Origin of the sequence: Kribbella hippodromi (assembly GCF_039531045.1) — a bacterium.
In the GTDB taxonomy this organism is placed as follows: Bacteria; Actinomycetota; Actinomycetes; order Propionibacteriales; family Kribbellaceae; genus Kribbella; species Kribbella hippodromi.
Genome location: NZ_BAAAPH010000022.1, coordinates 55,590 through 137,317 on the forward strand (window position 1 = coordinate 55,590; position 81,728 = coordinate 137,317).

Here is an 81,728-nt window from a genome sequence, read left to right on the forward strand (position 1 = left end):
CTGATCCTGCATGGTACGAAGGACAACATCCTTCCCGTCGACGCCACCGGCCGGCGCTTCCATGCGGCGTTTCCCGAGGCCGAGTATGTCGAGATCGAGGGTGCGCCCCACGGTCTGCTCTGGACCCACGCGGACGAGGTGAACGCTGCGCTGAAGACCTTCCTCGGCAAGTAGTTCCGCACCCTCGGCTCGGTGACCTGCTGGTCACCGAGCCGATGAGTGTTGTCAGCTGGTCGCCAGTTCGGCCTTCGGGGGTTCGACTGCGGTGAGGCCACCGTCCACGGGGATGACGGCGCCGTTGACGTACGAGCCGCTGGGTCCGGCGAGGAAGGCAATGACCTCGGCGATGTCCTCCGGCTGGGCGACGCGGCGCAGTGGGATGAGTGGGTTGTACCGATCGAGCCATTCGGCCGGAGCGCTGGTGTACACCGGACCGGGCGCGACCGCGTTGACGCGCACGCCGGCCGGCCCGAACTCGGCGGCCCAGGCTCGGGTGAGCGAGTTCACTGCCCCTTTGGTGGCGGCGTAGACCGCGTTGTAGATGTCGCCGAGTGTCGCGGCTCCGCTGCTGACGTTGATCACGCTGCCGCCGCCCCGCTCGGCCATCTTGGAGGCCAGGGTGGCGGTCAGTACGTAGACCGCCCGCAGGTTGCCGTCGAGCATCGCGTCGTACTGCTCGGGGGTGATGCTGACGCTGGGCCCGAAGCTTGCTGCCGCGGCGTTGTTCACCAGCACGTCCACCTCGCCGGCTTCCTTGGCCAGCCGAATCACGTCCTCCTGGCTGGTCAGGTCGGCGGCGATGAAGCGGGCCGTACCGCCGCCGGACTGGATCTGCTGGACCACCTCGGCGCCACGTCCGGCGTCGCGGCCGGTCACCACGACGCTCGCGCCCCGCGCGGCCAAGGCGATCGCTGTCGCCCGGCCGATGCCGGAAGTGGAACCGGTGATCAGGGCTGTCTTGCCGGCCAATTCGCTCATCTCGAACTCCTTCTCTAGACGGTGCTGTCGGCAACCAAGCCGGCCGGCGCATTATTCCGTACCGATCGGTGCAGAAGTACGGTAGCAATTACGGATCGATCGGTACGCAATTGGTAAGCTGGATCACATGGACAGCAAACGGAGCGCACCGGTCGGCCGGCCCCGGGGCTTTGACGCCGATGAGGCGCTCGAGAAGGCGATGACGGTGTTCTGGCAGAACGGGTACGAGGGCGCGAGTCTGCCCGCGCTGACCAGCGCCATGGGGATCAGTCGTACGAGCATGTACGCGGCGTTCGGCAACAAGGAAGACCTGTTCCGCAAGGCGCTGATCCGCTACGCCGACGGCCCGGCCTCGTACGGCGTGGAGGCGGTTGCCGAGCCGACTGCGCAGCGGGTGGCCACGGTCTTCCTGCACGGCGCTGTCCGCAGTGCCACCCTGCCGGGCTACCCGACCGGATGCCTCAGCCTGCGGGCCGCCCTGATCGGAGGCGAGGACGCGCAGGCGATCCGCAACCTGCTGGCCGCCTGGCGTGACGAGACCAGGGCCCTGTTGACGAAGCGCTTCCGGCGGGCCGTCAACGAGCACGATCTGCCCGCGAAGACCGATCCGGCGTTGCTGGCGAGGTACGTCATGACGATCGGCAACGGAGTCGCAGTACAGGCGGCCGGCGGCGCCAAACGTGCCGACCTGCGGCTGATCGTCGACGCCGTCCTGCAGAACTGGCCGCCTGCTCTCGCCCGGGTGCCGAAGAAGCATCTGGCCTAGTACTTTCGGCCGGGGTGTGAACCAGTCGCGCGCTGGATGTGGGATGACGGCCCGGATCGGCAGAGTGAAGGCCGTCAGAAGACGTGTGTGGGCTGGAGGGAAGTCAGGATGCGAAAGGTCGTGACCATCGCCGTCGCTGTTGCCGCAATGGCAGCCGCAACGGTCCCGGGGGTTTCGCGAGCGAGGACGGTGACCGCTGCGGAGACCGCGACACCACAGCAGGGCATCAAGTGGGGCGAGTGCGACAAGGACGTCGGTGACGGAGTGCCGTTGCCCGCGGGAATGCAGTGTGGGACGTTGAAGGTCCCGTTGGACTACCAGAAGCCCGCGGGTCGCACGATCGACATCGCGGTCTCGCGGCTGCCCAGCAAGAACCCGGAGAAGCGCCGCGGCATCATGCTGACCAACCCAGGTGGTCCGAGCCCGGGGCTCGGCTATCTGGCATTCCTGGCGGCGGTGAAGATGCCACAGGCCGTGCTGGACAGCTACGATCTCATCGGCTTCGACCCGCGGGGCATGGGCCGGAGTACGCCGGTGAAGTGCGATTTGACCGCGGAGCAGCAGTTCTTCGGCAACATCCCGCCGTACGCGCGGAACGCGGGCGATGTCGCGAAGCGGGCCGAGCAGTCCCGGCAGATCGCCGCACAGTGCGCGGCCTCGGACACGGCCTGGATGCTGCCGTACGTCAGTGCCAAGAACACGGCGCGCGACATGGACAGCATCCGGACCGCGCTGGGCGAGCAGAAGGCGTCGTACCTTGGGGCGTCCTGGGGTACGTACCTGGGCTCCGTGTACGCGACGATGTTCCCGCAGCGTACGGACCGGGTCGTGTTGGACAGCAACCTCGGTCCGGCCGGGTGGGACTACGAGAGTCAGCGGTTGTGGTCGCAGGGCGTCGACGACCGGTTCCCCGACTTTGCGAAGTACGTCGCCGCCAACTACCGCGAGTACGGTCTCGGCCGGACTGCGGCACAGGTGAAGGCAACGTACTTGCGGCTGGCCGCGCGCCTGGACAGGACGCCGGTCAAGGGCCCGGACGTCGTGTGGGACGGGGCCTTGTTCCGGCTGATCACGTTCGGCTACTCGTACGGCGCCACGCAGCTGCCCACCCTGGCCGGGGTCTTCAAGGCCCTTGAGGCGAACCAGCCGCCTCCGCCGCTGCCCGCGGGCGAGACCGCCAAGGCGAAGGCAGGCAGTGTGGACAACCTGATCTCCGCCCGGTACTACATGATCTGCAACGACTCGCACTGGCCGACGTCGCTGAATTCGTACCAGCGGAACGTCGCGATCGACCGGGTCCGGCACCCACTGTTCGGTGCGGCCGGGGCCAACATCAACCCGTGCGCGTACTGGCCGAAGCCGGTGGAAGAGCCGGTGAAGGTCGGCAGCAACGGCCCGGCGAACGTGCTGATGGTTCAGAACCTCCGCGACCCGGCGACGCCGCTGGCCGGCGCGAAGCAACTGCGGAAGGCGTTCGGCGACCGAGCGCGGATGGTGACGGCCGACCAGGGCGGGCACGGTGTGTACCTGTTGAACAAGAACCAGTGCGCGAACACGGCCGCGACGTCGTTCCTTCTGACCGGCCAGTTGCCGGCGCGCGACTACCACTGTTCCGCGGACGCAACACCCCGCTGACCGGTTTCGTGATGTGATGGTTGTTCCGCACGTCGAGGAAGGACGAGGTGCCCGGTGATCCGAAGGTCCTTGGGTCGCATCCTGGTTGTCCTCGAGGTCGTGGCGCTTGTGGGCTTCAACGGTGACGAAGCGGTACGCCGGTTGGTGCTGCGCGACCAGGTCACGCCGGGCGGTGTGGTGTTCTTCGGCACCGGCGTGGTGATCAGCGCGTTGGTACTGCTGCGGCGCCGGTATCCGGGAGCGATCGGGGAGCTCATCGCGTCCGCATTCGCGCTCTCGCTGATCTGCAGCGTGGCCGGCTTCTTCGTGAAGCCGGCCGCGCCGTTCGGTGGTGACGCCGAGACGCTCGCGCTGGCCGTGCTGATCGGAGCCGGTTGCCATCGGCTACGGTCTGTACCGGCGGCCGTGGTCGTGATCGTCGGCGGACTGGCGATCGTCACGGCGCCGATGCTGCGCTACGGCAGGAATTCGACCACGCTCACCCTCGCGGTGCTGTGGACCATCCTGTGGGGCTGCAGCGTCGCGATCGGGCTGATGCTGCGGGACGCCGACGCCCGGCGCGAGGCGGCGCTGGTGGCGGCGCGGAACCGGGAGCGGCTCGCGCTGGCCCGGGAGCTGCACGACCTGGTCGCCCACCACATCACGGGGGTGGTGGTCCGGACCCAGGCAGCCCAGGTGGTACTTGCCGAAGGCCCCGAACAGGAGTTGTTACGTGAGATCGAGGGCGCCGGCGCCGAGGCGCTGGCGGCGGTACGGCGGCTGGTGACGATGCTGCGGAGTCCCGAGCAGACCGTTCCACTCACCTCCGGTGGGCTGGTGGGGGCTGTGCAGTCGGCTGTCGATGGTCACGCCAACGTCGACCTGCGGCTGGCGCCGGGCCTGGAGGAGCTGCCGGTCGCGCCGGAGACAGTGTCGACCGTGCATGGCGTCGTCCTCGAGTCGCTGACGAATGCCTGCAAGCATGCGCCGGACGCGCGGAAGGTCACGGTCGCGGTGGAGCCGACGGTCAGGCAGGGCAAGGTCCTGCTTCGCGTCGAGGTCTGGAACGACGGGCTCCGGCCGGGACGTACGCGGCGATCCGCCGGTGGTTATGGGCTGATCGGCATGGGGGAGCGGATCGATGCACTGGGCGGCACGCTGACGGCGGGTGAAGCGGACGACGACGAGGAACGCGGCTGGCGTGTGCTCGCGGAGCTCCCACTGCCTGGTGGGGTGGCTGCGGAATCAGACAAAGGAACGAAGCCGTGACACCGCGGACCGTGCGGGTTCTGCTCGCGGACGACCAGGCGCTGGTGCGTACCGGCTTCCGGCTGATCCTCCAGCGCGAGCCCGACATCGAGGTCGTCGGCGAGGCCGAGGACGGGAGGCAGGCGGTCACGCTTGCTCGTGAGCTGCGGCCGGACGTCACGCTGATGGACATCCGGATGCCGCAGCTGGACGGAATCAGCGCGACTCGCTTGCTCGCCGGACCGGAGGTGGCCGAGCCGCTGCGCGTACTGGTGGTCACGACCTTCGACCTCGACGAGCTCGTCCACGAAGCCCTGCGCGCCGGCGCACGTGGCTTCCTGCTGAAGGACGCCGGCCCGCGGCTGCTCGTGGAGGCCGTGTACGCCGCCGCGAACGGTGAGTCCTTGGTGTCGCCGTCGATCACGACGCGGCTGCTGCAGCACTTCAGTACGCCGAGCGGCAAAACCCGCCGCGCCGCGCCGCCGCTGACCGAACGCGAACTCGAGGTGACGCGGGCGGTCGCGCGCGGGCGGACCAACGCCGAGATCACCGGCGAACTGCAGATCTCGCTGTCGACGGTGAAATCCCACCTGGCCTCGATCCAACGCAAGATCCAGGCCCGCAACCGCACCGAAGTCGCCGTCTGGGCCTGGGAATCAGGCACCGTACGCTGAACCGACCGACGCCACACACCCACGGGCTGGTCGTAGCGTTACTTGACCCGAAGTAGCCTGAACCCGAGGAGGGCAGATGCACGACGGCACGTTGCAGGAGCGCGCCCGTCCGCACCTGGACGTGTGGAAGGTCGCGGCCAAGGTCTTTCTGATCGTCACCGACGATGATCCTGACGCGCGGGTCATCACCGTCAAGGTCGAGCCGCAGCGCGGTGCCGTCTTGCGTCGTGACCACGAGTCGATCACCGTCGGCCGGTTGCCGGGGAAGGGCAGGCCGGCATGAGTTCGCTGTTCGAGCTGGACGACGCGTCGCGCCCGTTGGCCGACCGGTTGCGGCCGCAGACGCTCGAGGACGTCGTCGGGCAGGACCAGTTGCTCGCACCGGACGCGCCGATCGGGCGCATGATCGCGGCGCACCGGCTGGTCTCGATGGTCCTGTGGGGCCCGCCCGGCTGTGGGAAGACGACGATCGCGCGGCTGCTCGCCGAGCGGACCGGCCTCGTCTTCGAAGCACTCTCGGCGACGTTCTCCGGGGTCGCCGATCTCCGCAAGGTGTTCCAGACTGCCCAGCAGCGCCGTGAGATCGGGCAGGGCACGCTGCTGTTCGTGGACGAGATCCACCGGTTCAACCGCGCTCAGCAGGACTCCTTCCTGCCGTACGTCGAAGACGGCACCATCGTGCTTGTCGGGGCGACCACCGAGAACCCCAGCTTCGAGCTGAACGCCGCGCTGCTGTCGCGGTGCCAGGTGCTCGTCCTCAAACGTCTCGACGACGTCGCCCTCACCACGCTCATCGGCCGGGCAGAGGACGTACTCGGCACGCCGCTGCCGCTGGATGCCGACGCTCGGCAGGCGCTCATCGCCATGGCCGACGGCGACGGCCGGTACCTGCTCAACATGATCGAGCAAGTGCAGTCCCTGCCCGGTCCGATCGACGCGGCAGCGCTGGCCGACGCCGTACAGAAGCGAGCCCCGCTGTACGACAAGTCGCAAGAGGGCCACTACAACCTGATCTCCGCGCTGCACAAGTCGATGCGCGGCTCCGACCCGGATGCCGCCCTGTACTGGCTGGCACGCATGCTCGAGGGCGGCGAGGATCCGCTCTACATCGCACGCCGCCTCGTCCGGTTCGCCAACGAGGACATCGGTATCGCCGACCCGCAAGCAGTGCAGCAGACCCTCGCCGCCTGGGACGTCTACGAACGACTCGGCTCACCCGAAGGCGAACTCGCCATCGCCCAGGCCGTTGTCTACCTCGCCACGGCACCCAAGTCGATCGCGGTGTACCGCGGGTTCGCCAACGCCCGTGTGGCCGCGAAACAGACCGGGTCGCTGATGCCACCTCCGCACATCCTCAATGCCCCGACCCGCCTGATGAAGGACCTCGGCTACGGCAAGGGCTACCAGTACGACCCGGACACCCAGGACGGATTCTCCGGCGCCGACTACTTTCCCGAGGACATGCCGCGCCAGACCTTCTACGAACCGACCACCAACGGGTACGAACGAACCATCACCGACCGCCTCGCCGAACTCGCCCGCCTCCGAACCGTCAAAACAACCCCACCTCCAAGCACAGACGAACGGGCCGATCCGCGGAACAGGTAACGGGAGCTGCCGGTCGCGAATCGAGCTGGGGGACCGCCGTGTGGCGGGATCAGTCGGCGCGGAGCCCGGTGAGATGGATGCGGACGAAACGACGCCACGGGCCGTCGTCTCCGTCCGGCGAAGCGGCGACCACTCCGCGGATCGCGATGATGAGCGCTTTGATGTCGTCTCCCGTCACATCCTGCGCGAGATAGCCTGCCTCGACCGCCTTCCGCGTCAGCTGCCGGACGTGGTCCGCTGTTCGCGCGCTCACGTCGTCGCCGCTGGGGACGCGGTCGGTCAGCGACGCCGCGTACCGGCGCTTCTCTGCGTGGAAGGTGCCGACGAAGTTCAGAAACCACTCAAGACCGGCGGCCGGATCGGGATTCTCGAGTGCTGTCGACGCGGCCCGATCCAGCTCCTCGACGAAGAACCGCGCGATGGCGTCGAGAAGAGCGTCCTTGCCCGCGAACCGCCGGTAGATGGTGCCGACGCCGAGCCCGGCCCGGGCAGCGATGGCCTCCATGGTCGCCTGCGGTCCCTGCTCGGCAAAGACGGCACGTGCGGCGTCGATGACGATCGCATCGTTGCGCAGGGCATCCCGGCGTGGGCCGCGAGAGGTGGCCGAAGGGCTGGTTCGTGGGTTCATCAGGAGCAGTGTACCAAAACGGAATCTTGATTCCGGTTCATGCTAAAGTGAATTCAGATTCCGTTTTCACCAGGAGGACCTGATCATGAGGACCACGACCGGTTGGCAGAGCCTTGCCCCGACCAGCAACGTACTGACCCGCGTCACCATCGAGCGGCGTGACCTGCGCCCCGACGACCTCGCCGTGCGGGTCGACTACTGCGGCGTCTGCCACAGCGACCTGCACCGCATCCACGGCCTGCTCGGCGAGAAGAACCTCGTCCCCGGCCACGAAGCGACCGGCATGGTCGTCGCCATCGGTCCGGCCGTCACCGGCTTCGCCGTGGGCGATCGGGTCGCCATCGGCACGATCATCGACTCGTGCGGCGAATGCGCCATGTGCCTGGCCGGACAGGAGAACTACTGCTACAACCGCCCGACCACCACCTACGGCGGCACCGACCGCATCGACGGCACCCCGACCAAGGGCGCCTACAGCCGCGAGTACGTCCTGCGCGAGAAATTCGCCTTCCACCTGCCTGACGCACTCGACCCGGCCGCCGCGGCACCGCTCATGTGCGCCGGTGCGAGTGTCTGGGAGCCGCTGCGCGCCGCCGGTGCCGGACCGGGCAGCCGCGTAGCTGTCGCCGGCCTCGGTGGGCTGGGTCACCTCGCGGTCAAGCTCGCGACCGCGCTGGGAGCCGAGGTCACCGTCCTGAGCCGCAGCACGGCCAAAGAACAGGACGCTCGGAAGCTCGGGGCGAGCGGACTGCTCGTGACCACCGACGAGGCCCAGGTCGCCGCCGCCCGGGGCCGGTTCGATTTCATCATCGACACCATCGCGGCCGACCATGAGCTCTCACCACTGCTCAGCATGCTGGACCTCGACGGGACCCTGTGCGTCCTCGGAAACCCCCTGCTGACCGGGCCGAAGCTCTGGGAGCTGGGCGCCGGCCGAAAGAAGCTCACCTCATCCGGCACCGCGGGACTGCGCCGAACCGTGGAACTGCTCGAGTTCTGCGCCGAGCATGGCATCACGGCTGATGTCGAAACCCTCCCCTCAAGCGAGATCGAAACCGCCCTGAACCGCCTTGCGGCCGGCGACGTTCGGTACCGGCTCGTCCTGGACCTGTCCGACCTCGACAGGTAGGCGAACCTGTCGCAGGGTGTGTCGGTCGAGGGCGTCTCGGTCAGGTCTGCCTCTACGGTGTCGCCGTTTGGGGCGATCCGTCGGGTCTTGGGTACCGGCGGTTCGGTGCGGCCTGCGAGGGTGTTCGCGATCAGTGCGGCGATGGCATCACACGCCTGGACGAGGAGGGCGATCCAGTTGGCCGTCTTCTCGTCGTAGGCACCGATGATCCGTACGAGGCGGTCGACGGCCTCGTCTACGGCCGGCGTGATCGTGGTGTGTGGGTGCCGCTCGGTGTGATGGGTGTATGTGTCGATAGGCGGACGAGCCCTGGGGTGCGGTGGCTGGTGTCCGGGTCTTCACAGGCCCGAGGCTCGTAGGACGTGCTGGATCTCGGGGTCGCTGGCGGTGACGACGAGGCGGCATCGGGCCGTCCATGAGCGTCGTTGGGCCACGTCGATCAGGTGTGGCAGGTCGGCGTCGTCGGCGATGGCGTGCACGGCCTCGAGGTCCAGTACCACCACGTCGGTCGCGAGTTCGAACGCTTCCAGCAGCCGTTCTCGGGCAGCGATCGCGGAACCGCTGGTCAGTGCACCGTGGACCGTGACCCGGGCGGATCCGTCCGCGGCTTCGAGGCTGACCCATGAAGCCGCGCCGTTGGGGCCATCACCGGTTCCATCCGTCGACAACTGTCTGTGCCCTCCGGTCGCAGCGGCTGAGACTCACCTTCGACCCGGCCGAGTCATGCCGATTCCACGATCATAGATCGGCCGCCTTACCCGGAAGCTCTTCCGCCTCCGGGGTGTCCTGACGGGTTTGGGACTCGTCGCCTGTTGCCTCGCGGCGTACGAGGAACGCGAGCATCAGGTCGCCCTTGGACGGGAACTGCCGGTAGAAGGTCGCTTTTGCGACGCCGGACTTCGCGATCACCTCGTCGATGCGGCTGGGCGCTACTGAGCGAGTGATCGCCGGAAGGTGATCGCTGCCACGTCACGACGGAGGCTGCCCGGTACGCGATGAATGCGTACGGTTATGAACGGGTGGACGATGGGACTTGTCCGGTGCTGAGCGAGAGGGGCGCGTGTGTCCGAGGAGTCCATTGCGGAGGTCTTCGCTCGGCTGGCTGTTGAGTTGCACGATGTGGATGGTTTGGAAGAAACCATCGAGGCGGTCGTGGAGTTCGCGTGCCAGGCTGTTGGGTGTGACCATGCCGCGGCCGCTCTGATCGGCACCGACGGGCACGCCGAAGTACTGGCGATGACGAATCCGAAGCTTTCTGAGCTGTTTCGGGTGCAGTTCGAGAGTGGGGAAGGCCCGGTAATGACGGCGATCCGGACGGGCGAGGCGGTGTCGATTCCGCAGGTAGATGCGGAGACCCGCTGGTCTCCGAGCTGGATGAAGCAGATCGCGGCCCTGGGGATTCAGAGCGCGCTGCATCTGCCGCTACTCGTCAGCGGGCGTCCTGGCGCGGTGCTGAGCTTTTACCGCGAGGAGTCGGGCGGATTCGACGAGGGAGACATCGCGGTGGCGCACATCCTCGCTCGGCACGCCACCGTCGCTGTCGGTACCGCGTTGCGGGACGAAAACCTGTCCCGGGCGGTCGATGCGCGCAAGCTGATCGGGCAGGCGATGGGCATTCTGATGGAGCGGTACGGCCTCGACGGCGATCGCGCGTTCGAAGTGCTCAAGCGATATTCCCAGGACAACAACCGGAAGCTGCGGGATGTCGCGCAGGAGCTGATCGACACCCGCAGGCTGCCGGGCTCAAGAGTCCTCGACCAATGACCGCCATCGTCGCGGTCGCCGAGCGACGGGGCCGGAGACGGGGGCCGAGTGGGTCGGTCAGATCGCGGCGTTGGCGGTGACGTCCAGGCCTCGGGTTGCCACTATCTGGGCCCGCCCGTCGGCCAAGCGGTAGCGAAGGCCGACCACCGCGGCTTGCCCGGCAGCGACGCGTTCGGCGAGTACCTTTGAGCGGTCCAGGAGTAGGTCGACGGTGTGTTTGACGTGCTCGACGAGGATGTCGTCCGGCTCGACATGGCCGGCGGCGCGGGCCGCGAGGACGCTCGGCGTCACCCGCTCGACAACGTCGCGTACGTATCCGGAGGGCGGTAGCCCGTGCTCCACCGCGGAGCAGGCGGCCGCGACGGCGCCGCATGAGTCGTGGCCGAGGACAATCACCAGTGGGCAGTTCAGCAGGTCTACGCCGTACTCGATGCTGCCGAGTACCTCGGAGCCGATGACCTGGCCGGCGGTGCGTACGACGAACAGGTCGCCCAGTCCGCGATCGAAGATGATCTCAGCTGCCAGCCGCGAGTCGGAGCACCCGAACAGGACAGCGAATGGATGCTGGACAGGTGCGATCTCCGCGCGCCGGCTCGCGTCCTGGTTGGGGTGTTCGGGCGTACCTGTCACGAATCGCCGGTTGCCCGTCAGCAGCAGCTCGAATGCTTCTTGTGGGGTTGGACTGTCGATCTCGGCCATGGCCGCAGTTTAAGCGGGTCAGGAATCCCGGAAGTCGATCTGCCGGTCGACGACCTGCTCCGCGATCTCGTTCAGGGTCGCGTCCTGCGCGAAGGCGTGGGCGCGCAGCATCGCGAGTGCGTCCTCGACCGAGGCGCCCAGCTGTACGGCCGTCATGCCGGTCGCCTGGTACAGCGCCGACCGATCGTCGAGGGGGAGGTCCGAGGCGTCGCGCAGCAGGACGGCGCCGACCGTGTCGGCCATGAACTGCACTACGTCACCGCCTTCGCGCAGCTCGCCATAGGCGTACACGCTGTAAACGCCGAACGGGCGACCGGCGGGGTGCATCGGAAAGCAGTGCAGTCTGATCGGACCTGTGGCTGCGATCGCTGACCTGGTGAACTCGGGCCACCGCCGACCGAGGTCATCGGTGAGGTCGGCGATCACCGGCTCGTCCCATCGGTACGCGTCCCAGGCCGGGCCTTCGCCGAGCACGTCCTGCAGGCTTTCCAACCGGGCAGCGACCTCATCGGTGCTGACCACGGTCATCCGGCGGCCGGGGTCGTCGGTGCTGACGTTGATCGAACTGCCCTGACCCCCGACCAGTTCTTCACTGGCCGCACAGACACGGTCGGCGAACCGCGGAGAGCCCTGACTGGCGGCGACGAGTTTCCCGAGCCGCCTCAGTACCGCCGCGCGATCCACGTCGGCTCCCTCCATCAAGGCTGAAGCACCACGCTGCGACCGGTGCCCACACCGGCCCGCCGTACACCCGAAGGATCCCGAAGGACAGGATGCGAAGGAACTTGCCTGTGGAGCCGCACGACCTTCTTACGGCCGCCGGTGTAGGTGCTTACGCGATGTCGTACGTGTCGAGTTGGTGTTCGACGAGGTGGAGGCCGGATTGGCCGGGGAGGGTGTCGATCTTGGCGTCGATTCGCTGGGCTGCGGTGCGGCCGTCGGGGCCGCCGAAGAGGTAGGTGAGCAGGTGGCGTACGTCGTCCTCGGGCATGACTGTGGAGCCGACGATGCCCCACTTGTGCTGGAGTGCGAAGCGGGTGATGTGCTGGGCGCGGGTGCTGTGTTCGAGTCGTTGTCTGGCTTGGCTGTTGTAGAAGGCGATGTGACGGGTTTCCTGTTTGGCGATCCGGTGCAGGAGCTCGGTGAGCAATGGATGCTGTTCGACGGCGACGAAGCGCGAGTAGCCGGCGTGCGTACACCATTCGTTGATGGCGCCCCAGGCCATGTGGGTGGCGACGAAGTCGGGGCCGATCGCGTTGGCCAGCAGGGATTGGACGATCGGTGAGACGCGGTCGCGCCAGCCGAGGCGTTTGCGCATCGCCCGGGTGTGCTCGGGTCCGGTCGGGATGTCGTGGAGCTCGAGTACCTGGTCGAGTACTTCGCCGTGCCAGTACTCCTCGTAGTTCCACATCGTCAGGAATGTCGTGATCTCTGGATCTGTGTGCGACGGCGTCACCAGGAGGTCGCGCAGGTAGCAGACCGTGTGCGTCTCGACGTCGCTCATGTAGCGAAGGCAGCTGAGTGCGCCGTCCGACAGCCGATCGTGACGGAAGGCGTCCAGGTCGAGGTCGTCCCACTGGAGCCGTTGCGCCGTGGTCGCGTACGTCGCTACATCGAAGCTCATACTCGGTATTCGGCGCCGATGTCCCGAAGGATGGGTTGCGAAGAGGGTCTGTAGGCCGAGGGTGGCGTCTACGTGGGCTCCGCAGAGGTTGTTGCCGCCATCACCTATTAGTACCCATCCGTGGTGCGGATGGCTCCGAAGAATCAACGAGGCAGCGGAACCCTGGCGGATCGGTCAGGTGTCCGTTGCTCGGCAGAGGCGGATGCGCGACGCCGTACACGTCAACGAAGGGAACACCATGTACCACAGCGGTCTGAACATCGTGATCGGCCTGTACGTCGAGATCAGCTCCCGCTGGAGCGGCGGCCACGGCGGCTGGCACCACGGCCTGCTCGGCATCTTCAACTGATCGACTGAACCGTCCTGAGTGAGCGGGGCGGGATGTGCCGCACGGCGCACCCGCCCCGCAGCCGTTCCCGCGCGAAGGCGATTCGCCAGGCACGCGACGGCTCTTCCGATTCGCGCTGTCCGGCTGGAAAGTCCAGGCCGAGCTGCCGAACCCGGTGAACTTCGACGCCGCGACCGAGTTGGTGACGCCCGCACATCTTCGCGAAGAGTTCGCGTGCGGTCCGGACGTCGAGCGGCATCTGGAGCTAGCCCGCCCGTTCGCCGATGCCAGCTACGACCACTTGGCCCTGATCAACGCCGGCCCCGACCCCGACGGATTCTTCGACTTCTTTGCCAAGGAACTGGGCCCGGCATTGCGTGACCTGTGACCCTGCATACGCGCGTACGCCGTGGGCACCGACGCGGGACGATCGAGTTGGGAGGAGCCGATGGCGGCGCGTGAGGTGTACGAGTACGGCCGGTCCTGTGCGGTATTCACGGCAGGTCGGGAGCACGACACCATCGAGCGCGGGTGATCCGGGATGCGTACCTATCGCTGGATCTGGGGCGCGGTCGCCGGTGGACTCTTCCTGCCATCGTTGGCGGCCGCGGTGCTGGAGCTGTCGGTCGCGGTTTGGGCGATTCTTGCCTTCGCGGCCGTACCGTTCGGACTGATGCTGGTCGTCGCGACCGACGGGGCAACTTCCGAAAGCCCGCGAGCTCGTCGCCTGCGTGTGCTGAAGTTGACGGCTACCGGCTATCTGGTGACGGTCGCGACGATCGTCCTGATCGGGTTGCTCGGGTCTGGCGCTCTCGTCCTGGTCGGTCTCGTGCTCGCGACCTCGCCGCCGGCGATTCACTGGTACCTGGCCCGCTTCGGGCGCGTACGCCCACAGCTGGCAGCGGTCAGTACGCAAGAGCTGTGCCAGCAGTGGTCGGACAGCTATGAGCAGCTGGCCCGCGCGTCGACGAGCAACGCGCGCCTCCGGGTAGTGATGGCGCGGCAGCACTGTCTGGACGAACTGGAGCGCCGCGACCCGAACGGCTTGCAAGCCTGGCTGGCCTCATCCGCCAGCGCGGGCAGCGACCCGCACCGCTTCCTGACCGACCGCGAATAGGACCTCAAGATTCGCTGGTACGCCTTCGCGGCGAGATCTCCTACCCGCGGAGAGGAAACGCGCGGATGACGACCGCGGTTGCCGTGGTTTGAGGCGATGGCTGGGTGCCGGTGAAGTCGCGGAGTACGCGGCGCAGGCGGGCGCGGAGTTCTGTCAGCTGGCCTTCGGTCAAGGCGAGCACCTCGCTGAAGGCGAAGTCCTCGCCGTCGGAATGCCGTTCAGCCAGCCAGGTGGCGTACGCGACGTCCTCCAGTTCGCGGTTCAGGTTCGCCTGGGTGGCCGCAACTCGCCGCCAGGGCTTCGCCCGTCCGGGGGTCTCGGGGACGGGTTCGATCAGCCCGAACTCTTCGAGCCGTCGCAGGTGAAAGGAGCAGGTCCCGGTGCTCTCGCCGAGTTCTCGTGCCGCGAGGGTCGAGGTTGTCGTCCCGTCACGATCGATGAGGGTCAGTAGCGCGTTGCGCAGCGAGTGACCGTAGCCGGAGTCCCGCTTGCTGGAGGTCCCACGCTGGTCAGGCATGTTCAGAGCATAACCACCTACTTTGCAAAGTGATCTCTTTGCAAAGTAGGTTCTTTGCATGGCGACGTTCATCCAGGGCCGCTCGGTGCGGCGGCTGCCCGAACTGACCGACGAGGTCCTCCGCGGTTCACCGCGGCGGATCACCGAGTACGGCGAGGCGATCCTGCATCGTCCTTGCCGGACGGTGCGCGAGTTCGGGGCTGATCGGTGGGCCGCGCTCATCGACGACATGTTCGCCACGATGTGGATCGCCGAGGGCTGTGGACTGGCGGCGAATCAGGTCGATGTCGATGCGCGATTGTTCGTCTACGACCTCACCGATGAAAACGGGGACCGGCATCTGGGTCACGTGTTCAATCCGCGGATCGAGTCGCTGGCGGGCATTGTCGGTGATCAGAGCGGTGGCGAGGGGTGTCTGTCGGTGCCTGGTGCGACTGAGCAGGTCGCCCGCCCCGGGCGTGTGGTTCTCCGGGGCGTGGACCTTGAGGCGCGGCCGCTTCAGGTCGAGGCATCCGGGTACCTGGCTCGCTGCCTGGTTCATGAAACCCAGCACCTCGATGGGACCGTGTACGTCGATGGGCTCCCGCCGAGCGCAAGGGAGCGTGCGCTGTTGCAGTCGGCGTCGGCTCGCAACACTGTCTTCGCGCGACGGGAAGCTCGGCAACGCGAGCTCGGCAAGTAGCCGGCAGCGTTGGTGGTCGACGTTCTGCGTGGTCGCTGGGGCGGCTCCGCGGGTAGACAGCCCGGCGCGGGCTCGGGCGCGGCTGGGTGAGAACATTGGGATCCGTGACGGTAGATACCAGTGAGATCGTGCAGGCGGCCGGGGTGTTGCGCTCCGGTGAGCTGGTGGCCTTTCCGACCGAGACTGTTTACGGTTTGGGCGCGAATGCGGAGGACCCGGCGGCGGTCAAGCGCGTCTTTCAGGTGAAGGGCCGTCCGCCGTCGCACCCGCTGATCGTTCATCTGTCCGACGCCGCGCAGCTGGATCAGTGGGTTGACGCGGTACCAGCGTCCGCTCAGCAGCTCGCGGAGCGTCTCTGGCCGGGGCCGCTCACGCTCGTACTGCGGCGGAGCCGGCGGGTTCCGCTCGAAGCGACCGGTGGGTTGGAGACGGTGGCGGTGCGGGTGCCGGCGCATCCGGTCGCGCTGGCGATGCTGACGGAGTTCGGCGGTGGGGTGGTGGCACCTTCGGCGAACCGGTTCGGCGCGGTGAGCCCGACGACTGCGGATGACGTCCGGGCGGAGCTCGGTGACGCCGTCGATCTGGTACTGGACGGTGGTCGCTGTGACGTCGGCGTCGAGTCGACGATCGTGGATGCCAGTACTGAGGAGTTGACGATCCTCCGGCCGGGCGGGGTGACGCGTGAAGCCATCGAGGCTGTGTTGGGTCGCGCGGTACCGGTCCCGTCGACAAGCGATGTCCGCGTACCGGGCCAGCATCCGTCGCACTATGCGCCGCGAGCACGGGTCGTACTGGTCGACCCCGAGAAGGTTGTCGCCGAGGCCGAGCTCGCCCAGGAGTTGGGGCACCGGGTCGGCGTACTCCTTCCAGCCGCCTTGGCCGGTACGACGGTGAAGGCGCAGGCTGTTGTTCCGGTGCCGGACTCGATGGAGGCGTACGCACGCGGGCTGTTCGGCTATCTTCGCGAGTTCGACAAGCAAGGATGCGATCTTGTGGTGGCGTCCTTGCCTGCGGAGGAAGGGCTGGGTCTCGCGATCGCCAACCGGCTGCGTCGGGCAGCCGGTCCACGCATGGAGGATCACCCCAGCAACTGATCCTCCCTTTACCTACTGGTCGAGTTTGCGTGCCGACCCGCACTCGGCCGCCGTCGGTTGGCCGCAGGTGCAGGGGCGGAGGCCGTCCATGAGGAGGTTCAGCAGGCGGGTTGCCATTGCTTCGTGCTGGGGCGAATTGGCGACAGTGAAGATGCCGATCAGGGCGGCGGCGATGTCTTCGGCGGAGACGTCGGTGCGGAGCTGGCCGCTCGTACGGCCGGCCTCGAGGAGGTCGTCGATGGCGCCGAGCAACTCGGTCCTGGTGTGGGCGTGGGCGATCTCGCCTGACTCGATCATGGCGAGCAGTGTGTTGAGCATCCCGTTCTTGGTCGCGATCCAGGCACCGAACAGGTCCATCCAGCGGCGCAGGGCGGCGGGCGGGTCGAGCTCTGCGAGTAGCTCACAGGTGCCGGCGGTGAGTCGCGAGACCTGGTCCTGGTAGACCGCGTCGACGAGTGACTCGCGGGTGGGGAAGTGCCGGTAGAGAGTGGCGATGCCGACGCCGGCTTCGTTGGCGATCGCGCGCATCGACGGTTCGGTCTCGGCTGCGGCGAACATGCGCGTGGCCACGGCCAGGAGTTGTTCGCGGTTACGCGTCGCGTCCGCCCTCGGCCGGCGCCGTTCTGCGGCAGTCAAAACGGATCACGCTCCACTTATGCTAGATTGGGTGTCGAAACGGAGCATAATCCGTTTAACCTGGCGAGCCGCGACCGGAGACGTACGCGTATGAATGAACCGAGCATGACCACGCCGGAAACCACCGGGCGGGCGGTGCAGTTCGAGGTGTTCGGCGGGCCGGAAGTCTTGCGGGTCCGCGACGTTCCCGTGCCCCAGGCCGGTCCGGGGCAGCTCCGCGTACGGGTCGCCGCGGCCGGCCTGAACCCGATGGACTGGTTCATGACCACTGACGCGGAGACCGCCGCGCGATTCGGCTTGAGCCTGCCGTGTGGGTTCGGCACGGACTATTCGGGAGTCGTGGATCAGGTCGGCGAGGGCGTGAGCGCGTACGCGGTCGGTGATCGGGTGTTCGGAGGGGTGCTGTCTCGTGCGGTCGCCGACTATGTGGTCGTGGACGAGGCGGGAACTATCGCGGTCGGCGGCGAAGCGCACCGTACGCCGTCCGGTGTTGACGACCGAACCGCCGCCACTCTTGCCATTGCGGGGCGTACGGCGGCCGCTGCTGTGGCCGTGGTCAAACCAGGTCCGGGTGACACGGTGCTCGTCGGTGGCGACCGCGTACGTGAGCTGGCTCCCGCCGGTGTCACTGCGGTCATGGACCTGCACGGGACAGACACGGCGCAGACAGCTCGCGAACTCGGCGTACCCGACGAACGCATCACCACCATCGCCGCCCAGGTCGACGGAATCACGCCGGCGAATGGTGCCAACGCACCGTACGCCGCGCTCGACGAAATCGCCGGCCTGGTTGCCGCAGGCAAGCTCCGGGTGCCGATCGCGGCCGGCTACCCGGTCGACCAGATCCGCACCGCCGTCGAGCTCCAGGCCGGCCGGCACGTACAGGGCAAGATCGTCATCGACCTCTGACGAAGTTCAGGGGCACCGCAGGGCTGAGAGGCAGCTGCGCACCTCCGCTCAGACCTCCTCCGCTGGTCTGGCTCAACTGTGCCGCACGGCCTTCCTGCTTGGCGCGGCGCCTCAATCGGAGCTTTCGTGGTCTTCCAGGCCGACTGCTTTGCGTAGTTCGCGGGTCGCGTCGCCCAGGCCGTCGGAGCCGCCACCGCTGTGCTCCATCAGGGCGGCCAGACCGCCCGCGACAGCGTTGAGTTTGTCCTGTACCGCTTCGTCGGCGCGGGTCTGGGAGTTCTGTAACAACGCCACCAGCAAGAACGTCACGATCGTGGTGGCGGTGTTGATGATCAGCTGCCAGGTGTCGACGGACTTGATCACAAAGTACGACGGCACCCAGACCAGTACGAGCAGCACGCACAACGCGAAGAACCACGCACGGGAGGCGAACCGTGACGCCACGGTCGCAAATTTGTCGAAGAAGCCGAGATCGGACGTCGAGACATCCGACGGCATGTGCGCGGACTGCTCCGCACCGGCAACTGTGTTCGCCACGACAACCTCCGAAGAACCTGCCCTGACCAGCCGCAGGGATTGCCCCGCCGGTGCCCCGCAATCCCGCTTTCATGCCCGAATTCCGAACACAGCGCCCCAGGCAACATGACGAGCGCCCCTGCTATCGACGTGGTGCGATCTCCAGTTCGAGCGCGGTCTCAATCGCCCGGAGTGAGGCCTGTCCGGCCGGTGGCCGAAGTGTGGGGTTTGCGCAGCGTTCAATGTCACCTGGGGTTCGATCGGATCGCTGGCGTTAAGTGATCGGTCTCGGGGTGGTGGTTGTCGCGGTGGTGGAGGTCGTGTTCGGCTCGGTAGGCGAGGTAGGGCGCGGTGGCGTGGAGGTAGGCCAGCCAGGCGAACGTGAGGGAGAGCAGGTAGGTCGTGGGTGCTGTCGGCAGGATGAACGGGGTGAGTGCGGCGGCGGTGAGGCAGCTGAGGGCGAGGACGACCTCGGTTTTGGCGCTGGTCAGTGCTCGTCGCAGGCTCGGTTGCTGGCGGAACTTGTCGGTCCGCTGGAACGACGTGCGGCGGCCGAGTACGACGTCCAGACCGGCACCGGCCATGGTTGGGCGGACGGCGAGCAAGGCGACCAGGCCACCGAGGGTGGTTCGGTTGTCGAGGCCGACGACTGTGCGATAGATCGTCCAGCGCATCAACCGTCGGGCGAACAGCATCGCGAGGACGCCGATCAGCGCGGACGGAACCACCGGCGGTACGGTGCCCGAGACCGCCATCGCGACGAGCAGTGCGCCGCTGATCGGCAGCGCCAGTACGCCCGCTCCGGTGGTCAGGATGACCAGGTCGTAGTTGCCGTGGCGCCAGCGTTGCGCCGCGGTCAGCTTGGACGGACGCCGCCAGGGTCCGGGGACGAACAGCCGCCAGTGCCGTTTGAACTCCTGACCGGGACCGTACGTCCAGCGGTAGCGCTGCTTCTTGAGTTCCTCGAAGGTCTCCGGGATGAGGCCCCGCCCGTACACCGTGGTGAGGAACTTCGACTGCCAACCGGCGGCGTGGACTCTGATGGCGAACTCGGAATCCTCCGTCATGCACCACTCGGCCCACCCGCCGGCCTCGTCCAGAGCTGTCAGCCGGATCAGGGACATCGTGCCCACGGTGATACCGGCGCCATGCTCGTTGCGCGACACCATCTCGGTTGCTTGTGCCCACTGGTACGCCGCATTGGCCATCCGTTGATAGCCGGAGTGCTCGAAGTCGCGGTAGGCGTGCGGACACTGGACGAACCCGAGCGAGGGGTCCTCGAAGAGGCCGACCGTGTCGCGCAGCCAGCGTGCGGTCACCTGGTAGTCGGCGTCCACGAGCGCGACCAGTTCGGTGCGCGGGTCCAGTAGTCGCCGGGACCAGTTGAGGGCGCCGGCTTTCGCGCCGGTGATCCCCTCGACATGGACGAAGCGGAAGCGTGATCCGAGCGCGCGGCAGTGCTGCTCCACCGGCTCCCACAGCGCCGGATCGCTGGTGTTGTTGTCGATCACCAGCACCTCGTACGCCGGATAGTCCAACTGTGCGAGGTGGTCGAGGGTCGCCTTGACGATCTCCGGAGGCTCGGAGTGGATGGGGACCTGCACGGTCACGAACGGCGCGTTCGCGGGCGGTATCCAGGAGGTCAGTGGCTCGGTCGACACTCGCCAGCGACGCCGGATGAGTGGATCCCATCCCTCGTACTGCTGGACAAGGGCCGGCACGGTCCGGATCACACTGAGTACGACGACGACCCACAGTAGTACGACGGTGACCGCGTTTCCGGTGAAGCCCGCGAGCGCGATCAGGACCCGTACGGTGCCGAGCCCGACCAAGCCCAGCAGGCTCGCCCAGAGCACCACGCCCGCGGGGGAGTAGTCACCCCAGAGCAGGCCGCCGGCCCGGGCGAACACTCGCGCCGACAGCACAACCGCCGCAACCACATGCACGGCTGCCAGGATGCAGATACAGACATCGATCACCACCATGGGATCCGCCACCTCCGCCGCGCACCGTAGTCACCGCAAAGCTCACCGCGTGACCTTTCGACCAGGGTCAAATCAGTCAGCCGGATGAGATCGCGGGTCGCGTCGCCGCCTGGGCGCAGACGTCGGGCTCGAACGTGCACGACCTGCCGCTGTCGGAAGGGCGGGGCGAATGAAGCGCTGGGTACGAGGTGCTACGTGTCGTAGCCGAGTCCGTCCCAGGGTTCGTAGTAGGCGATGAAGTCGCCGGGCTCGATGTGGATGGAGTACTCGCCCTCGTACTGGCTGACCTCCCAGCCGAAGGTGATGTTGTCGATCTCCTTGGTGAAGGGTTCGACATCGATCGGTTCCAGGACGTACTTGCCGAGCTCGGCCAGCCGGGCAGCTACGAGTTTGTCCGCGTTGGCTGAAGCTGCTTGACCTGGGGGAAGCCCGGCGGGGCGAGTGACCTTGTCGACCTTCACTTCGTCGAAGGTGCCGTCGGCCTTCCACAGGAACAGCCCGACGTAGGACGAGTCTCGACTGAACAGTTCGTCGCTCAGGAAGAACTTGCGTCCGTCCGCGGCGGTTCCGGCGTACGGTACGTGATAGTCGTCAGGCACGATCCTGAAACGCGTGGGCGCCTGGTCCATTGCATCTCCTTCATCCGGGTCCGCCCGCGTCGAGGCGCACGCGGTCAGTACGAAGAACAGCGCGGTCATGCACAGCGTCCAGGACGCAGTACGAACCGACCCACGCGAGTTCGTCACCGGGTTCCTTCGCTCAGCCAGTTGCCGACGATCGGTTCTCGGTCGTTGCCGTGACGTCGTACCGGACCCAGCCGGTGGTGATCTGGTTGAAGAGTTTGGATCGTCGTCGGCCTCGCGCCCGATACTGCCCGTCACCAACAAAGCATCGATGTCCTCGTCGTCAGCGAGCGCGCGCTGGACCACGTCGATCAGTTCACTCTGCGCCAAGCCTGGCACTGCTTCACCGGACCCTTCACCTGTTGGCTGGCATCCACCAGTGCCGCAACGCTCTCCCGAGGTCGCCCAGCCTAGTTCGGCTTGACGGGCTGCGTATGTTGGTTGCCGGTCGACTGACAACTGAGGAGGTCTCGGTGACCGTTCGCAGCGACGACTCTGGCGCGGGATGTGCACCCGGGGTGGAGATTCAGGTTGTCACGGCTGATCGCTGGAACGACCTGGTCAAACTGTTCGAGCGCAAAGGCCGTCGCCGTGGCGCCGCGGGCGGATCACGGCAGGCTTGAACGGTCTCGGCAGTACGGGCCAACTCCGGGCGACCGGGACATTTTCGCGGTCACCTGTTTCTACGTCGATCGTGATGTCCGGGGAACTGGAGTAGCCAGCGCGTTGCTGGACGCCGCGATCGACCACGCGCGAGAGCAGGGCGCCGCCGCTCTGGACGCGTTCCCGAAGACGAGTCTCGCACCGCATGCCCAAGCCAGTCGCAGGGCCGAAGAGAACGACAGCTGGATGGGGCGCCGTGCCTCGTACGAGACGCGTGGATTCCTCGCCGTCCGCGACGCCGGTGCGAGAACCGTCATGCGCCTGACATTCGACTGACCAGTTGAGTGAAAGGCCGGCGGAGTTAGCGGTCGGAAGGGTGGCGGCGGCGTTGGGTGATGTCGGTCAGGGCGGGGGGATCGGGCGCCCAGACGGCCTGGTAGAGGTCGGTGCCTGGGGGCACTATCTCGTCGATGCGGTCGAGGGTGCTGTCGTCGAGGGTCAGGTCGGCGGCCTTGAGCAGGCCCGTCAGCTGGTCCATCGTGCGTGGGCCGGAGATGACGGAGGTGACGGCCGGGTGGCTGGTGACGAAGGCGAGCGCGAGCTCGGGCAACGTGACGTCGAGGTCGTCGGCCACCTTGATCAGTTGCTCGACCGCGTCGTACTTCGCGGCGTTCCCCGGCAGCGACGGGTCGAAGCGCGCCGGAAAGAGCGCGGCCCGGCCGGTACTGAGATCGACCGGCTGGTCCTTGCGGATTTTGCCGGACAGGAACCCGAAGGCCAGCGGGCTGTACGTCAGGACGCCCATCCCGAGCCGGTGGCAGACCGGCAGGATGGTGCGTTCGATCCCGCGGGCGATCATCGAGTACACCGGTTGGTTGGTGCGGAACCGGCCGTAGCCGCGGCGCTCCGACACGTGGTACGCCTCGACCAGTTCCTCCGCCGGGAAGGCCGAGCACCCGAAGGCGCGGATCTTTCCGGCGGAGACGAGATCGCTCAGTACCCACAGCGTTTCTTCGAGGTCCGTGGTGTGGTCCGGCCGGTGCACTTGGTACAGATCGATCCAGTCGGTGTCCAGCCGCCGCAGGCTGTCCTCGACCGCGCGGGTGATCCAGCGCCGCGAGTTGCCGCGCCGGTTCCGGACGTTGCCGTCGTCCAGCGGGAAGTGGCCCTTGGTCGCGAGGATGACGTCGTCTCGCCGTCCCTTCAGCGCCGCCCCGACGATCTCCTCGGACTCACCGGCGGAGTACATGTCGGCGGTGTCGACGAAGTTGATCCCGGCGTCCAGGGCGGCGTGGATGATCCGGATGCTGTCCTCGTGGTCGGCGTTGCCCGCGCTGCCGAACATCATCGTCCCGAGGCAGTGCGAGCTGACCTCCATCCCGGTCCCGCCCAGCGTGCGATAGCGCATGAAGTCTCCTGGTCTCGGTGGTACTGCGTGCCAGTCCGGACTGTAGAAGCTAGAGCGCTGTCTAGGTCAAGCGTCCCTGGAGCGGAAGGCCAGGATTGCGAGCGCCGTGAGGCCGGCCGCCCAGACCGCAAGTGTCATCCAGTTCGTACTGTCCGGGAGGTACTTTGCGGCCGATGTACGGCCCTGCAGCAGCGGACCGATGATGAAGTAGTACGCGAGCAGGCCGACCAATGCCGGAACCGTCCGCCGGATCAGGGTGCCTGTCGCGTGCGCGATGACGGTCGTGATGGTCAGGTAGCCGATCGCTCTCGCGTCCGCGGTTCCGTCGATGAGAGCAGTGACGGCAACTGTCGTACCGGCGACGGGGAGCGTGATGACCAGAAGTGCGATCACCTTGGCGCCGTACGCGGTGATCCTTCGAGGTACGGCGGTCAGCGTCGTACGGATCTGACCGCCTTGGTACTCCGAGGTGATCGGAAGCAGACCGAGTACGACAAACCCGGCCGCTACTGGACCGGACAGCGCATCGCCACCGTCCTGGCCGGCGTTGACGAGAGCGATGGTGAGCAGTGCGGTGAGCGCCCAGATTCCCGCGATGGTGTACGCGATCGCCGGCAGCGTGCACAGCTTCAAAAGCTCGGCCCGGAGCGCGTCCGCCGACACCTTGGCGTCGCTGCGCGGTGTCACGCGTCGCGCCGGGTGAACACAGTGACGCCGATCCCGGCAACCAGTACGACCCACAGCCCCATCACCAGGCCGCCGGTCACCGGAGCGATCTCGAAAGAGGTACGCAGATCGCGCAGGAACATCCGCATCCCGGCCAGGTCCGGCAGGTAGTTCGCCCAGCGTGTGACCTTGGACAGCAGGAAGCTGACCGAGACGACGGACGCGTTCACGATGAAGAACGTGAGCGGGATGATCCCGCTGCGGGTGACCAGCGTGATGCTTGCGGCGAGTAGGGCGGTCAGGATCCAGTACGCGATGACGCCGCCTACTCGCGGGAGCTCCGCCGTACTGATCGTGGTTCCGGTGAGGGAGCTTGTGGTCAGGGCGATGGCCGAGCTGACGAGTGCGAGCAGGCCGACTGTCATGGCCAATGCGGCCGCCTTCGCCAGCAGGAGCCGGGACCGCGACGCCGCCACGGTCAGGCTGGTGGTGAGCTGCCGCCCGCCGCCGGACTCGGAGCCTTCCGCGAAGTATTCGCTGCTGACCGCGACCACCCCGAGTACGACTGCCCCGATGACTCCGGCGGCCAGGTCCTGGAATCCGGCGTCCACACCTCTGGGCACGTCACTGCGGGCGTTGAGGGCAGCCACTCCGGCGGGCAGGATCAGGGCGAGCGCGGACGCGATCCAGGCGGCCGGAAGCGTCGCGAGCTTGAGCAGTTCGGCGTGGATCAGCTTCACCGCAGACCTCCTTGCGGCGCGCCGGTGAGGTCGAAGTACGCGTTCTCGATGGTGCCGTGCTTGCCGACGACCTCCGGTAATGTGCCCTGGGCAACTATTTTGCCTTGGTGGATGACCACGACGTCATCGACGGTTTCGGCGACCTCGCCCAGGAAGTGGCTGGACAGCAGCACCGTACGGCCGGTGGCGGCGCGATCGCGCAGGAAGGTCCGGATCCAGCGGATGCCCTCGGGGTCCAGGCCGTTCACCGGCTCGTCGAGGATCAGGATCTCCGGGTCGCCCAATAGCGCGGCGGCGAGTCCGAGCCGGCGGCTCATGCCGAGCGAGTAGCTCCGTACGCGGCGGCGGGCGTCGTTGGTGAGTCCGACGACTTCGAGCACCTCCGTGACCCGGGACGGGGGCAGCCCGCCGGCCGCGGCGATCCAGCGCAGGTGCCCGCGCGCGGTCCGGGACCGATGCGCTCCAGAACCGTCGAGGAGCGCGCCGACCTTTGTCAGTGGATCCTTCAGCTGGCCGAACGGTACGCCGTCGACGAGCGCCGTACCCGAGGTGGCCGAATCCAACCCGAGCAGGATCCGCAACGTCGAGGTCTTCCCCGCACCGTTCGGCCCAAGAAACGCCGTCACCCGCCCCGGCCGCGCCTCAAAACTGAGACCGGACAATATCTCCCGCGACCCGCGCCGCTTACAGAGCTCATGAATCGAAAGCATCCCCCAACCCAACCCGACCCCACCCCAAACCACATCACCCCCAGGTCCGTCATCCCAGAGTCCGACCAGGCGAGGTGCCCGCAGCGCTGGATGTTGTATGCGGCTGGAGAACCCGGCACAAGACGGGCGGATCTCCACTCGTGTTGTGGGTTCTCCACTCGTATAGCGGTGGAGAACCCACAACAGGAGTGGATATCCGTCCCAGGTGGCTTCTTCGCTGGCAGACGAGAGGGGGATCCGGGCAGGCGCCGACAGATACTCGCGCTCGCGACTACTCCGCACCCACTATCTGACCTTCCACCCACGGATCGGTCACAAGAGCCTGAAATACCCTCGTCCAGAAGGGCGTTGACTCTGTACGGTACGGGCCATGGCGCTGACGCGTGAAGGATTGCTCGAGGATCTGCTGCGCCTGTCGCGGGGCTGCCCGAGTCTTCTGTGGGAAGAGAAGCTTGTCGCGCATGCTCCCGAAGTCTCGGACTTCTACGTGACGGCCGATCACACCGAACCGATCATCGTGTCTGTCCGCGACGGATTCGACGATGTGCGGGTCATGGTTGATGGCTACGTCTTCGAGGACGTGCCGGCGTCCGACCTCTACGCCTTTCTCGCGGCTGTGCTCGACGGTGACTGGGAGGTCCACCCGAACCGAGGCTTCTGGAAGCCAAGCCGGATGGAGGTCCACCGAGGCGACCAGCGCTGGCTGTCCTGACCAAGGGCCATCCGCGCAGGTCAAGTAGTCGACTACTTTCTGTGATCTGGCGGTAACTTTTGTACAGTTAGACTGCTTTCGTTCGTTAATTGGTGACGCGAAGGAGAGTGTGAGTGAAGCGGATTGTGGTTGGGGCTGTGCTGGTTGCTGGGTTGGTTGGGGGGCAGGTTGCGGTTGTGGTGCCGGCTAGTGCTGGTACGACGGTGGTGCGGGCTGGGTGTTCCAAGCGGCAGGTGATTGCTGAAGAGAAGTTGAACATTCGGAAGACGGCCAGTGCGGGCTCCGACAGTCTTGGTGCCTTTCCGAAGGGGGCCCGGGCGGACTGTCTGGGGAACTTCGCGGGCGGGAATGTGACCGCCTGCGGGTCCACCGGCAACACGTGGACCCATATCAAGTACGGCACCAAGAGCGGGTACGTTCCGTTCAGCTGCGTGAAGTTCGTCGACCCGAGCTGACGACCGAGAGTGCCCCTGCCGATGCGGCGGCAGGGGCACTCCGGTGCTTAGGCGCGGCCGTGGCTGGCGCGGGTGCGGCGGGCCAGGGAGTCGACGCCAACTGCCAGCAGGAGTACGACGCCGGTGACGAGGAAGCGGTAGGACGAATCCAGGCTCAGCAGCGTCAGGCCGCTCGAGATCGACTGGATGACGAGCATTCCGAGCACGGCGGCGAACGCGGTCCCGCGCCCGCCGAAGAGCGAGGTACCGCCGATCACCGCGGCCGCGATCGCGTTCAGGTTGACGTCTCCGCCGCCGCTGGCCTGGTTGGCGGCCGCGAGCCGGGCCGCGCCGAGGATGCCGCCGAAGGCAGCCAGCGTGGTGCAGATCGTGAACGCCGAGACGTACATGAGCCGTACGTTGATGCCCGCCCGGCGCGCGGCTTCGACGTTGCCGCCGACCGCGTACATGGCCTTGCCCCACTTGGTCGACGACAGCGCGTAGTGCAGCGCCAGCGCGAGAGCGATGAACAGTACGAACATCCACCCGATGCCGCGCGTCCGGTTCAAGTACCAGACGACGAAACCCAGACCGGCCGCGAGTACGCAGCTTCGCACCACGAGGAAGCGAAGCGACTTGGCCGACAGGTTCGCCGCGCGCCGCTTGGCCGCGTGCCGAAACCCCACACCGAAGAGCGCACCCGCGGCAACGACCACGAGCAAGTACGACAGCCAGTCGGGTACGAACCACAGCTGGGCGAACTCCACGAGCCCGGAGTCGAAAGGCAGATTGACCGAACCGATCGCCCCGAGCGCTTTCAGCTGCAGCCCGAGGAAGGAAAGCAGCCCGGCCAGCGTGATCACAAAGGTGGGAATGCCGATCCGGTTGAAGATTTGCCCGTACAGCACACCGATTGCCGCGCCGGCTGCGAGCGAGAGCAAAACGGCCAGCCAAGCCGGCCAACCCTCTTTGACGAAAAGGATCGCGGTGATCGCGGCGCACAATCCGCTGATCGATCCGACGGAAAGATCGATCTGCCCGACGAGCAGTACGCACACGATGCCGAGGGCAATGACCCCGACCGGTACGCATTCCATCAGCAGATTCACCAGGTTCGTGCTGGACAGAAAGATCGGGTTCATGATCTGCAGTACCACGCAGATCACCAAGAGCCCGGCAATCACGGGAACCATTCCGAGCTCACCGGCCCGGACCCGGTCCAGGAAGGCGGTGGCCGCACCGCGCGCGCCGGAAGCGCGGCGGAGGCGCTCGTCGGTGAGATCGGTGGCGGTCACTGCCTTACTCCTTCAGTCGGTACGGCGCCGGCGCCGGTGATCGCGGCCACGAGCTGCTCCGAGGACGTACTGCGGGCATCGAAGACACCGTTGTTCCGCCCGAGCCGCAAGACCACGACCTGATCGGCGACAGCGCGTACATCGGCCATGTTGTGGCTGATCATGATCACGCCGTGACCGTTCTCCCGGAGCCTGTCGATCAGGCTCAGTACCTCGGCGGTCTGCGCGACACCGAGGGCCGCGGTCGGCTCATCCAAAATGATGATCTTCGGATCGCCCAACAGGCTTCGGGCGATCGCGACCGTCTGGCGCTGACCGCCCGACAGCGCCGCGACCGGCAGCCGGACGGCGGGGATCTTCGCGGACAGTTGCCGAAGCAGTTCCCAGGACCGGACCTCCATCGCGACGTCGTCGAGCCGGAACGGGCCGAGCTCCTGGCCGAGGAAGAGGTTCTCGATCACGTTCAGGTTCTCGCAGAGCGCAAGGTCCTGGAACACGGTCGCGATGCCGAGCTTGTGCGCCGCCGCCGGGCCCGGGATCGACACCTCACGGCCCTCGAAGACGATCGCGCCCGCGTCTGGAGCGTGTACGCCGGACAGCACCTTGACGAGAGTGGACTTGCCGGCCCCATTGTCACCGACGACGGCGACCACCTGGCCGGCATCGACAGCGAGGTCGACATCGGTCAGGGCCGCGACGGCACCGAAGTTCTTGCGGATGCCGCGCAGTTGCAGAGTCGTCATGAGTTCAGGCCCAGCTGCGTACACGCCGCCTTGTACTCGGCTGTGCAAACGTCACTGATCTTCACCGCGAAACCCGGCTCCTGCAGTACTTTCGCGATGTTGTCCCGGGTCACGACGGTCGGTGTGAAGAGCTCCGACGGAGTGTCGAAAAGGGTCGTCTTGCCCGCCGGTTTGTTGCCCTTGGCAAACTCATGGGCGACGGTCGCGGCCGCGTCGGCGACGATCTTGATCGGCTTCGAGATCGTGTTGTACTGGTCGCCGGAGATCACCCGCTGGAGGGCTGCCAGTTCGGCGTCGTTCCCAGTGACCGGCGGCACCTTGGCCCCGGCTGCCTTGAATGCGGCGATGGTTGCGCCGCCAGTGCCGTCGTTGGCCGCGACCACGCCCGCGATCTGGTTCGGGAAGCGAGTGATCTGGCCGCTGACCCATTCCTGGGCCTTGGGCGGTGTCCAGCCCGGTGTGTCGAACTCGGCCAGCAGCTTGAAGCCGCTCGGGTCGACCGCGCTGTGGATGCCCTTCTTGATCAGGCCGGCCGCGGCGTCGGTGGGGGAGCCGTTGACCTGCAGGATGCCGCCGGTGGCCTTGGTCGCCTTCAGGTGGTCGACCAGCGACTGAGCGATCAGCTGCCCGATCTTCTCGTTGTCGAACGAGATGTAGTAGTCGGCCTTCTTGTCGGGGATCGGCCGGTCGTACGCGATCACCGGGACGCCCTGGCCCTGGGCGGCCTGCACGATCGAGGCGGCCGCGGCGGAGTCGACCGGATCAATCACGATCGCCTTCACGCCCTGCGCGAGCATCGAGTTCGCCTGTTGCTGCTGCTTGGCGGGGTCGGCTGCCGCGTTCTGGTACAGCACCTGGCAGCCGGCGCACAGTTCCTTCATTTTCGCGGTGAACAGTGGCGCGTCGAACAGTTCGTACCGGGTGGAGGCGATGTCCGGCATCAAGAACGCGATCTTCGCATCCGTACCGCCGGCGGTTTTGGTACCCGAACCACACGCCGTCACGGTGGTCGAGAGCGCCAGCAGTCCCGCGGCAACCAGTACACCGTAACGCTTCATCCGCCCACGCCTCTCAGAGATTGCTGTTAAATTCACGACGAAGGCTGTTACAAAACCGCAGGTGTGCACGGACTGTCAAGGGTTGGCTGCGCTGAGCTTCGGCCGAACTTCCCGGAGCCGGGGCGTAAGGTCACAATCGGCGGTGTACGTCGCAGGCTCGATCCGGAGGTCGATGACCGTGGCTGACTTCGATCAGGTGTCCGCGCATCCCGGTGAACCGCATCGTGGCGGCCTGGCCGAAAGACTGAACTGGTTGCGGGCCGGGGTCCTGGGGGCCAACGATGGCATCGTTTCGACGGCGGGACTGGTGGTCGGTGTGGCCGGGGCGACCACCTCGGGGACTGCGATTCTGACCGCGGGTGTGGCGGGTCTGAGTGCTGGTGCGGTGTCTATGGCGCTGGGCGAGTACGTCTCCGTCAGCAGTCAGCGTGATACCGAGCGGTCGCTGCTGGCCAAGGAAGAGGCTGAACTGGCCGAGGCGCCTGCCGACGAGTTGGCGGAGCTGACTGCGATCTACGTGGCCAAGGGCCTGCGGCCGGAGACGGCGGAACTGGTAGCGGCGGAGCTGACTGAGCGGGATCCGTTGATGGCGCATGCCGAGGCGGAGTTGGGGATTCGTCCTGATGAGCTGACGAATCCGTGGCACGCGGCTGGTGCGTCCGCGCTCGCCTTCACGGTCGGGGCGTTGCTGCCGTTGATTGCGATCCTCATCCCGGGGCCTGGGATTCGCGTACCGATCACGTTCGCCGTCGTACTGCTCGCGCTCGCCGGCACCGGGGCGTTGAGCGCGCGGCTGGGCGAGTCACGCCCGGCGCCCGCGGTCGCCAGACTCGTCGTCGGCGGCGCCCTCGCCATGGCCGTCACGTACGCCCTCGGCCAACTCGTCGGCTCAGGCGCACTCTGAGCGGTCTTACGCGCTCAGCGGCGGTCGACGGCCGGGGCGCGGTGTTGTTCGACCTCGGTCAGGTATTCGCTCATCGCATCACGGTTGCGGATCAGTACGTCGATCCGGGCACTGAGCTTGTCGCGCTCGTCCGTCAGTACGGTCAGCATCTCCGGTGTCGCGTCCGGGAAATGGATCGATCGGGGTTTGTCCAGGCAGGGCAGGATCTGCTTGATGATCCGGGTCGGCAGCCCGGCCGCCAGTAGACCCTGGATCTGCTGGACGCGATCGACATACCGGTCGTCGTACTCCCGGTAGCCGTTCGCGCTCCGGTCCGGGACGATCAGCCCTTGCTCCTCGTAGTACCGCAGCAGCCGGCGCGATGCTCCGGTCAGCCGTGACAACTCACCGATGCGCACGCGGTCAGCCTAGTCGCGGATCGCGTACTTGACCATCACATCAATGTGAGGGTTTGAGGATCGTTGCCATGACCACCACAAGTTCGCGACCCGTCAGGCTGTCCTGGTCAGCATTGACGGCGTTGGCGACCGCTGTCTTCATCACCAGCCTGACCGAGACCCTGCCCGCCGGAGTCCTGCCGGAGATGTCCGCCACGCTGGGCGTCAGTTCGGGCGCCGCCGGTCAAGCAGTCACCGTGTACGCGGCCGGCACCGCCCTGACCGCCATCCCGCTGACGGCGATGACTGCCTCCGTTCGGCGCAAACCCCTGCTGCTCTTGGCGATGACGGCCTTCTTGATCGCCAACACTCTCACCGCTGCCGCACCGGGATACGCCGTGCTCCTGTTCGCCAGGTTCCTGGCCGGGGTCGCCGCCGGTCTCGCGTGGGCGATCCTTGCGGGCTACGCGCGGCGAATCGCCCCGGCCGGGCTGGAAGGGCGCGCGATCGCGATCGCGATGACGGGGATCCCGCTGGCGCTCTCCCTGGGCGTGCCGGCCGGCACGCTGCTCGGGCAACGCGTGGGCTGGCAAGCAGCATTCGCAGCCGTGTCGATACTCACGATCGCCGTCGTCATGTGGATCATCCGCTCGGTACCGCCCGTCGACCAACCATCCGTCGCCCGGCCGGCGCTCGACCGTCCAGCCGTCGAACGTCTACCCATCGAGCGGTCACCTATCGAGCGGCCGGGGATCGTGGGCGCCGGGAGATCGTCCGCGCGACAGACTCTGAAAGTGCCTGGCGTGGCAGCGATCCTGCTCGTGGTCGTGGCCTTCGTGCTGGGTCACACGATCATCTACGCATACATCGCGCCGTACCTGTGGCACGCCGGCCTCGGACCGTCCACCGACGCGGTACTGCTCGCATTCGGCCTCGCATGCCTGGTCAGCATCTGGTACGTGGGGCGGGGTATCGATCAGCACTTGCGGACGCTGGCGTTGACCGGGGCAGCACTCTTCACACTGTCCGTCGCGGTGATGGCCGCGACGCAGGCGCATCCGGTCGTCTGGATCGCCGCGGTTGTGTGGGGCCTGGGCTGGGGCGGTATGCCCACCTTGCTCCAGACCGCCGCCGGTCAGGCCGGCCTCCGCGGCGGACCGGCCGTCGCCGACACCGCCCAGGCGATCCTCGTCACCTTGTGGAATGCCGCGATGGCGCTCGGCGGAATCATCGGCGGCCTCATCCTCCAGGACCTCGGCGCGGCCACGGCGGCCACCGCAGCCGCGATCCTCGGAGCCATCAGCCTGCTCATCATCACCGCCACCCACCGCAACGCCTTCCCCACAACCCAGACAACACCATGAACCCGCACTTAGCCAGGCGCCGTACACCCGCCGCCCTTCGCCACGCGCCGCACGCCGTTCGCCCGCCGCACTTCGCCAGGCGCCGTATGTCCGCGGCCCTTCGCCAGGTGCCGTTCGCCTGGGGCCCTTCGCCAGGCGTTGTACGCCGCAGTGCTAACGCCGCCTGTGGATGTGTGCTTCGGACACGTGCTTTCGCCGGGAGTCGGTGGCAGTACACCTGAATGCGAAGCTAACATCGCGCCCGGCCGGCGCGGGCGGTCCGCGTCGTACGCCCGGGGCCCTTCGCCACGCGCCGTACGCCGCCGCCCTTCGCCAGGTGCCATTCGCCTGGGGCCCTTCGCCAGGCGTTGTACGCCGCCCGTGCTAACGCCGCCTGTGGAGGTGTGCTTCGGACTCGTGCTTTCGCCGGGAGTCGGTGGCAGTACACGTTGAACGCGGAGCGAACATGTCCGGGCCTGCGCGGGCGGTGCGCGCGTCGTACTCGGGGACGGGACCGGGAGAGAAGCTGGCCGCGGCGGCCGGTTCGCTTGGCGGCGCGGCCAGTTGGCGGGTCGTGGACAGCGCCGACAAGGCTTCGCTGGCCGCGTTCGTGGAGCCGCTTGGGCGGATCGATCATCTCTTCACGCCGGCTGCTCCCGCGTACGTGGCCTGCAATGCGGCGGTTGAAGGACTGGGCCGCGGGTTGGCGTTCGAGCTGGCACCGGTACGCGTCAACGTCGTCTCGCCCGGAACGATCGATGGCAATCTCTGGGCGCAACGGTCCGACGACGTACGTGAGGCCGGCCTTGCGCGGTATCGCCGGGACAGCTTGCTGGGCCGAGTCGGGAGCGAGTCGGAGGTCGCCGAGACGGTCGTGTTCCTGTTCACCAACGGCTTTCTGACCGGTGCGACGAAATATCCCGACGGCGGCTACTGCCTGCGTTGAGTCCGCCGGGGCCGCAGAGCAGGGCCGGCTTGGCGGGCGGTTGCGGTGTCAGGGAAAGTTGCTGGATGCATACGCGGTATGCATACTGAGTATCTATGTTCTTCACTCGTGTTCCGGGGACGGTTTGCCGCAAGCTGCTGCGCGTAACTGCGGTGGTGGCGGCTGTGGGTGGGGTATCGGCGATCAGTGCGCCGGCGGAAGCGGAGGTGGTGCCGGTTGCGGCGGTTGCGCGGGTTGCGCCGGTGGGGAAGGTGGCGCCGGCGGCGAAGGTGGTGGTGATTGGCGTACCTGGGCTGACGTGGGAGGCGGTGAAGGCGTCGCCCGAGTTGACTGCGCTGGTGGGCGAGGCGCAGGTCGGCTCGATCACCGTTAAGACGGCTGGTCCTGTCACTTGTCCGATCGACGGGTGGCTGACGATCAGTGCGGGTGCGCGTGCGTGGGGGAGTGGTCCGGGGGAGGCTTGTGGCGCGCTGCCGGCGATCACTGGTGGCGAGGTCGCGGGCTGGCGGGCGTACGCGAACCGGCAGGCCGAGCACCACACCGGCGCACGAATCGGCCGCCTCGGCGAGATCGCCCAGGCCGCTGAGACCGGTCACGCCGGGCGGCCTAGTGAGGCCGGTCGGGGCGGTGAAGCCGGTCGAGCCGGTGAGTCCCGTGAGTCCGCTCGGGCTGGCGACTCCGGTGAGTCCCGTGAGTCCGGTCGGCCTGGTGAGTCCGGCGAGTCCGGTCGGCGCGGTCGGGCTGGCGAGTCCGGTGAGGCTGGTCGGGGTGTTCGGGCTGGCGAGTCTGGTGGGTCCGGTCGGGGCGGTGGGTCTGGTCGGGCTGGTCAGCTGGTTTGTGGGTTCGGTGCGGGTGCTGCGATCGCGCTGGCGAGGGCGGACGGCTCGGTGGCGAACTGGCGCCCTGAGTTCGACGCGGCGAGGCTGGCGAGCAACAGTTGCGGCGCCGCAATCGTCGACGCCGGTGCTCTCCTTGGGCAGGAGGATGCCGGTGCTCTGGCCGGGCATGGTGACGCGGGTGCTCTCGCCGGGCGCCGTGAAGCCGGTGCTCTCGCTGGGCAGGAGGGTGGTGGTGCTCTGGCCGGGCGGGAAGGTGGTGGTGCTTTGGCCGGGCATGGTGACGCGGGTGCTGTCGCTGGGCAGGAGGGTGGTGGTGCTTGGGCCGGGCATGGTGACGCGGGTGCTGTCGCTGGGCGGGAGGGTGGTGGTGCTCTGGCCGGGCATCGTGACGCTGGTCGGCGGATCGCGGAGCTTGTTGCGCGGGTCAAGGGGGCTGGGGGGCGGGTGCTGCTTGTCGGGATTGGGCAGCAATCGGCGGAGGCGCGGCGCGAGTTGCTGGTGGCGATGCAGTTTGCGCCGGAGGGCGGTTCGGGATGGCTGACCAGCGCCAGTACGCGCCGGCCGGGTTTGATTCAGCTCAGCGACATCACCGCGACCATCGTCCACGAGCGGACTCCCGGTACCAGCGATCTGTCCGGTGTGGACAACGCCGGTCCGCTGGATGGGAGTCCGATCCGCGCCACCGGCGACCGGTCCAGCGACGTGGGCGCGGTGATCGAGAACAGGCTTGACTTCAACCAGCGGTTCGAGCAGCAACGGCCGAGGTTGATCGCGGTCTCGCTCACGATTCTAGCTGCGGAACTCCTTGCTTTGGCGTGGTTCTGGATCAAGCGCAGTCCGCGGTCCCGGCGTACCTTCGTCTTCACGCTGCTTGTTCAGTGCGGGTTCTTTGTCTCGGTGTTTCTGTCCACGCTGACCTTTTGGTGGCGCTGGCCGGCGCCTGGTTTCTCCTTGTACTGCGTGGTTCTGGGCGGAAGTGTGATATTGGCCGGACTCGCTCAATGCGTGCTGAAGCGGGATGCATTTCTCGGCATTGCCTTGGCGGCGTACCTGACCCTCTTGCTGGATGGCGTACTCGGGACGCCCCTGCAATTCGGGAGCATGTTCACCGACGGGCCGATCACGGGCGGACGGTTCTATGGTTTCGGAAACTCCACCTTCGCGACGCTTGCGGTCGCTGCGCTCGTCACTGCCGGTGCGGTTGCGCAAAGGCTGATCAACAAGAGCAGAGCGCAGGCTGCGATTGCCGTACTCGCCATTGGTGGCGCCGCGATTGTCGTCGACGGCTGGCCGGGTTGGGGGACGGATTTCGGCGGCATCATTGCGCTGACTCCCGCCGTACTGCTGATGGCTTGGCTGACGTGGCGCGGCAACATTTCTTTGCGTGCTCTGATCGGCGAGGGCCTGGCTGGTTTGCTGGCTGTGTCCGCCGTGGCATTCGCCGACTATTCACGTCCGCCGGAGGCGCGCACTCATTTCGGCGCGTTCGTGGCGCGGTTCCTGGACGGCGACGCGAGCGAGCTCCTGATCCGCAAACTACAGGCGGCCGCGCATCCGTTCACGGGTATAGGCGGTTGGGCAATGCTGGCCGGAGTCGTGTTGTGGATGGTCGCCACGGTCCTGCCCGGCCGAGTACCGTTCCCGGCCTACCGCACCTTCTACAACAAGCTCCCGATGGCCCGACCAACGCTGCTCGCCCTGTCAACCTGCGGCCTGATCGGCATGCTCCTCAACGACGCCGGCGTAGCCCTCCCCGCCATCATGATCGGCTTCGCCCTCCCACTCCTCGCGGCCCACCTCCTGGCAACACCCAGCCGAGCGCCACTCGATGCCCACCCGACGACCGATCACCTGTGACAGTCACGGGCGTCGGCTGGAAGTTACTGGAGGCCGGAGCGGGTGGAGGTTATTTGGTGGGTGTTGAAGCCTAGCCAGTGCATTCGGCCGGTGTATCGGGCGTGTTCTATTTTCAGGCAGCGGTCCATGATGACGGTGAGGCCGGCGTCCTCGGCCAGTTGGGCGGCTGGGAGGTTGATGACGCCGAATTGGCACCAGAGCGTGCCGGCGTTGACGGCTGCTGCGTCGCGGGCGATGTCCGGGAGGGCGTCGGGGGCGCGGAAGACGTTCACCACGTCGATCGGGACGGGCACGTCGAGCAGACTCGGGTACGACGGTTGGCCGAGGATCTCTGTTTCGCGGGGGTTCACGGGGATAACCTCGTACCCGTGCCGTTTGAGGTAGTACCCGACGAAATAGCTGGCTCGGAGTTCGTTGGACGACAGGCCGACGATCGCGATTGTCTTGGCGCTGTGCAGGACGCGTTGAATGGCGAGCGGGTCCTGGTACCGGCCGAGGTCTGTCATGCGGTCACCTGCCCGTCGATGCTGGCGGCAACGTGTTTGAAGCCGTTCTGCAAGTCCCAAATCAGATCGTCGACGGACTCGGTGCCGACGGACAGCCGTACGGTTCCTGGACCGACGCCGGCCGCGGCCAGTTCCTCGTCGCTCAACTGCCGATGGGTGGTACTGGCTGGGTGGATGACCAGGCTCTTCGCGTCGCCAACGTTCGCCAGATGAGACCACAACGTCAAACCGGAGATGAGGCCTTGCCCACCCGCTCGCCCGCCGGCGCAGTCGAACGAGAAGACGGCGCCGGCCCCGCGCGGCAGGTACTTGTCGACAAGCGGACGGTACCGGCTGTCGGCGAGACCGGGATGACTCACGTTCGACGCCAACCCATGGGATCGGAGGAACTCGGCCACCGCCAGCGCATTGGCGACATGGCGTTCCATCCGCAGCGACAGCGTCTCCAGCCCCTGCAGGAACAGGAACGCGTTGAACGGCGAAAGCGCACCCCCGAGGTCGCGCAACGTCTCGGCGCGCAGCTTCATCAGGTACCCATAAGTCCCGAACGTCTCGTGGAACCGCAGCCCGTGGTACGCCGGAGACGGCTCCGCGATCACCGGGAAGCGCCCGTTCGACCAGTCGAACGTGCCGGCCTCGACCACCACACCGCCGATGCTCGTCCCGTGCCCACCGAGGAACTTGGTCGCCGAGTGGATCACGATGTCGGCGCCCCAATCGATCGGGCGGCACAGGTACGGTGTCGCGAAGGTGTTGTCGACGATCAGCGGCAGATCGTGTTCGTGCGCGATCGTCGCGACGGTCTCGATGTCGAGCACGTTGCCCGCCGGGTTGCCGATCGTCTCGGCAAAGAAGGCCTTCGTGTTCGGGCGTACGGCCTGCCGCCAGGCGTCCGCGTGATCAGGATCGACCCAACTCAACTCGACACTCAACTTGCCAAGGACGTGCTTGAGCTGATTCACCGTGCCCCCGTAGAGGGCTGTCGATGCGACGACATGGTCGCCGGGCCGCAGGAGCGTGAACAGCGCGGCCGCCTGCGCGGCGATCCCACTCGCGAACGCGACCGCGCCGGCACCGCCCTCGAGGTTCGCGACTCGTTCCTCGAACACGGCCACAGTCGGGTTCATGATCCGCGAGTACGTGTTCCCGTACTCCTGCAGGTTGAAGTACGCCGCCGCGGACTCCGGATCCTCGAACACATAACTGGTGGTCTGGAAGATCGGTACCGCGCGGGCGCCGGTGTTCGGGTCGGGGCGCTGCCCGGCGTGCAACTGCCGGGTTTCGAACCCGAACGCGCGGGCTTCCTCTAAGCTCATGAGGTCCTTTCCAGGAACCGGCGGATGATGGGCGTTTGGCGCGCTTCCTCGAGCAGGAAGCAGTCGTGTCCGTACGGCGCGTCGATCACCTCGAGCTCGACGTCTTTGCCGAGCGACCGCAGCGCCTGCTCGATCTCCCGCGAGGCCCGCGGCGGATAGAGCCAGTCGGAGCTGAACGCGATCAGCAGCGTCCGCGCCGCGACTCCTGCCAGCGCGCGCTCCAGCGATCCGTGCTGACGGGCGAGATCGAAGTACGTCAGCGCCCGCGACGTGTAGAGGTACGTGTTGGCATCGAAGCGCTTGACGAACGAGTTCGCCTGATGACGCAGGTAGTTCTCGACTTCGAACTCAGGCTCGTCGATCGTGTACTGGATGTCGTCGGCGTACTGCAGCCGGCGGGCGAACTTCTGGTCCAAGGCCGGCGCCGACAAGTACGTAATGTGGCCGACCATCCGTGCGATGCCGAGGCCCGCGTCGGGCCCGCGACCTGTGCCGTAGTAGCGCCCGCCCTGCCAGGCCGGATCGCGCCGGATCGCTTCCCGCGCGATCGCGTTCCACGCCAGCCCTTGTGGGTGCAGCGCGTGCGTGCTGGCGATCGCGACGACAGCGTCGACCTGGTCGGGATAACGTACGGCCCACTCCAGCGCCTGCATGCCGCCGAGCGAACCCCCGGCCACCGCCGCGAGCCGCTCGATGCCGAGCGCGTCCAGGAACGCGCGCTCGGTGCGTACCATGTCGGCGACCGTGATGACCGGAAAGTCCGGCCCGTACGGCGCACCGGTGGCCGGATCGATCGACGACGGCCCGGTCGTCCCGCGGCAGCCGCCCAGCAAGTTCGTCGAGACGACGAAGAAGCGGTCGGTGTCGAACGCCTTGCCGGGCCCGATCATCCCGTCCCACCAGCCGAGTCCGCGACCGGACGCGCCGTCGCGGTCGGTGGCTCCGAACCCGTCGCGGGCACTCTCCGCCGGCGCCTTCGACGTACCCGCCGCATGGGCATCGCCGCTGAGGGCATGGCAGACCAGTATGACGTTATCGCGGGCCGGGGACAGTTCGCCGTACGTCTCGTACGCGATCGTCACCGGGTACAAGTCACGCCCGCAATCGAGCGGTACGGGTGCCGGCAGTTCGAGGGACTGGGTCTCGACCGGACCGACTGAGCCGGCCGCGAGCGCCGGGGCTGGCTCCACCATGTGGTCATCGTAGTCAGTATGTGCACTAATTCAATAGACTAAGTCTCAATCCGAACGAAAGGGCAGCACACGACATGACTACGACGGTTGTCAACGGCGTCAACGTCCAGGCTCTGCTGGACGCGCGTGAGGTGCTGAAGAGTTCCCCCGAGGCCGCGCAGTTCGTCTGGCGGGCCTCGTCCACCTGGCGCAAGGGTGTGCACAGCACGACCACGGTCGAGAAGTTCTTCGGGCTCGGCGAAGAGCAGACCCACCAGAACGCGTCGGTGTTCGAGGCCGACCACCCGGCGGTCTTCGCCGCCGACGACAACGGCATCACCCCGATCGAGTACCTGCTGGTCGGCCTGGCGAGCTGCCTGACCGCCGGCGTCGCGTCGGTCGCGCAGAACCGTGGCATCCAGCTGCGCTCGGTGGAGTCGGTTGTCGAGGGCAACCACGACATTCGCGGCATCCTCGGCGCCGACAGCGACGTCCGCAACGGCTTCAACGACGTGAAGGTGACGTTCACGATCGACGCGGACGCGTCCAAGGCGGACATCGAGGCGCTCGTGGCCCAGTCGCAGAAGCGCTCCGCGGTGTTCGACGCGCTCACCAATCCGACCAGCGTCACCGTCGAAGTCGCCTGAGGCACGGCCATCGAACACACGTCGGCCGTCGTCATCGGCGCCGGCCACGCGGGTCTGGCCGCGAGTCATTTCCTGACGAACCGGTCCATCGACCACCTCGTGCTGGAGCGCGGCGAAGTGGCGAACTCGTGGCGGTACGAGCGCCGGCCGTCGCTGCGCCTGCTGACGCCGAACTGGCTGACCCGGCTGCCGGGCCATCACTACGATGGCCCGGAGCCGGACGGCTACCTGACGATGGCCGAGGTCACCGAGTTCATCGAGCGCTTCGCGAAGTTCTCGAACGCGCCCGTACGGACCGGTGTCGAAGTGCTCTCGGTACGACGTACCGACACCGGCTATCGCGTGCTGACCAGCGACGGCGAGATCAGCTGCCGCGCGGTGGTGATCGCGACCGGTGCCTTCAACCGGCCGGTCGTACCCGAGTTCGCGACCGCGGTGCCCGCGACCGTGGAGCAGCTGACGCCCTTCAGCTATCGAGATCCTGATCAGGTGGCGGACGGTGGTGTGCTTGTCGTCGGCGCATCCGCGACCGGAGCACAGTTGGCCGCCGAGCTGCGCCGCGCGGGCCGGCCAGTGGTCATCTCGGTGGGCGAGCAGGCCCGGATGCCGCGTACGTACCAGGGCCGCGACGTCCTGTGGTGGATGGTTGCCTCCGGCATCTGGAATCAGCGGTACGACGAAATCGACGACCTCGAACGCGCCCGCCGGCTGCCGTCGCCGCAGTTGATCGGATCACCCGAGCGGACGACCCTGGACCTCAACACCCTGACCGCGATCGGCGTCGAGCCGGTCGGCCGGCTGGCGACTGTTCGCGACGGTGTCGCGCTGTTCTCCGGCGGTCTGCGGAACGTGCTGTCGCTCGCTGACCTCAAGCTGTCCCGGCTGCTCGACACCTTCGACGCCTGGGCCGGCGAGACACTCGGCGTCGCCGGCCGCTTCGAGCCGACGCGGGTTCCGTCGACGACCCGCCTTCAGCTCGACCTGAACAGCGGCGAGATCCGGACCATCATCTGGGCGACGGGTTTCCGGCCCGACTACAGCTGGCTCGACGTACCGGTCGTCGACCCGAAGGGCCACCTGCGCCACGACGGCGGCGTGCTCGAAAGCCCAGGCCTGTACGCCCTTGGCCTGCCTGTTCTCCGCCGGCGCAAATCCACCTTCTTGTACGGCATCGAGGACGACGCCCGCGACCTGACCGACCACCTCGCGCGGCACTTGGCGGCACGTACTCGTCCCAAAGCGCGAGACGATTCAATTAAAGGCTAGTTGTCTACTAGGATTTAACCCTGACCGTGCTCGCGGCACTATGGTTGCCATCGGCCCCGAACACCAGGCGGGACCGCGGGTGACGTCGCCGCGAGCACGGTCGGATCGTGCGGCTTGGATTTAGTGCAGGCGTGCTTTATGCGGTACTTTTCCGGCATGCGCACTGGGGTGGTGGAGTCACGTGCGCGCACCGTCGGGGTGTTCGTACTGGTCGGGGGAGTGCTGCTGATCGCCGGGTCGGCGCTGGGGCTGGCGTTGACCGGCAACGCCGGGGTGCGGTTCACGGCGGACACCGATGAGACCATCCCGATGTGGAACCGCTGGATTCCTGTAGTGGTTGGTCTTCTGCTGGTTCGGCTGCTGCCGGCGCCCGCGACGGGCGTACGCAGTCAGCGGCCGTCCCGGCTCGAAGCGGGCGTTCTTCTGGGGTCGGCCGTGCTCTTCGCGGTGGCGCTGCGCTTGGCGGGCGGCGGCGAACCGGCGCACATCCTCTTGAAGCTGGCGTTACTACTGGGCGTACCGCTGGCGATGTTCTGGTACGCGAAGCGCACCGGAGCGACCTGGCGTGTACCGACCGCGGAGTCGATCGGTTGGGCACCGGCGGTACCTGTAGCGGCATGGCTGGTCCTCAGCTATGCAGGTCCGTGGGCCCTTCCCGCCAGCGACTTGGCGACGACGCTTGATCTGGGCACGTTGATCGCGGCGCTCGTTGTCGGGTGCCTCGCCAACGCCCTGCTCGAGGAGATCTTCTACCGGCGGTGGCTACAGTCCCGTTGGGAGGCAATCCTCGGTCGCTGGCCCGCGATCGTACTCAGCTCCGTGCTCTGGGCGGGCTGGCACATCGCGATCCAAGGCACCGGTGACCTGCCGAAGGATCTCGCCTCGGCGTTCGTCAACCAGGGCGTTCTCGGACTGCTGCTCGGTTATCTGTGGAGCAAGTACCGCGTGCTTTGGCCGATTTGCACAATTCACGGTGCCGCCAACGCCGTACCCGTCCTGCTGTCACTGTAAGCAGAACCGTGGCCGACTATGCGGCACGTTTCCGTGTCTTCTTCTTGGTCGGCTTCTTCTTGGTGGTGCGGGCCTTGCGGGCTTCCTCCACGCTGGCTCTCAGGGCGGCGACCAGGTCGGTCGGGTTGGTTGCCTGCGGCTCCTCCTCGGAGTACACGACTTCCTTGCCGGCGTGTTTGGTCTTGACCAGGTCCTTGACGCGTTCGGTATACGTGTCCTGGTAGCTCGTCGGCTTCCATTCGCCTGCCATGGCTTCGATCAGGTCGACGGCCATGGAGAGTTGTTTTCCGGCGCCTGCCTTGCGGGGCAGCTCGCCCAGCTCTTTGGCGGGGTCGCGGATCTCGTCGGCGAAGTACATCGTCTCCAGGACGAGTACCTTGCCGTCGGCGCGGATGGTCGCCAGGTACTCCTTGCCGCGCATCACGAACTTCGCGATGCCGGCGCGGTTCGTCTTCGCCAGCGCGTCGCGGAGCAGGGCGTACGACGAGGCGTTCTCCGGGTCGGACGGGCCGAGGTAGTAGCTCTTCTGGAAGTGCATCGGGTCGATCTCGTCCAGGTCGACGAACGTGTCGATCTCCAGCGACCGCGATTTCCCCGGCGCGATGTCGTCGAGTTCGTCCGGTTCGACGATCACGTACTGACCGCGACCGACGTCATGCCCTTTCACGATCTTGTCGTACGGCACCTCACGTCCCGTACGCTCGTTCACCCGCTTGTACCGAATCCGATCCGACGTCCCCTTCTGAAACTGATGAAAGTCGATCTCATGCTCCTGCGTAGCGCTGTACATCCCCACCGGCACCGAAACCAGCCCAAAGTTGATATACCCACTCCAAATAGCCCGCGCCATACCCACTCCTCTCCCGTCATACCAGCCGGTACCCAACCGCACACCACGTACGACACTGCGGTTGACTGATGCCGAGCCGGTCCCGCGGTGTTCAGGCTTCGGTTGGGTTGTCGCAGTAGGTGCAGGGCCAGTCCTTGAGTTGCGGGTCAGCCGGTAACGGCGCGCCTGGGCCGAAGCAGTCGTCGATCATTGCCTCGTCCGTCAGCGTGCCCGAGCTTGCCGGTCCGCGCTGTACGAGTCGCAGCAGCGCGATCAGTCGTCGTGCCGTCTCACATGCCATTGATCCCTCCCGATAGATGTATCGGGCAACGACCTGCCGGTGTTTCACAATGCGGCCAATCAAGCCCCTTCCAGTGAGATCTAGGGCGGTCGGTACGGTTGGGGTGGTCTAGTGGAGGAGTGGGTATGGGGCGGCTGGCTCGAGTTGCGGGGGATGTGGGGGCGGCTGAGTGGGTGGTTGCGGGGGTTGGGGCGTTCGGGTCCGGGGTTGGTGGGTTGGTGCCGCACGGGTTTGAGGCGTATGCGCGGGTTTTGCATTCGGCGTCGGCGGTGGGTGGGGCTGCGGTGACGTGGGCTGAGGTGGCGGAGTGGTCGGGTGGGGTGGTGCATCCGCGGGTGCAGTTCGGGGCGCTTGCCGATCGTCGGTGGAGGGGCAAGGGGTCGCGGGTGCCGGCGGACAGGCCTTGGGATGAGGGGCCTGAGGTGGGCACGTTGCCGGCGCCGCAGTTGGCGGCGTTGGGGGAGGTGCTGGCGCGGCACACGGAGGCGGGGGAGCGGTGCTGGTTCTGCGTTTGGGATGGGTACGGGGCGGATGGTCCGCTGGTGGAGTTGCCTAATCGGAGTTATGTGTTGATGGAGGGGCCGCTGGGCGCGGCGGGGGAGTTGGCGAGGTCCCTGTTGCCGCAGTCGCCTAACCTGTTCTGGCCGGATGATCGGGCCTGGTGCGTGGCTACGGAGATCGATCTTGATTCGACCTATCTCGGTGGTACGGCGGCGTTGATCGCGGATGTACTGGCGGATGAGCGGCTGGAGGCCGTACGCGTCGAGGTGACCGATCTGGTGTGGGCAGACAGCGACGACGTCAACCGCTGACACCGGACGGCACCCGTCGAGCCGGACCCGACGGACGACCGGACCCGACGGACGACCGGCTATGCAGGCGGGCGTCGCGTCACGGGGCGAGGTGGCGTTGGGTGGCCCATTGGGCGACGTGGACGCGAGACGGCATCCCGAGTTTGCGCATCACGTTGCGGACGTGGTTGATGGCGGTCCACTCGGCGATGTTCAGGCGGTTCGCGATCTGACGGTTCGTCAAACCCTCCGCGACCAGCATGACCACCTCGCGTTCGCGGGCGGTCAGCATCGTGTCCCCGAGGTCGTCGGTCGGCTTGCCGTACTGCTTCAGCAGCCCGGCGTCCTCGTCCATCAAGGTGGGCAGCGGAAGGGACCGACCGGCAATACAAGCGTTGTCGAAGGCAACTTGCCCGAGCCGCTGCCGCAACTGTTGCAACGTCCGGTCGATGTACGACAGGATCTGCGCGCACGCGTAGCTCTGCGTTCCGGCGCGGATCGAATTGGCCGCCGCGATCAACCGAACAGCAGTCAAATCGCTACTAGGTCGCCGATGACCGGACAGCACCAACGCGAGCGCCTCCAGCGCGAAGGGCGTCTCCGGATGCGTACCCTGCTCGATCGCCGCTGTCACCGCGGACCGGCAGATCCGTTCCGCCTCCCGGTGGTCCCCGCGCCGGAACGCGATCAGCCCCGCGAGCGCGCGGACGTTCTGATCGGCACCATGCGCCTCCAGCAGCGGCAGCGCGAAGCCGACCGCCTCGTCGGCCGCCGGCACGTCGCCATGGCTCAGTGAGATCACCGCGAGGTCGATCAGCGCCCGCGCGGCCGCGCCCGGCGCCTCAGCCTCCCGCCACATCGACAGGCTCTGCTCGCACAGCGTCCGGGCCGCGCGCAGGTCGCCGCGGATCCGGGCGATATTGCCCAGATGGTTCAGGGCGGCTGCCTCGCCGATCACCGCGCCGAGCTGGTGGTACGCCGCGACCGCGCCGCGCTGATAGTCCTCGGCCAGCGCGTACTCACCGGCCGCCATCGCCAATGCCCCGGCCGAATGCAGTGCATCGGCGTGGCGCCGGTGGCCCGTACGCACCGGATGGTCGGCAAGCGTTTCCTTCAGCATCTGCAGGCCCGCTCCAAGTTCCCCCTCGCTGAACATGAACCGCGCCAGCCAGGTCGCGAGCGCCAGCGCACTGTCCGCATCGCCTCGGGAGCGCAGGTGACGGTACGCCGCCAGGACGTTGGCCTGCTCGGGGCGCAGCCGGCCCAAGTACGCGGCGTGCCGGCCGTCGCCGAGTTCTTGTTCGGCATCGGCGACCAGTTGGAGAAAGAACACGGCGTGCCGGTCGCGTACCTCGTGCTCGTCGATCGTGTCGCGCAGTTGCTCGATGCAGTACGCCTGAATCGTACGCAGCTGATGGAACCGGGGCTCGCCGTCGGCGGCGGCCGAGACGGACAGAAATCCCTTGTCCAGCAGGGATTCCAGCAGTTCCTCACCAAGGCTCTTGGACACCTGGGCGACGGCCGCCGCGGCCGCGAGGCTGAATCCGTCCGCGAAGACGCCAAGGCTGGTCAGTACGTAGCGCTCCCGCGTGCCGAGCAGCTGATAGCTCCACTGGATCGCCGTCCGCATGCTTTGCTGGCGGGGTGGCACGTTGGTCAGGTCGAAGCGCAGGATGTCGATGCCGTCGCGTAGCCTCGCCAGCAGCGCGGCCGGCGCGAACAGCCGGAGCTTCGTGGCGGCGAGCTCGATCGCGAGCGGCAGTCCGTCGACCAGCCGGCAGATCTCGGCCACGTCGTCCACATTGTCGTCGGTGAGCGTGAAGTCCGGCGTGACGTCCCGGGCACGCTGCACGAAGAGCGCGATCGACGGCGTCTCGGCCACCTCCGCGAACGGCATCCGCCGCGAGTCGGCCAGCGGGAGGGGCCGAACCGGGTACAGCCGTTCACCGTAGATCTGCAGCGGCTGGCGGCTCGTGGTCAGCACGCGCAGACTCGGACAGTACGACAGCAGGCCGGCCAGCATGTCGGCGACGCCGTCCGCGACGTGCTCGCAGTTGTCGAGGACCAGCAGTACCTCGCGGTCTCGTACTTGGTCGCGGATCGTCTCTGGTGCGGCGGGATTCTGGTGCAGTACGGCGGCACAGGTCGCCGCGACCGCGCTGGTGACTTGGTGTGATTCGGACAGCGCCGCGAGCTCGACCGGCAATGCGCCGTCGCGGAAGGTGCCGCGTACGTCCTCGACCACCGCCTGGGCCAGCCGGGTCTTGCCGGTACCGCCGGGACCGGTGAGCGTGACGAGCCGGGCGGGGCTCTGGATGATCCGTCGCAACGCGGCCCGGTCGTGGTCGCGTCCTACCAATGGAGTGGGTGGGCAGACGCCGTTCGCCCAATACACCGGCGCCGAGTCGGGCTGGGTCGGATCTCGTCCGTCACCGGTAGTCATCGCGCTGCGAAGCCGCCGTCCACGATCAGGTCGGTGCCGGTGATGAACGAGGCGTCGTCGGACAGCAGAAACAGTACGGCGGCGGCGATCTCGTGTGGGGTCGCCATCCGGCGCATGGGGGTGGCGGCTACGAAGTCGGCGACGAACTCGTCCGGGAGGCCGGTGGTCATCGGAGTTCGGACCAGGCCGGGGGAGACGGCGTTCACGCGGATGCCGGCCCGCGCGAGTTCGACGGCCGCGGCGCGGGTCATGGCGGTGACGGCGCCTTTTGCCCCGTGGTACGCGAAGGCGGCGCCGGAACCGACTTGGCCGAAGACCGAGGAGACGTTCACGATCGCGCCGCGGCCGGCCAGGTGCATGCTTGGCGTGATTGTTTGCATGCCGAGCCAGGTGCCGCGCTGGCTGACGTTGACGACACGATCCCACTCGTCGGCAGTGAGGCATTCGAGACCTTCCCGGCCGAGGACGCCGGCGTTGTTCACCAGCAGGGTGGGGTAGCCGAAGTGCCGGCGCGCGGTGCGGGCGAACTTGGCCCAGGCGCGCGGGTCGGTGACGTCCAACTCGGCCGGTACGACGCGACCGGGCAACCCCGCCGCGTCAATCTCCGCGGCCGCTGCTGCACACCGATCCCCGTCCACATCACCAAGCACAACCCCCACCCCAGCCGACACCAACCCAGTCACCACCGCCCGCCCAATCCCACCAGCCGCCCCAGTCACCAGCGCACTACGCCCGCTAAGCCCCAACCGCCCAACCAAAAACCCGTGGCGCTGCTGCTCGAAGTCCAACTGGTTCATCTTTGTGTGGGAGGTGGTGGGGCCGCCGGGTGGGGTTGTGGTCATTGGTTGACCTCGTGGGGTGTGTGGGGGAGCCAGGCGAGGGCGGCGGCGTGGTGGGGGGTGTGGGTTAGGGAGACTTGGGGTAGGGGGAGGTGTGTCGTCTGGCGCCAGTGTTCGATTGGGCCGGTGAGGTGTACTTCGGGTGGTTGTGGGGGTGTGCGGAGGATCTCGATGCCCTGCCAGGGGATTGGGCCGGGCCAGCAGAGGGCGGCGACGACTGCCTGCTTCGCCGCGAGCCGTGCTGCCAAATGCTCGCCGGCCCGCGCCAGCCCGAAGCAGTAGGACAGCTCCGCGTGGCTCAGCATCCGGCGCCATGGTTGCTCCGGGCAAACATCATCCGGCACCCGGACCACACACACCCGCAGGGACGTCATCCGCACGGTGTCAGCACCACCGACGCATACGTACCGCCCCAGTTCGCCGCAGTGACCACCGCGGCCCGCCCCATCGGATCGTGGGCCGAACCAACGTACGGTTCCAGCCCAGGCAGCGGATCACGCAACCCAGCGATCGGCGGCACCCACCCAGTACCAAGACTCTCAGCCGCAGCAAGTACGGACATCAGCGGCGTAGTCGAGTGGATGTGACCGACCTGTCCGGAGATGTTCGCCAGCCGCGTCGTACCGCCCGGAAACACCGAGGCAACCGCCCGAGCCTCAGCACGATCGAGAGTGCCGGTGCCGCGCGCGTCCCCGTACACCACACCGACTTCCGCCGCCGTCACCCCGGCCGCAGCCAGCGCGTTCCGATGGCACTGCGCCCACGCCTCGCCGGACTCCTCGTTGCCCGCCACCCGGTACGCGTCCGCGGTGCCGGCATGCCCGCGGACCTCGGCTAGGATCGTCGCCCCGCGCTGTTTCGCGTGCTCCAACGACTCGAGCACCAACGCAACCGACCCGGCCCCCAGCGCGCACCCGCTGGACCGGGTGTCATAGGGACGCAGCGCATCCGAGGTCAGAATCCCGAGATGGTCATACCCGAGATGAACCAGCCCGGTCAGCTCGTCCGCGCTGACCGCCGCCATCACCTCGGCCTCACCCCGCCGGATCAGATCCGATGCGTACCCGAGCCCGGCGATCCCGGATGCGCAACCGATGGCGAGCGTGGACAGCGGGCCCTTGATCTGCAAGGAAAGGCAAGCATGCCCGGGCGCCGCGTTCATCACCGAGTTCGGGAACAATCGTGGGTTCACGCGGTGCGGTCCCTCGGTACCGATCGTCTCGGTCAGTTGCGCGACGGTGTCCAGCGGACCGGTGTACGTACCGAAGACCATCCCGACGTCGGTCGCGTTCTGCCGGGTGATCTTGAAGCCGGCGTCGGCGAAGGCGTCCCGGGTCGCCGCCAGTACGAGGGTTCCGAGCTGGTCCAGCCGGCGCGCGTACGCGGGATCGATCCGCCGCCGATAGCCCTGATCGGTGATCTCCGCGACCAATTGGCTGGCTGCCTCGCCGGTGTCGATCCGGGTCGCCGGCGCGATCCCGACCTGGCCGGCGCGTAGCCCGGTGATCAGGCCGTCGCGACCAAGACCGATCGGCGAAACCACGCCGGCGCCGGTGATCACGACCCGGCGATCGGGCCGCTCCGGCGCCGATTTGAGCGTACGACCGAGCACCAGCGAGCAATTGTTGCCGCCGAACGCGAACGAGTTCGACACCACCAGACCGATCTCCGCCCGGCGCGAGGCATTGGGCACGATGTCGTACGCACCACCAGCCTCCGCCGAAGCGACGTCCACGTTGACCGTCGGTGGCAGTACTTGTTCGCGCATCGCCAGCGCGCACACCGCCGCCTCCAGCGCCCCGGCCGCGCCGAGCATGTGCCCGACCTGCGACTTGGTACTACTCATCGGCGGCACGTTCTTCCCGCCGAACAACGCCGTCACCGCCTTACGCTCAGCGCTGTCGTTGGCAGGCGTACCAGTCCCATGCCCATTCACGTAATCAACATCCGCCGCGGTATACCCAGCCTGCTCCAAGGCTCGCCGCATCGCCCGCAACGCCCCGCCACCTACCGGATCCGGAGCAGTCGCATGATGCGCATCGCTCGTCAACGCGTACCCCAGCACGTACCCAATAACCTGCGCGCCCCGCGCCCGAGCCAGTTCCTCCGATTCGAGTACGAGAAACGCCGCGCCCTCGCCGATGTTGAGCCCGCTGCTGCGCGAGTACGGCGCGCACGGCTGCTCGTCGAGTGCTTTGAGGCTGTCGAAGCCCGCGAGCGAGAGCAGATCAAGTACGTCCACGCCACCGGCCAGCATCACATCGGCCCGGCCTTCGCGGATGGTGTCTAGCGCCCAGCCGATCGAGTTCGCGCCGGCCGCGCAGGCGTTGGAGATCACCACCTTCGGGCCTTTCAGTCCGAAGGCCGCGCTGACCGCATCGGTCGAGGTGGACAGCGGGTACATCAGCAGATGCGCCTTCGAGGCACCGGCTAGGCCGTCCCGGAGCAGCTGCCAGTGGTACTGCTCGCCGGCATCAAGACCACCCACCGACGTACCCGTCGCGATCCCGACCCGGTACGGATCGAGGCGCGCGAGGTCCAGCTTGGCATCCTCCAATGCCTCCGCCGCCGCGCCCAGCGCCAGGCCGATCGCTCGGTCGATTCGGCCCTTGCACCGGCGCGGTGGGGCCGCCACCTCGCCGACCTCACCCGAGTAGTGGCAGCTCAGCGTGGACGTGTCCAGCCGCTTGGTCCGGCCGATTCCGCTGACGGCGTCGCGGACGCCGGCCCAGACCGCATCGGTCCCGGTGCCCAGCGCGCAGGTCACCCCGATGCCGGTAATGGCGACCCCTGTGGCGTTCATATGCTCTCCTCACCAGACCTGTGTCGTCAGCCGTCACTCGAGCGGTACGCCGAAGCTGGTCGCGACCAGGAACGGCGCGGCCGTGGTCCGGACCAGATGTCCGGGCTGCTCGAGGGTCAGCTCGAGTCCGGCCGCGGCCACGTCGGCGTCGAGCCGCGCGGTACCGATCACCCGCTCGAGCCGGGGCGAGTACACCGCGTGCGTGACCGCGCCGAGGGCCGCACCGTCCACGCTGAGCGCGGTGCCAGCGTCCGGCGCCTCGTCCAGCCCCTCGGCGGCGATCCAGCAGACCGGCCGGCGGGCCGGACCAGCCTCCCAATGCGCCGCGAGTGCAGCCTTGCCGATGAACTCGTGGCCGAAGTCGACCATCCACTGCAGGCCGGTTTCGAACGGCGTCGCGCCGTCGGCCTCCTGCTCCAGGTTGGCGAACCGCATCTCCATCCGGCAGATGTTCAGGGCAGCCAGGCCGACGGGTTGTGCGCCGAGGCCGGCCAGGTGTTCGCGCAGTTCATTGCCTGCGGCAACCGGTACGTGCAGCTTGTACCCGTACTCGCCGCTGACGCCCGTCCGGCTGACGAGCAAATCAAGCTCGTCGCCCCACGACTCGGTGACGAAACTCGAGTACGACATCGAGGTGATCGGGAAGGACAGGAACTTCTGGGCGATCGCCGGTGCTTGCGGACCTTCGATCCCGTACACGCTGTATTCGCCGGTGACGTCCTGCACGGTCACGTCCTGCGCGCACGCGTTGCCGGCGGCAACCAGGTAGTCGGCCACCGCGGCGGCCTGGGCCGGCCAGACCTCCACCAGGTAGTCGTTCCCCGAGCAGTGGATCAGCGCCTCGGCCAGCACGGTGCCGTCCGTGTTCAGCAGCAGCGCCGAGGAGATCTGTCCTTCGAGCAGGAAGTCGACGCTGCGGGTCGAGACCTGGCTGAGGAAGCCGGCGGCTTCACCGCCGGTGATCCGGAGCAGGCCGAGGCCGGTGTAGTCGATCAGGCCGCACGCGCCGCGCAGCAGCTCGTACTCGGCGACCGGGTCGGAGTAGACGTTCCGCATGGTTGTCTCCTTCATTGACTGTCATTCCGTTCGGTCACGACGAGCCGGGTCGTCATCACCACTTCGCGGCCGACCGACGCCTGGCCGGTCACCGACATCAGGTCGCGCATCCGCGGACCGGTCTGGGCCCGGATCACCAGCTGATCGCCGGGTACGACCGTGCGCAGGAACTTGGCCTGCTTGATCTCCGCGAGATAGCCGACGCGTTCGGCGACGTCAGCGACCAGTTCACCGGTGGTACGCGCCGCCGCCGCGCTGCCGTAGATCACCGCGGCGAGCTGGGCGACGCATTCGACCAGCAGCACGCCCGGGTACAGCATCCGGCCGGGAAAGTGGCCGGCCAGGACCGGGTCGGAAGCGGTCACGCTCTTGATCGCTTCCGCCCGTACGCCCGGCTCGACCGACGTCACCCGGTCCAGCAGGAAGAACGGGTACCGGTGCGGCAGCAGCCGGGCGATCTCGTCGGCGGACAGTTCGCGGACTCGCGGGACGGCGACGGCGGCGCCGACGGGGGCCGGGGGCGTACTCGTCACCGGTTGCCCGCCACATGGTCGACGAGACGATTGAGTGAGAGCAGGCACTCGGTGTCGTCGTCGGTGATCACGACGCCGAACTCGTCCTCGACCGCCATCGCCAGCTCGAGGGTGTCGATCGAGTCGAGCTCGAGCCCGCGGCCGAACAGCGGCTGGTCGTCACCGATCATGTCCGGGTCGACCGCGAGCGCGAGCCGGTCCACCAGCAGGTGCTTGACCTCGCCGCACAGCTCCTGCCGTACCTTCGCGGCTGCCTTCGTCTCTTCCAGCGTTGCCACCATGTGGCCTCTCCTGTCGCTTGTCGGGTTGCGTTGTCGTACGACTCAGCGGGTGCTGCGGATTCAGCAGGTGCTGTGGATCAGTAGGTGCTGTGGATCAGTAGGTGCTGTGGATTCAGCAGGTCAGGCCGCCGTCGATGACGACGGACGCCCCGGTCACATAGGCGGATTCGGCGCCGAGCAGGAACCGCACCACCGGCGCCACGTCCGCGGGCGTTCCGATCCGGCCCAGCGGTACTCGTTCCACGAACGCGGTCAGCTGGTCCTGCGGCATCGAGCGCGTCATCGCGGTGTCGACAAAGCCGGGGATCACGGCGTTGACCCGTACGCCGTAGCTTCCGAGCTCCTTGGCAAGCACCCGGGCCAGGGCCAGCAGGCCCGCCTTCGACGCGGCGTAGTTCGCTTGGCCGGCCGGGGCGTTCACGCCGCTGGTGGATGCCACCGCCACGATCGCGCCGCTGCGCTGGACCGCCATCAGCCGAGCGGCCGCGCGGCAGACCAGGAACGAGCCGGTGAGGTTCGTCTCCACGACCGAACGCCACTTCTGCTCGCCCATCATCAGCGCGTAGCCGTCGTTCGCGATGCCGGCGTTGCTGACCAGACCGTCCAGCCGGCCGTGCTCCGTGCGGATCCGGCGGAACATCCGGTCCACCTCGGCGGGTACGGCGACATCCGCCTGGATCAGCTCGGCACGCGGTTGCAGTTCGCGGACCTCGTCGAGGGCCTGCTTGGCCTGCTCGAGGTCGCGCCGATAGCTCAGCAGTACGCGGGCACCGGTCGCGGCCAGGTCCTTCGCGATGCCGAGACCGATGCCCTTCGTGGCGCCGGTCACCAGCACGACTCGCTCGGATGCGCTCATCACCGGACCGCCGCCCGGAGACTGGCCGCGAGTGCTTCGGAACCGGTCAGATGCCGGCCCGTACGCACCATGTTGCGGCCGAGCCCGGTCAGTACCCGGCCGGGACCGACTTCGATGAACGTCCGCACCCCGATCCGGGCGAGCGTCCCGACGGTGTCGGTCCAGCGCACCGGGCGCATGATCTGGCGACTGAGCAGTTGCCGGTACGCCTCCATGTTGTGAACCTTGCAGCCGGTCAGACTGGAAACGAACGGTACTCGTGGCGGGTGCAGGTCGGCCGCCGCGAGCATCGGCGCGAGTTCACGTTCGGCTTCGGCCATCAGCGGTGAGTGGTACGCGCCGCCAACCGGCAGTCGTTTGACCCGAAGGGCGCCGGCTGACCGGGCGGTGTCGACGACCACATCGACCTCATCCGGCGTACCGGACACCACCACTTGCCGGGGTGCGTTCAGGTTGGCCAGTACGACAACGCCCGCGTCCGTCGAGGTCTGCCGGCACAGGTCGGTGACGTGGTCCACCGACAGTCCGCCGATGGCGGCCATCGCGCCCGGTTCCCGCCGGGCCGCGTCGGCCATCGCCCGGCCTCGGCGCGCCACGATCGAGAGTGCGTCCGCCCAGCTCAGGCAGCCGGCGGCGACCAGCGCGGCGTACTCGCCGAGGCTGTGCCCGGCCACCACGGTCGGTCGGCAGCCGGCCGCGGTGAGCTCGGCCGACAGCACGCTCGACCAGACGAAGACGGTGAGCTGCGCTGCCTCGGGATCCGCCAGGGTGGCCGCGTCGGCCCGGTTCATCAGCTCGCCGATCGCGACCCCGGTCAGCTGCTCCGCGGTGCCGATCAAAGAGCGCGCCTCGGCCCCGCAGCGGGCGAGCTCGCGGCCCATGCCCGGTCGCTGGCTGCCCTGGCCGGGAAACACGTACGCCAGGCCGGTCATCGGGGCTCTTCCACTTCGGTCGCGACCGCCCAGCACAGGTCGAGCGCTGAACCGGCGGTGTCCTGGCACTCCTGCAGGACACCGCCGGCCAGCACGCCGCCGGCCAGTACGGCCCGGTGATCGCCGGCCCAGCGGGCCAGCTCTCCCCGCAACCGGATCGGCCGGGCACCGTCGCCGCCCGTCGTAGCGACGACGATGTCGCGGTAGCCGGCCCCGACCGGCAGCCCGCCGACGATCTTGATCACGCATTCCTTGATCCCGAACAGCCGAGCCAGCTCAGCCAGCTGAGCACTGCCGGCCAGTTGAGTACTGCCTCGCGGCAGCTCGCCGCCGGCCGTGCCGGCTCGTTCGGATTCGTCGAAGATGCGGTCCAGCCAGGCCGGGCCGACGCGCTTGGCGGCCAGCGCGAACCGCTGCTGGTCGAGCAGGTCGACGCCGGCGCCGAGCAGCCGGCCCGCGGGCGTCCCGGGCACCGTCAGGACCGCGGCGAAACCGTCCGCGCCGCCCGGCGGCGACGGACGGCAACTGCCGGCAGAAGGAATCATGAGTTTTGCTCCCAACACGCGGTGAATCGGGGGGCGGGGTGGGCTCGGTGTGAAATTCCGAGCGCTTGTTCACGCGGGTTGGATGGATGTTATGAATCCGGTCTGGGGGTGTCAAGGAATCCTCCCCTAACCAATGTTTGCCGGTTGACGCCGGGTTGAGCCCGTCGTCAGTCTTGGCGCAGTCTTACCGCCGGCGAAAATGTTGAGAACTACACCACCGGTTTCGCCGGAATCAATTACCGACGAATATATGAATGAAAGGAAAACGGCCTATGCCACGCTGGGTCGAGTCCGCGCCCCGGATCCACAGCTGGGGATACGTCGAGACCGCCGTCCAGGTGCGGTGGTCCGAGTGCGATCTGCAGCGCCATGCCTACTACGGCAACTACATGGTCTGGTGCGATCTGGGCCGGGAGGCGTTCGCGCTGGCCGTCGGGGTGAACTACCTGGACTACCAGTTCACCACCACCGAGTTCCGGATCCGTTTCCACACCCCGGCCCACTATCGCGACGAGCTGCTGATCCGGACCTGGAGCTCGACGCCGCAGGCCCGGCTCGACTGCCACTACGAGATCTACCGGAAAGCCGGCCGGCAACTGATTGCCGAGGCAACTTCCCAGCACGCGCTGGTGGATGCGGAGAAGGGTCTCCGGGTCAAGGGCCCCTCGGAATTTCACGACATATTCGAAGCTTTTCTGGAGAAAAAGCGGCCGCGGCAGCCCGAACACGCGTAGCCGGGAATATTCCCCAGCACTGGAGGAGGTCTCGCCATGAGTCAGTTACCTACCGATCAGTTGGCGGCGCGGTTGCGCGGTGAACTGCTGCTCCCGGACGATCTCGGCTACGAGGACGCGCGCCGGGTGTACAACGCCGCCATCAATCGGCGGCCGGCGATGATCGTGCGCTGCCGCGGCGTCGCCGACGTGGTGCTGTCGGTCCGGTTCGCGGCCGAGCACTCGCTGCCGGTCGCGGTCCGCGGCGGCGGTCACAGCGTCGCCGGGCACGGAACCTGCGACGACGGCGTACTCGTCGACCTGTCCGGCATGCATGATGTCCGGGTCGATCCGGAAGCAAGGACGGTACGAGTCGCGGGTGGCGCCACGCTGGGCGATCTGGACGCCGGCACCCAGCTGTTCGGCCTGGCGACGCCCACCGGTCAGGTCTCGATGACCGGCATCGCGGGCCTCACGCTGAACGGCGGAATGGGAATGTTGCAACGTCGCTACGGCCTGACGTGCGACAACCTGCTGTCCGCGGACGTGGTGACGGCAGATGGGAGCATCGTCACGGCCAGCGCCGACAGCCATCAGGAGCTGTTCTGGGCGTTACGTGGTGGTGGCGGCAACTTCGGCGTGGTGACCTCGTTCGAGTTCCGTTGTCATCCGGTCGGCCCGACGGTCCTGGCCGGCATGGTCGCCTGGCCGGTGGACAAGGCGCCCGAAGTGCTTGCCTTCCTGCGCGACTACATCGTCGACGCGCCGGAGGAGCTCAGTGCGGACGCCCTTTTCATGTCCGCACCGCCGCTCGACGTGATTCCGCAGGAGTACCAGGGCACCCGGCTGATCGGGATCTTCCTCCGGTACGTCGGCGCCGATCTGGATCCCGAGGTGGTCCGGCCGGTCCGCGAGTTCGGCACTCCGGTACTCGACTTCGTCTACCCGATGCCGTACGTCGCGGTCCAGCAGATGCTCGACCCGCTGAACCCGAACGGCAACCTGCACTACTGGACCGGCGAGTACCTGGCCGAACTCGGCGACAAGCAGATCGAGCTGCTGTCCAGGTACGGCGCCAGCCTCCCGGACCCGCATTCGATCATCGAGGTGATCCCCTTCAACGCCGCGGTCACCCGGGTCGCACCGGACGCTACGGCGTTCAGCCACCGGCAGGACAGCTGGCTGATCCACATCCTCGGCCAGTGGCCCGATCCGGCCGACTCACACCGGTGCCGCAACTGGGTCAAGCGCGCCGGCGCCGACCTCCGCGCGATCGGCTCCGGCGACACCTACCTCAACCTGGTCACCGACGAGGAGGTCGACCGCGTCGACTCCGTCTGGAACAAGACCCGCATGCGCCGCCTCGCGAAGGTGAAGGCCCACTACGACCCCACCAACATGTTCCGCTTCAACCACAACATCAAGCCCGCCGGGCCGCTGGTCAGCCACGCGCAGCCGGGCTCTTGAGGCGGGCGCCCTTGCGGTGGCACCAGACGATGAGGGCGATCAGGACGGCAAGGTCGATGGCCGGGCAGAGCGTGTCGCGTACGCGGGCGCTGACGAAATGAAGTGAGTTCGACAGCGACTCGGCGACTTGGGGTGCGTCGGGGGAGCGGCCGGGGACGTACGCCAGGGCGACCATCGTCGTACGGATTGCCAGCAGCGTGTCCAGCTTTGATGCGGCCACTGTCGCAAGGGCGGACCACGCGACGATGTCGTACCAGGGAAGCGAGTACATCGTGGTGAGGACCCAGGCGATGGCGTAGATGGCGGTGTAACGAAGCGCTGCCGGAGTGGGGTCGTCTGGGTGGGTCTGTGGGATGAGGGACTTCGGGAACACCCGGGAGAGCAGGATCGCGACGACGATCAGGGCGGCCCAGGCGAGGATCGCCAGCAGGGTCCGGACTACGCCGTTCGGCAGGAAGAGCTTGAGGAGTTCGAGCAGGGCGCGGTACGGGGTGCCGACCGAGATGGACGACGTTTGCTTCCGCGCCTGGTTGAACGCTTGCAGGCCGACGACCGCGTACAAGCCGACCATGGCGATTGCGCCGCCGCCGCAGAAGAAGATCGCCTTGCGTCGGTCGGCGCGCAGGGACCAGAGCATCGCTACGCCGACTAGCCCGATGGACAGCTTGGTACAGCCCGCTACGCCGAGCATGAGACCGGCTAGGAACACGTGCCGGCGGAGCAGTACTAGCGCAATCACGGCGAACATCACGGCGATCGCGTCGTTGTGTGCGCCGGCGAGCACTGCCCAGAGCAGAAGAGGGTTCGCCAGGGTCAGCATGATCACGCGTCGCCGGGCGGAGTCCTGATCCTGGCCGTCGACGTTTGCTGGGGCGACCCCATTCCCAACGAGCTTCACCAGTAGCAGGGCGGTGACGACCAAGCTGATTGCGACCGACAACTGCAGCATCCACACCGTGAGGTGGGCTGAGTCGCCGCCGATCTTCGACGCCAGCCACTGAATCCACGTGGCGATCGGCCCGTACACACTGCGTGCGCCCTGCCACGGCGGCTCGGTCGCGTCGATCACGGGATCGTGACCCCGCTGCATGAAATCGGCCGGTGAGGTCGTGTACGGGTCTCCGCCAAGCGCCATGATCCGCCCGTACGCCGCGTAGATCAGCACATCGCCGGAGGCCATTGGCGGGACCAACGTGATGGCCGCCGTCGTACCGATGCCCAAGGCAATCAAACGGTTGACGCGCGGCGCCCAGCCGTGCCGAAGCGCCTTCGTGGCCAGGTACACGCCGCATCCACCGAGCAGGATGGCGACGTAGATCATCGCCGAGACAAGCCAGTCGTTCGGCTTGGCGTTGACCCAGTACGACGGCAGCCACGGATGCCGGTTGGTCAGCGTCAATACGACCACCGACGGACCGAGCAGGCCGACCGCGACGATCAGCGCCGTACACGCCAGATAGAGCGCAACCGCCCACCGACCGTACTTCACGAGCTCATCGCCTCTTCCCGACGCTCCTCGCCGACCGTCGCAGACCGGGCGAAGTGCACCCCGAGCCCCGCGACCGCGATCAGCGCGGCAATCAGGTACGCGTTGCCGAGCAACTGCTGCCCGAACGTCCAATCGAACTCACGATCACCCGTGTTGGGCGGCCACCAGATCGGGCCGAGTACGAACAGCCCGTACCAGCCGACGCCAACCGGAATGCGCGCTTTGGACGGCAGCGCCGATAACAGGACCACCCCGAACGGAATGATCCAGACCCAATGGTGGCTCCAGGAGATCGGCGAGCAGAACAGCCCGGCGAGCCCGCAGATCGACACCGCGGCCAACTGCCGGTCCCGCAGCCAGAGCATCCGGGCGAACGCCAGCGCGGCGACGGCGGTGGCGAGCACGAGGACCAGCCACACCAGCCCGCCACCGTCGGCATTGCCGGCCAGCCGGGTCAGGACGCCGTTCCACGATTGGTTGCTCGCGTACCCGATTCCGCCGATGTGCTTGGTGTCGTTGACCAGCGAGACCCAGTAGTGCGTGGTGGCACTGGGCGAGATCACGAAGCCCAGGACGACCGTGCCCGCGAACCCGGCGGAGGCGTAGAGCGCTGCTTTCCATTGGCGCGTGACGACGAGCAGGGCGATGAAGATCAGTGGGGTGAGTTTGATACCGGCCGCGAGACCTGTCCACAGCCCGCGCGTCTTGTGGTTCTTGCCGAGCAGATCGGCCAGGATCACGGCGCAGAGGATCAGGTTGATCTGGCCGAAGCCCAACGTCTGACGTACGGGCTCCAGCAACGCCGATGCCGCGGTGACGCCGAGGAGCAGCCACGGCGTCAGCCGGACCGCATGCCGCCAGATCACGAACAGGCAGGTCAGACTGAGCATGGACCAGATCGCCGCGGCGACCGGTGTCGGGACGATCGAGAACGGCGCGACCATGACGGCCGCGAACGGGGGATACGTGAACGGCAGGCCGATGCCCGGCAGGTGGACGTCGTACAACTCGCTCGGATGATGCAGCAGCGTCGCACCGCCGAGCCGGTAGACCCGCAGATCGAGGAACCCGTGCGGCATCGCCAGCACCAGCGCGATGCTCGCGATCACACAGATGCCGAAGGCAACCGTCCGCCGGCGGGTGATCCGGGGCAGGCCAAGCGGAGCGCGCGTAGTCATTTCTGATCTTTCGTTCGAGCGGAGACCGGCCAGCCTACGAGACCCTTGCCCCGCACACCGAATGCTGAGATTCGCTCTACTTTTCCCGCGGATGGAGTGAGTTTGTGGTCCGGCTGGGTACCGGCCGGTGCACTGTGGTCAATCCGCGAAGGAGCAGTGATGAGTACGGACGTTGTCGACCTGATCATGCAGGACCATCGTGAGGTGGAGCGGCTGTTCGAGGCCCTGAAGAACGAGCCGGCGAAGCGGCCGACGCTGTTGCCGGTGCTCACCACCTTGCTGACGGCACACAGCCGCGCCGAAGAGGCGGAGGTGTACCCGGTTGCCGCTTCGGAGGCCGGCGAGAAGGAAGAGGTGTCGCACAGTCAGCAGGAGCACATCGAGGCCGACCAGTTGCTGGCGAAGCTTGCCGAGACCGATCCGGAGAGCCCGAACTTCGATCAGGTGCTGCAGAACCTGATCGACGCGATCACGCATCATGTCGAGGAAGAGGAGACGAAGGTGCTGCCGGGGATGCGGTCGAATCTGACCGACGAACGGCGGGCCGAGCTCGGCGCCGCGTTCGCGGCCAGCCGCAAGGAGCATTTGGGGGAGCAGCCGGGTGGTATGACCCGGGACGAGTTGTCGCAGCAGGCGAAGAACGCCGAGATTCCGGGGACGTCCAAGCTCGACAAGGACGAGCTGGAGAAGACCGTACAGAAACACGCGGACCGCTAGCGGGCAGGGTTGGCGGGCGCGACCCGGCTGGTCGCTTGCTGGTTGCTTGCTGGTCGTTCGGTGGTCCGCGTCGCCGGCGCGGACCACCGGCGTGGACCGCCGGCGCCTGGCATCGGCACCTCAGCTCGGGCGGTGCGGTGATCTGCGCTGCTGTTATTATAACAACATGACAGGCACGCGGGCGCCGCTGTATGCGCAGGTTGAGGACGCGTTGGTGGCTCGGCTGCGGACTGACCTCCGGCCCGGGGACCGGATGCCGAGTGAGGACGAGTTGATCAGCGAGTTCGGGGTCAGCCGGATCACCGTGCGTCGCGCGGTGCAGAACCTGGTCGCCCGTGGGCTCGTGGTCACCCGGCCGGGGCGCGGCAGCTACGCGGCGGTGCCCAGGATCACGCAGCCGCTGACCGAGCTGACCGGATTCGTCGAGGACATGGAGGCGAACGGTCTCGCGGCCACCGCTCGGGTGCTCACCGTCCGGGAGATCCCGGCACCACCGGACGCCCGGCGAGCACTCGAGCTGCCACTCGGCGCGGTCGTCACCTTCATCGAACGCGTCCGGCTGGCCAACGGGCATCCGATCTCGTTCGACCGTACGTACCTGGTGCCCGAGCTGGGTCGCCTGGTGGCACAGGACGATCTGGAGAACGAGCCGGTGTTCGCGCTTCTCGAAGAATGCCATGACACACCGCTGGTGGAGGCGACGTACGCGATGAATGCCGTGACTGCTGATGCGGCGGTCGCGGCTGCGCTCGAGACTCCCGAAGGAAGTGCGGTGCTGCGGATCGAGCGTACGTCGTACACGAACGGGGATCGGCCGGTGGACTACGAAGTACTGCACTATCGGGGCGAGACGATCACCTTTACGACCCGGCTGCCGCGCGGTACCGGATCACGGTGATGGGTCCGGAGCAGTTCCTGTTCTTGGGCGTGGCGGCGACGGCGGCGAGTGCGTTGGGCAGCGCACTCGGTATGGCCGGCGGGATCTTCGTCGTACCGCTCCTGACGTTGTGCGCCGGGGCGTCGTTTCCGGTGGCGGTCGCGATCAGCCTGATCTCGGTGATCGCCTGCTCCTGCGCGAGCGCGCCGCAGTTTCTCAGAGCCGGGCTGACCAATCTGCGGCTGGCGGTTGTGCTCGAGGTCGCGACAACACTGGGCGCGCTGGCCGGCCTGCTGACGGTTGGGCTGGTACGGGACCAGGTGCTGTACGGCATTTTCGCCGCCGTGCTTCTGGTGTCAGCGGCACAGATGCTGACCGGCCGACGTACCCGACCCGAACTCCCACCGGACCGCACCGCCCGACGCCTCCGCCTCGCCTCCTCCTACCCCAACCGAGACCCGTCACCCGACCGGGCTGAGGCGCCCAACCGGAACACGTCGCCCGCGCGGGATGAGGCACCCGAGCGGGATGAGACGCCCGGGCGGGATGGGGCACCCGAGCGGGACACGTCGACCGTGCGGGGCACGCCGACCGTGCGGGGCACGCCGACCGTGCAGGGTGCGTCGATCGGGCGAGACTGGTCGGCCGTGCGGGATGCGTCGACCTTGCGGGACACCTCGACCGTGCGAGATGGGGCGATCGGTCGAGATGCGTCGATCGTGCGGGAGGTGTCGTCCGAGCGGGATGGGGCGATTGTTCGGTATGAGGTGGCGCGGGTGCCGGCTGGGCTTTTGCTGATGTTCGGTGCGGGGATGCTGTCGGCGCTGCTCGGCATCGGCAGTGGGGTCTTGAAGATCCCAGCACTGGACGCGGCGATGCGGCTACCGATCAAGGTCTCGTCCGCCACTGCGAATCTCACGATAGGCGTCACCGCGTGCGGCACGGCGGCGGCGTACCTGATTGCGGGCCAGCTCGACCTCACCCTCGCCGTCCCCATCGTCCTCGGCTCCATCGCAGGCTCGATCCTCGGCGCCCGCATCCTCATCAAACTCGCCGGCAACGGCCTCCGGGTCGTCTTCACCGCCGTCCTCCTGGCGCTCGCGATACCAATGGCAATGAACGCCCTCGGCGCCCACCTGGGAGGACTCTAGTGAGCGACCATCCGCCACACTCCGCCCCCGCACCCGTACCTTCTCCCTCACCTGCTCCCGCGCCTGCACCTGCACCCACGCCCGCTCCCGCGCCTGCGCCTGCTCCCGCGCCTATGCCTGCGCCTGGGTCCCCTCCCGCGCCTGCACCTGCGCCTACGCCTGCACCTGGGTCCGCTCCCGCACCTGCACCTGCTCCCGCACCTGCTCCCGCACCTGCACCTGCTCCCGCGCCTGCACCCACGCCCGCTCCCGCTCCCGCTCCCGCGCCTGCTCCCACTCCCGCGCCTATGCCTGCGCCTGGGTCCCCTCCCGCACCTGCTGCCGCGCCTGCACCTGCACCCACGCCCGCTTCTGCGCCTGCTCCCGCGCCTGGGTCCGCTCCCGCACCTGCGCCGGCACCTGGGTCGGCGGCGGCCGGTGCGGATGCGGATCGGGTGCTTGCTCGCCGGGTTGGGGGGTTGATGCGGGGCGGTACGTTCGCCTGCGTAGTACTGCTGATTGCTGGCACGGTGCTGGCCTGGTTCGAGGTCGGTCAGGTTGCGCGGGTGGTGATGACCGCTGGATGTGCTGCGCTGATCTCACTGCCCGTACTCCGTCTGCTGTTCATGCTCCACAGCTTCAGACGTCGTGCGGACAACATCTACACAGCGATCACGATCCTGGTCCTCGCGATCATCGTGATCACGGCCGCACTCCTCTCAGTACAACGCTGACCTTCGTACGACGCTGGCTTTCGTACGACGCTGATCTTCGTGCGACGCTGGCGTTCGTGCGACGCTGATCTTCGTGCGACGCTGGCCTTCGTGCGACGCTGATCTTCGTGCGACGCTGGGCTTCGTGCGACGGTGAGGTCAGTGGCGGAAGCGTGTGGTGACGACGACCGCGACCTCGAACAACGCGACCGCCGCGCACAGCGACAACGCGAACAACAGCAGTTGCGACGAGCCGATCAGCGACAGGTACACAACCGCGACCGCGCACCCCAGAAACGCAGCCCCAGCAGCCAAAACCGCAACCCAGTCACCCCGCCGCGACGCCCGCCGAACCTCACCACCCCGCCGAAGCGCGCCGCCCTGCCCGAGCTGTTCCGCCTCACCGCTCAGCCGAGGTTTCCGTGCGTCATCAGTTCGTCGACCGACCGTTCGCATTACCGATCACCCTGCCTCACACTCAGCCCGTGGCCCCTCCCGGTTCCCCGCCGAATGCGCCCGCAACCGCGGTTTCAGCAACTGCGTCCCGCCCGGCCGTCACCCGTGATCGCGGTCCGCGACCACGCGGATGGTTTTCAGGTCCGGGTCGGCGGCGTCCGGGATCACCATCGTGGCTGCCTTCCCCGAGCGCAGGTACTCGGTCACCCCGGCGGAGATCCGCTCGCCCGGCACGATCGCGGGAATGCCCGGTGGGTACGGCGTGACCTGCTCGGCCGCGACCCGGCCCACCGAATCCTCGATCGGCACCGTCTCATGCGCGGCGAAGAACGCCTCTCGCGGCAGCATCACCTGCTCAAGCTCAAGATCACGCGGCTCGGGCAGTACGACACTCGGAGGCGCCGGCAGCGAAGTACGCGTCAGATCGCCAAGCGCCGTCACCAACCGGTCGACCCGCGCCTTGTCGTCGGCAAAGGTGAGCTGAGCGAGAATCCGCCGATGGTCCGACAGTCCAACGTTGATCGCCCGCTCCGAGCGCAGCCAGTCGGACGCCTGGTAGCCGGAGATCCCGGCGTCGAGCGTGTCGATCATGATCTGCAGCCGGTCGAGATCATGGGACGCTTCTTTGGCCACCAGTTCGTCCTCGATCACCCGCAACGCAGGCAATTCGTCGATCGCGCCACGGGCAGTGCGAGCCAGTTCCAGCGCCGAACCCAGCAGTTCCTGCCCCGACCGAACCATCTGTCGCCGCCAACCATCCATCGCGGCGAACAGCAGCACGTTCGGGCTAGTCGTGGACAGCAGGTCAGCACTCTGCTTCAACCGGACCGGATCGATCAGCTCACCTTGCAGATGGAACACCGACCCTTGCTCGAACCCGGCGCCCATCTTGTGCACCGACACCACGCAGACATCCGCGCCGGCATCCATCGCCCAGGTCGGCAGATCCTCGTGGAACGGCAGATGCGCGCCCCACGCCTCGTCCACGATCAAAGGTTTGCCATGTCGATGGCACACCTCGGCGATCGACTTCAGATCGCTGCAGGTCCCGTACGGCGACGGGCTGGTGACCAACGCCCCGACCGCTTCCGGATGCTGCTCGAACGCCTCGCTGTACGCCTCCGGCGCCGGTGGATGCGCAAGGTGCAACCCACGATCCCACCGCGGCCGCACCCACTCCGGCCGGATGCCCGTCAACGCCAGACCGGCGATCACCGACTTGTGCGCGTCGCGCCCGATCAGCATGCTCTCGCCAGGCGCCGCGACGGCCATCATCGCGCTTTTCACCGACAACGAGCTGCCACACGTCGAGAAGAACGCCTGCTGCGCGCCGACCGCGTCGGCCATCAGCTCCTGCGCGCGCTCCAGCACTCGCTTGCCCGATCTCCGGTCGTCGAGACCACCGGTGGCGAGTACGTCCGACCGGAACACCTCCGCCCCAAGCACGCGGCGTACGGCATCATCCGCGCCGAGACCCTGCTTGTGACCGGGCGGTGCGAAATCGGCGTACCCGCGGTCGTGGTACTCCGCGAGGGCGTCCAGAACCGGGCTCTCGTCGTGATCCATGCTGCCCAGGTACCCGCCGGGCCGAACGCATACGCAACGGGTACTCCCGATTGTGGACTGTGCTGAAACTGCAACGGGGAGCCCCGAACCGGTCGCCGAGCGGATCGCCGCGAAGGCGCTCGCGGCCGGATTGCGGGTCGCGGTCGCCGAGTCGCTCACCAGCGGAGCCATCGCGCAGCGGCTCGGAGCTGCTCCGGAGGCGAGTTCGTGGTTCGCCGGGGGAGTGGTGGCGTACGCGGCGGACGTCAAGTTCAAGGTGCTGAATGTCGATCCTGGGCCGGTCGTGACGGCACGCTGCGCCGTACAGCTCGCGAGTGGGGTGGCGCGGCTGTTGGGCGCTGACCTCGCGGTCGCGGTCACCGGCGTCGGCGGCCCGGAACCGGATGAAGGTCATCCCGCCGGCACTGTGTACACGGCGGTATGGCAGGCGTCCGGGGAACAGGTCAGGCACGACGTGTTCGCCGGTGATCCGTCCCGGGTGGTTGAGCAGGCAACTCTGACCGCGTTGGACCTGCTGCTGAAAGCCGTCAATACCTAATCGCGGACCGGGGTCGCCCGGCACTGGTGGGCGGCGAGGATGTCGCGGCGGCGGGCGGACGGCGGGCAGAAGAAGACGGAGACCGCCACCACGGACGCCGCCGCCAGGAATGTGGTCGGGTAGCCGGATCGGTTGATCAGGAGGCCGGCCGCGGCGGGTCCGGAGATGGTGCCGAGGGTGAGCGCGGTGTTGACGGCCGCGAGTCCGGCGGAAGGGCGTGAGGCGAAGACCTCGGCGCTCCAGATGCCCTGGGTCGCGATCACGGCGCCGTAGAAGGCTCCGAAAAGTACGGCGGCCAGCAGTATGAGGACGAAGCGCTGTCCTTCAAGGGCGATCAGGACAATCGCGACGGCGAGCAGTACGCACGTACCGAGGTAACTGCGCCGCAAGCCGGCCCGGTCGACGAGCGAACCGCTCAGCGAGGCGAGGACGCTGGCGGCGCCGCACACCGCGTACGCGATCTTGGCTTGTCCAGCGGCCAGTCCGGCGGTGTGCAACGCCTCGACGCTGAAGGTCCACCAGACCGCACTACCGGCTCCGATCAGCACCGACGAGATCAGCAGCGGGCGCGACTTCGGGCAGATGAACCAGGTCCAGCTCAGCTGCGGAAGCCGCGGCCGCCTGGAGTCTCGCCGTCGTGGCGGTGCGGACCTGGTCGCCACGATGCCGGTAACGACGGCCAGGACGACGAACACCAGCCACGCGAACCGCCAGCGGTCGCCGAAGCCGATCGCGATCGGCCCGCCGACCGCGACTCCCCAGCCGGTGCCGGAACTGATCGTCGACCACGCAACCGCACGCCGAGCCGATGGAACTTGCTCGGCGACGATGTCCGCGTACGGCGGGAACGCCAGGCCCGCGGCGGAACCGGCGACGACGACCCCGATTGCTGCTCCGGTCGCGGTGCTGGCTGTCGCGACGACAGTCATCCCGGCGGTCGCGAGTACCGCGGCGAGTCCGATCGGTGCACGCGGTCCCAGCCGGACCGTCAGCCAGATGACCGACACGTTGGCGATCAGGTACGAGGCGTAGCCCGCCGATGCGATCAGACCGGCCGTGCGGGGCGTGATGCCCAACTCGGCCTGCATCTGGGGGAGCAGCAGCCCGTACCCGTACCGCGCGAACCCGAAGGTGACCGCGATCATGGCGGCACCTGGTACGACGGTGCGCAGGGCGTACCCGGCTTGTGTTCTGGAACCGACCGTGGATTCACTCATCGTGCTCGCGCCGGTACCCAGCTGTAATCGCGGACAAGCAAACGCCCGTGAGCCGGAATCGTCGAGACCCAGTCCTCTTTCCAACCGCACTCGACGGGTCCCGGCTCACGGGCGCACTGTTCGGCCCGTGCCAAGACCGGTGATCGGTCCTGGGTCTGCCGCAGTGCCCGGTCAGTCCTTGAAGGCGTCCTTGACCTTCTCGCCGGCCTGCTTCAGATCAGCCTTCGACTTCTCGCCCTGTCCCTTCGCCTGCAGAGAGCGATTGTCGGTCGCGTCCCCGGTCGCTTCCTTGGCCTTGCCCTTTGCCGCCTCGGCGACATTCTTCATCTTCTTACCGGCATTCATTTCGAACCCTCCTTCGCTCCGGCTCATCGGTGCCCAGCCAAACGCCGATGATGCGCACCCTCAGCCGTGTTCACCGTCCAGCAGCTCATGAATCTGTTCCAGCGCGTGCTGAATCTCCGGGTGGTCGTACTGCGCGGCCCGGGATTCGGCGCTGATCACGCCGCAGCGGTGCACCCGCCGGAAGTCGCCGTACGGAAACTCGTAGTGACCTTTGGTGTCCTCGGCCATTTCCGTATCGACACCGAGAAACCACAGTCCGTAGTCCCGCCAGCCGTGCTTGTCCAGGTATGCGTTCTGTTCCGCCGCGGTCGGGGCGTGCTCGCTCCAGTCGTCCCGCTCGTCCTTGGCCGTCTGCCCTTTCCCGACCAGGAACTTCGCGTGCTCGAACGCCTTCTCGTTCAGCTTCACAGTCATGACGCACCGGTGCCCGGTCGATGGGCGCACCAATCGAATCACCAGAGGTGTGATTTGAGGTGCCGGCAGCAGGTGAGTTCCTCGATCAGTTCGCCGTTGTCCGAGATGCCCAGTGGGCGGCAGTGCGTTGCCTGCCGTCGACAGCCTGGGTGTACGCAGTACGCCACGATGTCCGCGACACAAGCCGCATGCCCGCCCCAGGAAAGCCTCATCATCCCTCCGTTTCAGCACCATGCGGTACCCCATCGCGAGCGGTGAAAACGGGCCGGTTCGGTGTTGATCGGGTGGGCACCGGTGGACGGCACGATGTATCCGGAAGGAGCCTGCATGAAAGCCCTGACCTGGCAGGGAAAGCGGAAGATCGAGTACGGCGACGTGCCGGACCCGCGGATCGAGGAACCGACGGATGCGATCGTCAAGGTCACCTCGAGCGGAATCTGTGGTTCGGACCTACATCTGTACGAAGTGATGGGCCCGTTCCTCGATGCCGGCGATGTACTCGGCCACGAGGTGATCGGCGTCGTCGAGGAGACTGGGGCGGAGGTCGGCGGGCTGCGCAAGGGCGATCGGGTGGTCGTACCGTTCCAGATCGCGTGCGGTGCGTGTTTCATGTGTACGCAGGGTTTGCAGACGCAGTGCGAGACGACGCAGGTCCGCGAGCAGGGGATGGGCGCGGCGCTGTTCGGTTATACCAAGTTGTACGGCCAGGTGCCGGGCGGTCAGGCGGAGTACTTGCGGGTGCCGCAGGCACAGTACGGTCCGATCAAGGTCCCGGACGGTCCGCCGGACGACCGGTTCGTGTACTTGTCGGACGTGCTCCCGACCGCGTGGCAGTCGGTCGAGTACGCGGGCATCCCGGAGGGCGGGACCGTTGTGGTACTCGGCCTCGGTCCGATCGGCGATATGGCTTGCCGGGTCGCGATGCATCGTGGTCATCGGGTGATCGGCGTTGATCTGGTACCAGAACGGTTGCAGCGGGCGCAGGCGTACGGGGTCGAGACCGTGGCGTACTCCGGCACCGTCGCGGACGAGCTTCGCAACCTGACCGATGGGCGCGGTCCGGACTCGGTGATCGAGGCGGTCGGGATGGAGGCGCACGGTTCGCCGGGCGCGCGCCTTGCGCAGCAGGCGGCCGGGTTGTTGCCGGATGCAATTCAGCGCACGTTCATGCAGAAGGCCGGCGTCGACCGGATGGCCGCGCTGCTGCTCGCGGTCGATGTGGTTCGCCGGGGCGGCACGATCTCGCTGATCGGTGTGTACGGCGGTGCCGCGGACCCGTTGCCGATGTTGACGATCTTCGACAAACAGATTCAGCTGCGGATGGGGCAGGCCAACGTACGCCGCTGGAGTGGCCAGATCATGCCGCTACTCACCGACGAGGACCCACTCCAGGTGGACACCTTCGCAACCCATCACTTACCCCTGGCAGACGGCCCGGCCGCCTACAAGACCTTCCAGCAGAAGTCCGACGGCACCGTGAAGGTGCTGCTGCACCCATAACAATTCGAGGTGATGCTGCGATGACCGGAGTGCGTTCAGAGGCCGACGACTACCGGCAGGGGGCGGCGCGGCCGCTGGGTGGGTATGCGGTGGTGATGGCAGTGTTCGGAGCACTGGTCGGTACGGCGGGTGCGATCTATGCCCAACTACAGCAGGCCGCCGAGAAGAACTAGAGCGACGAGCTTGTCCCGGGTCGTCGGCGGGTACCGGTGAGGGCGACTTAGGAGGGTGAGATCGCGGTGAGGTTCATGACGTGGAACGTCTGGGGACGGTTCGGGGATCGGTGGTTGCGGCGGCAGCGGGCGATCGCGGATACGGTACGGGGGCAACGACCTGATTTCGTTGCTCTGCAGGAAACCTGGCGCAGTGACAGCCAGGAACAGACCGATCTCCTCGGCTTCGAGCTCGGGATGACGCCGGTGTTCGCTCCGTCCCGGATGCCGCAGGACCCGGACCCGGACGTACAGCTCGGGCTGGGCATCCTCAGCCGGTTCCCGCTGCGGGAAGTGGAGCGGCATACATTGTCGACCGGAACTGTCGCGCTCCGGGCGGAGATCCGGTTGGGTACGAGCAGCCTGCACTTCATCACCAGCTGCCTGGACTGGGAAGAGGATCACCAGCAGGAGCGCTTCGCCCAGGCGACTTCATTGGCGGCGCTCGTGACCGAGCTCAGAGCCGGCGGTGACGAAGTGATCGTCGCCGGTGACCTGAACGCGCCACCCGGCCGGCCGGAGCTCGAGCCGCTGCTCGCCGTACTGGCCGACTGCTGGCAACCGCAGCACGACGGTGTCACCTACAGCTCGCGCAATCCCTGGTTGGGAAAGGGCGAATGGCTGGAGGATCACCGGATCGACTACATTCTCGCCGCCGACGGTCTGACCTGCGGCGATTCCCGGCTGGCCGGCCTCGACGAGGACCACGGCCGCCCGCCGTCGGACCACTACGCCGTCGTCACCGACGTGCTCGTCGCGTGAGATGCAGCTCGGGCGCAGTCATCCCGATCGCGCGGGCCTCGGCCGCCGGCGGCGCGGTCGCGGGTTCTCGTACGTCGATGCTGATGGCAACGTGATCCACGATGTCGATGTGCTCGAGCGGATCCGGACGCTGGCGATTCCGCCGGCCTGGGAGGACGTGTGGATCTGCCCTTTTCCGAACGGGCATCTGCAGGCGGTCGGCACCGATCAGGCCGGGCGCCGGCAGTACCTGTACCACGATGACTGGCGGACGTCGCAGGACGCGGACAAGCACGACCGCGTACGTCGGCTGGCACGGAAACTGCCCGCCTTCCGGGAGGCGGTCGACGCCGACTTGGACGCGCGCGGCCTCGACCGGCAGAAGGTGTTGGCCGTCGCTTTGCGGATGCTTGACTATGGCGTGTTCCGGATCGGCAACACGCAGTACGCGGAGGAGAACGGCAGTCGCGGCGCGGCGACGTTGTTGCGCCGGGATGTGCGCGTCAGTCGCGGTCGGCTGGTGTTCGACTTCCGCGCGAAGGGCGGCCAGCGCCGTACCACCGAACTGGACGACGACAAGCTGGTGGCGGCTGTCCGCTCGCTGAAGCGCGGGCGGCACAAGAACCCACGGCTGCTCGTCTACCGGGATGAGGACGGGTACCACGAGATCGACGCCGGCTTGATCAACGCGCGCTTCCAAGAACTCGTCGGCGAGGACTTCACGGTCAAGGACCTGCGGACGTGGACCGCGACCGTACATGCCGCGGTCGATCTGGCGGAAGCGGATCCGCCGACCACGAAGCGCGCGTTGAACGCTGCCGTCACGGACATGCTCGAAGAGGTCGCGGAGCATCCTGGGAACACGCCGGCGGTGGCGCGTTCCTCGTACGTCGATCCGCGCGTGGTCGAGCAGTTCGAGCACGGTCGTACGATCGCGGAAACCGTACGGCGCGTCGGCGACGATCTGGATGACGAGGAGACGCGGGCCGGCCTGGAACGTTCGGTGAACAAGATCCTCGACGAGGACGCTCGGGAGTAGTCAGTCGGGGACCTCGCGCGTGCGGTCGGATGAGCGGTTGATCGGCAGGGTGTGGGTGCCGTCGCACAGTGGTGGGATCGCGGTGCGGCCGCAGCGGCAGAGGGCGATGGTGCGGCGGGTGGACGGTACCGGGTCGCCGTTCTCGTCCAGCAGGTCGAAGTCGCCGCGGACCAGCAGCGGCCCGTCCAAGTACGCGCGAATCTCAGTCATGTCCATGCGGTACCCAGGGAATCCCGTGGGTACCGGTCGTGCATGCAACTGCCACCGGCCCGCGGGCCTCTGAGTACCTGGCTGATCGAGCGTCTCACGCGGACCGAGGCCGCTGCTGCCGGGTCGATCGATTCGGCCTGTGCGTACGCCGATGACGACCTTCAGCTCGCGCTGTGGATCGCGTATGAGCTGCACTACCGTGGTTTTGACGACGTCGACCCCGAGCAGCAGTGGAACCCGGACGTCATCGCCTTCCGATCGCGGCTGGAGCGGCCGTGGATCGATTGGCTGGCGGCGAACTGCAGGGTCACGCCGAGTACGCAACCCGTGGCGGTGCAGCTGCGGACCTTGATCGACAATGACGACGGTCCGCGACTGGCTCCGTACCTGCGGCGGCACGCGACGCGCGAGCAGGTCCGCGAATTCGTCCTGAACCGTTCCGTGTATCAGCTCAAGGAAGCCGATCCGCACAGTTTCGGCATCGCCCGGCTCGGCGGCGCGGCCAAGGCGGCGCTGGTCGAGATCGAGGCCGACGAGTACGGCGGGGGCCGGCCTGAGCGGATGCATTCGGAGTTGTTTCGTACGACGATGCGCTGGCTGCTGCTCGATGATGCCTATGGCAAGTACGTTCCTGATGTACCGGCGGTGACGTTGGCGGTGTCGAACGTGATGTCGCTGTTCGCGATGCACAGTCGCTGGACGGGGGCGCTGGTCGGACATCTCGCGGCGTTGGAGATGACGTCTACGCTGCCCAACCGCCAGTACGCGACGGGTGCGCTGCGTCTGGGTGCTACGGAGGGCGAAGCGCGGTACTTCACGGAGCATGTCGAGGCTGACGCCGTACACGAACAGATCGCGGCGCATGACTTGTGCGGTAGCTACGTCACGGATCGTCCTGAGGCGATCGAGGATGTACTGTTCGGGGCGCGCTGTGCTTTGACGGTCGACAACCTTTTCGCCGAGTACCTGCTGTCGCGGTGGACCAGCCCGGTGGAGCAGCAGTGCGGGTGAGGGTCAGTGTTTCAGCTCGCCGTTGTGGGTGACGAGCATCAGGATCGGGCCGGCGACCGCGACAACGCAGATCACGGCGTACGACAACCAGGCCATCGGCCGCGCGATGATGCCGCTCGCGTGTTCGCCCATCACCTGACGGTCCTGCGAGACACGGACGATCGGGTAGAACGACAACGGCATCGCGACCGCGGACGCGATCACGGCGTACTCGGTGAGCTGCACCGGATGTACGCGGGTTTGGACGATGGCGAAGCCGATGCCCGCGGCCGCCAGCATCGTCGCGAACCACCGGGGTGCGCCGCGAATACCCTTCGTCTCACCCCACGACCACTGCTGGTGCTGCGCGAGCGCGTACCCGCAGGAGAACGCACTGTCGATCGTCGCGCCGGCGATCGCCGCGAACGCGCCGACCACGGCCGCGTAGAACCCGAGCGGCCCGAGCTCGTGCAGGGCCTGCTGGAGGGTCGTACCGAGGCTGTCCGGCGTGACCCCCAGCGGCATCAGCTGCTGCGCCGCGACGATGGTCAGACTGGCCGCGATCAGACCGCCCAGCGGGAACCCGAGGCCCGAGTTGATGCGGTTCGTGGACAGGTCCTTCGTCGTCCATTTCTCCTCGATCGCGCCGGAGGAGTAGAAGTAGATCTCGTACGGCATGATCGCGGCGGCAATCATCCCGACCACGAAGTACCAGTACTGCGGCCCGCCGCCGCTGGGGATGAACCCGCGGCCGATCTCGTGCCACGCCGGTCCATGATGGAACATCGCGATCAGGTAGACGATCAGGCCCAGCCCGAGGTACCCGAAGAGACGCTCGATCATGCTGAACGACAACAGCAGACTGGACGCGACGATGATCAGCAGCCCGACCAAGGTGAAGAAGCCTTCGTTCCAGCCGAGTACGTAATGCAGCACCAGCCCCAGGCCGCCGAGCTCCGCGGACAACGTGATCAGGCAAACCGCCAGGCCGGCCACCAGAGTTGTCGTCGACAACCATCGGGGATACCGTTCGCGGACCAGGTCGAAGTTCGCTTTGTGCGCGACGATCGCGACCCGGCCGCTGAGTTCGGCCAGGACGACGCTGATGATCACCCCGATGATCACCGCCCACAACGTCTGGTACCCGAAGAGCGCGCCGGCCTGGACGTTGAACACCAGCTCGCCGATGTCGACGAACCCACCGAGCGCCGCGATGATACCGAGCGCCAGCGCGAAGATGCGCTTCACGATGTCATCCTGGCAGCGTCGTCGGCCAGCCGCAGCAGGTTCGATCGCGCGCTCTGGGCGAGTGAGACGTCGTCCGGCCGGACCGCCATCGATCCCAGCGCCGCCCCGATCTGGTCGGCAAGTTGCTGCAGATCGTCGTACCGGGGGAGCCGCTGGTCGTAGACGTTCTTCTCGATCTGGCTCGTGTCGTCCTGCAGCTCCTGGGCATGCGCGCGAGCGAAGGTGGCGCCCGCGCGGCCCGCGATGATCTCGCCCGCGAGCACGGCCCCGTCGACCGCGTCGCTGTGCAGGCTCTGCGCGTTCAGCTGCACCCGATCGGCGGTCGACTCGCACCCGGTGACCGCAAGCAAACAACCGAGGCACACGGCAACGGTTTTCATGCCACTCCGGTTCCCCGGAACATGCGCTTCAACCGCTGACTTCCCGGTAGCGGTCGTGTTCATAACGGAAGAAGAGCGTGACCAGTACGGCGTACCCCACCGCCCCATTCGGGTACTTGCGCGCCCGTAGAATAGTTGCCTCTGGCAAGATCCACAGATTGTGCCGGAGGGGTTGACAAGAGATCCCTTGAAAATAAGGGCTTTCCGGTTTGAAAACTGTCGGTGGGTGGGTCTAGGGTTCGGGTATGGACAGCGTTCGGTCACCCGAGTTGATGAGTGAGGACGAGCTCGTCCGCGCTCTCGACCAGGCCGATGCCGACCTCGCCCGCCTGCAGACGCACCGTTTGCGGCTGATCGCGGCCCTGGACAAGACCGGCCACGCCGAAAAGATCGGCGCCCGCGACACGGTGCAGTACATCGAGTACCGCTACCGTCTCGACCACTACCGCGCCCGCCGCGACGTACAACTGGCCCGCGCCCTGCCCAAGTACACAGCCATCACCGCCGCCCTTCCCACCGACCCGTCCGCCGAGGTCATCCTGCGTCCCGCCCAGGCCGAGGCCATCGTCCTGGAGCTCGAAAAGACCCCGCGGACGGTGCCGGTCGACGACCTGGACTGCGCCGAGCGAGAGCTGGCCCGCCTGACCCACCTCTCCCCGCTGGACCTCCGCAAAGCAGCCGTCCTGGCCCGCGACATCCTCGACACCGACGGCCCCGAACCCGAAGAACACAAGGCGTACGCCCGCGAGTCCCTCACCCTGACCCCCGCCGACCGAGGCGTAAAGTTCCGCGGCTACCTGGCCAACGAAAACGCCGAGCTCCTCCGCTCCTTGATCACCACCGGCGCCCGCCCCCACAAAACCCCCGACGGCGCCCGCGACCCCCGCTCCCGCGAAAAGCGCCAAGCCGACGCCCTAACCACCACCCTCACCCTCGCCGCCACCACCCTAGACACCACCACGCCCGTCCCCCCAACCACCGCTGCGACTGCGAGCGGGACTGCCGATGGGCGCACCGGCGAGACTACCTGTGGGACTGCTGGTGGGACTGCTGGTGGGGCTACTGGTGGGGCTACTGGTGGGGCTGCTGGCGCTGGTGCCGGTTCAACTGCTTCCGCGACTGGCGCGGCCCGCGCCGAGCTCGTACCAGGCTTCGGCGCCAAGGCCAACATCACCGTAACCATCGACCTGGCCGACCTGAAATCCGCAACCGCAAACGCCATCGGCCACCCCGTCTACGGCGACCCCCTCTCCGCCGCCACCATCCGCCGCCTCGCCTGCGACGCAAACATCATCCCCATAGTCCTAGGCTCCAACTCCGAACCTTTGGACGTCGGCCGCCAAGTACGTCTCGTCACCAAAGCCATGCGCCGCGCCCTCAACACCAGAGACCGCGGCTGCGTAATCTGCGCAGCCCCACCAGTAATGTGCGACGCCCACCACATAAAACCCTGGCTAGAAGGCGGCCCCACCGCCCTGACAAACCTGGCTCTCCTCTGCCGCCCCCACCACACAGCCCTCCACGCCGGCCACTGGCACCTAACCCCCACCAACACCAAACCCCAAGTAACCCGCCCACCCTGGACCACCCCAACCCACACCACGCCCGCGCCCGATACATCCACGCCCACGTCCAGGCCCGCCCCCGCCACGCCCGCGCCCGCTGCATCCACGCCCACGCCCGCCACGCCCGTGCCCGCCACGTCCACGCGCGAGACATCCACGCCAACGTTCACGCCCGCCCCCGCCACGCCCATGCCCGCCGCACCCGAGCGCCGTACACCTGATCCAGTCGCCGAACAGCTTCCCGCCGCCCCTCGCACTCCCGAACACCTTGCACCCAAGCGCGCCAGCACTCCCACCCCCAGCACGCGCGCCAGCAGCCCCGCTCCCAGCACACCCGATCACCGCACGCCCGAACCTGCCACCGAACAGCTTCCCGCCGACCCCCGCACTCCCGAGCCGCGTACCTCCAGAGGCGCAGCCACCACCCCCGGTACACCCCTATCTCGTACCTCCAGGAGCGCAACCCCCACGCCCGGTACACCCGTGCACCGCAAATCCGAGCCCGTCACCGAACGCCCACCTGCCGACCGCCCTGCTCCCGAGCGCCCCGCAGCCATGCGCTCGACAACAACGCACCAACCGCCCGCCAACCCCAGCTCCGACGCACTCGACCGACCTAGAGCCGTTCGCGCCGACTACCACGACGAGCCCGCAATCCGAGCCGCCACTTACCGAGCCATCTGGGGCGAAGACCCTCCGCACAACCACCCCCACACCCCACCGAAGGCCCCACCCACCACGCCGCCCCCCGACCCCTGGGCCAACGCAACCGCACCCAACGCCAACGAAAGGCCCCCACAACCCAACACCCCATTCGCGGTGCCTGTGATGGCTGATCTACCGCACCTCTTGACCGTCGTCCCGCGCGGACCTACCGCGACGCGGGCAGATCGATGAGTGCGAGCCCCAGCTCAGGATGCTGGGTCTTCTGAAGATGCGCCGGCGACTCTTGGATGATCACCTCAAGAGTCGGGTTGACCTCTCCAGACAGCAGATGCCCGCCGCGTACCTGCCCATCAGACAACCCAAGCACGGCATGTACATGAGCAACCGGCCCGTCATCGGAAACCGCAATGTCCCCAAGCAGCGACAAGAGCTCACACTGCTCCCCGACCTCGATCCGGCGGTAGTCCTTCGCCCCCAGATCAAACCACCCAACCGTAGCCCGCCGGAACGCCCCAACCGCAGTAACCTGCGCCGCGCTCAGCTCCCGCTCACGAGCAAAGCCATTGAGCACCTCAACCGCCTCGTCCCCGTCCTCCCCGATCACCACGAACGTCCGCTGCCCACCGTCCGAGTGCACCTCTCTCCAGTCCATCCCGTCACCTCTTCATCCACCATCACCCAGCCACGCCACCCAGCAACCCAGCCACCCGCCTCCAGGCGGCGTCAATGGGCGAATCCTTGCCCCTGGGTCCGTTCGTCGGCGACCCGAACGCCATACCGGTACGCGAGCTTGCCACCAAGCCACCCGGAAACGCCGAGAATCGCCAACCCGATCAAGCTCAGCACGAACCCAGCCACACTCGCCGACTCGTACCCATGCCCTGCGCGAACCCCAAAGTTGATCGCAAACAGCACCACGACGGTCAGTTTCAGGATCATGTGAGTAAGACCAGTACGGAACGCCACCGTCTTCCGCGGAATGCCAAGCAGATCAACAAGCCCAAACACCGCCGCCAAAACCGCGCCCACGATCCCGATGCCAATCAACCAGTACGCCCCCTCAGCGAACGTACGAGCTGCCGAATCATTGCCCAACGCCACAATGTCAAACACCACGCTGGCCACCCACGCACCAATCGGCACCGTAACCATGATCGGATGAAACGGATGCCCGTACGGCCCAGCAAGCACCGTCCGCGGCTCTTTCCCCCGCCCCAACGAACCACGCTCCGCACCATGCCCACCCACACCACCCATACCCACGCGGTGCCCCCCACCCCACCCACCAAACAGCCAACCACCCGCACAATCAACACCCCTCCGCCCGACCACGCCCCGGTAGGTCCGCCCGCCCACCACGCGAACGCCTTACCCGCGCATAAACAACCAACCCCACAGCCACCCACCCGTGTACGGTTGGCAATGCCGGTGTCTACACCCAAGCCGCACGGCGGAGACAGGTCAGCGGTATGCGGACAGGCAGCACCGCAGGCACAGGTCGCCCTACACAGCCGCGTACGCGCCAGTGGTGCCGATGTCTACACCTGAGCTGCACGGCGGAGACAGGTCAGCCGGTGTGCGGACGGGCAGCAGCGCAGGCACAGGTCACCCAGAGCCGCGTACGCGTCGGTGGTGCCGGTGTCTACACCTGAGCTCCACGGCAGAGTCAGGCCAGCCCGTGTGCGGACCGGTCGCAGCGCTGGCACGGGGTCGCGCCACAGCCATGTACGGGTCGGTGGTGCCGGTGTCTACACCTGAGCTGCACCGCGGAGACAGGTCAGCCGAATGCGCATGGGCAACTGCGCGGGCACGGGTCGCACTACAGCCGTGCACGGGTCGGTGATGCCGGTGTCTATGCCTGAGCTGCACCGCGGGGACAGGTCAGCCGGATGCGGATGGGCAACTGCGCGGGCACAGGTCAGCGGTGTGCGGACGGGCGGCAGCGCAGGCACAGGTCGCGCTGCAGCAGCGTACGGGTTGGTGGTGCCGGTGTCTATGCCTGAGCTGCACCGCGGGGACAGGTCAGCGGTGGGCGGACGGCCAGCGCCGCACGCCCAGGTCGGAAGGTCGCGCACGCGCCGGTAAGACCAGTGTTCGCATGAGCTGCACAGTCGGGACGGGGGCGGTCGTATGCGGACGGGCAAACAAGACGGGCACAGGTCCGGAAGACGGCCGCGCACAGGTGGGAAAGACGGCCGCGCACATTTCGGCAAGACGGCCGCGCGGGGGAGATGCAGCGCTGGGGGGCCGGATCGGCAATGTGGTCGCGCACTGATGGGAGCCCCGGCTGGTACTCGCGAGGAACGCCGCCGGTACTTGCGAGGATCGCCGGTCCTTGTGAGGAGCGCCGCCGGTACTTGCGAGAAGCAACGCGGGTATCTGCGAGAAGCGCCGCTGGTACTTGCGGGCGGCGTCGCCGGGTGCGCGTGTGCAGCGCCGGGGTCGCGGGCGGAATGCCGCGGGCACTGGTGAACGGAAGCGCCGTGGGATAGGGAGAGGCGTCAACGCAGGTGCGAGTGAGTGGCAGCGCCTCGTACGCACTCGGGTGCCGGGCGACGACGGGAGCACCGCCGGGAAGCGGACGGCACCCAACGCCGGGAATGGATGAGACCATCGCTGCGGGTCGTGCGGGTCGTGCGGGTCGTGCGGGTCGTGCGGGTCGTGCGGGTCGTGCGGGTCCTGTGGGTCCTGCGAGTGCGCGTGGGTGGTGCAGGAGCGCGTGGGTGGGAGTCCTGCGCGTGGGGGTGCGCGCTCGCGAAGAATCACGCGGTGACCGCGCCCACGTCTACACCCGGGCCGGCCACCACGCCGTACATCACTCTGCTGGACGCAACTGGCGGGGGTGCGCGCTCGCGAGGGTGCGGGCGAGGGGTGCACGTTCGCGAGGGTGTGGGCGGGCGGGCACGTTCGCGAGGGTGCGGGCGGGCGGTGTGGGTTCGCGAGGGTGCGGGCGGGCGGTGCAAGTCCGCGCGGGTGCGGGCGGGTGGAGCAGGAGCCCGCGGGTGCCGGTCCGCGCGGGTGCCGGCGGGTGGTGCAGGTTCGCGCGGGTGCGGGTGCGGGTGCGGGTGCGGGCGCGTGCAGGTTCGGCGCCGGTGCGGGCGGGTGGTGCAGGCGGGGTGGGTTGCGGGCGTGGTTGTGCGGGGAGGGGGGTGGGCTAGTCGGCGGGGACTGCTATTACGCAGAATTCGTTGCCTTCGGTGTCTTGGAGTACTACGAAGTCGTGTTCGGGGGGATAGGGCCAGTGCTGCGGGCGGGTGGCGCCTAGTTGGAGGAGGCGTTCGATGTGGGCGTCGCGGTTCGAGGTGTACAGGTCGAGATGTACGGGCGTGGGGGTCGGCGGGATGGCGTCCGCGCGTTGGAGCAGTACAGCAGGGCCGGTGCCGGCTGGATCTTCCAGCTTGGCGAACTGGTCTTTGGCGCCGATCTGATCCGGACGGCGGTACCCGAGGGTCGCGGACCAGAAGTCGGCGGCGCGGTCCATGTCGGTCGCGTTCACGCATACGGTTGCCAGTCGAAGGTCGCCGGTTTCGTCAGGACGCATGTCTACTCCGGTGCCCTGCGTTTGGGCGTACTAACGGCTGGGGTTGTGGTGTCGTTTGCCGTCAGGTAGCGCGGGCACCGGACAACGATGATGGGCAGAGCGTGGCGAACGGCAGCTACAGCGGGTCTGCTGGCTGGAGGAGCTCTGCTGGCGTTCGCGCCTGCGTCGGCGGCGGTTGCTTCCGGAACCCCGGCAGGCGGGACCGCGAGTATGGCGGGCAGGTTGGGGGCCGCTGGGAGTGCTTCAGTAACCCGGGCCGGTGGGTCGGTGAATGGGGCGGCGGGGCCGACGCCGAGTCCGACGGTGGGGTCTACGAACTCGCCTGGGCCAAATCTGCCGGGGTCGGGGAACTCGAGTCCGCAGGATTACAGCGGGGCTATTTGGGTTGTCGTCGGGGTGCTGATTGTTGCGGCGATCATTGGCGGTGGGACGTTCTTCCTGACGCGTACGCATCGGCTTGATTTGAGTCAGCACAGTACGCCGGAGGATGAGCGCCAGGCCGCGGCGGAGCGCGCTGCCGGGGAACCCGACGAGGTGTCGAGCAATCGTTCTACGAGCGAGCAGTCAAGTACGGATGGTCCAAGTGATGATCAGTCCAGTACGGATCGTCCGGGCGGCGACCATTCGCGTACCGAGCATTGACGCGTTGCCCGGGCAGATGCCGGGTGCTCGAGTGACGGGCGGGTGGACGTAGTCACTCGAGGACCGGCTGTCGGCGTCAGGTCCGGCGGGGAAGTTGTTCGTCAGGGTCCTCGTCGGGGTCGGGTTCTGGCTCCGGGTACGGGTTGAGGTCCGGGTCGTTCTGGTCAGGATCATTGGGATCCGGCTGGCCGGGGACGACGCGTTTGGGTCCTCGTCCGGATCGCCCATCGGCGTGACCGGCGGGACCGGGCCCTGAGGTGTGGGGATGGTGCTCACGGCAACCTCCTCGGTAGCGGAATGTTCCCCACCAGTGCCCGCCCCCGGTATCACCATGCGCCGGTACGACCAGGCGGGATACACACGTCGGTGTGGTGGAACACGCAGGAGGGGTGCGGGATGTGGTGGGACACGCCGGGCGGGTGAATGTGGGGGTGGGAAGGGGGCACCGGGGGTTTCTGGCTAGGAGGTGGAGATGCGGGCGGTTGTTGTGAATTGCACGTTGAAGGGGTCGCCGGAGCAGTCGAATACGGATCAGCTGGCGCAGGTGGTTGTTGATGCGTTGCAGCGGGAGAAGGTGGACGTCGAGCGGGTTCGGTTGGTGGATCTGGCGATTCGGCCTGGGGTTACGACTGATGAGGGTGAGGGCGACGAGTGGCCGGCTGTGCATGAGTTGCTGGTGGGGAGTGAGATTCTGGTGGTGGCTACGCCTACCTGGGTGGGGCGGCCGTCGTCGGTTGCGCAGCGGATGCTTGAGCGGATGGATGCGATGCTGAGTGAAACCGACGATGACGGCCGGCCGGTTGCGTACAACAGAGTGGCCGGGGTTGTTGTCACTGGCAACGAAGATGGCGCGCATCATGTGATCTCGGAGATCAGTGGTGCGCTGGGGGATATCGGGTACACGATCCCGGGGCAGTCGTGGACTTATTGGAACAAGGGACCCGGGCCTGGGCCGAGTTACAGCGAGACCGACGAAGGACATGACTGGTCCGCGAAGACCGGTCGGGCGATGGCATCGAACCTCGTCGCGGTAGCACGTGCCCTCGAAGCACACCCGATCCCGCCGACCGGCTGATCTCGCTTTGAAGGTCTTCGAGCTGCGGAGTACCCGTTTCGGGTCGCCCTTCGCGAGCAGGCGGCCCGATACCTGGCGCAGGGGCGTACGGACATGGTGCCGTGGTTCGCGAAGCTGATCGCGGCTTGGCGGATCGTCGGGCAGGAACGTACGGGTGAGTCGGCCACGTACGGGCGAGTCGGCCGGGCGTGCAGTACGCCGAGATTCATGCGCTGTCGGGGCCGCGCCGGAAACTGCGTGGCAGGGAACACGGCGTGTGGTCGCAGCGAGTGGGCGGGGGTGGGTACTGGGTGGTGCATGAGTGAAAACGAGTGTGTGATCGAGGCGAGTCCTGATGCTGTGTTCTCGATTCTGGCGGACGGGTGGTCGTATGCCGCGTGGGTGGTGGGGGCGTCCAGGATTCGTGACGTGGACCCGCCTTGGCCTGAGCCGGGTGGGCGGATTCATCATTCGGTGGGGGCGTGGCCGTTGCTGGTGGATGACACGACGACCTCGCTGGAGTACGAGCCTGAGCGCCGCCTGCGTCTGCGCCTGCGGGTCTGGCCGGCTGGGCATGGTGAAGTGGAGTTCCGGGTCACTCCGGTGCCTGCTGGGAGCCGCGTCGAGATGACCGAGCAGGCAGTCAGCGGGCCGGTGTCGCTGCTGCCGTCCGCCGTCGCGGACCTGGTCCTGCATCCCCGGAACGAGGAGGTCCTCCGCCGCCTCAAACTCCTCGCCGAACGCCGAACCTGACCCCCAACCAGCACCCCCACCCCAACCAGCACCCCCACCCCCAGCGCACCCCCCACCCCCAGCACCCCCACGACCACCCCCACCACGACCACCCGACCACGACCACCCGACCACCACCACCGTGCGCTGACGACCACCACCCCCCACCCCGCCACCACCGCCCGACCACCACCGCCGTGCGCCGACCAGCAAGCGCTAGGCGCAGAACCTGAGCACCGTTCAGCGCCGATCAGCGCCGTTCCTGTGCGCCGATCAGAGCCACTCAGCGCTGAAGGTGAGCGTCAATCGCCGCGGCTCGGTGCTCGGGGTGGGTACTGATTCCCGCGGTTCGGTGCTGGGGGTGGGGCTGGTTGCTGTGGTTGGGTGCTGGGGGTGGGTGCTGGTTGCTGTGGTTGGGTGCTGGGGGTGGGTGCTGGTTGCTGTGGTTGGGTGCTGGGGGTGGGTGCTGGTTGCTGTGGTTGGGTGC

At 67.4% G+C, this 81,728-nt stretch carries 91 protein-coding genes (1 of these 91 only partly in view); 41 read left to right on the forward strand and 50 right to left on the reverse strand.

Annotated features, from left to right (window positions below; genetic code table 11):
- Positions 1-174, forward strand: the 3' portion of a protein-coding gene (locus ABD260_RS28995; RefSeq protein ID WP_344238497.1) for an alpha/beta fold hydrolase. 669 nt of this gene lie to the left of the window's left edge; the window shows 174 of its 843 coding nt (coding positions 670-843); its start codon lies beyond the left edge, outside the window; its stop codon occupies positions 172-174.
- 51 nt (positions 175-225) lie between these two features.
- Here the strand turns inward: ABD260_RS28995 and ABD260_RS29000 are convergent, their stop codons facing one another.
- Positions 226-978, reverse strand: a complete 753-nt coding sequence (locus tag ABD260_RS29000; RefSeq protein WP_344238499.1) for an SDR family NAD(P)-dependent oxidoreductase — start codon at positions 976-978, stop codon at positions 226-228.
- Positions 979-1,105: 127 nt separating this feature from the next.
- Here ABD260_RS29000 and ABD260_RS29005 point away from each other — a divergent pair, with 127 nt between their 5' ends.
- The 6 genes from ABD260_RS29005 to ABD260_RS29030 all read left to right on the forward strand — a co-directional run bounded on the left by ABD260_RS29005 (position 1,106) and on the right by ABD260_RS29030 (position 6,888).
- The gene (locus ABD260_RS29005; RefSeq protein WP_344238501.1) at positions 1,106-1,744 is read left to right on the forward strand and encodes a TetR/AcrR family transcriptional regulator; all 639 of its coding nucleotides are present in this window, start codon (positions 1,106-1,108) and stop codon (positions 1,742-1,744) included.
- Positions 1,745-1,852: 108 nt separating this feature from the next.
- Positions 1,853-3,379, forward strand: coding sequence for an alpha/beta fold hydrolase (locus tag ABD260_RS29010; RefSeq protein WP_344238503.1), 1,527 nt, complete (start codon positions 1,853-1,855; stop codon positions 3,377-3,379).
- A gap of 54 nt (positions 3,380-3,433) precedes the next feature.
- Positions 3,434-4,627, forward strand: coding sequence for a sensor histidine kinase (locus tag ABD260_RS29015; RefSeq protein WP_344238505.1), 1,194 nt, complete (start codon positions 3,434-3,436; stop codon positions 4,625-4,627).
- The gene (locus ABD260_RS29020) at positions 4,624-5,280 is read left to right on the forward strand and encodes a response regulator (RefSeq protein WP_344238507.1); all 657 of its coding nucleotides are present in this window, start codon (positions 4,624-4,626) and stop codon (positions 5,278-5,280) included. The genes ABD260_RS29015 and ABD260_RS29020 overlap by 4 nt, the downstream gene beginning before the upstream one ends.
- A gap of 76 nt (positions 5,281-5,356) precedes the next feature.
- Positions 5,357-5,563 (forward strand): MmcQ/YjbR family DNA-binding protein, encoded by a 207-nt coding sequence (locus tag ABD260_RS29025; protein WP_344238509.1) that lies wholly within the window; start codon positions 5,357-5,359, stop codon positions 5,561-5,563.
- Positions 5,560-6,888, forward strand: a complete 1,329-nt coding sequence (locus ABD260_RS29030; RefSeq protein WP_344238511.1) for a replication-associated recombination protein A — start codon at positions 5,560-5,562, stop codon at positions 6,886-6,888. The genes ABD260_RS29025 and ABD260_RS29030 overlap by 4 nt, the downstream gene beginning before the upstream one ends.
- Positions 6,889-6,937: 49 nt before the next feature.
- Here ABD260_RS29030 and ABD260_RS29035 read toward each other — a convergent pair whose 3' ends face one another.
- On the reverse strand, positions 6,938-7,516 hold the full coding sequence (locus ABD260_RS29035; protein ID WP_344238513.1) for a TetR/AcrR family transcriptional regulator: 579 nt from the start codon (positions 7,514-7,516) through the stop codon (positions 6,938-6,940).
- An 85-nt stretch (positions 7,517-7,601) separates the two neighbouring features.
- On the opposite strand from ABD260_RS29035, the gene ABD260_RS29040 reads away from it, so the two are divergent.
- On the forward strand, positions 7,602-8,645 hold the full coding sequence (locus tag ABD260_RS29040) for an NAD(P)-dependent alcohol dehydrogenase (protein WP_344238515.1): 1,044 nt from the start codon (positions 7,602-7,604) through the stop codon (positions 8,643-8,645).
- A gap of 338 nt (positions 8,646-8,983) precedes the next feature.
- Here the strand turns inward: ABD260_RS29040 and ABD260_RS29045 are convergent, their stop codons facing one another.
- Together ABD260_RS29045 and ABD260_RS29050 are read right to left on the reverse strand one after the other, a co-directional pair.
- Positions 8,984-9,313, reverse strand: a complete 330-nt coding sequence (locus tag ABD260_RS29045) for an STAS domain-containing protein (RefSeq protein ID WP_344238517.1) — start codon at positions 9,311-9,313, stop codon at positions 8,984-8,986.
- Between the two features lie 70 nt (positions 9,314-9,383).
- A complete protein-coding gene (locus ABD260_RS29050; protein ID WP_344238519.1) occupies positions 9,384-9,554 on the reverse strand; it encodes a TetR family transcriptional regulator in 171 nt (56 codons plus the stop codon).
- Between the two features lie 153 nt (positions 9,555-9,707).
- Between ABD260_RS29050 and ABD260_RS29055 the strand changes: the two genes are divergently transcribed.
- The gene (locus tag ABD260_RS29055; protein WP_344238521.1) at positions 9,708-10,409 is read left to right on the forward strand and encodes a GAF and ANTAR domain-containing protein; all 702 of its coding nucleotides are present in this window, start codon (positions 9,708-9,710) and stop codon (positions 10,407-10,409) included.
- A gap of 57 nt (positions 10,410-10,466) precedes the next feature.
- On the opposite strand, the gene ABD260_RS29060 is transcribed toward ABD260_RS29055, so the two are convergent.
- From ABD260_RS29060 to ABD260_RS29070, 3 genes are all read right to left on the reverse strand, one after another.
- The gene (locus tag ABD260_RS29060) at positions 10,467-11,108 is read right to left on the reverse strand and encodes a carbonic anhydrase (protein ID WP_344238523.1); all 642 of its coding nucleotides are present in this window, start codon (positions 11,106-11,108) and stop codon (positions 10,467-10,469) included.
- Positions 11,109-11,126: 18 nt separating this feature from the next.
- A complete protein-coding gene (locus ABD260_RS29065; RefSeq protein WP_344238525.1) occupies positions 11,127-11,792 on the reverse strand; it encodes a GAF and ANTAR domain-containing protein in 666 nt (221 codons plus the stop codon).
- Positions 11,793-11,940: 148 nt separating this feature from the next.
- The gene (locus ABD260_RS29070) at positions 11,941-12,732 is read right to left on the reverse strand and encodes a ferritin-like domain-containing protein (RefSeq protein WP_344238527.1); all 792 of its coding nucleotides are present in this window, start codon (positions 12,730-12,732) and stop codon (positions 11,941-11,943) included.
- A 178-nt stretch (positions 12,733-12,910) separates the two neighbouring features.
- On the opposite strand from ABD260_RS29070, the gene ABD260_RS29075 reads away from it, so the two are divergent.
- From ABD260_RS29075 to ABD260_RS29085, 3 genes are all read left to right on the forward strand, one after another.
- On the forward strand, positions 12,911-13,081 hold the full coding sequence (locus ABD260_RS29075; RefSeq protein WP_344238529.1) for a hypothetical protein: 171 nt from the start codon (positions 12,911-12,913) through the stop codon (positions 13,079-13,081).
- Positions 13,082-13,115: 34 nt separating this feature from the next.
- The gene (locus ABD260_RS29080; protein ID WP_344238531.1) at positions 13,116-13,448 is read left to right on the forward strand and encodes an LLM class oxidoreductase; all 333 of its coding nucleotides are present in this window, start codon (positions 13,116-13,118) and stop codon (positions 13,446-13,448) included.
- Between the two features lie 153 nt (positions 13,449-13,601).
- Positions 13,602-14,177, forward strand: a complete 576-nt coding sequence (locus tag ABD260_RS29085; RefSeq protein ID WP_344238533.1) for a hypothetical protein — start codon at positions 13,602-13,604, stop codon at positions 14,175-14,177.
- Between the two features lie 40 nt (positions 14,178-14,217).
- Here the strand turns inward: ABD260_RS29085 and ABD260_RS29090 are convergent, their stop codons facing one another.
- Positions 14,218-14,694 carry a helix-turn-helix domain-containing protein gene (locus tag ABD260_RS29090; RefSeq protein ID WP_344238535.1) on the reverse strand — a complete coding sequence of 159 codons (477 nt, stop codon included), beginning with the start codon at positions 14,692-14,694 and terminating at the stop codon, positions 14,218-14,220.
- A 58-nt stretch (positions 14,695-14,752) separates the two neighbouring features.
- Between ABD260_RS29090 and def the strand changes: the two genes are divergently transcribed.
- Entirely contained in the window at positions 14,753-15,376 is a 624-nt protein-coding gene (gene def / locus ABD260_RS29095) for a peptide deformylase (RefSeq protein ID WP_344238537.1), read from the forward strand.
- Positions 15,377-15,480: 104 nt separating this feature from the next.
- Positions 15,481-16,470, forward strand: a complete 990-nt coding sequence (locus ABD260_RS29100) for an L-threonylcarbamoyladenylate synthase (protein ID WP_344238539.1) — start codon at positions 15,481-15,483, stop codon at positions 16,468-16,470.
- 12 nt (positions 16,471-16,482) lie between these two features.
- Here ABD260_RS29100 and ABD260_RS29105 read toward each other — a convergent pair whose 3' ends face one another.
- Entirely contained in the window at positions 16,483-17,040 is a 558-nt protein-coding gene (locus ABD260_RS29105; protein WP_344238541.1) for a TetR/AcrR family transcriptional regulator, read from the reverse strand.
- A 171-nt stretch (positions 17,041-17,211) separates the two neighbouring features.
- On the opposite strand from ABD260_RS29105, the gene ABD260_RS29110 reads away from it, so the two are divergent.
- The gene (locus ABD260_RS29110) at positions 17,212-18,015 is read left to right on the forward strand and encodes an alcohol dehydrogenase catalytic domain-containing protein (protein WP_344238543.1); all 804 of its coding nucleotides are present in this window, start codon (positions 17,212-17,214) and stop codon (positions 18,013-18,015) included.
- A gap of 111 nt (positions 18,016-18,126) precedes the next feature.
- On the opposite strand, the gene ABD260_RS29115 is transcribed toward ABD260_RS29110, so the two are convergent.
- From ABD260_RS29115 to ABD260_RS29125, 3 genes are all read right to left on the reverse strand, one after another.
- Positions 18,127-18,552: a low affinity iron permease family protein gene (locus ABD260_RS29115; protein WP_344238545.1), complete on the reverse strand. Its 426-nt coding sequence runs from the start codon at positions 18,550-18,552 to the stop codon at positions 18,127-18,129.
- 224 nt (positions 18,553-18,776) lie between these two features.
- Entirely contained in the window at positions 18,777-20,516 is a 1,740-nt protein-coding gene (locus ABD260_RS29120; RefSeq protein ID WP_344238546.1) for a glycosyltransferase, read from the reverse strand.
- Positions 20,517-20,707: 191 nt separating this feature from the next.
- Positions 20,708-21,262, reverse strand: a complete 555-nt coding sequence (locus ABD260_RS29125; protein ID WP_344238547.1) for a hypothetical protein — start codon at positions 21,260-21,262, stop codon at positions 20,708-20,710.
- Positions 21,263-21,730: 468 nt separating this feature from the next.
- Between ABD260_RS29125 and ABD260_RS29130 the strand changes: the two genes are divergently transcribed.
- Positions 21,731-22,078: a GNAT family N-acetyltransferase gene (locus ABD260_RS29130; protein WP_344238548.1), complete on the forward strand. Its 348-nt coding sequence runs from the start codon at positions 21,731-21,733 to the stop codon at positions 22,076-22,078.
- A 25-nt stretch (positions 22,079-22,103) separates the two neighbouring features.
- Here ABD260_RS29130 and ABD260_RS29135 read toward each other — a convergent pair whose 3' ends face one another.
- The 4 genes from ABD260_RS29135 to ABD260_RS29150 all read right to left on the reverse strand — a co-directional run bounded on the left by ABD260_RS29135 (position 22,104) and on the right by ABD260_RS29150 (position 25,266).
- The gene (locus ABD260_RS29135; protein ID WP_344238549.1) at positions 22,104-23,150 is read right to left on the reverse strand and encodes an aldo/keto reductase; all 1,047 of its coding nucleotides are present in this window, start codon (positions 23,148-23,150) and stop codon (positions 22,104-22,106) included.
- Between the two features lie 66 nt (positions 23,151-23,216).
- On the reverse strand, positions 23,217-23,837 hold the full coding sequence (locus ABD260_RS29140) for a hypothetical protein (RefSeq protein WP_344238551.1): 621 nt from the start codon (positions 23,835-23,837) through the stop codon (positions 23,217-23,219).
- On the reverse strand, positions 23,834-24,556 hold the full coding sequence (locus ABD260_RS29145; RefSeq protein ID WP_344238552.1) for an ABC transporter permease: 723 nt from the start codon (positions 24,554-24,556) through the stop codon (positions 23,834-23,836). Before ABD260_RS29145 ends, ABD260_RS29140 begins: the two co-directional genes overlap by 4 nt.
- On the reverse strand, positions 24,553-25,266 hold the full coding sequence (locus ABD260_RS29150; RefSeq protein WP_344238554.1) for an ABC transporter ATP-binding protein: 714 nt from the start codon (positions 25,264-25,266) through the stop codon (positions 24,553-24,555). Before ABD260_RS29150 ends, ABD260_RS29145 begins: the two co-directional genes overlap by 4 nt.
- Before the next feature lie 370 nt (positions 25,267-25,636).
- Here ABD260_RS29150 and ABD260_RS29155 point away from each other — a divergent pair, with 370 nt between their 5' ends.
- Together ABD260_RS29155 and ABD260_RS29160 are read left to right on the forward strand one after the other, a co-directional pair.
- Complete coding sequence (locus ABD260_RS29155; RefSeq protein ID WP_344238556.1) at positions 25,637-25,978, forward strand: hypothetical protein; 342 nt, start codon at positions 25,637-25,639, stop codon at positions 25,976-25,978.
- 113 nt (positions 25,979-26,091) lie between these two features.
- Entirely contained in the window at positions 26,092-26,433 is a 342-nt protein-coding gene (locus tag ABD260_RS29160; RefSeq protein ID WP_344238558.1) for an SH3 domain-containing protein, read from the forward strand.
- Between the two features lie 47 nt (positions 26,434-26,480).
- On the opposite strand, the gene ABD260_RS29165 is transcribed toward ABD260_RS29160, so the two are convergent.
- From ABD260_RS29165 to ABD260_RS29175, 3 genes are read right to left on the reverse strand one after another with little or no spacing between them, the layout of a single operon-like run.
- A complete protein-coding gene (locus ABD260_RS29165) occupies positions 26,481-27,707 on the reverse strand; it encodes a sugar ABC transporter permease (RefSeq protein WP_344238560.1) in 1,227 nt (408 codons plus the stop codon).
- Entirely contained in the window at positions 27,704-28,450 is a 747-nt protein-coding gene (locus ABD260_RS29170) for an ATP-binding cassette domain-containing protein (RefSeq protein ID WP_344238562.1), read from the reverse strand. Before ABD260_RS29170 ends, ABD260_RS29165 begins: the two co-directional genes overlap by 4 nt.
- Positions 28,447-29,508 carry an ABC transporter substrate-binding protein gene (locus ABD260_RS29175; protein ID WP_344238564.1) on the reverse strand — a complete coding sequence of 354 codons (1,062 nt, stop codon included), beginning with the start codon at positions 29,506-29,508 and terminating at the stop codon, positions 28,447-28,449. Before ABD260_RS29175 ends, ABD260_RS29170 begins: the two co-directional genes overlap by 4 nt.
- Positions 29,509-29,680: 172 nt before the next feature.
- Here ABD260_RS29175 and ABD260_RS29180 point away from each other — a divergent pair, with 172 nt between their 5' ends.
- Positions 29,681-30,412 (forward strand): VIT1/CCC1 transporter family protein, encoded by a 732-nt coding sequence (locus ABD260_RS29180; RefSeq protein WP_425553413.1) that lies wholly within the window; start codon positions 29,681-29,683, stop codon positions 30,410-30,412.
- 14 nt (positions 30,413-30,426) lie between these two features.
- Here the strand turns inward: ABD260_RS29180 and ABD260_RS29185 are convergent, their stop codons facing one another.
- A complete protein-coding gene (locus tag ABD260_RS29185; RefSeq protein ID WP_344238568.1) occupies positions 30,427-30,810 on the reverse strand; it encodes a MerR family transcriptional regulator in 384 nt (127 codons plus the stop codon).
- Between the two features lie 68 nt (positions 30,811-30,878).
- Here ABD260_RS29185 and ABD260_RS29190 point away from each other — a divergent pair, with 68 nt between their 5' ends.
- The 3 genes from ABD260_RS29190 to ABD260_RS29200 all read left to right on the forward strand — a co-directional run bounded on the left by ABD260_RS29190 (position 30,879) and on the right by ABD260_RS29200 (position 35,774).
- Positions 30,879-32,153: an MFS transporter gene (locus ABD260_RS29190; RefSeq protein ID WP_344238570.1), complete on the forward strand. Its 1,275-nt coding sequence runs from the start codon at positions 30,879-30,881 to the stop codon at positions 32,151-32,153.
- Between the two features lie 445 nt (positions 32,154-32,598).
- Complete coding sequence (locus ABD260_RS29195; protein ID WP_344238572.1) at positions 32,599-33,078, forward strand: SDR family oxidoreductase; 480 nt, start codon at positions 32,599-32,601, stop codon at positions 33,076-33,078.
- A 95-nt stretch (positions 33,079-33,173) separates the two neighbouring features.
- Positions 33,174-35,774: a TrbL/VirB6 family protein gene (locus ABD260_RS29200; RefSeq protein WP_344238574.1), complete on the forward strand. Its 2,601-nt coding sequence runs from the start codon at positions 33,174-33,176 to the stop codon at positions 35,772-35,774.
- 23 nt (positions 35,775-35,797) lie between these two features.
- Here ABD260_RS29200 and ABD260_RS29205 read toward each other — a convergent pair whose 3' ends face one another.
- The 3 genes from ABD260_RS29205 to metX are packed head-to-tail and all read right to left on the reverse strand — an operon-like array spanning position 35,798 to position 38,789.
- On the reverse strand, positions 35,798-36,280 hold the full coding sequence (locus tag ABD260_RS29205) for a CoA-binding protein (protein WP_344238576.1): 483 nt from the start codon (positions 36,278-36,280) through the stop codon (positions 35,798-35,800).
- Positions 36,277-37,596 (reverse strand): O-acetylhomoserine aminocarboxypropyltransferase/cysteine synthase family protein, encoded by a 1,320-nt coding sequence (locus ABD260_RS29210; protein WP_344238578.1) that lies wholly within the window; start codon positions 37,594-37,596, stop codon positions 36,277-36,279. The genes ABD260_RS29205 and ABD260_RS29210 overlap by 4 nt, the downstream gene beginning before the upstream one ends.
- Positions 37,593-38,789, reverse strand: a complete 1,197-nt coding sequence (gene metX / locus ABD260_RS29215) for a homoserine O-acetyltransferase MetX (RefSeq protein ID WP_344238580.1) — start codon at positions 38,787-38,789, stop codon at positions 37,593-37,595. The genes ABD260_RS29210 and metX overlap by 4 nt, the downstream gene beginning before the upstream one ends.
- A 74-nt stretch (positions 38,790-38,863) precedes the next feature.
- Between metX and ABD260_RS29220 the strand changes: the two genes are divergently transcribed.
- The 3 genes from ABD260_RS29220 to ABD260_RS29230 all read left to right on the forward strand — a co-directional run bounded on the left by ABD260_RS29220 (position 38,864) and on the right by ABD260_RS29230 (position 41,692).
- Complete coding sequence (locus ABD260_RS29220; RefSeq protein ID WP_344238582.1) at positions 38,864-39,415, forward strand: OsmC family protein; 552 nt, start codon at positions 38,864-38,866, stop codon at positions 39,413-39,415.
- A 33-nt stretch (positions 39,416-39,448) separates the two neighbouring features.
- Positions 39,449-40,681 (forward strand): flavin-containing monooxygenase, encoded by a 1,233-nt coding sequence (locus tag ABD260_RS29225; protein ID WP_344238674.1) that lies wholly within the window; start codon positions 39,449-39,451, stop codon positions 40,679-40,681.
- 156 nt (positions 40,682-40,837) lie between these two features.
- Positions 40,838-41,692: a CPBP family intramembrane glutamic endopeptidase gene (locus tag ABD260_RS29230; RefSeq protein ID WP_344238584.1), complete on the forward strand. Its 855-nt coding sequence runs from the start codon at positions 40,838-40,840 to the stop codon at positions 41,690-41,692.
- A 16-nt stretch (positions 41,693-41,708) separates the two neighbouring features.
- Here ABD260_RS29230 and ku read toward each other — a convergent pair whose 3' ends face one another.
- Together ku and ABD260_RS29240 are read right to left on the reverse strand one after the other, a co-directional pair.
- Positions 41,709-42,542: a non-homologous end joining protein Ku gene (ku, locus tag ABD260_RS29235; protein WP_344238586.1), complete on the reverse strand. Its 834-nt coding sequence runs from the start codon at positions 42,540-42,542 to the stop codon at positions 41,709-41,711.
- 91 nt (positions 42,543-42,633) lie between these two features.
- On the reverse strand, positions 42,634-42,822 hold the full coding sequence (locus ABD260_RS29240; RefSeq protein WP_344238588.1) for a hypothetical protein: 189 nt from the start codon (positions 42,820-42,822) through the stop codon (positions 42,634-42,636).
- 422 nt (positions 42,823-43,244) lie between these two features.
- Here ABD260_RS29240 and ABD260_RS29245 point away from each other — a divergent pair, with 422 nt between their 5' ends.
- Positions 43,245-43,634, forward strand: a complete 390-nt coding sequence (locus ABD260_RS29245; protein WP_344238590.1) for a hypothetical protein — start codon at positions 43,245-43,247, stop codon at positions 43,632-43,634.
- 79 nt (positions 43,635-43,713) lie between these two features.
- Here the strand turns inward: ABD260_RS29245 and ABD260_RS29250 are convergent, their stop codons facing one another.
- From ABD260_RS29250 to ABD260_RS29295, 10 genes are all read right to left on the reverse strand, one after another.
- Positions 43,714-46,056: an ATP-binding protein gene (locus ABD260_RS29250; protein WP_344238592.1), complete on the reverse strand. Its 2,343-nt coding sequence runs from the start codon at positions 46,054-46,056 to the stop codon at positions 43,714-43,716.
- On the reverse strand, positions 46,053-46,853 hold the full coding sequence (locus ABD260_RS29255) for an SDR family NAD(P)-dependent oxidoreductase (RefSeq protein WP_344238594.1): 801 nt from the start codon (positions 46,851-46,853) through the stop codon (positions 46,053-46,055). The genes ABD260_RS29250 and ABD260_RS29255 overlap by 4 nt, the downstream gene beginning before the upstream one ends.
- A gap of 41 nt (positions 46,854-46,894) precedes the next feature.
- Positions 46,895-47,269 (reverse strand): holo-ACP synthase, encoded by a 375-nt coding sequence (locus tag ABD260_RS29260; RefSeq protein WP_344238596.1) that lies wholly within the window; start codon positions 47,267-47,269, stop codon positions 46,895-46,897.
- Positions 47,266-49,698 carry a beta-ketoacyl-[acyl-carrier-protein] synthase family protein gene (locus ABD260_RS29265; protein ID WP_344238598.1) on the reverse strand — a complete coding sequence of 811 codons (2,433 nt, stop codon included), beginning with the start codon at positions 49,696-49,698 and terminating at the stop codon, positions 47,266-47,268. Before ABD260_RS29265 ends, ABD260_RS29260 begins: the two co-directional genes overlap by 4 nt.
- 33 nt (positions 49,699-49,731) lie before the next feature.
- Complete coding sequence (locus ABD260_RS29270; protein ID WP_344238600.1) at positions 49,732-50,754, reverse strand: glycine cleavage T C-terminal barrel domain-containing protein; 1,023 nt, start codon at positions 50,752-50,754, stop codon at positions 49,732-49,734.
- Positions 50,755-50,765: 11 nt separating this feature from the next.
- A complete protein-coding gene (gene fabZ, locus ABD260_RS29275; RefSeq protein WP_344238602.1) occupies positions 50,766-51,287 on the reverse strand; it encodes a 3-hydroxyacyl-ACP dehydratase FabZ in 522 nt (173 codons plus the stop codon).
- A complete protein-coding gene (locus ABD260_RS29280) occupies positions 51,284-51,568 on the reverse strand; it encodes a phosphopantetheine-binding protein (protein ID WP_319036886.1) in 285 nt (94 codons plus the stop codon). The genes fabZ and ABD260_RS29280 overlap by 4 nt, the downstream gene beginning before the upstream one ends.
- 112 nt (positions 51,569-51,680) lie before the next feature.
- Positions 51,681-52,424 (reverse strand): 3-oxoacyl-ACP reductase FabG, encoded by a 744-nt coding sequence (gene fabG, locus ABD260_RS29285; RefSeq protein WP_344238606.1) that lies wholly within the window; start codon positions 52,422-52,424, stop codon positions 51,681-51,683.
- Entirely contained in the window at positions 52,424-53,356 is a 933-nt protein-coding gene (locus ABD260_RS29290; protein WP_344238608.1) for an ACP S-malonyltransferase, read from the reverse strand. The genes fabG and ABD260_RS29290 overlap by 1 nt, the downstream gene beginning before the upstream one ends.
- Positions 53,353-53,901, reverse strand: a complete 549-nt coding sequence (locus ABD260_RS29295) for a holo-ACP synthase (RefSeq protein ID WP_344238610.1) — start codon at positions 53,899-53,901, stop codon at positions 53,353-53,355. Before ABD260_RS29295 ends, ABD260_RS29290 begins: the two co-directional genes overlap by 4 nt.
- Before the next feature lie 272 nt (positions 53,902-54,173).
- Here ABD260_RS29295 and ABD260_RS29300 point away from each other — a divergent pair, with 272 nt between their 5' ends.
- On the forward strand, positions 54,174-54,635 hold the full coding sequence (locus ABD260_RS29300; protein WP_344238612.1) for an acyl-CoA thioesterase: 462 nt from the start codon (positions 54,174-54,176) through the stop codon (positions 54,633-54,635).
- Between the two features lie 36 nt (positions 54,636-54,671).
- Complete coding sequence (locus ABD260_RS29305) at positions 54,672-56,081, forward strand: FAD-binding oxidoreductase (protein ID WP_344238614.1); 1,410 nt, start codon at positions 54,672-54,674, stop codon at positions 56,079-56,081.
- On the opposite strand, the gene ABD260_RS29310 is transcribed toward ABD260_RS29305, so the two are convergent.
- Positions 56,056-57,570, reverse strand: coding sequence for an MptA/MptB family glycosyltransferase (locus ABD260_RS29310; protein ID WP_344238616.1), 1,515 nt, complete (start codon positions 57,568-57,570; stop codon positions 56,056-56,058). The genes ABD260_RS29305 and ABD260_RS29310 overlap by 26 nt on opposite strands.
- Positions 57,567-58,748, reverse strand: coding sequence for a glycosyltransferase 87 family protein (locus ABD260_RS29315; RefSeq protein ID WP_344238618.1), 1,182 nt, complete (start codon positions 58,746-58,748; stop codon positions 57,567-57,569). The genes ABD260_RS29310 and ABD260_RS29315 overlap by 4 nt, the downstream gene beginning before the upstream one ends.
- 159 nt (positions 58,749-58,907) lie before the next feature.
- Here ABD260_RS29315 and ABD260_RS29320 point away from each other — a divergent pair, with 159 nt between their 5' ends.
- The 4 genes from ABD260_RS29320 to ABD260_RS29335 all read left to right on the forward strand — a co-directional run bounded on the left by ABD260_RS29320 (position 58,908) and on the right by ABD260_RS29335 (position 62,206).
- Positions 58,908-59,465: a hemerythrin domain-containing protein gene (locus tag ABD260_RS29320; RefSeq protein WP_344238620.1), complete on the forward strand. Its 558-nt coding sequence runs from the start codon at positions 58,908-58,910 to the stop codon at positions 59,463-59,465.
- Positions 59,466-59,631: 166 nt separating this feature from the next.
- Positions 59,632-60,363 (forward strand): GntR family transcriptional regulator, encoded by a 732-nt coding sequence (locus tag ABD260_RS29325; protein ID WP_344238622.1) that lies wholly within the window; start codon positions 59,632-59,634, stop codon positions 60,361-60,363.
- Positions 60,363-61,493, forward strand: coding sequence for a sulfite exporter TauE/SafE family protein (locus ABD260_RS29330; protein WP_344238624.1), 1,131 nt, complete (start codon positions 60,363-60,365; stop codon positions 61,491-61,493). The genes ABD260_RS29325 and ABD260_RS29330 overlap by 1 nt, the downstream gene beginning before the upstream one ends.
- Positions 61,494-61,954: 461 nt before the next feature.
- A complete protein-coding gene (locus ABD260_RS29335) occupies positions 61,955-62,206 on the forward strand; it encodes a DUF1634 domain-containing protein (protein ID WP_344238626.1) in 252 nt (83 codons plus the stop codon).
- A 138-nt stretch (positions 62,207-62,344) separates the two neighbouring features.
- Here the strand turns inward: ABD260_RS29335 and ABD260_RS29340 are convergent, their stop codons facing one another.
- Positions 62,345-62,500, reverse strand: a complete 156-nt coding sequence (locus tag ABD260_RS29340) for a hypothetical protein (RefSeq protein WP_344238628.1) — start codon at positions 62,498-62,500, stop codon at positions 62,345-62,347.
- A 240-nt stretch (positions 62,501-62,740) separates the two neighbouring features.
- Complete coding sequence (locus tag ABD260_RS29345; RefSeq protein WP_344238630.1) at positions 62,741-64,207, reverse strand: aminotransferase class I/II-fold pyridoxal phosphate-dependent enzyme; 1,467 nt, start codon at positions 64,205-64,207, stop codon at positions 62,741-62,743.
- Positions 64,208-64,259: 52 nt separating this feature from the next.
- Between ABD260_RS29345 and ABD260_RS29350 the strand changes: the two genes are divergently transcribed.
- Positions 64,260-64,745, forward strand: coding sequence for a CinA family protein (locus ABD260_RS29350; protein ID WP_344238632.1), 486 nt, complete (start codon positions 64,260-64,262; stop codon positions 64,743-64,745).
- Here ABD260_RS29350 and ABD260_RS29355 read toward each other — a convergent pair.
- From ABD260_RS29355 to ABD260_RS29370, 4 genes are all read right to left on the reverse strand, one after another.
- Complete coding sequence (locus ABD260_RS29355; protein WP_344238634.1) at positions 64,742-65,962, reverse strand: MFS transporter; 1,221 nt, start codon at positions 65,960-65,962, stop codon at positions 64,742-64,744. The two genes, ABD260_RS29350 and ABD260_RS29355, sit on opposite strands and share 4 nt — an antisense overlap.
- 171 nt (positions 65,963-66,133) lie before the next feature.
- The gene (locus ABD260_RS29360) at positions 66,134-66,307 is read right to left on the reverse strand and encodes a CsbD family protein (RefSeq protein WP_344238636.1); all 174 of its coding nucleotides are present in this window, start codon (positions 66,305-66,307) and stop codon (positions 66,134-66,136) included.
- Positions 66,308-66,367: 60 nt separating this feature from the next.
- Positions 66,368-66,721 carry a hypothetical protein gene (locus tag ABD260_RS29365; RefSeq protein ID WP_344238638.1) on the reverse strand — a complete coding sequence of 118 codons (354 nt, stop codon included), beginning with the start codon at positions 66,719-66,721 and terminating at the stop codon, positions 66,368-66,370.
- Between the two features lie 38 nt (positions 66,722-66,759).
- Positions 66,760-66,933, reverse strand: a complete 174-nt coding sequence (locus ABD260_RS29370) for a hypothetical protein (RefSeq protein ID WP_344238640.1) — start codon at positions 66,931-66,933, stop codon at positions 66,760-66,762.
- A 115-nt stretch (positions 66,934-67,048) separates the two neighbouring features.
- Here ABD260_RS29370 and ABD260_RS29375 point away from each other — a divergent pair, with 115 nt between their 5' ends.
- The 4 genes from ABD260_RS29375 (at position 67,049) to ABD260_RS29390 (ending at position 70,213) form a co-directional block, all read left to right on the forward strand.
- Positions 67,049-68,221: an alcohol dehydrogenase catalytic domain-containing protein gene (locus ABD260_RS29375; RefSeq protein WP_344238642.1), complete on the forward strand. Its 1,173-nt coding sequence runs from the start codon at positions 67,049-67,051 to the stop codon at positions 68,219-68,221.
- 20 nt (positions 68,222-68,241) lie between these two features.
- Positions 68,242-68,394 (forward strand): hypothetical protein, encoded by a 153-nt coding sequence (locus ABD260_RS29380; RefSeq protein ID WP_344238644.1) that lies wholly within the window; start codon positions 68,242-68,244, stop codon positions 68,392-68,394.
- Positions 68,395-68,469: 75 nt separating this feature from the next.
- Complete coding sequence (locus ABD260_RS29385) at positions 68,470-69,195, forward strand: endonuclease/exonuclease/phosphatase family protein (protein WP_344238646.1); 726 nt, start codon at positions 68,470-68,472, stop codon at positions 69,193-69,195.
- Position 69,196: 1 nt separating this feature from the next.
- Positions 69,197-70,213, forward strand: coding sequence for a DNA topoisomerase IB (locus ABD260_RS29390; RefSeq protein ID WP_344238648.1), 1,017 nt, complete (start codon positions 69,197-69,199; stop codon positions 70,211-70,213).
- On the opposite strand, the gene ABD260_RS29395 is transcribed toward ABD260_RS29390, so the two are convergent.
- Positions 70,214-70,423, reverse strand: a complete 210-nt coding sequence (locus ABD260_RS29395) for a CDGSH iron-sulfur domain-containing protein (protein WP_344238650.1) — start codon at positions 70,421-70,423, stop codon at positions 70,214-70,216.
- Between the two features lie 42 nt (positions 70,424-70,465).
- Here ABD260_RS29395 and ABD260_RS29400 point away from each other — a divergent pair, with 42 nt between their 5' ends.
- Entirely contained in the window at positions 70,466-71,434 is a 969-nt protein-coding gene (locus ABD260_RS29400; RefSeq protein WP_344238652.1) for an iron-containing redox enzyme family protein, read from the forward strand.
- 3 nt (positions 71,435-71,437) lie between these two features.
- Here the strand turns inward: ABD260_RS29400 and ABD260_RS29405 are convergent, their stop codons facing one another.
- Both ABD260_RS29405 and ABD260_RS29410 read right to left on the reverse strand, forming a co-directional pair.
- Entirely contained in the window at positions 71,438-72,661 is a 1,224-nt protein-coding gene (locus tag ABD260_RS29405) for an NRAMP family divalent metal transporter (protein ID WP_344238654.1), read from the reverse strand.
- Entirely contained in the window at positions 72,658-73,041 is a 384-nt protein-coding gene (locus ABD260_RS29410) for a hypothetical protein (RefSeq protein ID WP_344238656.1), read from the reverse strand. The genes ABD260_RS29405 and ABD260_RS29410 overlap by 4 nt, the downstream gene beginning before the upstream one ends.
- 272 nt (positions 73,042-73,313) lie before the next feature.
- On the opposite strand from ABD260_RS29410, the gene ABD260_RS29420 reads away from it, so the two are divergent.
- A complete protein-coding gene (locus ABD260_RS29420) occupies positions 73,314-75,503 on the forward strand; it encodes an HNH endonuclease signature motif containing protein (RefSeq protein WP_425553417.1) in 2,190 nt (729 codons plus the stop codon).
- Here the strand turns inward: ABD260_RS29420 and ABD260_RS29425 are convergent.
- From ABD260_RS29425 to ABD260_RS29440, 4 genes are all read right to left on the reverse strand, one after another.
- Complete coding sequence (locus ABD260_RS29425; RefSeq protein ID WP_344238658.1) at positions 75,478-75,924, reverse strand: PPC domain-containing DNA-binding protein; 447 nt, start codon at positions 75,922-75,924, stop codon at positions 75,478-75,480. The genes ABD260_RS29420 and ABD260_RS29425 overlap by 26 nt on opposite strands.
- A gap of 71 nt (positions 75,925-75,995) precedes the next feature.
- Positions 75,996-76,529: a DUF2231 domain-containing protein gene (locus ABD260_RS29430; protein ID WP_344238660.1), complete on the reverse strand. Its 534-nt coding sequence runs from the start codon at positions 76,527-76,529 to the stop codon at positions 75,996-75,998.
- Positions 76,530-78,426: 1,897 nt separating this feature from the next.
- Positions 78,427-78,813, reverse strand: coding sequence for a VOC family protein (locus tag ABD260_RS29435; RefSeq protein WP_344238662.1), 387 nt, complete (start codon positions 78,811-78,813; stop codon positions 78,427-78,429).
- Positions 78,814-79,377: 564 nt separating this feature from the next.
- Positions 79,378-79,731 carry a hypothetical protein gene (locus tag ABD260_RS29440; RefSeq protein WP_344238664.1) on the reverse strand — a complete coding sequence of 118 codons (354 nt, stop codon included), beginning with the start codon at positions 79,729-79,731 and terminating at the stop codon, positions 79,378-79,380.
- Between the two features lie 196 nt (positions 79,732-79,927).
- Between ABD260_RS29440 and ABD260_RS29445 the strand changes: the two genes are divergently transcribed.
- A complete protein-coding gene (locus ABD260_RS29445; RefSeq protein ID WP_344238666.1) occupies positions 79,928-80,530 on the forward strand; it encodes a flavodoxin family protein in 603 nt (200 codons plus the stop codon).
- Positions 80,531-80,827: 297 nt separating this feature from the next.
- Positions 80,828-81,262, forward strand: coding sequence for an SRPBCC family protein (locus ABD260_RS29450; RefSeq protein ID WP_344238668.1), 435 nt, complete (start codon positions 80,828-80,830; stop codon positions 81,260-81,262).
- Positions 81,263-81,728: the final 466 nt, after the last annotated feature.

Coding starts and splice junctions, on each gene's coding strand:
- ABD260_RS29255 (WP_344238594.1), bottom strand. CDS start 46,853: ATGAACCAGTTGGACTTCGAGCAGCAGCGCCACGGGTTTTTGGTTGGG.
- ABD260_RS29205 (WP_344238576.1), bottom strand. CDS start 36,280: ATGACAGACCTCGGCCGGTACCAGGACCCGCTCGCCATTCAACGCGTC.
- ABD260_RS29360 (WP_344238636.1), bottom strand. CDS start 66,307: ATGAATGCCGGTAAGAAGATGAAGAATGTCGCCGAGGCGGCAAAGGGC.
- ABD260_RS29200 (WP_344238574.1), top strand. CDS start 33,174: ATGTTCTTCACTCGTGTTCCGGGGACGGTTTGCCGCAAGCTGCTGCGC.
- ABD260_RS29295 (WP_344238610.1), bottom strand. CDS start 53,901: ATGATTCCTTCTGCCGGCAGTTGCCGTCCGTCGCCGCCGGGCGGCGCG.
- ABD260_RS29395 (WP_344238650.1), bottom strand. CDS start 70,423: ATGACTGAGATTCGCGCGTACTTGGACGGGCCGCTGCTGGTCCGCGGC.
- ABD260_RS29400 (WP_344238652.1), top strand. CDS start 70,466: ATGCAACTGCCACCGGCCCGCGGGCCTCTGAGTACCTGGCTGATCGAG.
- ABD260_RS29450 (WP_344238668.1), top strand. CDS start 80,828: ATGAGTGAAAACGAGTGTGTGATCGAGGCGAGTCCTGATGCTGTGTTC.
- ABD260_RS29430 (WP_344238660.1), bottom strand. CDS start 76,529: ATGGGTGGTGTGGGTGGGCATGGTGCGGAGCGTGGTTCGTTGGGGCGG.
- ABD260_RS29180 (WP_425553413.1), top strand. CDS start 29,681: ATGACCGTGGCTGACTTCGATCAGGTGTCCGCGCATCCCGGTGAACCG.
- ABD260_RS29025 (WP_344238509.1), top strand. CDS start 5,357: ATGCACGACGGCACGTTGCAGGAGCGCGCCCGTCCGCACCTGGACGTG.
- ABD260_RS29280 (WP_319036886.1), bottom strand. CDS start 51,568: ATGGTGGCAACGCTGGAAGAGACGAAGGCAGCCGCGAAGGTACGGCAG.
- ABD260_RS29010 (WP_344238503.1), top strand. CDS start 1,853: ATGCGAAAGGTCGTGACCATCGCCGTCGCTGTTGCCGCAATGGCAGCC.
- ABD260_RS29345 (WP_344238630.1), bottom strand. CDS start 64,207: ATGGATCACGACGAGAGCCCGGTTCTGGACGCCCTCGCGGAGTACCAC.
- ABD260_RS29210 (WP_344238578.1), bottom strand. CDS start 37,596: ATGAGCTTAGAGGAAGCCCGCGCGTTCGGGTTCGAAACCCGGCAGTTG.
- fabG (WP_344238606.1), bottom strand. CDS start 52,424: ATGAGCGCATCCGAGCGAGTCGTGCTGGTGACCGGCGCCACGAAGGGC.
- ABD260_RS29085 (WP_344238533.1), top strand. CDS start 13,602: ATGCGTACCTATCGCTGGATCTGGGGCGCGGTCGCCGGTGGACTCTTC.
- ABD260_RS29270 (WP_344238600.1), bottom strand. CDS start 50,754: ATGCGGAACGTCTACTCCGACCCGGTCGCCGAGTACGAGCTGCTGCGC.
- ABD260_RS29330 (WP_344238624.1), top strand. CDS start 60,363: ATGGGTCCGGAGCAGTTCCTGTTCTTGGGCGTGGCGGCGACGGCGGCG.
- ABD260_RS29135 (WP_344238549.1), bottom strand. CDS start 23,150: ATGCGCTATCGCACGCTGGGCGGGACCGGGATGGAGGTCAGCTCGCAC.
- ABD260_RS29425 (WP_344238658.1), bottom strand. CDS start 75,924: ATGGACTGGAGAGAGGTGCACTCGGACGGTGGGCAGCGGACGTTCGTG.
- ABD260_RS29220 (WP_344238582.1), top strand. CDS start 38,864: ATGACTACGACGGTTGTCAACGGCGTCAACGTCCAGGCTCTGCTGGAC.
- ABD260_RS29315 (WP_344238618.1), bottom strand. CDS start 58,748: ATGACTACGCGCGCTCCGCTTGGCCTGCCCCGGATCACCCGCCGGCGG.
- ABD260_RS29385 (WP_344238646.1), top strand. CDS start 68,470: ATGACGTGGAACGTCTGGGGACGGTTCGGGGATCGGTGGTTGCGGCGG.
- ABD260_RS29190 (WP_344238570.1), top strand. CDS start 30,879: ATGACCACCACAAGTTCGCGACCCGTCAGGCTGTCCTGGTCAGCATTG.
- ABD260_RS29375 (WP_344238642.1), top strand. CDS start 67,049: ATGAAAGCCCTGACCTGGCAGGGAAAGCGGAAGATCGAGTACGGCGAC.
- ABD260_RS29060 (WP_344238523.1), bottom strand. CDS start 11,108: ATGGCCGAGATCGACAGTCCAACCCCACAAGAAGCATTCGAGCTGCTG.
- ABD260_RS29335 (WP_344238626.1), top strand. CDS start 61,955: ATGCGGGGCGGTACGTTCGCCTGCGTAGTACTGCTGATTGCTGGCACG.
- ABD260_RS29040 (WP_344238515.1), top strand. CDS start 7,602: ATGAGGACCACGACCGGTTGGCAGAGCCTTGCCCCGACCAGCAACGTA.
- ABD260_RS29110 (WP_344238543.1), top strand. CDS start 17,212: ATGACCACGCCGGAAACCACCGGGCGGGCGGTGCAGTTCGAGGTGTTC.
- ABD260_RS29090 (WP_344238535.1), bottom strand. CDS start 14,694: ATGCCTGACCAGCGTGGGACCTCCAGCAAGCGGGACTCCGGCTACGGT.
- ABD260_RS29150 (WP_344238554.1), bottom strand. CDS start 25,266: ATGCTTTCGATTCATGAGCTCTGTAAGCGGCGCGGGTCGCGGGAGATA.
- ABD260_RS29000 (WP_344238499.1), bottom strand. CDS start 978: ATGAGCGAATTGGCCGGCAAGACAGCCCTGATCACCGGTTCCACTTCC.
- ABD260_RS29305 (WP_344238614.1), top strand. CDS start 54,672: ATGAGTCAGTTACCTACCGATCAGTTGGCGGCGCGGTTGCGCGGTGAA.
- ABD260_RS29155 (WP_344238556.1), top strand. CDS start 25,637: ATGGCGCTGACGCGTGAAGGATTGCTCGAGGATCTGCTGCGCCTGTCG.
- ABD260_RS29420 (WP_425553417.1), top strand. CDS start 73,314: ATGAGTGAGGACGAGCTCGTCCGCGCTCTCGACCAGGCCGATGCCGAC.
- ABD260_RS29365 (WP_344238638.1), bottom strand. CDS start 66,721: ATGACTGTGAAGCTGAACGAGAAGGCGTTCGAGCACGCGAAGTTCCTG.
- ABD260_RS29260 (WP_344238596.1), bottom strand. CDS start 47,269: ATGACGTCCCTGCGGGTGTGTGTGGTCCGGGTGCCGGATGATGTTTGC.
- ABD260_RS29070 (WP_344238527.1), bottom strand. CDS start 12,732: ATGAGCTTCGATGTAGCGACGTACGCGACCACGGCGCAACGGCTCCAG.
- ABD260_RS29380 (WP_344238644.1), top strand. CDS start 68,242: ATGACCGGAGTGCGTTCAGAGGCCGACGACTACCGGCAGGGGGCGGCG.
- ABD260_RS29230 (WP_344238584.1), top strand. CDS start 40,838: ATGCGCACTGGGGTGGTGGAGTCACGTGCGCGCACCGTCGGGGTGTTC.
- ku (WP_344238586.1), bottom strand. CDS start 42,542: ATGGCGCGGGCTATTTGGAGTGGGTATATCAACTTTGGGCTGGTTTCG.
- ABD260_RS29240 (WP_344238588.1), bottom strand. CDS start 42,822: ATGGCATGTGAGACGGCACGACGACTGATCGCGCTGCTGCGACTCGTA.
- ABD260_RS29410 (WP_344238656.1), bottom strand. CDS start 73,041: ATGAAAACCGTTGCCGTGTGCCTCGGTTGTTTGCTTGCGGTCACCGGG.
- ABD260_RS29120 (WP_344238546.1), bottom strand. CDS start 20,516: ATGGTGGTGATCGATGTCTGTATCTGCATCCTGGCAGCCGTGCATGTG.
- ABD260_RS29035 (WP_344238513.1), bottom strand. CDS start 7,516: ATGAACCCACGAACCAGCCCTTCGGCCACCTCTCGCGGCCCACGCCGG.
- ABD260_RS29445 (WP_344238666.1), top strand. CDS start 79,928: ATGCGGGCGGTTGTTGTGAATTGCACGTTGAAGGGGTCGCCGGAGCAG.
- ABD260_RS29370 (WP_344238640.1), bottom strand. CDS start 66,933: ATGAGGCTTTCCTGGGGCGGGCATGCGGCTTGTGTCGCGGACATCGTG.
- metX (WP_344238580.1), bottom strand. CDS start 38,789: ATGGTGGAGCCAGCCCCGGCGCTCGCGGCCGGCTCAGTCGGTCCGGTC.
- ABD260_RS29325 (WP_344238622.1), top strand. CDS start 59,632: ATGACAGGCACGCGGGCGCCGCTGTATGCGCAGGTTGAGGACGCGTTG.
- ABD260_RS29195 (WP_344238572.1), top strand. CDS start 32,599: ATGTCCGGGCCTGCGCGGGCGGTGCGCGCGTCGTACTCGGGGACGGGA.
- ABD260_RS29030 (WP_344238511.1), top strand. CDS start 5,560: ATGAGTTCGCTGTTCGAGCTGGACGACGCGTCGCGCCCGTTGGCCGAC.
- ABD260_RS29265 (WP_344238598.1), bottom strand. CDS start 49,698: ATGAACGCCACAGGGGTCGCCATTACCGGCATCGGGGTGACCTGCGCG.
- ABD260_RS29175 (WP_344238564.1), bottom strand. CDS start 29,508: ATGAAGCGTTACGGTGTACTGGTTGCCGCGGGACTGCTGGCGCTCTCG.
- ABD260_RS29355 (WP_344238634.1), bottom strand. CDS start 65,962: ATGAGTGAATCCACGGTCGGTTCCAGAACACAAGCCGGGTACGCCCTG.
- ABD260_RS29170 (WP_344238562.1), bottom strand. CDS start 28,450: ATGACGACTCTGCAACTGCGCGGCATCCGCAAGAACTTCGGTGCCGTC.
- ABD260_RS29320 (WP_344238620.1), top strand. CDS start 58,908: ATGAGTACGGACGTTGTCGACCTGATCATGCAGGACCATCGTGAGGTG.
- ABD260_RS29290 (WP_344238608.1), bottom strand. CDS start 53,356: ATGACCGGCCTGGCGTACGTGTTTCCCGGCCAGGGCAGCCAGCGACCG.
- ABD260_RS29390 (WP_344238648.1), top strand. CDS start 69,197: ATGCAGCTCGGGCGCAGTCATCCCGATCGCGCGGGCCTCGGCCGCCGG.
- ABD260_RS29435 (WP_344238662.1), bottom strand. CDS start 78,813: ATGCGTCCTGACGAAACCGGCGACCTTCGACTGGCAACCGTATGCGTG.
- ABD260_RS29250 (WP_344238592.1), bottom strand. CDS start 46,056: ATGACTACCGGTGACGGACGAGATCCGACCCAGCCCGACTCGGCGCCG.
- ABD260_RS29300 (WP_344238612.1), top strand. CDS start 54,174: ATGCCACGCTGGGTCGAGTCCGCGCCCCGGATCCACAGCTGGGGATAC.
- def (WP_344238537.1), top strand. CDS start 14,753: ATGGCGACGTTCATCCAGGGCCGCTCGGTGCGGCGGCTGCCCGAACTG.
- ABD260_RS29005 (WP_344238501.1), top strand. CDS start 1,106: ATGGACAGCAAACGGAGCGCACCGGTCGGCCGGCCCCGGGGCTTTGAC.